The sequence below is a fragment of the Bacillus halotolerans genome (assembly GCF_001517105.1).
In the GTDB taxonomy this organism is placed as follows: Bacteria; Bacillota; Bacilli; order Bacillales; family Bacillaceae; genus Bacillus; species Bacillus halotolerans.
This window is the reverse complement of sequence record NZ_LPVF01000010.1, coordinates 576,714-686,225: the sequence shown is the minus strand read 5'-3', so window position 1 is coordinate 686,225 and position 109,512 is coordinate 576,714. Positions and strand designations below refer to the sequence as shown.

The following is a 109,512-nucleotide window of genomic DNA, read 5'->3' as shown; positions in this document are numbered from 1 at the left end:
ATATGTAAGGGTTTTCATTATTTTTTTATAAAAATTCTATATACGGGGTAGATATGATGAGATTATCGTTTAACGAAGAAGAAGTTGAGCGTGCGATGAATTTGTACAGAGTTTTTGCAAGGGCTTTCAAAAGTGTGTCTGAACACAGCATCCGTGACAGCAAAGAGCACGGCTTTAATCCCACAGAATTTGCCGTACTGGAACTTTTGTATACGAGAGGCCCGCAAAAATTACAGCAAATTGGGTCGCGGCTTCTGCTTGTAAGCGGAAACGTCACATATGTCATTGACAAGCTAGAAAGAAACGGGTTTTTAGTCAGGGAGCAGGACCCGAAAGATAAACGCTCCGTTTACGCGCATCTCACGGATAAAGGGAATGAGTATTTGGATAAAATTTATCCAATTCATGCGCTCCGTATAGCGAGAGCGTTTTCAGGCCTTTCGTCTGATGAGCAGGACCAGCTGATCCTCCTGCTGAAGAAAGCAGGTATTCACAGCCAGCATTTACTGTTTCGTTAGTTATTCCACACTCTCTTTTCAGGAGGGTGTTTTTTTATGTTCACATTCATCTAATATCCTTTTTAAAACCTCCCCAATCTCCCGGTCGCACATTTGGCCAAGATACTCCCTGACCTGCTTCTCTGCTGCTGCCCGTTCATTCGATTGAAAAAATGCTGAAATACGCTCTTCTGTCCGCTTCATATCCCAGTTTCTTATATCTGTGACAAGCTGCCGTTCTTTTAACAGGTTCAAATTCATTTCCTCCTGGCCCGGCAGCGCATGATAGATAAATACCGGAAGCCTTTTCTTTAAGCATTCACTGATGGTTACGCCTCCTGGCTTTGTCATGACGCCTGAGGCTTGTGCGTACAGACGGTTCATTTCTGCTTTGCTGTGAAGGTATGGGATCGCCTCGATAAAAGGATGTTGTAAACTTTTGACATAGCGGTAGAGCTTTTCGTTTCTGCCGCATAATATTTTGTATAAGATGTTTCCGCCTGGCGACAGCCCCTGGACCAGCTTGAAAATACCTCCGACTCCCATACTGCCGCCTGTGATCATGACGGTATAAGGCGGACGATGCTGACAGGTGTCTGCGGTTCCTGCTTCATAAGCCCGGTGAACGGGAATGCCGGTTAAAAATATTTTTTCCTGGTTGATTCCTTCGGTCATGAGCTGCTTCTTGATATCCATGATCGGGACAAAGTGGTAGTCAATGTTTTTCCGCCCCCATACCTGATTTACAAAAAAATCCGTATATACATTTACAATGGTCATGTTTGGATATTCCGGTTTCAGCCGGTTTAGCAGGTAAGAAGGCAGGGCGTGTGTGCAGAAGGCGATATCAGGCTGTTTTTCTTTGAGAATCTGTCTCATGCTTTGCATAAACAGCCATTCATACATGGCATAGCGTTTGACATTTTTACACTCTCCGCAAGCGAGAAGCTTGTATATTCCGCTGTACGTTTTCGGGAAATATTGAATCCATTTTAAATAAGCTGAGGAGGACAGTTGTTCTAAGCGTTTATACGTATGTGAAAAGATATCAATTTTTTCTGAATGCAGCCCTTTAGATTCCAGATCAGCCTTCAGGGTATCAGCGACATGATGATGCCCGGTGGAAATGCTTAAAAAAGGAAAAATGAGAATGTTTGTCATGTCTGTCCTCCTTAAAAATATGGCAACTATATTTTGGGGAGAATCATCACAAAATATAAGGGTGTTTTTTTGATGATAAGGAAGGTGAAGAGATGAAAACCTGTTTCCTTTCCATTTGGAGAGTGATTGACCCGATTTATTTCTTTTTTTCGAGGCTGACTTTGATTGAAGATGAGCGAAAATGCGTCTTTCGAGTCAGACTGACTAAATACAAAGGGCATCATGTCGTGCTGAGTGACGGAACGCATATAAGAAAAAACGATGTGCTCGTTAAAATCCATCTGCACAACATCAAGCTGATCAGGGAGCTGCAAAGCATTGAAAGCGCGGTCAGAAAAGGAATCATTATTTATCAAAAAGTATATCAATCAATGCCGATGCTGCTGGAGTATATCAACAATCATAAAAAAAGCGAAAAAATCAAAGGGATCATTGGCATTACAATGCTTGATAAAGGGGTAGAAAGGCTCGGCTTTGACGTGGTAACCCCGGTCAATCCTTTTTACAGATCCTTTAAAAAGATCACCCATATGCCGATTTTATATTTAACGTCAAAGCCAGTGAGCTTGCGAAATCTGCCGAATTCATCCTATTTGTTTATCTCGAAAGAAAAGCTTCAGCATACCTATCAAAAAAAAGACTGATGCCATGGTCAGCACAGTCTTTTTAAATTTGATGGAAAGTCACTTCGGGGCGGCTTCCTACACGGATATTAATGCCAGTTTGTCCTAAACCTTCACTGATATAAAACGGTTTATCGTGATGATAATGAAGGCCTTTAATCATATTCATCCGTACAAGCTTGCCCATTTTCACCAAATGATACGGCTTTGGCCAGTGGATTTGCCCTCCGTGAAAATGGCCTGATAACAGGTAGTCAAAATGAATATCCTGCATCTCTAAAATAATGTTTGGATCATGTGTCAGTACAAGGTGATAGCCATTCTGAAGATCTTTATAAGAATTTGTGATTTTACTGCGATTCGTACTGTAATCGTCAATTCCGATAATATTAACAGGCCCTGCATCAGTATTGATGTGAACATGTTCATTTTGCAGCGTAATGCAGCCGTTTTCCTCCAGCACTCGCTTTAATCTTTGAAAGTCCTTTTCTTTTAATACATAATCATGATTGCCAAACACCGCGTACATGCCATACGCAGGCTTCAGTTGTTGCAGTGCCTGCAAGTAGCCGGCAAGCTTTGGAATATTTCGTTTCCGGTCAAGAAAATCTCCGGTCAGCGCAATGAGGTCTACAGGTTGATTATTTGTTAAACGATACAGCTCATCAGGCGATACAGAAATGTTTTCTAAATGAAGATCCGATAAATGAAGGATATTCAGTTTTTTTCTTGCTGGAAGGCCGTCTTGCTGATCAATTGAAATCGTGTTGACCTTCACATCTTTTGTGTTGCGGTTTGCTTTATATATAAATGGCATAACAGCCAGTATGACCAATGAAAGTAAGATGAACACATGTATCCCCTCCCTTCTACCAGTATAGTAAGTGATGCAGCCTTATGGATAGCGGGAATTAATGGGTTGAAGACCAGTTTGAAAAATGCAGAAAGGATTGTCATTTGATGAATGTTTTAGAAGGGAAAAGGGATAATAAATTTTGACAGGTGAGGCAGATCATGCCCGAAAGAAGTCAGAATAACAGGTGGATGTGTTAGGGATGTTACGATTAAGACAACACAAAAAAGAAACATATTATCTTTTGATGGCTTTATTTCTCCTTTTGCTGTATGTCTCCCCGCTTTTTATTTTGAAGGAAGACGCCCATATTCGCGTACACGATAATTTGGATTCCAATATCGCTTGGTACAAGGTACTGGCCGACAGCGGAGAAATCATCGGCAAAGTTGATGCGGCCATTCCGCAAATCATTAACGGACTGCCACGGGATGCGTTCGGCACTGAGTGGAGCGGAATTGTTTGGCTGCACGCGTTGTTTTCTTCTATGACCGCCTATGCGGTAAGCCAGACCATTACGAGAGTTGTCGCTTTCTTCGGAATGTATGTGCTGCTGAAGAAACATGTGATTCCGGAGCAGAAAGCGGCATTGATCCGAATTGGCGTATCGCTCGCATTTGCTTTAACGCCTTTTTGGCCTTCTGGAATGCTGAGCACGCTTGGATACCCTTTGGCGCTGTGGGCTTTTTTGAATATCCGAAAAGGGGATATCTCATGGAGAGAATGGCTGACGCTCGGTTTGCTGCCGTTGTATTCAAGCTTTGTATTAGGCTTCTTCTTTTTCTTGGCTGGGATGGCATGCTTCTGGCTGTATGATGTCATCACAAAAAGAAAATGGAATTTTATTTTCTTAGGCAGCATCGCTTTTATGACAAGTATTTATCTGTTTGTCGAGTACCGGCTTGTCTATTCGATGTTGATTTCACACGCGCCGATGCACCGGATTGAATTTATTTCATCAAGGCATGATGTTTGGCACTCTCTGCGTTTGTCCGTCAAAAACTTTGTCTACGGACATAACCATGTCATGACAGTTCATACCGTTGTGATTCTTCCAATCTTATTACTCGTCTTTTTTGCTGTGCTGTTCAAACGAAATCGGACAAGGGAAGAAAACGTTTATCTTTTTTCTCTGCGTGCTGAATTATGCGCTGTCGCTGTGGTATGCGTTTTGGTTCAACAAAATATGGGCTGTTCCAAAGCAGAAATTTGCATTTTTAGCTGAATTTAATTTTGCCCGTTTTCATTTTTTGCGCCCGCTGGTGATTTACATGAGTTTTGCGCTCGCTTTGTACCTCATCTGGCGGATGGGGAAAAAGTGGCGATGGCTTGTATATGCGGCAGTTACTGCGCAGCTGATGGTCCTGGCGCCTTTTAATGAGGAGTATACGTATGGCGTTCACTACAACGCGCCGACGTTTCGTGAATTTTACGCATCTGACCAATTTAAAGAGATTAAGGAGTATATCGGGCGCCCGCAAGATTCGTACAGGGTGGCGAGTATCGGTCTGCATCCGTCTATTGCTCAATACAACGGTTTTTACACCTTAGATACATATAACAACCTGTACCCGCTCTCATATAAATATGAATTTAGAAAAATCATTGAAAAAGAGCTGGAAAAAAACGCCCAATTGAAACGATACTTTGATGAATGGGGGAGCCGCTGCTATCTGTTCGTCGATGAGCTTGGCAAACGATATGACTTTAAAAAGAATTCGAAGAAAACAATCAATCATCTTGAATTAAATACAGATGTGTTTCAACAAATGGGCGGACAATATATTTTTTCTTCGGTTCCCATCATGAACGCTGACCAAAACCACCTGGCGCTCGTGAAAACATTTGACCATAAAGATTCCGCCTGGCGCATTTATTTATACGAAACAAAATAAGGAGGATATCGATTGAAACAGCCACAGCCAGTGTTAACCATCGTCGTTCCGTGTTTCAATGAAGAGGAAGTATTTAAAGAGACAAGCCGTCAGCTTACGGAGGTTGTAAACAGCTTAATGGAAGAAAAAATGATATCCGAAGACAGTAAAATTTTATTTGTTGATGACGGCAGCAAAGACCGCACCTGGTCTTTGATTGCCATGGAAAGTGTGAAAAACAAGAAGGTAACCGGATTAAAATTAGCCTGCAATGTCGGACATCAAAAAGCGCTTTTAGCAGGTCTGCATAAAGCAAAGCAAAAATCAGACTGCGTGATTTCGATTGATGCCGATCTGCAGGATGATATCTCTGTTATCAAGGATTTTATGATGAAATATCACGATGGTTTTGAAATCGTGTACGGCGTGCGCCGTAGCCGGAAAACCGATACCTTTTTTAAGCGCACGACCGCTATAGCGTTTTACCGGCTCATGAATAAGCTTGGGATTAAGTTAATTTACAATCATGCCGATTTTCGCTTAATGAATAAACGGGCGCTTGAAGAACTCGCGCGCTATCCGGAAGCCAATTTGTTTTTAAGGGGCATCGTTCCTATGATCGGCTTCAGGTCAGCTGAAGTCTTGTATGACCGCAAAGAACGTTTTGCCGGAAAAACGAAATATCCGCTGAAAAAAATGCTTTCATTCGCATTTAACGGAATCACATCCTTCAGTGTGGCCCCGATTCGCTTTTTTACGCTTTTGGGTTTTCTATTATTTTTGGTAAGCGCCATGGCGGGGATTGGCGCAGTCATTCAAAAAATGCTCGGCCACACAAATGCGGGCTGGGCGTCTCTCATCATCTCTATTTGGTTTCTGGGCGGATTGCAGCTCATGGGAATCGGGATTATCGGCGAATATATCGGAACGATTTTCTCTGAAGTGAAAAGACGGCCGAAATATGCGGTAGATATCGATTTGTATAATGAACCCTTGAGCCCGCTGCAGCGCCAGGAAAGTGAGCGTTTGGAGAAAAAATACAGTTGAAACAACAAAAAGAGCTGACCGGATAAGTCAGCTCTTTTTCTTCAGCTGATTCAAAATAGCGGCAAGAGGTTCATCCTGCGGATTGCGGTAAAAATCATAAAACGGGCATCCGTGTTTCTTGACCCGGTCAACGACGGTATTGATTGTATACATCGCCGGTGTCAAAGATGGCTGCACCTCGTGCCAATACAGCGGCGCTGCTACGGTGCCAAGCTCGTTTCCCCTGGTGGAATAGGGGCAGATAATCGTTTTTCCTTCAGCATGCTGCAAATAATCGAGATACAATTTTCCATGCCTGTTTTTGATCAGGCGTTCGGTTGTAAATAGGTCTGGAAATGCATTGGTACAATATTCGGCAATCAGCTGTGTAAATTGGCGTGTGTCCTCGTACGTAAATGCTTCTGGTGACAAGGGTATGTAAAGCTGAATCCCCTTGTTGCCGGAAAGCTTCGGATACGATGTGATGCCGAAGGATTCAAAGAGCCGTTTGAGTTCATTTGCTGCCTGAACAGCCATCAGAAAGTCATCTCGGGACGGGGGATCTAAATCAATGACAATCTCTGCCGGCCTTCTGCTTGTAATCGTTTGAAAAGGAACATGAAACTCCAAAGCGAGCTGATTGGCAAGCCACAATAAGGTGGACAGGTCCTTACAGACAACATGTTCATGGCTACCGTCAAAAAAGGATTGGACAAAGTCCGGTGTATAATCCGGCTTATTTTTTTGGAAAAAGGATTCGCCCCTTGATCCGTGCGGATAGCGAATAACTGTGACAGCACGGTCTTTGAGAAACGGGAACAGGTAGTCGCTGATTTCAATCATATACTGGATGAAATCTTCTTTTGTTTTTTTATGCTTTTCAAATATGATTTTATCCAGGCTTGTAAACTGCAGTTTTGGATGTACCGGCTTTGAGCGGCGCACAAGCTGTGCAAAGGTGCAGTCGGTCCAGTCCATTTGAAATTGAAATTCGACAAACGAAACCTCTCGTAGCGTGCCTTGTAAAATCGTTAAGTACTGGACAGTAGCGCAGATCGATGGTTCGAGCGTATATTCACCTGATGCTGTTTTATGTCCGTGCTGTTCCATAATCGATCGTATTGCATTTTTTTCTTCCTCGCTCATCCCATGTGATACAGAGGCGACAGGCGTCATTACACTGTTTTTTAACACAGAAACCGTCAGAAATCCATTGTGAGGATTAAATCCAGTGATACAAACATCGGCATGTTTAAAGTTTTTATATTTCAGCCAATCAGATGACCGTTTTTTTTCGAGCCATTTGCTGTTGATTTTTTTCGCTACAATTCCTTCTCCGTCATACTTTATTACCTTCTCCCAAATCGGATCGAGGTGCTGGTAGGAGGGGATATACTGAATGGTTTCCTTTGCATAAGGATTTGGCTCAGCCGGGAGCTTTGCAGCAGACATCAGCTCATGCAGCGATGTTTTTCGGTCAATATAGGAATAAGTCGATACATCTTGTCCGCTTCGTTCCAAAAGATCAAATGCGAGAAAACAGCAAGGCCGAGAGTTTGCGGATTCCTGTATCTTCTCCGGCCTTTTCAAACGTCCCCGCACTTGCATATGTTCAAAATCTGAACGGAATGGATTCGCCAAAAACACGATTTCTCCGTCAAGTGTTAACGGAAGTTCCTTTTCTATATGCTGAAAAGCAGTTTCGGCAAAGTTGGTAATTTCAGGGAAGGTGCTGTTAAGCTCTAAGCCATTTCTGCTCGTTAATGTCACGCCTGACGGATGAATGCGGAGAATACAGCGAAACCCGTCATATTTTACTTCGTAACGCCATTCCGCTCCTTTTGGAGGTGACGCAGTAAGGACGGGCTGCATGGTAAACGCCATTGGTTATGATGTGCCGGAGACTTTTTTTCTAGTGGTTTTCTGCTTTTTTTCTCCGGCTCCTTTCGGTTCTCCGCCTTCGGCTGGTGCTGCCGCTGGTTTTTCCCGATTCGGCCTTTTGGTTCGATCGATGCTGGCTTGAAGTGCGCTGACCAGGTCGATCACATCCTCACGAGGAGGCGCTTTGTCAGGAGTGACGGCTGTTTCTTTATTTTCCAGCTTATCATTGACTCTTTGCAGCAAGGCTTTTCGATATGTGTCCTCATATTGTTCCGGCTGAAATTCAGTTGTTAGCTCATCTATCAGTGTAATGGCGGTCTGCAATTCTTTATCATTTACACTTGATTGATCAGGCACTCCGGGTACGTGGGCAGCACTACGGACCTCATCGGGATAATGAATGGATTCCATTACGATGCAATTTTCATATACGCGGAGAATGGCAAGCTGCTGTTTCGACCTGATCGTCATATTGGCGATCCCGATCTTTCCGGTGGACCGAAGCGCCTCGCGAAGAAGAGTATAGGCTTTCGTGCCGTTATCTCCGGGTCCGACAAAGTAGGAGCGGTTAAAATATATCGGGTCAATTTCCTGCAGCTGAACAAAATCGACAATTTCAACCGCTTTCTCTTCATGCTCCTGCTTTAAGCTTTTTAAATCTTCATCAGTCAGCACGACATATTTTCCTTTTACGTATTCATATCCCTTCACAATTTCGTCAGGACTGAGCGTTTTTTCGCAGTTGGTACACATTTTTTCATATTTAATTGGCGCATGATCTTCTTTATGAAGGCTTCGCAGTTTGATGTCTTTGTCTTCTGTGGCGGCATAAAGCTTGATGGGGATATTCACCAAACCGAAGCTGATGGATCCCTTCCACATTGTATGCATATCGATGAACCCCTTTTTTTCATTATTGTGGAGATGAGAGGGGTGATTCATGTGTAGTAACTTATGGGTATAAAAAACAGCCGGCGCTGTTAACGCGGCGGCTGGTTCAATATCAAGTGTTCAAGCTGTTCGGGCGGTATTGGCCTGCTGAAAAAGAAGCCCTGTAAATGGTCACAGCCTTTTTCGTCAAGCAGCTGTTTTTGTCCGGAGTTTTCCACGCCTTCGGCAATGACTTGTAAAGACAGCTGATGACCCATGGCAATAATGGCGCCTGTAATTTGTTCTGATTTCGGGTGTGTCTGAATATCGTCGATGAATGATTTATCGATTTTCAGCCTGTGGATCGGAAAGTCCTTTAAATAGCTTAGAGAACTATGCCCCGTGCCAAAATCGTCAATGCTGATCCTGATGCCTAATTTGGTTAAAGAAGATAGAACCTTTTTGGAGTGGTCAAGATTATCCATAGTCATGCTTTCTGTTACTTCAACTTCAAGAAGGCGAGGGGGAAGCATGTATTTAGAAAGTGTATTCTTGATGAGCGGAATCAGTTCCTCCGATTGAAACTGTCTGGCGGAAATATTAATGGCGACAGAAAGATCAAATCCTTTGTCGTGCCACACTTTTGCCTGCCTGCACGCCTCATCAATAATCCACTTTCCAATATCAATAATAAGGCCGGTTTCTTCGGCAACACCGATGAATTCTCCAGGCGGACGCAGATTGCCATCAGGAGTGACAAGGCGTATGAGCGCTTCAGCACCTGTCATTTTTTGATCTCTTGTACTGAATTGCGGCTGATAGCGCAAGACAAATCTTTTGTTATCAATCGCTTCCCTCAGCTCCATTTCTTGATTAAGCTTGACGGTTTCTTTATTGCCGATTGAGAAAGAGTAGTATCTGTATTTGCTTTTGTTTCGCTCTTTGGCCGCATACATTGCCATATCTGCTTTTTTCATCAATTCAGGGCCGTCTGTTCCGTCTTTAGGAGAAATCGCAATTCCGATGCTGACGGATGTAATAAGGGTGTGTTCCTGAATTTTAAATGGCTTTTTGAATTGCTGAATGATTTTTTTAGCCAAAGTATCGGCTTCCCCCGTTCCGGTATTGGCGTCAGTCAAAATAATAATGAATTCGTCACCCCCAAGCCGTGCGATAAATCCATTATCCGGTATAACGGATGAAAGCCGTTTAGCCGCGAGCTGGAGCAGCTGATCGCCGACATTATGGCCTAATGCGTCATTTATCACTTTAAACCGGTTCAAATCTAAGAAAAATACCACGGTGTTATAATCCAAGGCATGCTCGCGATTCAAGACCTTTGATAAATGGGAGATCGCATGTCTTCTGTTGGGTAAATCTGTAAGTGAGTCGTAATGAGCCATTCTATGGATTTTTTTTTCGGCTCTGTACTGTTTTGTCACATCTTTACAGATGACATATATGCTGTCCAGTTCTTGGTTCACCTCAACAGGGATAAACGTAATATTTAAATGAAACTGGCCTTTGTCCGTCATGAGATTGGTATCACTGTTAATGGCTTGTTTTTCGCCTTTGACCTGCTTAAAAAGCGCATTGATTTTTGGCGACATATAATGATTCCAATTTTGATGGTGTAGGCCGAAATTATTCATCATATCCTCACCGGCATGATTAGAAGAAATAATATCTCCTTTTAATGACAGGATAAAGATCGCATCAATATTATGAATGATTAAAGATTGAAACCGCTGTTCGTTATCCTTCATGCGTTCATTTTGTTTCATGAATTTTCGATCAGCATGAGAACTGAATAATAATAACGTTTGCATACAGAAGACGATTAAGGCAATCAGAATAGACCAATCGAATGTATGGACTTCCATATGATGGTCGGGAGGTGCAACATCTTCATAAAATGTAGCGGCCATCATTCCTGTATAATGCATTCCCGATATGCCAATTCCCATTATTAAGGCACTGATTATTTTATAAATCAGCAAATGGTCTGCAGGTTTTTTCATGGACAAGTCAAAGAAAATCTTTAGTGAGACGAAAGATGCTCCAATGGCAATGACAATGGATAATGTAAAAAGCAGCGGTTCATACATCATCATTACCCGGGAAATGGAAGACATTCCGATATAATGCATAGATGAAATCGATGCACCCAGCACCACCGATCCTGTAAGCAGTCTGTAAAAGGTTAGGATATAACGGCTGACGATATATAAAGAAACAAATGATCCAGAAACAGCAGCTGCAATCGAGGCCACTAAAGGCGTCAGTTCATAATGCATCGGCATCTCCGTATGAACAGCCATCATGCCGATAAAATGCATGGACCAAATCCCAAAGCCCATAATGATAGAGCCTGCAATCAGCCACACCTTGCTTTTTAATCCTGTATGAATGGTGACTTTTCTTGAAAGTTCAAGGGAGGTGAACGATGCTGCACAAGCAATAAGAATAGATAAACATATGAGTGTTGTATTATACGTTGCGTGTAATTCCATATGGAGGTTCCCCCGTGTGTTCCAGTCTTGTTGACTCTCCTTAATATCGGCTGTCAGCTAAAGAATTTCAGTCTATATGCCTGGAGAAATTGTCAGAAAACCGCTTGAAATGAAGATTCTCTGTTTTTAGTTCTGCTGACCGTCAAAAATATGTTAAAATCATTTTGATGTTTTGAGTGAAAAACAAAAATGTGTATACATAGATCAGGGAAAAGGGAAGTGAAGATGATCGAAGAATTGGTTATGTCCTGGATAGAAGCATTTAAAAGCTTATCTTATTTCGGAATTTTTCTGGCGCTCTGTATTGAATTTATTCCGGCCGAAATTGTCCTTCCGCTTGCTGGGTATTGGGTATCGAAAGGTGACATGACGCTTGCCGGCGCTGTTCTGGCAGGATCATTAGGAGGAGTCGCCGGTCCGCTCACCCTGTATTGGATCGGGCGTTATGGAGGCAGGCCGTTTCTTGAACGTTTCGGAAAGTACCTCTTTATAAAGCCTGAGGCTCTTGACAAATCGGATGAATTTTTTAAAAAACATGGCGGTTTTGTCGCTTTCAGCGGCCGCTTCCTGCCGGGGATCCGCACACTGATTTCCATACCATGCGGCATCGCAAAAATGAATGTCTGGGTGTTTTCTCTTTACACGTTTATCGCCATGCTTCCGATCACATTTGTTTATGTATATCTCGGTGTGAAGCTCGGAGAAAATTGGAAAGACGTTGGCTCTATTCTAGACCAATATATGCTTCCGATCGGGATCGCCATTTTGATCTTGTTTGTTCTTTATTTACTGATAAAGAAGAGGAAAAAACGAATTCAGTCTGAACATTTTTCAGTTTTTTTAAAAAATAAGCGTTGACAAATAAGCTCTCTCCGCATATCATTGACATATAATATGATATTTCTTGAAATCCCAAAGGGGAGTAGCGTCCGGAATGTTCCGGAAACAAAGTCGTCATTTCATGGATAGTAATATCCATCGGCTTTGTTGGCATGCCTGAATTCATGTCTAGCAAGACCTTTGCCTTATGTCGGCAAAGGTCTTTTTTGCATGTCCGGCCGGCATAAGATCGGATGAAGAGAAAGAAAACAACTTTTTTGGGAGGGTATCATTTATGGATGCAGCATTATTATTGGAGTATGGTTGGGTTCTTCTCGTCTTGATCGGGCTGGAAGGTATTTTAGCCGCCGATAACGCTTTAGTGATGGCGGTTATGGTAAAACATCTGCCGGAGGAGCAAAGAAAGAAGGCATTGTTTTACGGGCTGGCAGGCGCCTTTGTTCTGCGATTTGGCTCTTTATTCGCTATTTCCTTTTTGGTGAACGTATGGCAGGTTCAAGCCATTGGCGCGATCTACTTGCTGTATATTGCAGCAAGCCACTTGCTCAAAAGATATGTATTTAAGAAAGAAGACAATCATAAGGTGACGAAGCAAAGCGGGTTTTGGCCGACTGTATTAAAGGTTGAGCTGGCAGATATCGCTTTTGCTGTTGATTCCATCTTAGCGGCCGTCGCTCTGGCGGTTACGCTGCCGGGAACTTCACTTCCAAAGATCGGCGGACTTGATGGAGGACAATTCTTCGTTATTTTGGCCGGAGGCATTATCGGACTGGTGATTATGCGGTTTGCGGCATCGATGTTTGTTAAGCTTTTAAAGGAACGTCCAAGCCTAGAAACAGCAGCATTTGTTATTGTCGGATGGGTCGGGGTAAAGCTTGCTTTATATACACTCGCACATGATGACATCGCTATAGTGTCCTCGCACTTTATCCACTCAGGGACATGGAAGCTGATTTTCTGGGGTGTCTTAGCGGCGATCGCAGTTTGCGGCTGGTTTATGTCAGGCTCAAAAAAACAGGCGGAAGACGCACAAAACGAACAAAATGACAGAAGCCAAGAAAGGGCTTAATCATAAAGACTCTGCTGAAAAGCAGAGTCTTTTCATGTTTGAAGCGTTTTCACAGACGAAATAAAATAACATTTTTATAACAGCTTTGTTACAAAAACCTCTTTTAAAACCCCCAAAATTCTCATTAAAGGCACGAAATCCTGTATAGTACGTGAGAATGGATTGTCATAATTGAGACATTGGAAATCAATATTTCTTTTTCTCCTTTGCGATTCCCTATCAAATTAGCTATCATTAATGAGTAGTTATAGGGAGGAACTGAGGTGAAACCAGTGCTTAGCCTTTTGTTTAAATTGGGAAAAAAGAAGCAAACGCTTGAAAAATCTGTTGAAAGCATACAAAAAGGCAATAAAGATCTGCAAAACGAGTTGATACAGCAATATAAGCCATTTATCGCAAAGACGGTTTCATCCGTTTGTAAACGATATATAGATGAAAAAGACGATGAGTTCAGCATCGGACTGATTGCATTTAACGAAGCTATTGAAAAGTACTCACCTGAAAAAGGAAATTCGCTGCTCGCATTCGCAGAGCTTATTATAAAAAGAAAAGTCATTGATTACATTAGAAAAGAAGCAAGAACCGCTCAAAATATTAATATGGATTTACAGGAGGGTGACGATCAGGAATCCTCACAAAGCCTGATTGAAGCCGAGCTTTCTATTGATGAATACCGCCGCCAGATAGAACAGGAACAGAGGCGGGAGGAAATTCTGTACTTTCAAAAGCAGCTCAAAGACTACGGTCTTTCATTTCAAGAGCTGCTTGAACATTCTCCAAAGCATGCGGACGCAAGGCAAAACGCCATAAAGGTGGCGCTCACCCTTGTCGAGCATGAAGAATTAGCTGCGATTCTTTATACGAAGAAACAGCTTCCTGTTAAACAGCTCGAACAGCTCGTTTCAGTAAGCAGAAAAACGATTGAGCGAAACAGAAAATATATCATTGCAATGTGCATTATCATTACCGGTGATTATATTTATTTAAAAGATTATCTTAAAGGGGTGCTGCACTCATGAGAAGAGGGATCATAGTAGAGAAAAATAAAAAATTCGTCACGTTGCTGACCCCTGACGGACAATTTTTAAAAGCAAAAAATGATCGCCAAACATATGAAATCGGAGAAGAAATCATGCTTCCGAGTGAGACACGCATGGGCAGAAGGGCCAGCTTTTTTGATGTTTTAAGACTGCGCCCTTTCAAAATGGGGATTTTTTCGATGACTGCTATTATGCTTTTTATTTTTATTATCCTCCCCGTTTTCTCTAATGACAAGGCCTATGCGTATATGACAATAGATATCAATCCAAGCTTCGAAATGGCGTTAAACAGCGATTACGAAGTGATCGAACTGACGCCCTTAAATGATGACGGCAAGAAGGTTATCAGTGACATCGATGATTGGGAGGAGACTGATTTTAAAAAGGTGATAGACGATATTATTACGGATTGCAGCGAGCATGGATATGTAAAGGAATCGAAAGAAATATTGATTTCCACTGTTTATGAAAATACGGATGACGATACATATAAATCAGGAGTAAAAAAACAGCTTAATGATGTAACGGAAAAATATAAAACGACATACCGCATGGAATCTCTCGAAACAGATATGAAAACGAGAGAAAAAGCAAAAAAGGAAGGCGTATCAACAGGCAGCTACATAAAATCAAATGAAAAGAATAACATGAAAGATCCAAACGAAGATTCTCAAAAATCCGGGGAAGAGGATCAAAAAAATACCGGCAGCGAGGAAGAAAACACGGATCAGACAGACGATCAGGACAGCAAACAAGGAGAAAATGAACAGCTGGATGATACAGATTCACAGAAAGAAGATACAACTGACACGCAGAATGATGATAGTGAACAGAATAAAGATGTAAAGGAATCGGATGAAAACACGAAAGTTGAAAAAGATGGGGATACTGAGCAAACCCCTACACAAGTTCCTCAAGATAACGGAAATGAAGAAGACAATGGTGACCAGAATAGCAAAAATCGCAAAAATTGGAATAACGGTGAAAAAGGAAAGGATCATTCCTCATCTAATCGGGATAATGCTTCTTACCACCGTAATCCAAATGGCTACAGCAGTAATAATGAATCAGCTCAAACAGAAGATTCGCCGAGTGCCCCCGGCGAATAGAGTCCTGAGTTTATTTATTTGTGCCATTTAGCTGTGATTGTGCCTGCTGAACCAGACGTTTTGTCATTTCCCCGCCTATAGAGCCGTTAGCGCGTGAAACTGTATCAGAACCAAGGTTCACACCGAATTCTTGAGCCACTTCAAGTTTAAATTGGTCTAGTGCCTGCTCCACCCCTGGAACAACGAGTTTATTTCTGCTCGCCATCTTTTTTCATCTCCTTTTTCTATTAAGAAATTCTTAACGCGTATTTAGTTTGAAATGTACGGGGTTTATTTATGCTGGCAATTGTTGTGGGGGAATAAGAAACCCCCCGGCGATTTGCCGGGGGTACATCCTGATTACAGTATGTCAGCGGTCATTTTGTTCGCGGTCGCCTGAATATGGAACGTCAAAATGGAGAGAACTGTAATGGCAATAATCTGCCTGATTTTGACCCATTGGGTGCCACTCAGCTCTTCAAAATGGTGACGAAGAAGGTTTGTTTCCTGTTCGACAATCTGCTGGAGATTTGATTCCTTCATGGGAGGAGTATCTTGGTGATAAATGGCATGCAGCACATGCGCGCAGCTTTCATAGTACGCTAACGGGCTGATGACATCATCAGATCTGTCTGAGATGGTGTTAAAAGCAACTTTTAAGATAGCTCGTATGTGTTCAAAGTCATAAATGGATTTTAGGTCACGTACAATTAAAAGAATCACTGCCTGTTCAACTGAATACTTTTTACCCAGCTCAGGATGGCCAATGAGATCTTTGATATCGCGTTTCACCCAATTTTGAATCGCGGTTGACTTTAACGAAGTCAGCTCGCATAAATTGCCAAGCTCAACGATTTCGTTGGTTGAAAGGCCGTATTCTTTTTTCTGTTTTTTTCGTTCATATCTTGTAAGAAATTCTGGAATTTGAAGATGGCTTGCAGCTTCTTCCGCTGACATATTCGCCGATTTAACGAGGATGTCGAGCGGGCTCATGTCTCCCAGGCCTTTAAGGGAATAGAGCAGCCGTACCATCTCCATTCGAGTGAGTTTAAAAATATTCATTGTTCACCTCTTCAAGACAATTTGACGCGGATATAATCTCTATGTATAAATGCACTATTAAAGCGTCAGTAATACATTAACATCATACGTCTAAATCCTTGCATTTTCAAACAGATGTTTTATAATTTAAATATACAGGTTCATTTGATCTTAAAAATAACGGAGGTTATTATGGCGAAAAGAATTTTTCTGTTTATTTTAACGAATATTTTGGTGCTTACAACGATCGGCATTGTTTTATCTGTCATAAGCTCTGTCACTGGAGTTGGGACGTACTTTACAGCTGATGGCGGTATAGATCCTATTGCGCTTCTTGTATTCAGTTTAGTCGTCGGTTTTGTCGGTTCCTTTATGTCTCTTGCGATGTCCAGATGGATGGCAAAAACAATGATGGGCGTCAGAGTGCTGAATCCGGAGAAACATACACTTAGCTATGAAGAGAAGCAATTGGTTGACCGTGTTTATAGATTAAGCCGCTCTGCCGGCTTAACGAAGATGCCGGAGGTCGGAATTTACCGCTCATCCGAAGTGAACGCGTTTGCGACCGGCCCTTCAAAACGCCGCTCTCTTGTCGCTGTGTCGTCAGGCCTGCTTGACCAAATGGATGACGCTGCGGTTGAAGGCGTGCTTGCCCATGAGGTCGCTCATATTGCAAATGGTGATATGGTGACAATGACGCTTTTACAAGGTATTGTGAATACCTTTGTCGTCTTTTTATCACGGATCGCTGCATGGATCGCGAGCCGCTTTGTTAAGGAAGATCTTGCTCCGATTGTTCATTTTATCGCAATGATTGTGTTTCAGATTGTCTTTTCAATTCTCGGAAGCCTCGTTGTTTTTGCGTATTCACGCCACCGTGAATTCCATGCTGACCGGGGAGGAGCGGATCTTGCCGGCAAGGATAAGATGATTCATGCTCTTCGAACGCTTAAGGGCTATTCTTCCCGCATCATGGAAGAAGATCAGTCAGCTGTCCAAACACTAAAGATTAATGGCAAGAAGCGGTCATCGCTTTTCTCTACTCACCCTGATTTAGATGAAAGAATCAGACGATTAGAAGCTAAATAAAATAAAAACATCCTTCCTCTGAGAACCCTCAGAGGTTTTTTTCTGTTTCACTTTGACTAAAATAATAAAAAAATATGCAAGTTAAGAAAATGTTTCGCAAAAGCCTTTAAAAATGGATCTAATATCTTTAGAATAATTACCGTACTTTAAAAGAGAGGCAGAAGGATTTCACATGAGATTAAAGCTTGGAAAATTGATACAGGCATTATCTCCGGCCCAGCTGATTGCATTATATTACTTTCTCGCAGTAACTGTGGCCCTGATATTGCTGAGCCTGCCGGCTGCCCATAAGCAGGGAGCGGATTGGACTTTTATTGACGCGCTTTTTACGGCTGTCAGTTCAGTCAGCGTCACGGGGCTGACAGTTGTGGATACAGCTGATACATTCAGCACTACAGGCATTTTTATTTTGGCATTTGTTCTGCAATTTGGCGGAATCGGGATTATGACGCTCGGAACGTTTATTTGGCTGATCATGGGAAAAAGAATCGGCCTTAAAGAACGGAAATTGATTATGGTAGACCAAAATCAATCCCAGTTTTCAGGTATTGTCAATTTAATGAAGCAGGTTCTTTTTCTTATATTGTGGATTGAATTTTTTGGAGGAATCATACTTGGCACTTATTTTTTAACCTACTATGATTCCTTTCAGGAAGCTTATTTACACGGGTTTTTTGCAAGTGTCAGCGCAACCACAAATGGCGGGTTTGATATAACAGGAAATTCCATGGTTCCATTCCGCCATGATTATTTTGTGCAGTTTATTACGATGCTTTTGATCATTTTCGGAGCGATCGGCTTTCCGGTGCTTGTCGAAGTAAAGGACTTCTTGTTTTCAAAGCATCGGAGATATCCGTTTACGCTTTTTACAAAAATCACGACCATTATGTTTGGCTCACTCGTAGTGTTTGGCGCCATCGGCATCTATGCGCTGGAAGCAAGCCACTCGTTTGCAGGAAAGGCATGGCATGATATTTTGTTTCTATCCTTGTTTCAATCAACAGCTACCCGAAGCGGCGGGCTTGCAACAATTGATATCAGCCAGCTGTCGGATCCCACGTTGTTTTTTATGTGCGCGCTGATGTTTATCGGTGCGTCACCAAGCTCAGTCGGAGGAGGCATAAGGACAACAACTTTTGCCTTGAATCTGCTTGCGCTGTTTCATTTTGCCCGCGGCAATAAAGCAGTAAAAGTATTCAAACGGGAGCTGCACCCAGCAGATCTGATGAAGTCTCTTGTGGTCACAATGATGGCGATTTTGCTCGTTTTTGGAGCGACACTGATCCTTACAGTGACAGAAAAGCATTCTCTGCTGCAGCTTTTGTTTGAGGTATGTTCGGCCTTTGGAACGACTGGTCTGTCCCTTGGCATTACCGCTGATTTGAGCAACGTAGGAAAATGTGTCATTATGATCGTCATGTTTATCGGGCGGATCGGAATATTGACCTTCCTTTATCTGATCGGCAGAAAAGAAATTGAAGCAAATTACCATTATCCGAAGGAAAGAGTGATTATCGGATAATGAAACACCGCATCTGCGGTGTTTTTTTTATTGCCAAAAAAAAGATGTGTGACCCGGCACCAGTTGGAGAACCTAACATAATCAGCTGCAGTTAATCAGCTGGCCTGCAAATAAAAATTAGAAATACTGGCGAGGAGGATTTCTATGAAACGTAAGGCTGAGGTCAATGAAGCCATAAAAAATAACAATACACCGACTGAGAGTATGGACAGAAATGCATATAAGACTCAATATCACGACGACCCGAATTTCCGAGGGGCCAATCGCAATTCCAAACAAGGTCAGCAAGGAGGCGCGTGATCATGAAAAAGAACCAGCACAGCAAAGACATGCAGAATCATAAAAAGCCGATGAATAAGAAGGTGCTTGAGGAAGAATTCTCAAGTGAGCTTGGGGATTACAACGCCGGGAAAATCATTGAAACCCTTGAAGTAACAAAGCCGAAAAAGAAAAAAGAGAAAAAACAAAAATAAAAAACACCTCTTAGGCGGCATGCCGCTTAAGAGGTGTTAAGCTATTTTAAATAGGCATTTTTGCTGCTTCCTCTGACTAGCTGCAGCAAGCCTGTCATTCTCAGTTCAATGAACGGCTGAGCAACCGTTTTGACGAAATTGCTTGAGAGAATGGAGGTAAGGGCTGCAGTTAAGAGCAGCAGGATGACTAAGTTTTGATAGTCAGTGAGTCCATCCTCAAGCCCGACCTGCCTGAGTGTTTTAATGATAAATCCGTGAAGCAGGTATACGTAAAATGTCCTTGTTCCCCACTTCGTAAAGAAATAGCGTTTTTGCGGAACAAGCGCTAAAAAGCTAAAGGTTGCCGCAAAGGAAAGTACATACCAGCCGATTCGGGAGAGGCCGCTTGCCAAGGTGACATCGCCAAATGATGAGTACGGCTTAGAGCCGAACAGCCATGAATAGTCAAAATCGATGCCCCAGCAGATGACAAATACGGCGGCGAGCACACCGAGCGCAATCTGTTTGCCTCGTTTTGATCTCAGTAAATCAAAGTGATGTTTATTCGAGTAAAATCCGACAAGGAACATCGGCAAGAATACAAATGTCCGGGACAGGCTCAGTGTGCTGCTGACAAAGTCGAGATAGCCGATCAGAACGGCGATGCCGCAGCTGACAAACAGCGCCCAATGCTTAGAAAGCTTTGAAAAAGGATAGAGCAGGATATTCCAGAAAAATAAGCTTACCAGAAACCATAACGACCATTGCGGATCAATCGGATTCACATTTGTCATGCTTTCGTCTTGAATAATGTAATAAAAGACGGAATAGATGCTTTGAAAAATCAAATATGGAATAATCAGCTTGACCGCCAGCTTTTTCACATATCCGGCGCGTTTAAAACCTTTGGCGAAATAACCGGATACAAGAATAAAGGCAGGCATGTGGAACGTGTAAATGAACTTGTAGAGGTAGAGCATAAAATTGTTATCATGAATAAAAGATCGAAGAATATGACCGAAAACAACAAGGAATATCAATAAGAATTTTGCATTGTCAAAATAACTGTCTCGCGATTTACTCATAGCATCACCTTCTCTTTAAATCAGTCACTAAAAGATTATTCCCTGTTGGTATTTATTTTAAAATAAAAGATCAAAAAGGATTTGAAAAAACGTCTGATTGTTAGGACGATGTAAAGTGACGGTAAGGATCGTTGAAAATGTCTTCTTTATGTAATCACGCTGAAATTTTCTGAAATGTATAGGGCGAATGAAGGAAGTTCATGCAATATGTAGAAATATTGAGGGATAGGTTTTGAAGAAGGAGTGTTTACGCATGGAAACTCTCAATGTCGAGACAAATTCAGATCTGAAAGAGGAACTGAAGCGCCTCAAACAAGAAAATGATCGGCTGAAAAAGGAATTACATCAGCATCAAGTGATTGTGAACAATACGCTCGATGCTATTTTTATATGCGATAATGAAATGAAAATCGTGCAGGTAAATGAAGCAACAGCGAGGATGCTTCAAGTAGATGCGGAAGGTTTGAAAAAGCGTTCCGTTTTTGATTTTTTGTTTTCTATTCCAAAGGATGAGCTGGACCTTTCCGTAAAGAAGTTTTTTAAGAAAGGTTTTCTGTGGAAGGAGGTTCCGATCAGGCTGGACAGCGGAGCGACAAAATATATTGAGTTTCTTGCCAAAAGAGGGATTGGCGAGGATTTCTTTTTTGTCGTTATGAGAGACATTTCTTCAAAGAAAATTTTGGAACGGGAATTTTCCATGAATGAACAGCTTTTTAAGGACTTGTTTGACAGAGCTGTCGACGGAATCGTTTTATTTGATAAAGACGGCGGCTTTATTGATGCCAATCTGTCCTTTTGCAAAAGCTTTGAAATCGACCAGAATGAGCTGTCACATTTGTCGCTGTATCAATTCATAGACAGCGGATCGCGAAAAGATTTCGATAACATTTGGCACACGCTCTATCGAAAGGGAAAAGCAAAAGGCGAGCTGCCTGTCAGGCTTCGTTCAGGAGATCAGAAGCTGTTTGAATTTACGATTACGTCTAACATCATCAGCGGTTTTTATATGTCGATTATGCGGGATATCACAGAGAAGAGGTCCATGGAGCTCCAGCTATTTAAAAGTGAGGAGCGCTTCAGAGAAATTTTTGAAAACGCCATGGACGCCATTATCATCTGGTCGAATGACGGCAGAATCGTTAAGGCCAATCAGTCAGCCTGTAAAATTTTTGAGCTGCCGATGAATTTGCTGTTAAAAAGAAAGCTGTGTGATTTTCTCGTAGACTCTCAGCAGAAATACAGCTTGACGAAGAGAAAATATGCAAAATACGGTGAGATTAGAGAAGAGATGCTGTTTCAAATGGGTAACGGGCAGTTCAAAGAGCTTGAATTTACTTCAAAGCGGACTATACTTGAAAACCAGCACTTAACAATTTTAAGAAATGTCAGTGACCGAAAGCGGATGGAAAAGGAGCTTCGGGAAAGCGAGCTCAAATTCAGAAAAGTGTTCAACGGCTCAATGGACGGCAACGTATTATTCGACAATCAGTACCGAATCATCGACGCCAACCCGTTAGCGAGCAATATTTTGGGCCTGCCGCATGAAGAACTGAAAAAACACAGCCTGCTTGATATTATTTCTTCCTATGAAATAGAAAATCTGGCATCGCCCGCAAGGCAGATTAATTTCGATGAAATGGACAATGAGATTCCATTTTTGCTGAGCAGCAATGATAATCGAAAACTAGAATTTTCATTTAAACGAAATATTATTCAAAATATGAACCTGGCTATCTTTAAAGATGTCACAGAGCGAAAAGAACTGGAAGAGCGTCTTCGCAAATCTGATACTCTCCATGTCGTTGGAGAACTCGCTGCCGGCATCGCTCACGAAATCAGAAATCCAATGACAGCTCTTAAAGGCTTCATTCAGCTCCTGAAAGGGAGTGTGGAGGGAGACTATTCACTTTACTTCAACGTCATCACCTCAGAATTAAAGCGCATCGAATCCATCATCACAGAGTTTTTAATTTTAGCCAAGCCCCAGGCTATCATGTATGAGGAAAAACATGTGACACAAATTATGAAAGACACATTAGACCTTCTTAACGCGCAAGCCAATCTCAGCAACGTACAAATGCATCTGGATTTAGTCGGCGACATTCCGCCGATATACTGTGAACCGAATCAGCTGAAACAGGTTTTTATCAATATATTAAAGAACGCCATCGAAGTCATGCCTGATGGCGGCAATATTTATGTGACGATCAAAAAAGCTGATCAAGATCATATTCTTATATCTTTGAAAGACGAAGGAGTCGGAATCACAGAGGACAAATTAAAGCGTCTCGGAGAACCGTTTTATACAACAAAGGAACGGGGAACTGGACTCGGGCTTATGGTAAGCTATAAAATTATTGAAGAACATCAAGGCAAAATAATGGTGGAAAGTGAAGAAGGAAAGGGGACTGTTTTTCATCTTACACTTCCCGTCAGGCAGAATTTTGAAGAAAGAAGGTTAGAGGAATGAATTACTATACGACAGCGGAAACGCCGCTCGGGGAGATCGCGATTGCCGAGGAAGAAGGCAGCATCACCCGTCTCTTCCTCAGTAAGGAAGATTTGATGCAGTGGAAAGAATCCGTTGAGAATACGGAGCAGTTGGAGACGGCTTTTTTGGCAGAAGCGAAAAAGCAGCTTCACGAATATTTTGCGGGAGAAAGAAAGATATTCTCACTGCCATTGAGCCAAAAGGGCACGCCTTTTCAGCAAAAAGTATGGGAGGCGCTTGCCATGATTCCGTATGGCGAATCACGAAGCTATGCTGACATTGCCGTAGCGGTCGGAAGTCCGAAAGCGGTGCGCGCTGTCGGACAGGCAAATAAACGAAATGACCTGCCGATATTTGTCCCGTGCCACAGAGTGATCGGCAAAAACAGCACGTTAACAGGGTATGCCGGAAGCAAAACTGACATTAAAGCTTATTTGCTTAGCATCGAGCAAATCTCCTATAAAGAAAAATAAAACATATGGCACGTTCCCTTTTTTCGCCGCCGACATATGATTTTACTAAGTTAAAAAAGTTGGTCTGATGAAAGAGGAGGACAAAGCAATTGAAGCCGAGCCGCTCTGAGAAAATTGCCGTTTTTGCCGAGCTGCTTGTAAAACTGCATATCTTATCCAGCGCTCAAAAAGATGAAATAATCGATATGAATATGAGCAAACAAAAAAACCGCTGACTCGGCCCAATATGAGCAAAGTCTTCAGCGGTTTTTTAATGAACCTTTTCGCCTGTAAACAGCTGTTCAATTTCTTCTTCATAGGAACCGGTCATAATCCCTTTTTCAGTGATGATCCCAGAAATCAGATGGTGTGGTGTAATATCAAAAGCAGGATTAAAGACAGGCACTTCAGCCGGAGCGGTTCGGACGCCGGAAATGTTCCTGACTTCTTCGGGGTCCCGTTCCTCTATTGGGATATCAGCCCCGCTTTTTACTTTTGTGTCAAAAGTAGATAAAGGTGCTGCTACAAAAAACGGAATATCGAAGGCGTTTGCTAAAATAGCAAGTCCGTAAGTGCCAATTTTATTCGCGGTATCTCCGTTCTTTGCAATTCGGTCCGCGCCGACGATGACGGCAGAAATTTGTTTTTCTTTCATTGTATGGGCTGCCATGCTGTCCGTAATCAGAGTGACGTCAATACCGCCCTGCATCAGTTCCCAAGCCGTAAGCCGTGAACCTTGAAGAACCGGTCTGGTTTCACAAGCATAAATATGAAGCCCCAAATCCTTTTGTTTCGCCAAATAAAACGGGGCAAGCGCGGTTCCATAGCGGCTTGTCGCGATAGAACCGGCATTGCAGATTGTCATAATCTTGTCGCCTTTTTTGAAAAGCTGAAGCGCGTTTTGGCCGATCATACGGCACGTTTCTTCATCCTCCACTTGAATCTGAATCGCTTCATGGACAAGATTGGTTTTTGCTTCATTTACAGAAATGGCGTTTTGAATTGAATGGCTCAGTCTTTCGAGCGCCCATGATAAATTGATTGCTGTCGGCCTTGAACTGTTCAAATAATTTTTGATGTTATCCAATTCGCAGCGGAATTCCGCCACATCACCAGTTTCGATGTTTTTTGCCGCCAGCGCGAGCCCAAATGCTGCCGTAATCCCGATCGCCGGGGCTCCTCTAACTTTAAGTGAGACAATCGCGTCAAATACTTCTTCTTTCGTTGTCAGCTCCAAATATTCCGTAACATCAGGAAGCTTTTGCTGATCTAAAATCTTAATGGCTGTTTCTTTCCATTCAACCGAACGCGGAACAGCAAATGAATTGGTCATGGGTGAATCATTCCTTTACAAGTAACTTAAAACATTCAATAACATCCGTTATGGTTTTTAATTGTGAACGTTTTTCGATGAAGGCAGCACCGGTTTCCAGCGCCAGCCGTTTTCTTTCGATTCGTTTATCAAACGGTACGATTGTATCCAGATCTGCCACATGAGCAAGACCGATGGTGCGGCGTATCAATTCGCAGCCGGCAAACCCAATGGTCTCTTCAAAAATATGGATGAGCGTATCAGCGAGATAACCGTCGATTTTGGCATACACATCGAGACTGTTTTTCTCCCAGGCTTCACTGAATGTTGTTTGAAACGTGTCCCAAACTTGTTTTACATGTTCATATAATGGCTCTCGATCAGCACCGTCACGGCTGAGTGCATTTAACAATAAGTTGGCGATAAATTGGCCAACATCAAAACCGATTGGCCCGTAAAAAGCGAATTCAGGATCGATCACCTTTGTCTCAAGCTCGCTGGCAAAAATGCTTCCTGTATGCAGATCGCCATGAATCAGCGTTTCGGCAGATGTTAAAAATGACTTTTTGAGCTTAGCCGCTTCAACTTTGATCTTGTCATTTTTCCAAAGCTTTTCAACATATGGACGAAGCTCTTCCTCAAATTCATTTGTATCATGATCAAAGAAAGGATCTGTAAATACGAGTCTTTCGGTAATATCGCAGAGCTCAGGATTTGTAAATTGTTTAACAAGCTGTTTTTTCACCTTAGGTTCAAGTGCGTAATCAGAAGAGTAAAAAAGCGTTTTTCCTAAAAATTCGCCAATGTCTCGTGACAGATTTGGATAATTTTCACCTTCAAGAAGTCCTTTTCTAGCGATCTTCAGATGTGAAAGATCCTCCATGACCGTAACCGCCAATTCAGTATCTGAATAGTAAACTCTCGGTACGAGGTGAGGGACGTGTTCACCCTGGCGGATCAGTGCGCTGCTTTCGATTCTTGCCCGATCGATTGTCAGCGGCCAGCTTTCCCCGACAACTTTTGCATAAGGAACCGCCTGTTTAATGATCAAAGCCCTGTCGTTTTCTTGGTCATAAATATGAAAGACGTAGTTTAAATTTCCGTCGCCGATCTCCTGGCATGTCAGTGTGCTTTTGCTTTGAAATAAGCCGAGTTTCACCGCCAGTGCGACAGCGGAGCTTTCATTTAACGTTTCGTATAAAGGTGTTTTTGTGACTGCCATCGTCATTACCTCCAGTTATGTACTATCTTGTTATGTGTGCCGCGAATGGCCGTAAAAAAGCCTCCTTCTCAGAGAGAAGGAGGCTTAACAATCATGTCCCGCCTCTCTTATCTCTCAGATCAAATCTGATGGAATTAGCACCGTGCCTTACGAGACTTCAGTCTCGGCGCCAAGAAGATGCGCCCCATTTCACAATGGAATTACGGTCGGTTGCTGTTGGGGTCAAAAGGCCAATCCCTCGCCCAACTCTCGATAAGAGAATATATTCACTTGTTAAACAATTCTAATTTATCAGTTGATGAACATAGTAACAGGTGTGTGATTGAATTGTCAATATATTTTTTAATATAAATCTTTTCTGATATCATCGAAAACAGGAATTTTTCCCCGCACCTCAACGCTTTCTTGAAGGTCAATTTCCGCTCTGACACTGCCTTCTTCACGGCCGCCCTCGGCCAATATGCGTCCCCAAGGGTCAATAATCATGCTGTGTCCGGCGAATTCATTATTGGGATTAGATCCTGTGCAATTGCAGGCGGCGACAAAGCATTGGTTCTCAATGGCCCTCGCAATAAGCAGGCTTTTCCAATGATCAAGACGGGGCAGAGGCCATTCCGCAGAAATGAACAGCACGTTAGCGCCTTGTGTCGTATGTTTTCTGATCCATTCCGGAAAACGGATATCATAACAGATCAGTCCTGAGCTTTTGACGCCTTCAAGCTCGAAGTATCCGTCCTCGGAACCGGCTGATAAATACACATGCTCATCCATCAGCTGAAAAAGATGGGCTTTGCTGTACTCTTTAATCATTCGTCCTTCCTTATCTGCGATGAACATTGTATTATAAACATCAGAACCCTTTCTGACAGCAACAGATCCTGCGACAATATGAACCCCGTGTTTTTTTGCGGTTTTTTGCAGCCAGCTTTGAGCAGTGAGCCCGTCTTCATCAGCAAGCTGATCAAGATTGGCAAGGTCGTAACCAGTCGTCCATAATTCAGGGAGAACAAGAACGTCAGCATTTTTACTCTCTTTTTCGATTAAAGATTCAGCCTTTTTTATATTTTCAGAAGGTTTTCCGTATGAAATATCAAATTGAAGACAAGAAATGGTCCATTTCATTTTTTAACACCCCATATTTTTCTTTACTTTTTTCATTTAACCATATATGATACTGGACTATCATTTCAAGATTTTTTTAGAAGGTGAAAACAGATGAAATTTGAACATTCTCAAGTGCTGCAGGAACTGCCTAAACAATTCTTTGCTTCTCTTGTGCAGAAAGTGAACCGAAAGCTGAAGGAAGGACATGATGTTATCAATTTGGGGCAGGGAAATCCGGATCAGCCGACGCCCGAGCATATTGTGGAGGAAATGAAGCGAGCCGTTGCTCAGCCTGAAAATCATAAATACTCCTCATTTCGAGGTTCACACAGACTGAAATCAGCAGCGGCGGCATTTTATAACAGAGAATACGGCGTTCAGCTTGATCCGGAAACTGAAGTAGCCGTATTATTCGGCGGGAAAGCCGGTCTTGTCGAACTTCCGCAATGCCTGCTAAATCCGGGGGATACGATTTTGGTTCCTGACCCCGGCTATCCAGATTATTGGTCCGGTGTCACGCTTGCGAAAGCGAAAATGGAAATGATGCCGCTCACTAAGGAAAATGCGTTTCTTCCTGAATACGCATGCATTTCGCCTGACGTAAGAGAACAAGCGAAATTGATGTACTTAAATTATCCGAATAATCCGACTGGAGCCGTCGCTACCGCAGAATTTTTTGGAGAAACGGTGAGTTTTGCGAAAGAAAACGAAATCTGTGTGGTCCATGATTTTGCTTACGGTGCAGTCGGCTTTGACGGACACAAGCCTTTAAGCTTTTTGCAGACTGAAGGCGCCAAGGATATCGGAATAGAAATTTACACGCTGTCCAAAACATATAATATGGCGGGCTGGCGGGTCGGTTTTGCAGTTGGTAACGCCTCGGTCATAGAAGCGATCAATCTTTATCAAGACCATATGTTTGTCAGTCTTTTCAAAGCAACCCAGCAGGCTGCCGAGGCGGCACTTTTATCTGAGCAGACATGCGTAGCGGAGCAAAATGCCCGATATGAAAGCAGGCGCAACGCTTGGATAGCGGCATGCCGGGAAATCGGCTGGGATGTAACAGCGCCTGCGGGTTCATTTTTTGCGTGGCTGCCGGTGCCTGAAGGCTATAGCTCTGAGCAATTCTCAGATCTCTTGCTTGAAAAAGCGAATGTGGCGGTTGCAGCAGGAAACGGCTTTGGTGAATATGGCGAGGGGTATGTCAGAGTGGGGCTCTTAACGAGTGAAGCCAGGCTTAAAGAAGCAGCTCATCGAATTGGCAAACTAAACCTGTTTACCCAAAAAAGCATTGACAAGATTCTTTAACGGTGGGATAATTCAAAATAATTTATAAAATCTATATTTTCTTATCAAGAGCAGGCAGAGGGACGAGCCCGATGAAGCCCGGCAACCGACTTGTAAAGCACGGTGCTAATTCTTGCAGCTGGCGGCTGAGAGATAAGATTCGGACGAGAAATGAAACCTCTTTAGACGCATAGCTGTTTGAAGAGGTTTTTTATATGGTTAAAAAATGAAAGGAGCTCTGGCATGAGTGAATTATTAGCAACATATCTCCTGACCGAGCCGGGAGCCGACACGGAGAAAAAAGCAGAACAAATCGCAACAGGATTGACGGTGGGCTCTTGGACTGATCTGCCTCTGGTGAAGCAGGAGCAGATGCAAAAGCATAAGGGACGGGTTGTAAAGGTCGAGGAGAGAGAGGGACATCTTGCATCAGGGAAACAAGCGGTTATCACAATTGCCTATCCCGAGGTAAATTTCTCACAGGATATTCCGGCATTGCTGACAACTGTGTTTGGCAAGCTGTCGCTGGACGGAAAAATCAAGTTAATAGATCTCGAATTTTCTGAAGCGTTTAAGCGAACACTTCCGGGTCCGAATTTTGGCGTATACGGCATCCGGAAGATGCTTGGAGAGTTTGAAAGACCGCTGTTAATGAGCATTTTTAAAGGGGTCATCGGAAGGGACCTGAGTGATATTAAAGAACAGCTCAGGCAGCAGGCGCTCGGCGGGGTTGACGTAATCAAAGACGATGAAATTTTCTTTGAGACGGGTTTAGCACCTTTTGAAACAAGAATTACAGAGGGAAAACAAATTTTGAAAGAAACATACGAGCAGACCGGCCATAAAACGCTGTATGCAGTTAATTTGACTGGAAGAACAGCTGAGCTTATAGATAAAGCAAGACGCGCCGCTGAATTGGGAGCGGATGCGCTTTTATTGAATGTCTTCGCTTACGGTTTGGACGTCATGCAAAGCCTTGCGGAAGATCCGGACGTATCAATCCCCATTATGGCGCATCCGGCAGTCAGCGGGGCATTTACATCCTCACCGTTGTACGGGTTTTCCCATGCCCTTTTGCTCGGAAAATTAAACCGATATTGCGGCGCTGACTTCAGTCTGTTTCCTTCTCCATATGGCTCAGTTGCGCTTCCGAAAGAAGACGCGCTGGCGATTCATGAAGAATGCGTGAGAGAAGATGCCTTTAACCAGACATTTGCCGTTCCGTCTGCCGGTATTCACCCTGGTATGGTTCCGCTTCTCATGCGTGATTTTGGCATTGATCATATTATTAACGCCGGAGGAGGCATACACGGACATCCAAACGGCGCCCAAGGCGGGGGCAAAGCGTTCAGAGCTATTATTGATGCGGTTTTGGAGGCGCAGCCGATTGAAGAAAAAGCCGGTCAATGCGAAGATTTGAAGCTTGCGCTTGATAAATGGGGAAAGGCTGAAGCCGTATGACGACTCAAAAACCGTTAATTATATGTGATTTTGATGGAACCATCACGATGAACGACAACATTATAAACATTATGAAAACATTCGCTCCGCCGGAGTGGACGGCGTTAAAAGACGGCGTGCTCTCCAAAACGATGTCAATCCAAGAAGGCGTCGGACGAATGTTCGGCCTTCTGCCGAGCAGCTTAAAAGAGGAGATTACGAGATTCGTATTAGAAGACGCAAAAATCCGGGACGGCTTTCGGGAATTTGTCGTATTTGTTAACAAGCATGAACTCCCGTTTTATGTCGTAAGCGGGGGGATGGACTTTTTTGTCTATCCGCTGCTTGAAGGAATTGTTGAGAAAGATCATATTTATTGCAACCGTGCGTCATTTGAGAACGAATTCATTCATATTGATTGGCCTCATTCTTGCAAAGGCACATGCACAAATCAATGCGGGTGCTGCAAGCCGACTGTTATGAACGAGCTTTCTGAGCCTGATCAATATATCATCATGATCGGTGACTCCGTTACCGATGTAGAGGCGGCAAAGCTGTCTGATCTTTGCTTTGCAAGGGATTATTTATTAAATGAATGCAAGGAGCATCATCTGAATCATATCCCATACCATGATTTTCACGAAATAAAGAAAGCGATTGAAGATGTAACGGAGGTAAAGAAATGGCTGCAAAACAAGAGCGCTGGCTCGAGCTTGCCGAAGTAAAACGGGAATTGGCAGAAAGAGATTGGTTTCCGGCGACCAGCGGCAACCTGTCCATCAAGGTTTCTGATGAGCCATTGCAATTTCTCGTAACGGCGAGCGGAAAAGATAAACGAAAAGAAACGGATGAAGACTTCCTGTTGGTGGATCAGAACGGAGAGCCTGCCGAAAAGGGGCATCATCTGAAACCGTCAGCGGAAACGCTTTTGCATACGCATCTGTACAATAAAACAAATGCCGGATGCTGTCTTCATGTTCATACGGTCAACAATAACGTCATCTCAGAGCTGTATGGCGATCAAAACCAAATTACTTTTAAAGGCCAAGAAATTATAAAAGCGCTCGGCCTGTGGGAAGAGAATGCAGAAGTGTCCATTCCAATTATAGAAAATCCGGCTCATATTCCGACTCTCGCAACGCTTTTCGCGGATCAGGTTACTGGAGATTCAGGCGCTGTCCTGATCAGGAACCATGGCATTACTGCTTGGGGAAGAACAGCACTTGAAGCGAAAAGAGTGCTTGAAGCATATGAATTTTTATTCAGCTATCATTTGAAGCTGAAAACACTCCAGCATCAGCTGGTTAAATAAAAGGGGGAAACGCAAATGGCAACAATTCGAATTCATGATGAGGCAAATACAACGATTGAAAATCAAGAGGAAGTGGCAAGCTTTCTGGACAGCCAAGAGGTGATCTATGAGCAATGGGATATCGCCAAGCTCCCTGAACAGCTTTCAGAAAAATATGACCTGTCTGAAGAAGAAAAACAGCAAATTCTTGACACCTTCGACGCTGAAATTAAAGATATCTCAGACCGCCGCGGCTACAAAGCCCAAGATGTTATTTCTCTGTCTGACGCTAATCCGAAACTGGATGAACTGCTAGAAAACTTTAAAAGAGAACATCACCATACAGACGATGAAGTCCGTTTTATTGTAAGCGGACACGGAATTTTCGTCATTCAAGGCAAGGACGGCACATTTTTTGATGTCCGTTTAAACCCTGGAGATTTAATCTCGGTACCTGAAAATATCCGCCATTATTTCACACTTCAAGAGGATCGAAAAGTTGTGGCGGTGCGGATCTTTGTTACATCTGAGGGCTGGGTTCCGATTTATGAAAAAGACAGCGTGAACCAATAAGAAGAAAAAGCCCCGTCCATAAAGGCGGGGCTTTTTTTGCTTATCGTAAACGCCATTCTTCGTATTGGGACATTTCTTTTTTGACCAGCGTCCAAATCAAACCGAGAACGGCAGCATCGTCAAGAATTCCTAAACCGAGCACGAAGTCCGGAATCATATCAATCGGCATGATGATATAAAAGACAGCAGCTGTCAGAAGCAACAGTGTTTTAATCTGTGAACGGGGATAGTCACCATTTCGCCAATCGCGAAGCATGTGACAAAAGATCGTGATATGATTGATTAATTTTTTGCGGGTTTTCCTTTTCAGAATAGCTTTTCCGCCTGCCGCACCGAGCATTATCGCTTTTTTTTTCTTCATTTAGCATTCCTCCTGCCTGCCGGTGTGTTTAAGATGGTCTTCGTCTGGGTATTGTTCTTCTAATCCTATCAATATATCTATTATAAATGAAAAATTAAGTTATTTAATAAAAATATGTTTACAAATAAAGTATAATCTGTAATAATGCACAATAACCCAATCAAACTTGTTTCCTATTTCTTAGCGGCGAGGGGTGAATTGAATGGGCTGTTCTTCTGAACAAGAAAGATTGCTGGTGTCTATTGATGAAAAAAGAAAGTTAATGATAGACGCCGCTAGTAAGCAGGGATTTACAGGGCATGACACAATCAGGCACAGTCAGGAGCTGGATTCTTTAATGAACGAATACCACCAGCTCATGCAAGAAAACGAACATTCCAAAGGAATTCAAGGCCTTGTGAAGAAATTAGGCTTGTGGCCCCGAAGAGACGTCATGCCTGCATATGATGCACATAAATAGCGGCGCTATCTGATGCATATATAAAGAGAGAGCTTTTCAGAAGCGCTCTTTTTTTCTGGGAAAATTTCATACGAAAGAGGGAACTGATGAAAGAACTGGCGGTAGTCATTACTGAAATGATAAACCAATTTCACGATGCTTTTATTTCGATAAGCGGGATGCTTGGCATTCAATTAACCGACAAAGAAATGCATTTTTGGGTAATTGGAATATTTGGCATCTTCTTTTTCGCTGTCACTCACGCTGTATTTACATGGCTTTCTAAATGGAGCTTGACGGCTTTGTCCTTTATCTATACCGTAACGATCATCATTGTTATCGTATTTGCAATTGAGATTCAGCAAAAAGTGACCGGACGGGGAAATATGGAATTTTTAGATGCAACGGAAGGGTTAAAAGGCTTTTTGGTGTTCTTTTTCATCTTTTTGCTTTTGAAAATGCTTTTGCGTTTGATCCGATTCTTCTTTTCAGGAGGAGCTGTAAGCAAGGAGAATGAAAATACCCGTTCACGAAAATAAATAAGCCCTCCTGAGACTGTCAGGGGGCTAGGAAGAGGAGACGGGGAGGGTAATGGTAACCTCGGTTCCTCTTCGTACTTCACTTTCTATATGAATGGAACCTCCGTACATCAGCACGATCCGTTTACATACGACTAACCCGAGGCCGGTTCCTTTTTCTTTAGAAGTGACAAATGGAAGAAAGATATGATCCAGCATTTCCTGTGATATCCCTTCACCGTTATCCATCACTTTTATAATGGCCTTTTTATCAACTGCTCCTAAGGAAATTGTGAGTTTGCCGCCTTCCGGCATAGACTCAAGGCCATTTTTCGCAACATTCAAAATGACTTGTTTAATATGATCTTTTGTACATTTTACTTTTAGAGGTTTATCAGTTAAAAATTTTAACTCTACCTCCACATTATATAAATTTCCTTCAGAATAGATGATCGGCATAATTTCTCCGATAATATCCTGAAGCGAGTTAAGCTCCCATTTCTCAGCTGTCGGTTTTCCGAGAACTAAAAACTCACTCACAATTTGGTTGATACGTTTAATCTCCTGTTCGATAATTGAAAAATACAGCTGGTCTTCTTCACCTTTATATTTCTTTTGCAGCAGCTGAATAAAACCGCTGATGCCGGTAAGCGGATTGCGGATTTCGTGAGCCGTGCTGGCAGCAAGCGTTCCGATCAGCTCTAATTTTTGCTGCTCATTTTCCGTGCGCTCCAGCTGGGTCCGCCGCTTCAGCAAATAATAAAGTACAAGAATAAAAAGAATATTCAGCAAGACTATAATACAGGAAAGAGGAAGCACAAGGCTTTTACTCAGCTCCTCTATTGTCACAGGATTCGGATATACTTTCATATTCCAGCTGATATCATCAAGATAACCGCTGACAGGTTTTTGATCTCTTGCGTGAGAAGCCTGTCCGCTTGAGAAAATCATTTTGTTATTTTCGTTCACAACCTCAATATAGACATCAGGGCTCAGCAAGTTAATCAGGTTTTGCAGATAGTCAATTTGTATAGCTGCCACAAGATAATCTGTGACATTTTTCTTTTCATCCAGCACGGGAACACAAATTGTAAAAATCGGCTGGCCTGTGATCCTGCTTGAATAGCTGTCTGTAATGACAGTCTTTTTTGTTTTTTTCGCTTTTGTAAAAAAGGATCTGTCGGCCAGATTGACTTTAGTTTTTAATTCTGTTGCGCTGGCAGTGACATCTCCTTTGGCATTGAGAAAATAAAGCCCGGAAAACCTTGGTTCGGAATCAAATGTTTTTTCCAAAACAGTTTTCATTTTATTCATATCTATCGGTCTGTCGATAGCGATAGACAAGGACGTCATTCTCGCTTTTGTTTCTCCGATTAAATAATTTATTTTGTTGCGGTGAAGGTTCAGCATAACACTGGCTTCTTGCTTATGTTCTGCAGCTATTGTTTCTTTTTCCTTTTCATAGACGAAAAAGCTTATGACGAGTGCCGGAATCACTACTAGTGCAATATAAAGCTTAATTCTCCCGCAGGCGCCTTTTAGTATTTTCAATTTGCATCGCTCCAACATACACCTGATTAGAGGTATTATATCATTGTTTCTTCTTGTTTAATAAGAAAAAATAACCAAAATAATTAAGAAAAATATGTTGTTCACATGAATAATAAAAAAGAAGAGAAATATTGGAAAGATTTTTATTGACATTTCGGTATTTGTTTATTAATGTTTCTCTGTAACGGTTTCTAAAAGGATGATTGAGACATGACAGAAAAATCACTGAAGTTATTTATCGTGCTGTCGCGCGCGTATCGGTCTATTAATGATCATATGAATAAGCATATTCATAAGCATGGACTGAATCCTACTGAATTTGCTGTGCTGGAGCTGTTATATCATAAAGGTGATCAGCCGCTGCAGCAGATAGGGGATAAAATACTCTTGGCCAGCGGGAGCATCACCTACGTCGTAGATAAGCTTGAGCAAAAAGAGCTCCTTATTCGGAAAGCGTCGCCTACAGACAGACGAGTAACATTTGCACAAATTACCGAAAAAGGCATCAGTCTTTTGGATGATATTTTCCCTGATCATGCAGCTGAAATTGATGAAATGATCAGCGTATTAAGCGAAGAAGAAGTTGAAATGTGCACTGAAATGTTAAAAAGAGTAGGATTAAACGCAAAACAGTTTCATAATAAGTAAAAAAAGGAAGCCTTGTGATAGATCAGGCTTCCTTTTTTACTATTTTTCATTTGTTTCCGCTGCGCCTCTTGGCAAGATGAGAACTTCAACCCGCCTGTTTTTGCTTCGGCCTTCCGCAGTTTTGTTGGAGGCCACCGGTTTATACTCACCATAGCCTTTGGCACTGAACACTTTGGCATCAAGCTTAGGGTTCTCAATCAGAAGCCCCATGAAGTTTACGGCTCTCATCACACTTAAATGCCAGTTTGACTGAAATTCTGAATTTCTAATCGGCATATTGTCTGTATGTCCGCTGATAATGATGTTTCTCGGCGGATTAATCACAAGAAGGTTTGAAATCTCTTTTGCAAGGGGAATGTCTTCCTGGCGGATGGTCGCTTTTCCTGAATCAAAGAAGATGCTGTCTTTAATCGTGATCAGCAGGCCTTCCTTAGTCATCTTTGTTTCCAGCTGATGCTCCAGCTTTTTATTTTTAATGAACTTTTCAACCTGGCTCTGCACGTTTTTAAGTTCTTCTTGATCAGCTGCTTTTTCCTTTTCTTTCTTGTTTTCCTTTTTCTCTTCTTTTTCCTTTTCCACTTCGTCGATTCCGTCTGACTCATCTTTAGGAGGGGTGACGCTGGAATAATCCAATACGCCGGTCCCGCCTGTAAAGACTTCATTAAATGATTTTGAAAGCATTTGAAATTTAGCTGCGTCAATTGAGCTGCTCGCGTACAGCACAATAAACAATGCTAGGAGAAGGGTAAGGATATCGGCGTAAGGAACCAGCCATGATTCATCAACGTGCTCGTCCTCATGCTTCTTCTTCTTTTTTCTCGCCATTTTGCGCCTCTCCTTCTCGTTCTGCAAATTTCAAACGGTCCTTCGCAGGAAGGTACATTAAAAGTTTCTGCTCGATCACTTTCGGTGCCTGTCCTTCTAATACGGACAGGACGCCTTCAATCATAATTTCACGGAGCTTGACTTCCTGTTTTGACTTGCGTTTTAATTTGTTTGCAAAAGGATGCCATAATACATATCCCGTAAAGATACCGAGAAGGGTGGCTACAAAGGCTGCACTGATGGCGTGACCAAGCTCATCTGTATTGTCCATATGAGAAAGTGCGGCGATCAGTCCGATAACAGCACCGAGCACCCCAAGTGTCGGCGCGTAAGTTCCCGCCTGTGTAAAAATAGCGGCTCCGGCCTGGTGTCTTTCCTCCATCGCTTCAACTTCTTCAGTCATGATATCTCTGATAAATTCTGCGCTTTGCCCGTCAACAGCCATGCTGAGACCGTTTTTCAGAAACGCGTCATCTACATTTTCAATACTTGCTTCCAAAGCCAGAAGACCTTCACGGCGTGCAAGCTGAGCCCATTCAGAGAACATAGGAATGAGTTCTTCTATTGTCAGCTGTTTGTTTTCTTTAAATAGCACACGGAACAGCACAGGCACTTTTTTGATTTCTTTCGTTGGGAACGCAATGACTACCGCTGATATCGTTCCGGCGATGATAATTAAAATGGCAGCGGGATTTGCAAGAGCGGCGAAACTGACGCCTTTCAGAACCATTCCCACACTCAATGCAACAAAAGCAAGAATAATACCGATAATCGAAGTTTTATCCATAATTTTCACCAAATCCTTTTTTACTAGCTTGTCTATGGTTAATATCGGTATCAGTGTCTGGAACTTTAGGGACATTGTGAAATTGTTCATGAAATATTCAAGGAAGATACATAGAAGGGAGAAATAAACAAACGCAGGCTTTTCAGCAGGGGAAAGGCCGCGGGTTTTGACGTGCGTATCTGATTCTCTAAAGTGCTTTCGTATAACACTAGAAATAAATATTCATCATGCTCCATCCTTCTTTAAGAAAAGTGTAAAGAAAGAAGGAGATGAGCGCTTCAGGGGATGGAATGACATGTTCTCGGACGAGAGAAGGATTTCACATAAAAAGCGGCTTCCCTGAAAAGGAAGCCGCTGATTTTTATTTTGCCTGAACTTTGATGTTATCATTTTCTACTGTGACGTGAAAACTTGCAATCTCGTTACTGTCAAGCAGCAGATCAGTCATTTCGTCCTCAACCCATTCCTGGATTGTTCTTCTGAGCGGGCGCGCACCGAATGAAGGATGGTAACCCAGCTCAGCGATTTTTTCTTTCGCTTCATCTGAAACACTCAAGCTGATGCCGCGTTCTGCCAATGTTTCTTCCAATTCTCCAAGAAGAAGGCTGACGATTTTGACCAGATGCTCTTTTTAAGGGAACGGAATTCGATGATGCTGTCAAATCGGTTGAGAAACTCAGGTTTAAAGAACATGCTGAGTGAATCAATTAATGTTTGTTCTTCAATCACACTGTCTTCTGATTGGAAACCGACTTTCGTTTGTTTTTCACCAGTGCCTGCATTGCTTGTCATTATGATGACGGTGTCTTTAAAGCTTACGGTTCTGCCTTGGCTGTCCGTTAAGCGGCCGTCCTCCATAATTTGCAGGAACATATGCTGGACATCTGGGTGTGCTTTTTCAATCTCATCAAGCAGCACGATGCTGTATGGATTGCGGCGCACTTTTTCCGTTAATTGTCCAGCTTCCTCATGGCCGACGTATCCAGGCGGTGAACCAATGATTTTAGATACGGCATGTTTCTCCATGTATTCACTCATATCGAGGCGGATAATGGCATCTTTCGTGCCGAATAATTCATCCGCCAGTGTTTTAGAAAGCTCTGTTTTCCCTACGCCGGTTGGTCCGACAAAGAGGAAGGAGCCGACTGGTCTGTTTTTTGATTTTAAGCCGGCGCGGCTGCGTCTGACCGCTTTTGCCACTTTTTGAACAGCCGCTTCTTGTCCGATGACGCGTTCGTGAAGCTTTACTTCAAGCTCTTTCATTTTTGTTTGCTCATCTGCCTGCAGTTTTCCCACAGGAATGCCTGTTTTTTGTTCGACGATATCCTGAATGTGCTCAGCTTCCACTGTGACGGCGGAATGTGAAGAAGAGCTGTTCAGTTTTTTCTCCAGTGCGATTTCTTCATCACGGAGTTTTGCTGCCAATTCGTAATTCTCTTCTTCCAGCGCTTTTGTTTTTTCTGCTTCAATTGCAGTCAGCCGTTCAGCTGCATCTTCATCATTCAAATCATCAATTAACAGGTTGGCTTTAGATCCAGCTTCGTCTAATAAATCAATCGCTTTGTCCGGCAGATGTCTGTCCTGAATGTAGCGTGATGATAAAGTGACACAGGCTTTCAGGGCTTCATCGCTGAATGTCACGCCATGGTATGCTTCGTATTTGTCTTTAATTCCTTGCAGAATGCTGATCGCTTGATCAATTGTAGGCTCCTGCACCATGACAGGCTGAAAACGTCTTTCCAGCGCAGCATCTTTTTCAATTTGGCGGTATTCTTTCAGTGTTGTCGCTCCGATAACCTGCAGCTCGCCTCTGGCAAGAGCGGGTTTGAGAATGTTACCTGCATCCATTGAGCCTTCTGCAGAGCCTGCGCCAACGAGAAGGTGAATTTCATCAATGAAAAGAATGACATTTTTGCGCTCTTTCAGCTCAGTGATCAGCTGTTTCATTCTTTCTTCAAATTGACCTCTGATGCCAGTGTTTGCAACAAGGGATGCGACATCAAGCAAGTAAAGCTCTTTGTTTTTCAATTTATTTGGAACATCGCCTTCAGCGATTTTTAAAGCGAGCCCTTCTGCAATGGCTGTTTTCCCTACACCAGGCTCTCCAATCAGAACCGGATTGTTTTTGTTGCGGCGGTTAAGAATCTCGATCACACGCGCAACTTCTTCATCACGGCCGATGACGGGATCAATCAGACCGGCTTTTGCGCCGTTTGTAATATTTTGCGCCAGTTCATCAAGCAATCCTTTTTTCTCGCTTTGCTTAGCTGCGCTTTGTTCTTTCGGCTGGAATGCTTGTTCAAACGGAAAACCGAAAGATTGAGGACCCATGCTCATTGAAGGTTTACGGGTCAGTTCGTGATAGCAAGTTTCACATAAAACCATTTGTTTATGAACGGAATTTATTTGCATGTTAAGGCGAATCGTCGCCTCGTTTTGATGACAGTGTTGACAACGCATTTGCCAAAACCTCCTTATAAAATTTGATCATCTTTGACCAATTGGTTTAGAAAAAAAGGCCTACTTATTTGACCTTCTTTGACTATTAGTATACGCCATATTCACTGGCTTTCAAAACCATTTGCTCAAAGCGGTCTTGTTTTTGACTAACTTTGACCAATGAAATAATATAAAAAGACGGCCGGTTTGACCTTCTTTGATTAATAGTATACTCTGACCTTTTTTGACTTTCAAGGCTTTTGCTCAAAAATATTTTTGAATTGTTAACACAGTAAAACATGTTTTGTTCGTCTTTTCAAGGAACTTGTCTCATAGGCTATAAAAAGGCTAAAAGGACAATACTGCGGTTGGTTCGGAGGGGAGAAATGGAACAATCAAAAGGGTCTGCACATCAGCTCGCTTTTGTGTATATAGGCACAGTCGTCGGAGCGGGATTTGCAACTGGCAGGGAAATTGTTGAGTTTTTTCTGAAGTTCGGCTGGTTCGGATTGCTTGGTATTATTATAAGCGGCGGGATGTTCACGTTTTTAGGCGCAAAGCTGATGATCATTTCAAAGCGAATCAATGCCAAGTCCTATCAAGAAATGAATATATACTTGTTCGGGGCGGCTGCCGGACGGATTATCAATGTCTTTATGCTGTTCGTTCTCCTCGGTGTCACATCTGTCATGCTGTCGGGGGCAGGGGCGCTTTTTGAGGAACAGCTTGGGATGTCCGCTCAGGTTGGAATGCTGATCACAATTGGATTAAGTTTGATTGTCATGACAAGAGGAGTAAAAGGCATTTTTGGTGTAAATGTGTTTGTTGTACCGCTTTTGATTATCTTTTCTATGATTGTGGTGGCCGATTCATTTATTTTCAGTGAGACGCGGAATACAGCTCAGTGGGTGTGGCCTCATCGATGGGACTGGCTATTATCAGCAGTGTCATACGGAGCCTTGAATTTATCGCTTGCCCAGGCTGTTTTGGTGCCGCTGGCGAATGAAATGTCTTCAGAACAGGTGATAAAAAAAGGCGCTTTCATCGGCGGTACAATGCTGACAATTGTGCTTTCTGCAAGTTTTTTGTCTTTGTCGATGCTCCCGGATGTATTTTTGTACGATATTCCGATGGCTCAAGTGGTTTACCTCTTCGCGCGATCTGTACATTTGATTTATTTGTTGATTATATTCGGCGAAGTGTTCACATCGGTGATCGGAAACCTTTATGGGCTGGAAAAACAAGTGAAGAGCTTTCTTCCTATAAAAAGCAAATATATTTTTGCGGCAATCATGATTACGGCTTATATCACGAGTCAAATCGGCTACGGCAAGCTCATTTCAACCATTTACCCACTGTTTGGCTATGTGAGCTTGGCTTTCATAGGCGCTTTGGTCTGTAAAAAGCTCCCTCGGCGCAGTTTGTAATCACAATATTGATACATATATAATAATGAAGCAAACGTTTATGTTAAACCCTGCGCCGGCCCGAAATGGATCTTAATTAGGTATTTTCGCTGTGTAAAAGGATTAAGGCGGAAAAAATGAGACAGGCTTTTCGGCTATCTTTTTTATTGTCAAGAAAAACAACATTATGGTAAGATAGCAGAAGTGAAAAATTGAAGAAAATCCGTTCGATATGCGGGAGAGGTTCTAGCTACACCCTCTATAAAAAACTAAGGACGTGCTGTATCCTTGGATACGGCCTTTTTTATGTTTTTCTAGAGCACCTTTCCGAAAAGGTGTTTTTTTATATTTAACAGTTGTAGCGATGTCTCTCGCCGAGATTTTTATAGCGGAGAAGGAGAGGAATCATGAAAAAGGAAAAAGCAATTGTCGTATTCAGCGGCGGCCAAGACAGTACCACATGTTTACTGTGGGCGTTAAAGGAATTTGAAGAGGTGGAAACTGTAACATTTCATTATAATCAGCGTCATTCGCAGGAAGTTGAAGTGGCGAAGGGGATTGCGGATAAGCTTGGCGTGAAAAATCATTTGCTTGATATGTCACTTTTGAACCAGCTTGCGCCTAATGCCCTGACGAGAAATGATATAGAAATTGAAGCAAAAGACGGCGAGCTGCCATCAACATTTGTTCCAGGCCGTAACTTAGTGTTCTTATCTTTTGCGTCTATCCTGGCGTACCAAATTGGCGCGCGCCATATTATCACGGGCGTTTGCGAAACGGATTTCAGCGGCTATCCTGACTGCCGTGATGAATTCGTTAAATCTTGCAATGTGACGGTTAACCTGGCCATGGAGAAGCCATTTGTGATTCATACTCCGCTCATGTGGCTGAATAAGGCGGAAACGTGGAAGCTTGCAGATGAGCTTGGCGCGCTTGATTTTGTGAAAAACAACACGCTTACATGCTATAACGGCATCATCGCAGACGGCTGCGGCGAATGTCCGGCATGTCATCTTCGCTCCAGAGGCTATGAAGAATATATGGCGATGAAAGGAGAGCGGGCATAAATTGTTATCTCAAATATATCCACAGGTCCAGCATCCTTATTCATTTGAATTGAATAAGGACATGCAAATTTCTGCTGCTCATTTTATTCCGCGTGAAAGTGCGGGAGCGTGCAGCAGGGTTCACGGGCATACGTATACCGTAAATATCACCGTTGCCGGTGATGAGCTTGACAATTCCGGCTTTCTCGTGAATTTCAGTGTGCTCAAAAAGCTGGTTCACGGCTCCTATGACCATACGCTTTTAAATGATCATGAAGAATTTTCTAAGGATGACCCGTATTCGCTGCCGACAACTGAAGTCGTGGCGAAAACGATCTATGACAAAGTGCAGGCTTATTTAAACAAACTGGAGAATAAACCAAGCTGTGTGCAGGTGTTTGTCCGTGAAACACCGACCAGTTATTGTGTATACCGTCCGAAAAAGGGTGGTTTGAATGGCTAAAGGAATTCCTGTATTAGAAATTTTCGGCCCGACGATTCAAGGAGAAGGCATGGTGATCGGACAGAAGACAATGTTTGTCCGCACGGCCGGCTGTGATTACTCCTGCAGCTGGTGTGACTCCGCCTTCACTTGGGACGGATCTGCTAAAAAAGATATTCGCTGGATGACAGCCGAGGAGATTTTTTCAGAGCTTAAGGAGATTGGGGGAGACGCGTTTTCCCACGTTACAATCTCCGGCGGAAACCCGGCGCTGTTAAAGCAGCTGGATGCTTTGATAGAACTGCTGAAGGAAAACAATATCCGTGCAGCTCTCGAGACACAGGGGACAGTCTATCAGGATTGGTTTACACTGATCGATGATCTGACGATTTCACCAAAACCGCCAAGCTCGAAAATGGTGACGAACTTTGATAAGCTGGATCACATTTTGACATCACTGAAAGAGAATAACAGACAGCATGCTGTCAGCTTGAAGGTTGTCATTTTTAATGATGAAGATCTCGAGTTTGCCAAAACTGTACACAAGCGCTACCCGGGGATACCGTTTTATCTGCAAGTCGGTAATGATGATGTGCATACGGCAGACGACAAATCACTCATTGCACATTTGCTTGGAAAATATGAAGCGCTAGTTGATCAGGTAGCTGCCGATGCGGAGCTGAATCTCGTCAGAGTGCTTCCGCAGCTGCATACCCTGTTATGGGGCAACAAACGAGGAGTTTAATAGAAAGGAAGATAAACATGACGACAAGAAAAGAATCAGAATTAGAAGGTGTAACCCTGCTTGGCAACCAAGGAACAAACTATTTATTCGAATATGCGCCGGACGTGCTCGAATCCTTCCCGAATAAACATGTAAACCGTGATTACTTTGTAAAATTCAACTGCCCTGAATTTACATCTTTATGTCCGAAAACAGGACAGCCTGACTTTGCAACAATTTACATCAGCTATATTCCTGATGAAAAAATGGTGGAGAGCAAATCACTCAAACTGTACTTGTTCAGCTTCAGAAATCATGGAGACTTCCACGAAGACTGCATGAACATCATCATGAATGACTTGATTGAATTAATGGACCCGCGCTACATTGAAGTATGGGGCAAATTCACGCCAAGAGGCGGAATTTCCATTGATCCGTACACAAACTACGGAAAACCTGGCACGAAATATGAGAAAATGGCCGAATACCGCATGATGAATCATGACTTGTATCCGGAGACGATTGATAATCGTTAATGAGAACCCGCACTAAGTCCAATAAAAGTGTGACCTAGTGTGACTTTTATGCAGTGAAAAGTTGATATTGGAGAGGTAATTTAAGACGTACAAATGTGTACGTCTTTTTCTTTTATGCAAAAATCAATATATTAACGTAAGTTTTTTGGCCGAAAGTCTAGCGAAATCAAAGGAAAGTATTTTGTAGATCGCTTTCTTTTCTGTGGGGCATCCGCACAAGCTATTAAATGATGATTACAATTTTTATTTCTCATTATATATGGATGGCGTATCCGGTAATACCGAAAGTATTTTTCAGCTTCTGTTATATTTTTTCGTGTCGACGAGAGAAACGATTATTTTTCGTTCTCTTAGAATGTAATTTTTCAGGAAGCTATTACGTCATCTCATATCTGAACGTTTTGTATAGACTAGTACCGTCACAAGTTATATTACAAATACATACCAATAAGTAGACATTAAAAAGTGAAAGAGAGGACGAACATGTGTGAAAATTCTTTTTCTAGAGAGTCATCCTATGTGGCTCTATGGTTTACCGAATGGGTTTAGTGAAGCAGGCCATACCGTAATGATTTCGGGCCCTGTAAGTCGGGAAAATGTTACTGAAATGATAGAAGAATTCAAACCAGATCTAATCGTATCTATGGGTTGGACACCAGAGCATTCTAGGGAAAAGCAGGCCTGGATCCGCAATGCTACTAAAAAGGTGAAGATCCCCCTCGTTTATTGGGCAACTGAAGACCCGTTGCACACTCAAAACTTTACTATCCCGTTAATTAAAAAGATGAAACCGGATTTTGTTTTCACCGTTACACCTTCTCTGTGTAAAACTTATGAAAGAATGGGGGTAAAAGCGGCTCATTTAGACTTTGCATATCACGAAAGTATACATCATCAGATTAAACCATTGGACAAATATAGCTGTGATATAGCGGTGGTGGCTAATGCTTACCCTAATTTTCTTGAGGAACATCCGGAAGTGTTCCGCTCGTCCTCTTTAAAAACGCTTATTCGTCCTCTCATACGAAATGGTATTCGCATTGATTTTTGGGGGAAAAATTGGGAGAAAATGAGCAAACATATAGGAAGAGAAATTCCCCGAAATTGGATTCATGGATACCTTGATTATACTGAAGCATATAAAGTTTACAGTTCAGCAAAAATTATTCTTGGTTTGCAAAACTGTGAAAGCCAGCTTACGCAGCGCACCTATGAGATTCTTGGTTCCGGAGGGGTTTTATTGACATCGGATACACCAGCAGTTCGAGGTAAATTCAAACCTGGCCGCGATCTCATCGTTTCATCTTCCCCAAAAGAAACATTTGAAAAGGTTAAATACTATTTGAATCATGATAGCGAGAGAAAGAAGATTCGGATAAACGGTAAAAAGGCTGTAAAGAATGATTCCTATCGGCATAGAGCTGAGAGAATGCTTGAGGTGCTAAGAAGCAGAGGAATCTTAAGAAACCTAGAGGAAACCATTCATTATGTTGATGTTCTCAAAGAAAATTACGTGATCCATCATGTTGCTCCCGGTGAAACATTAACGAAAATCGCTATAAATTACAATATTCCCCTTAAACAAATCATGGAGCTAAATCATTTCAAATCAGATCAGATATATGCGGGACAAATCATTAAGATTAGAAAGAAACGGTCTAGAAATGTTAAAAATAAATTTTTCTAAAGGAGAGTAATATAAATGAAGGGAAAAAACCAAAACAGAAGTGAAAAGAACGCCTCGTTATATGGAATTTCCCGTGACAGATGAAGTATATTGTGTGGAATCCGACGATACATTATGGACGATTTCAAAATCCTTTAATATTCCGGTACAACAACTTATGAATCTTAATAAGCTTTCTTCAGATAGAATTTATCCCTGACAAATGATAAAGATAAGAGAAAGGTAATTTATGAGGTTTCGGAAACGAAACAAATTGGAATGGTCAATTATTTGGTAAAACTTGATATCTTTGAGAATGAAGGGGTTATGAGATGTTTCAAATGAGCTATTTCTACTCTGGATTAGGTTATGATATTATTCAGCACGTTGATCAAACGAACGGAGTATTAAAAGTCGTGTCTCCTGACTTTTTCTATATCAGAAAAAATGGATCACTACTTCTCCGTTCAGCTAATCCTGATGTGATTAAAGCTCTTCATAGAAGAAAATTAAAAGTAGTTCCTTTTTTAAGCAATCATTGGAATCAGGATTTGGGTCGAGTTGCGTTAAAGAAACGAGTGGTTTTGGCTAAACAAATTTCTAATGCAATAGAAGAGCTGAATCTAGACGGCGTCAATATCGATATAGAAAACCTTACAGAGAAAGATCGGCAGGCATTTACGGATTTCGTTAGATTAGTAAGAAAAGGTATTCCTAGGCACAAAGAGGTATCAGTTGCAGTGGCAGCAAATCCTTTTGGCTGGACGAAGGGCTGGCACGGATTATATGATTATGAGAATTTAGCTAAACATGCGGACTATCTAATGGTTATGGCCTATGATGAAAGCCGCCTTGCTGGGCCTACTGCAAGTGTAGGATGGGTGGAAAAGTCCATTCAATATGCTCTAGCCCAAAAAATCTCTCCCAAAAAACTGGTTTTAGGATTGCCTTTCTATGGCCGTTGCTGGATGCAAGACCAATCTAACTCACAAGCCATTTCACTTTACCTTGTTAACTCATTAGTAAAAAGGCATAACGGTACAATTATTTTTGACATAAAGAGTCAATCTCCAAAAGCTGTTTTTACGATCAAATACGATAAGAAGGATCTATTACCTCCAGGAACATATACATTATGGTTCGAAAATGAACAGTCACTCAGAGCAAAAACAAAACTTGTTCAAAAATATAACCTAAAAGGTCTTGGCAGCTGGAGTCTTGGACAAGAAGATTCGCCAGTCTGGAATAGAGTGTTTAAAAATATATAAGCGGAGGCGGTTAATAATCATTAATATAGTTTCTCCTGCGGAATGCAGGGGATTTTATACATAAAAAAGACGAGTGAATCCGGGGGGAATGCCACTCGTCACCTTCTAATGAAAAGACGGGATGCTGGATGGCAGCTCGTCTGTTTTATTATAAAATATCGAACGTATGTTTGTAAAGGCGTCTTTTTTAAAGAAATGGTTAAAATAATGCTCAAAACAGATTCATTGTAAACCTTAACGAGATTATGTTAAGATGCATGAACTGATAAGGAGTGATACAAAGTGAAAACATTGCGTTTAAACGATGTCACGTTAGAAATGTCAACATATCAAGAAGAGAGCGAGCCGAAGCGGAAAATTGCCTTTACCTTACACGTTACCAGTGAGACTTATCATGATATCGCTGTGCTGTTATATGAAAAGACATTTAACGTCGAAGTTCCGGAACGGAATCTTGCCTTTCGCGGTGAAATCACAAATTATTCAACGTCATTGACCAACCTGTACGAAGCGGGAGCCGTGAGTGAATTTTATATCGAAATAACGGAAACGGACACGAACGCCGATTCATAATCGGTGTTTTTTTATGTAAAAAGCTGCCGGCCGGCAGCTTTTGAGAAAGCTAATTTGATATGTAAGGTGTTTAATTGTTCGTCTTGCAGTTTTTGCGAATGCGTGTGGATGAAGGAGGATTTAATAGGAGTCTCTGATGATCTTGTAATTTTTATGATTAACAACAGTCAGTGAATCTAGCTCAAGATCCCGATAGTTATCCATAATGGTAACATCTACGATAACAGAATTCTCATTAACTTTTTCAACAACACCGGTTAATCCGTTTTTAAATTCAATGACGTTTCCGACCTTAGCGATTTTCACAAGCTTCCTCTCCTTTAAACATAATAATTCCTTTTGAAAGTATTAAACAGTATTTTTATTGAGAAGTAAAGCGATAAGGAGTTTTATCGTCCTAAGGAATTGTCCTGGCCCAGGAAAAATGATATATTGATTTTCGTTCAAAGATTGAAAAGGGGGAGTTTTGATTGCGTCCCGAAGACATAACAGAACAGATTGAACAGCTTCGTACTGGTGAAATAAAAGAATTGAGAGTCCAAAAAGAACACTTTCTTGATTTCAGGGCCGTTTTATCGAAACAGGACGATTTTAAGCATTTCCGAGGCATTGCCCAGCAAGGCGGAGATGTGGTGTTTCAATATTTAGAACAGCCAAGAAGCTAAAAGGTTTCTCATAAGTGAGAAGCCTTTTTATCATATATGACAGAACGCCGGACTTTTATTACAAATGATGTAACAGACGTAAACAAAATGTAAAATTACAAAAATGGATAAATATGCTTTGAAATGACAAGATTTATAGAAAATCAGGCTGTTTTTTTGCCATTAATCAGTGCGTCACCCGGTATATTCCATCCTGATACCTGTTTGGGAGAGTTGGAAAATCTTTTTCCGTGAAATTGATTTGATCTCTTGTTAAGGTTATGAAGTGTTTTTTGAGCACTTTAAGGAGGAAACTGTATGACGACAAAATTTACTGCGCTAGCTGTTTTTCTTCTTTGTTTCATGCCTGCTTCGAAAATTGAACATACACAAGCTTCACTACTGAACACAAAGAAGACAAAACATGAAGAAGCTAAGCTGCTTACCCATATAAATCATGACACAGACACATCTTTCTCTTCACTGTCTGCTGATGAGGACAAGAAAAAAATAAAGCCGATCAGGCTATCAGCGAACACTGAAAAAAAGAAAACGAACAATCAGAGAAAACGAATGAGAAGAAAGAAACTTATTCTGAGTCTGAAAAAGAATTGCTTTCCCGACTCGTTCACGCAGAGGCGAAGGGCGAATCATATGAAGGCAAGGTCGCTGTTGCAAGCGTTGTGCTGAACAGGACGGATAAGAACGGCTTTCCCGATACAATCAGAGGAGTTATTTATCAGAAAAATGCCTTTGAACCTGTCGCAAACGGAAGCATTAATCAAGAGCCTGACAAAGAATCAATTGAGGCTGTTGAAGAAGCGATGTCATCTAAGGACAGAGAAACAGAAGCCCTTTTCTTTTATAACCCGAAAACGGCGTCAGATGACTGGATTCGCTCAAGGAAAATCATTGAAAAAATCGGCAGGCATGTCTTTGCCATATAAGCATAGAAGAGACCATTCGTCTCAGCTGTGCTTTTTTTTATAGAAAGAGTAAAAATAAAATAATTTTTGAACTTGTCTCATATGATGTTGGTAGTACAAGAGACAAGGAGAGACATCATGAATCGATTTGTAAAAGGGATTATTCTTTTATCCATTGCCGCCTTTTTCGCCGAATGCCTTGAATTTGTCGTGAATATGATTTTGGCGCGCGAGCTTGGCGAGCACGGGATGGGGCTTTACATGAGTATTTTGCCTACCATCTTTTTAATTATTGTCATCGCAAGCTTGGAGCTGCCAATATCAATTTCTAAATTTATCGCTGAATCAAATCCAAAGCTCCATGAAAGCATGCTGAGGCACGCCTTTCGAATGACAGCTGTTTTCACAGCCTTTTCCACCGCCGCCGCCAGTATTGCGCTTCCTTTTATTCCGGTGTTTGATACATATCATCCGTTTATCAAAGGAATTGTCATCGGCTTGATTCCTATTGTCGCCTTTACGTCAATTGCCAGAGGTTACTTTATGGGTGTGCAAAAAATGGGGAAGATCGCAATCGCTAATGTACTGAAAAAAATCATTCAGCTGTTGTGCTTGTTCATCTTCTTTCAATGGTACTCGTTTGAGCTGGACATGGCTGTGCTAATTTCGCTGTTTGTCCTTGTCGTGAGTGATGTGATCGTGCTTGTTTACTTGTATTCACAGTTTATCCTGGCAAGACGTGCGGTATCGGTTCAGCAGCATATCCATTTGCGCGGAAAAGATGTTAGAAAAAGACTGCTTGCCGTATCGATTCCGACAACCGGACTGCGCATTTTCCACGCCGTAGTCAACGCCATTGAACCCTTTTTAGTAAAAGGAGCGCTTTTGGCAGCGGGCGTTGCCGGGACAACTGCCATCGATCAATACGGCATGCTTGCCGGAGTGGCTGTGACGATAGGGTCGTTTCCTGCTTTTATCGCCCATTCGTTAATGGTCGTCATGATTCCCAGTATTTCTGAAGCTTATTCTCTCTCACAATATGACATCGTATTAAAAAGGCTGAAGCAGTCGATCTTTATTACGTTGGGATATGGTATACCGGCTGTCTGGATCATGTTCCAGTTTGCGGAGCCCCTGACCCATCTGTTTTTTCACTCTCCTGAAGCACAATATTATTTGCAGCTTTTGTGGCCGTACTTTCTCTTTCATTTATTTGTGATGCCCCTTCAGGCATGTTTAATCGGGATGGGCTTTGTCAAAGAAGCTTTTTATCACAACGTGTGGAGCCATCTCGTTGCGCTGAGTATGATGTATGTGCTGGGTTCAATGGAAAATCTGCAAATGCTCGGGATTATCCTTGGGATGAATACAGGTATGATTTTGCTGACGAGCCTACACTATACAACGATTTGCAAAGCGCTGCGTGTATCTGTTTTTCTGACGGGAGGAAACCGAACGCCGCGGATTGAAGGATGATAAATCTCTAGCGGGGCAAGCTATTTGAAAAGCATGAAAGGAAGATTCCATGTTGACAAAACGCTTGCCCCTCACTATTTGCCTGATCTTATTTGCTATAATTTCATGGCTGCCTCTATCGGCACAGGCTGCCACTAAACAGCCTGCTGTTCCTGCGGTTTTTCTCATGAAAACGATAGAGGGGGAGGATATCTCCATCCCAAATAAAGGACAGAAAACGATCCTGCATTTTTGGACTTCATGGTGTCCGCCCTGCAAAAAGGAACTTCCTCAGTTCCAATCATTTTACGAGGCTCATCGATCTGACAGTGTGAAGCTGGTAACGGTCAATTTAGTGAATTCAGAACAAAATCAGCAAGTCGTTGAAGACTTTATCAAAGCAAACCATCTGACCTTTCCGATTGTTCTCGACACAAAAGGGGATTTAATGAAGGAATATCATATTATAACGATTCCCACCTCGTTTTTGCTGAATGAAAAGGGTGAAATTGAAGAAACAAAAGTGGGGCCGATGACGGCTGAACAATTGAAAGAATGGACGAAAGAATAAGCTGAGAGCGTAGCCTTTCAGCTTTTTTGTCATATAATGAAAGGTGAATAGATGTTAATGATAATTATTATCAAAAAGAAATTAAAATAATTATAATTGAAATTCTTTTTCTACATGCTATAATTAAGAAAGACATCATGGGATAATCAACGATGAAGCTGCCTTCTGGGCGGCGATTTTGTTTTTTATAAGAGAAATGAAGATGATTTACATTCTCAATTAGGGAGGAGAATTCGATATGAATGAACAAGTGATGCTTCAACAAGATCAGCATCAGCCATTAAAGACAGAACAGCCAGAAAAAAGCTGGACCCAGCATGCGGAACTTATCGCAGCCCTTGTGTCAGGTGCTCTTATTTTAGTAGGCTGGCTCCTTTCCTCACATCAGTTGTTATCGGTAACGCTATATTTGCTGGCCTTTGTCATCGGCGGATTTGCTAAAGCGAAAGAAGGAATCGAAGAAACGCTCGAATCCAAAACACTGAATGTTGAGCTTTTAATGATTTTCGCTGCCGTAGGTTCCGCATTGATTGGGTACTGGGCAGAGGGTGCCGTTTTAATCTTTATTTTTTCCTTAAGCGGAGCTTTAGAAACATACACGATGAATAAAAGCAGCAGGGATTTAACTTCTTTAATGAAGCTTGAGCCTGAAGAAGCAACGCTGATTGTAAACGGCCAAACCAAAAGAGTATCGGTTGCAGATATTAAGGCCGGGGATACGATTGTTATCAAACCTGGAGAACGGGTGGCAGCTGACGGAATCATTGAATCTGGTTCTACAAGCCTTGATGAGTCAGCGTTAACGGGCGAATCGATGCCCGTAGAAAAAAACGCCGGCGACGCTGTGTATACGGGAACTGTTAATCGAAACGGCTCCTTGACCGTCCGTGTTACAAAAGCAAGTGAAGATTCTTTGTTCCGAAAGATTATCAAATTGGTGGAATCTGCGCAAAACAGTGTGTCACCTGCGCAAGCTTTTATCGAACGATTTGAAAATGCATATGTAAAAGGCGTTCTGATCGTGGTGGGGCTGCTGTTGTTTGTGCCGCACTTTGCACTTGGCTGGAGCTGGAGTGAAACCTTTTATCGCGCGATGGTATTTATGGTGGTGGCGTCACCTTGCGCACTTGTCGCGTCCATCATGCCGGCAGCGCTGTCCTTGATTTCAAATGGCGCCCGCAACGGCATGCTAGTGAAAGGAAGTGTGTTTCTTGAACAGCTGGGATCTGTGCAAATGATCGCTTTTGACAAAACGGGGACTGTAACAAAAGGTCAGCCCGCGGTTGAGACGGTCAGACTGGCGGAAGGGTACGAAGAAACGGAAGTGCTTGAAGCTGTCTATGCGATTGAGAAGCAGTCCAGCCATCCGCTCGCGCAAGCCATTGCCGGCTATGCTGAAAGCTACGGCATCAACCAGTCCGGCTACATATCAATCGAAGAAACGTCAGGCTTTGGTGTAATGGCTGAAGTGGCGGGTGCCAAATGGAAAGTCGGAAAGGCAGGATTTATTGGGGAAGAATTGTCAGCACAATTTTTGAAACAATCTGCATCAGATATCATTCAAAACGGCCAAACCATAGTGTTTGTGAAAAAGGACGATCAAATTGCCGGCTGTATCGCTTTGAAAGATCAAATCAGACCTGAAGCAAAAGAAGTCATGGATGAACTGAGCCGTCTGGGGATTAAAACGGCCATGCTGACGGGAGATCACGAGGACACGGCTCAAGCGATAGCGAAGGAAGCGGGAATGACAACAGTTGCAGCAGAATGTCTGCCTGACCAAAAAGTAAATGAAGTGAAACGATTAAAAGAAGAATTCGGGACGATTGCAATGGTCGGAGACGGAATCAACGATGCGCCGGCACTAAAAGCGGCGGATGTCGGCATTGCAATGGGCGGCGGAACAGACGTGGCCCTTGAAACTGCTGATATGGTGCTCATGCAAAACGATTTGAAAAAACTCGTAAAAATGTGCCGTTTATCACGGAAAATGAACAGGATTGTAAAGCAGAATATCGTATTTTCTCTCGCGGTCATTTGCCTGCTAATTTGCGCAAATTTTTTACAGGTGATGGAATTGCCGTTTGGCGTTATAGGCCATGAAGGAAGTACGATTTTGGTGATTCTAAACGGTTTAAGGCTTTTAAAATAAAAAACAGCGGTCCAAATGGGCTGCTGTTTTTTTATGGATCAAGTTTTACCTTCCTTTGCTTTTTCTCTTGATCCGGCCTTTTCATCACAATGATGAGAGCCAGGATGCAGCAAAGGAAGCCGGCTGCACAGCCTATGATAGAGCTGTAATAATAAAAATCCACCAGCTTCATACCGACAAAAGGAGCGGAAATTCCCGCAACTGTTAATAGAACAACTGCCTTACGTCTGAAAAAATTCATCAGCAAACGGAACAACTCCCTGCGATTAACTCTCCTCTCAGTATACAAGATGACCGGCAGGAAATAAAATGATGGAAAACGGAAAGTCGCTGTGAAAGGCAAACACCCGTAAAACCTGTTACAATATATAAAGAACAACGCATGGCAAAAGGCAGGGAGGAACAAGAAATGAATAGAATACAACGCGTCTCTTCATGGCTGAAGGAAGCGGGGCATACTGCCGCATTTATTCATACGAAAGAAAATGTATTTTACTTAACCGGTTTTTATACAGAGCCGCATGAACGTGTAATGGGTTTGTTTATCTTTCAAGAGGAGGAGCCATTTTTCGTTTGTCCGGGAATGGAGGCAGATCAGGCCCGAAATGCCGGATGGAATCACGAAATTATTGGATATGCCGATCACGAAAATCCATGGGAGCTCATTGAAAAAGCACTCAAAAAACGAAATATCAGCATACATACGCTTGCCGTAGAAAAGGATTCAATCTCGCTTTCGCGTGCTGAACAACTGAAGCATTCAGCTGGAGGGGCTCAATTTGTATCAGCAGAAGAAACACTTAACCAGTTTCGTCTGATTAAAGAGGAGCATGAAATTAAATTGCTGAAAGAGGCGGCGAAGCTTGCCGATTTTGGTGTTGAAGTCGGGACAGCTGCTTTGCGTGAAGGCATCAGTGAGGTGGAAGTTCTCGCTCAGATTGAGTATGAGTTGAAGAAAAAAGGAATTCAGGGCATGTCTTTCTCGACAATGGTGCTATTCGGGAAAAAATCAGGTCAGCCTCACGGAAATCCGGGAACAGCCACATTAAAGAAAGGCGATTTTGTCTTGTTTGACCTGGGTGTTATTATGGACGGCTATTGCTCTGATATCACGCGAACCTTTGCTTACAAAACAATCAATCCGAAGCAGGAAGAAATTTACGAGACGGTGCTCCTAGCGGAAAAAGCCGCGATAGAAGCAAGCAAACCAGGCGTGAGAATCGGAGATCTGGACTTAACTGCCCGCGGAATCATTGAAAAAGCCGGATACGGAGAATATTTCCCTCACCGGCTGGGCCATGGTCTCGGCATTTCAGTGCATGAGTACCCGTCGATGAGCAAAGCCAATGACACGCTGCTGCAGGAAGGAATGGTTTATACAATCGAACCGGGCATTTATGTGCCGGATGTTGGCGGCGTACGCATTGAAGATGACGTTCACGTAACAAAAGACGGGGCGGTTGCGCTTACTCAATATCCGAAGGAATTAACAATATTGCCGTAACAGGCAGAGATAAAAAAGGACTTTGTTCTCGACATCGTCCTTTTTTATCTGTTTTAAATAAAAAAATCATCAAACGTCCGAAATGGTTTCACTTCATGTTTTTGATTGAGCGGTCTTACAGCCAGGCAGCTTCCGCCCAGAACGGCCAGACATAATCCAATTAAAATGAAGAAACCCATTTATATCTTCTCCTTTCAGCAAAAAACCATCTAATCTGTCGGTACGTTCTTATCGTATTGTATGAAACGCATTCCAGATCAAGGGAAATCAGAAAGAAGGGAATTTATGGCTAATATTAAAGACATTGCAGAAAAAGCCGGTGTCTCCGTTACGACGGTTTCCAGAGTCATAAACAATCATCCTTATGTAAGTGAAGAGAAAAGAAAAAGAGTGCTTGAAGCAATGGAAGTGTTGGAGTACACAAGAAATGTCCACGCTGTGCATTTGTCGAAGGGGTTTTCAAACATGATCGGTGTTGTAATGCCGACGATCGGCCTTCCTTATTTTGCGGAACTGATGGCGGGAATTTCAGACACTGCCGCAGAGTCAGGCATTCACCTCTCTTTATTCCAGACAAATTATGATGTCAAGAAAGAAATCTTTGCGCTGTCCCAATTAAAACAGCGCCAGGTTGACGGTTTGATTTTTTGCTCGAAGGCGCTGTCTGATGATAAGCTCAAGGAGTGGGAAGGGCCGATATTGCTTTGTCAGAATTCAAATAAGGGCGGGTTTCCCACAATCAGCATTCCTCATCAAGCCGCATTCCGGGACGGACTCGACTATTTAATCGCCAAAGGGCACAAAAAAATAGCGATTTGCTTAGCGAGAAAAAAAGGCATGAACAGTTATTTTCGCATCAAAGCATATAAAGAAGCATTGGAAGAGATCGGAGAAACATTCAATGAAGAATGGGTGATTGAGAAAGCGATTACAATGAACGATGGAAAAGCGCTTTTTCATAAATGGAACAACTGGAGGGAAAGGCCGACGGCTATTTTTGTCGCCAATGATCAGGTATCGGCAGGGCTTTTACTCGAAGCGAAAGCTCAGCAAGTGTCTGTTCCGGGTGAACTTGCGATCTTAAGCTTTGATAACCATGAAATCAGCCAATTGCTTGGGATATCAACTATCGATATTCAAGCGAAGGAAATGGGCAAGCAGGCGTTTGCCATGCTGGAAAAAAGGATTCAAGGTCAGCCGATTGAAAGCAGGGTTCTTGATTACCGTCTCATTGAAAGATCGACTGTTTAGTGAAAGGATGAAAAAAGGTTTGACGCGCATTCCGTTCGTTATGTACGATATGAGGTATTGAATGACAAAGGAGCTGAGGATCGTGAATGGGTCCTTTACAGTGAAAAAGGTACTGAATAATAACGTATTAATTGCTTCTCATCATAAATACAGTGAAGTAGTTTTGATCGGAAAAGGAATTGGTTTCGGGAAAAAACAAGATGATGTGATTGAAGATAAAGGGTACGATAAAATGTTCATTTTAAAGGACGAAAAGGAACAGAAGCAGTTTAAAAAGCTCCTCGACTATGTTGATGAAAAGCTTGTTGATATTTCAAACGATGTCATATATCACATTAGCAATCGGACAAACCGTTCACTAAATGAACATATTCATATTGCACTGACTGACCATATTGCATTTGCAATCAAAAGGCAGCAGCAGGGCTTTGATATGAAAAATCCTTTTTTAATGGAGACGGAGTCACTTTATCCGGATGAATATCAGATTGCCAAAGAAGTCATTGAAATGATCAATAAAAAAGCGGGCATCTGCCTTCCGGAAGGGGAGATCGGTTTTATCGCTCTGCATATTCATTCAGCCCTGACGAATCGCCCGCTGTCCGAAGTCAATAAGCACTCTCAGCTGATGGCGCAGCTTGTAGAGGTGATTGAAGACTCGTTTCAAATGAAAGTAAATAAGGAAAGCGTCAACTATTTACGGCTTATCCGGCACATCAGATTTACGATAGAAAGAATTAAAAAAGAGGAACCGACTAAAGAACCAGAAAAATTAATGTTGTTATTGAAAAATGAATATCCGCTATGCTACAATACAGCTTGGAAATTGATTAAAATCTTGCAGCAAACATTGAAGAAACCAGTTCATGAGGCGGAAGCGGTTTATCTCACGCTTCATCTGTACCGATTAACCAATAAAATTTCATAAATTCAGTTTATCCTTTAAAAACGTGTTACTGATCCGATCAGGCATGAGTGATTGAGGGGAAAAAACGGGAAGATCATTCTCGTTCTTTTGCGCACCCTATTTTGCTCATGCCTTTTTTGTTGTGTAAAAGGGCAAATGTAAACGGTTAAACTGGAAGACTTACGCCTGTGAATTCGTTGTCATGATTTTTAGCTGTAAGGTCAGACTAGTAAAAAGAGGAGGTCAATTCTTATGTTTAAAGCATTATTCGGCGTTCTCCAAAAAATCGGGCGTGCGCTTATGCTTCCAGTTGCGATTCTTCCTGCGGCGGGTATTTTGCTTGCGATCGGGAATGCAATGCAAAACAAGGACATGATTCAAGTCCTGCATTTCCTAAGCAATGACAATGTTCAGCTCGTAGCGGGTGTGATGGAAAGCGCTGGGCAGATTGTTTTCGATAACCTTCCGCTTCTTTTCGCAGTAGGTGTAGCCATCGGGCTTGCCAACGGAGATGGAGTTGCCGGGATAGCAGCAATTATCGGTTATCTGGTGATGAACGTATCCATGAGTGCGGTTCTTCTTGCAAACGGAACCATTCCTTCCGATTCAATCGAAAGAGCCAAGTTCTTCACTGAAAACCACCCGGCATATGTAAACATGCTCGGCATACCTACCTTGGCGACAGGGGTATTCGGCGGTATTATCGTCGGTGTGCTGGCGGCATTGTTGTTTAACAAATTTTATACAATTGAATTGCCGCAATATCTTGGTTTCTTTGCGGGTAAACGTTTCGTACCGATTATTACGTCAATTTCCGCACTGATTCTGGGTCTTATTATGTTAGTGATCTGGCCTCCGATCCAGCATGGATTGAATGCCTTTTCAACTGGATTAGTGGAAGCGAATCCAACTCTTGCTGCATTTATTTTCGGTGTCATTGAACGTTCGCTTATTCCATTTGGTCTGCATCATATTTTCTACTCGCCATTCTGGTATGAATTCTTCAGCTACAAAAGTGCAGCCGGAGAGATCATCCGCGGGGATCAGCGCATCTTTATGGCGCAGATTAAAGACGGCGTACAATTAACAGCAGGTACGTTCATGACAGGTAAATATCCATTTATGATGTTTGGTCTTCCTGCTGCAGCGCTTGCGATTTATCATGAAGCAAAACCGCAAAACAAAAAACTTGTTGCAGGTATTATGGGTTCAGCAGCACTGACATCCTTCTTGACAGGGATCACAGAGCCATTGGAATTCTCTTTCCTATTCGTTGCCCCTGTCCTATTTGCGATCCACTGTTTGTTTGCAGGGCTCTCATTCATGGTCATGCAGCTGTTGAATGTTAAGATTGGTATGACATTCTCCGGCGGTTTAATTGACTACTTCCTTTTCGGCATTTTACCGAACCGGACGGCTTGGTGGCTTGTCATCCCTGTTGGTTTAGGGATTGCGCTTATTTACTACTTCGGATTCCGATTTGCGATCCGCAAATTTAATCTGAAAACACCAGGCCGTGAGGATGCTTCAGCTGAAACAGCAGCATCCGGGAAAACAGGAGAAGCAGGCGACCTTCCTTACGAGATCCTGCAGGCAATGGGTGACCAGGAAAACATCAAACACCTTGATGCTTGTATCACTCGTCTGCGTGTGACAGTAAACGATCAGAAAAAGGTTGATAAAGACCGTCTGAAGCAGCTTGGCGCCTCCGGGGTTCTGGAAGTGGGCAACAATATTCAGGCGATTTTCGGACCGCGTTCTGACGGATTAAAAACACAAATGCAGGACATCATCGCTGGACGCAAACCAAGACCTGAACCGAAAACATCCGCTGAGGAAGAAGTAGGGCAGCAGGTTGAGGATGTCATTGCAGAACCGCTGCAAAATGAAATTGGCGAGGAAGTCTTTGTTTCTCCGATTGCTGGAGAAATTCACCCGATTACTGATGTTCCTGACCAAGTCTTCTCAGGAAAAATGATGGGTGACGGCTTTGCGATCCTTCCTTCTGAAGGCATCGTCGTTTCTCCGGTACGAGGAAAAATATTAAATGTTTTCCCGACAAAACATGCAATCGGCCTGCAATCCGACGGTGGAAAAGAAATTTTGATCCACTTCGGCATTGATACGGTCAGCCTCAAGGGCGAAGGGTTTACGTCTTTCGTATCAGAAGGGGACCGCGTTGAGCCTGGACAAAAGCTTCTTGAAGTTGACTTGGACGCAGTAAAACCGAATGTACCGTCTCTGATGACACCGATCGTATTTACGAACCTTGCTGAAGGAGAAACAGTCAGCATTAAGGCAAGCGGATCAGTTAACAGAGAGCAAGAAGACATTGTGAAGATTGAAAAATAAGGGTATATAGTACGCTGTGCTTGTCAGATGACAAGTACGGCTGTATGATATAATATTGTGAAGTAATATAGCTTTAAGTTAAAAGGAGAATGATAAAAATGGCACAAAAAACATTCAAAGTAACTGCAGATTCTGGAATTCACGCTCGTCCTGCAACAGTTCTTGTACAAACTGCAAGCAAATACGACGCTGACGTTAATTTAGAATATAACGGCAAAACTGTAAACCTTAAATCAATCATGGGTGTTATGTCTCTTGGAATCGCTAAAGGCGCTGAAATCACAATTTCTGCTGCTGGCGCTGACGAAAACGATGCTCTTAACGCTTTAGAAGAAACAATGAAAAGCGAAGGACTCGGCGAGTAATGCAAGAATTAAAAGGGATTGGTGCTTCAGCCGGCATCGCGATTGCAAAAGCGTACCGGCTTGAAGAGCCAGATTTAACGGTTGAAAAGAAAAACATCTCTGATTCTGAAGCGGAAGTAAGCCGTTTTGATGAAGCGATTGCACGTTCTAAAGAAGAGCTCGAAAAAATCAAAGAGCATGCTTTGAAAGAACTGGGTCAGGATAAAGCTGATATTTTTTCTGCTCACCTTTTAGTTCTCAGTGACCCTGAGCTTCTGAATCCTGTGAAAGAAAAAATCAGCTCTGATTCTGTAAACGCTGAATTCGCTTTAAAAGAAACGTCTTCTATGTTCGTTACCATGTTTGAATCTATGGATAATGAATACATGAAAGAGCGTGCGGCAGATATCCGCGACGTAACAAAACGCGTAACGGGCCACCTGCTTGGCGTTGAAATTCCAAACCCAAGCATGATTTCAGAAGAAGTTATTATTATAGCTGAAGACTTAACACCGTCTGACACAGCTCAATTAAACCGTGAGTTCGTAAAAGGATTCACAACTGATATCGGCGGACGCACATCTCACTCTGCCATCATGGCGCGTTCTCTTGAGATTCCTGCAGTTGTCGGAACGAAAGCGGCTACAGGCACGATCCAAAACGGCGTGACTGTTATCGTTGACGGTATTAATGGCGATGTCATTATCGATCCTTCTGCGGAAACTGTAAAAGAGTATGAAGAAAAACATAACGCTTATTTAGCTCAAAAAGCTGAGTGGGCGAAGCTGGTCAATGAACCGACTGTATCAAAAGACGGTCATCATGTAGAGCTTGCAGCGAATATCGGTACTCCTGATGATGTGAAAGGTGTTCTTGAAAACGGCGGAGAAGCAGTTGGTCTTTACCGTACAGAATTCCTTTACATGGGAAGAGATCAGCTGCCTACAGAAGATGAGCAGTTTGACGCTTACAAAACGGTTCTTGAGCGTATGGAAGGAAAATCAGTTGTCGTTCGGACACTTGATATCGGCGGAGACAAAGAGCTTCCTTACCTGCAGCTTCCTAAAGAAATGAACCCGTTCTTGGGCTACAGAGCGATTCGTCTTTGCCTTGAAGAGCAAGAAATCTTCAGAACACAGCTTCGCGCGCTGCTTCGTGCAAGTACATACGGAAACTTGAAAATCATGTTCCCTATGATTGCGACAGTTAACGAATTCAAAGAAGCGAAAGCGATCCTTCTTGAAGAGAAAGAAAAGCTTGTCAAAGCGGGACAAACTGTATCTGACGACATCGAAGTCGGTATGATGGTTGAGATTCCGTCAACTGCAGTTATCGCTGATCAGTTTGCTAAAGAAGTTGACTTCTTCAGTATCGGAACAAATGATTTGATCCAATACACAATGGCAGCTGACCGTATGAATGAACGTGTATCTTACCTGTATCAGCCATACAACCCTGCAATCCTTCGCTTAATTACACTTGTAATTGAAGCGGCACATAAAGAAGGAAAATGGGTCGGCATGTGCGGAGAAATGGCAGGAGATGAAATTGCGATTCCGATTCTTCTTGGCTTAGGCTTAGATGAGTTCTCAATGAGCGCAACTTCTATCCTTCCGGCAAGAACACAAATCAGCAAATTGTCTAAACAAGAAGCTGAGTCATTCAAAGAGAAAATCTTATCTATGAGCACGACAGAAGAAGTTGTCGCGTTCGTAAAAGAAACATTCAAGTAATGCACAAAAACCAGACGGCCTCCGGCCTGTCTGGTTTTTTTCATAATCAGGGATGCAGCGGGGCACAATAACATGGCTAGGAGGGATAGAATGTCAAACGAATTTAACGCAGGAGATACAGTCTACGTCATCTACAGAAATCCGCACGCCGCCAATGTTGCTCATATAAAGGAAGCTGAAATTGTGCATCACCCATACCATGAGGGTGAGCTTTCCCTGTTTATATTTGAAACCTACCATCCGTTTGCCGAGGATGATGCTGTTTTTGCAAGCTATGAAGAAGCAAAAACGCTTTACAAAGAATTATTTGATATCGATCCGTACGAGTAACAAGGAAAACATTACAACTCATATCCTTTCCGCCTTATGAGAAAAGTAACGGTAGAAAAGGAAAAGGATGTGGCACCATGCAGAACCCATTTGTTCCGCAGCTCGTTTATATTGAACCGAGAGCAATGGAATATCCATTGGCACAGGAATTACATGATAAATTTGAAAAAATGGGCATCGAAATCAGAGAAACGACGTCCCATAACCAAGTGCGCAATATTCCTGGTAAAAACCATCTTCAGCAATACCGTAATGCAAAATCAACTTTAGTAATCGGTGTCCGAAAAACATTAAAGTTTGATTCTTCAAAACCGTCAGCTGAATATGCGATCCCGTTTGCGACAGGCTGTATGGGGCATTGCCATTACTGCTATTTACAAACCACAATGGGAACAAAACCCTATATCAGAACCTATGTAAATGTCGAAGAAATCTTGGACCAGGCGGATCAGTATATGAAAGAACGTGCACCGGAGTTTACAAGGTTTGAAGCTTCATGTACCTCGGATATTGTGGGCATCGACCATTTGACACATACGCTCAAGCACGCCATTGAACATTTTGGACAGAGTGAGCTTGGCAAGCTCAGATTTGTCACGAAGTTTCACCATGTTGATCACCTTTTGGATGCGAAACATAACGGGAAAACAAGATTCAGATTCAGCATAAATGCTGACTATGTGATTAAGAATTTTGAGCCGGGAACCTCTCCTCTCGATAAACGTATTGAAGCGGCTGTAAAAGTAGCGAAAGCAGGCTACCCGTTAGGCTTTATTGTTGCGCCGATTTACATCCATGAAGGCTGGGAGGATGGATACAGACATCTGTTTGAAAAACTTGATGCCGCTTTGCCGCAGGATGTCAGACATGATATTACCTTTGAATTGATTCAGCATCGATTTACGAAGCCGGCGAAACGAGTCATTGAGAAGAATTATCCAAAAACAAAGCTTGAGTTAGATGAAGAAAAGCGGCGCTATAAATGGGGACGCTACGGGATCGGAAAATATATTTATCAGAAAGATGAAGAGCATGTGCTTCGAGAAACGCTTGAATCTTATATCGATACGTATTTTCCTAATGCAAAAATTGAATATTTCACGTAAACGGGCTGTCAGCTTTACAGCTCGTTTTTTCATAAAAGGGATTTTTCCACTCCATCAACACCCCGTAATTCAAGGATTCTTCATCGTCCAAATAATTGCTGACGATGCAGAGCGGTGAACGGCCGCAATGGAGGAGAAATGACAGTACAGGATCTTTCTTTTTTCCTTCTATAACATCCTCTACATATTGTGAAGCACTGATCTCATGTGCGTACTTATGATAAAAAGGAATACGTCCGCCGCCGAGTAACCGTTCCATTCGCTTCTCAACGGCTAATTCATACATCGTATTCATCAGCCATTTTCCTATTCCAAGCTTCCGATAATGCGGTGAAACCGAAATATCCACTACGTATAACGTATTTGCCTGCGGATCATGACATGTAATATAGCCGTTATCAGTTGTCTCCGCCCATGTATGCTCGGGAGCATCGGGTTCAAAATGCACGATAAGAGAAGTCATCGAACCGACGATCTCACCATTAACCAGCGCGCATAAGGCGCCTTCCGGAAAGGTGTTGATATGGCTGGCAAGCTGTTCTTCTGACCACAGCAATTCCTGCGGGAATGGAGGGGGAAAACACTCTTTCTGAAGAGAAAGCAAGCCCTCTATGTCTGTTCTCAAATAATTTCTGATCGTCAGCCGCTCAAATTTAATGCCATTATGGACATACATCTGTTTAAAAATGATAATCACTCTCCTTGTGCTGTTTATTATATCGTAATCCAAACTGCTGAAACACATATAGTTAGAATTTTCAGTAAATATCTTGTGATTTCAATATAATTTATATTATGATTATTCATTTTTTGGGTGAAAAGGCCGATATAGAAAATAGGAGGGGATTGGTTTGTTTAAAAAACTTCACATGAAGATTGCTGTTTTCGTTTCTATCATGTTAATCGTCACAGTTGTTCTTTTGATGCTTTCTTCTTACCTGACGTTAAAACCGATGATTACAGAGGATGGGAAAAACACGACACAAAACGTAACAAACTCGCTTGAACAAAATATCGAACTGCAATTAAAGAGTTATGACATTTCGCTGTTAAGATTGGCAAATGGAGAGTTAACACGTGCGTTTGTGACAAATTCAAGTAAAGAAGCTGCCAGGCTGTTTAATGATGACATTAAACAAATTAAAGAAAACGATGATTATGTGGCGATGGCCTATATAGGCACCGCAAAAAAAAGAAATGTTTACATATCCGAAAGCAGAATTTGCAGAAGATTATGATCCGGTTTCTAGACCATGGTATAAGCGCGCGGCTGAAACACCGGATAAAGTCGTCTGGACGGAACCCTATAAGGATGTCGTGACGGGAGAAATGATCGTCACAGCCTCAAAAGCAATTCTTGACGGGCAGAAGGTGATAGGCGTTGCCAGTTATGATCTGAAACTTTCTTCCATCCAGACCATGGTAAATAAGCAAAAGGTGCCATACAATGGATTTGCTTTTTTAGCTGATGCAAGCGGCAATCTTTTAGCACATCCGTCAAACCAAGGAAAAAATATCTCCAAGGACCAAACATTAAAAACCATTGCATCTGACAAAAACGGGATACAAGATGCAATGGGAAAAATGATTGTGTATCAAACGGTTGGAGAAACGGGATGGAAAGTCGGAACACAATTTGACACAAATAAATTAATGTGGATTTCAGATAAAATGAATCGGGCGAACCTTTTCATCTCACTCATCGCGCTGGCGGTGACGATTATTCTCAGCTACTTTCTCGCCAAAACAATAACCGGGCCGATCCAGCAGCTGATTGCAAAAACAAAGGCCGTCTCTGCAGGCGATTTGACAGTACAGGCAGAGTCAAAGACCAAGGATGAAGTCGGCATGTTAACAAGAGACTTTAATCAGATGGTTGAAAACATGAAGGAAATGGTGGAACAAGTCAGACATTCTTCAGGAAAAGTGTCTGACACCTCTGAACAATTAACAGCTGTCTCCGCTGAAACCAATGAAACGAGCGGACAAATTGCAAAAGCGATCGAAGAAGTGGCAGCAGGGGCAACGGAACAGGCTTCAGAAGTAGAGACCATTAACGAAAAATCAGAAAACCTGTCTGCTAAAATCAGACGAATTGCTGATCAGGCAGGCGGCATGAAAGCACGTTCAAAATCCTCAGAGGACGCAAGCTATAAAGGGCTTGACGCGCTCGGCCAGCTGCTGATGAAATCAAACGAAGCCAATACGGAAACAAAGAAAGTCGAAACGATGCTGCTGGATTTGGAAAATCAAACGAAGAATATTGAAGAAGTGGTTACTGCGATTTCAAATATTTCGGATCAAACCAATTTACTTGCCTTAAATGCCAGTATTGAAGCAGCCAGAGCCGGTGAAAGCGGACGCGGATTTGCAGTCGTGGCTGAAGAGGTGCGGAAGCTTGCCGAGCAGTCAGCGCTTTCCACCAAGCATATCAGTGAGACAGTGAAGCTGATTCAGCTTGAAACAAAAGAGGCTTCTCATGCAATGGTTGAAGCAAGTAAAATGAATGATGAACAAAACAGCGCAATTCATGAGACTGGTGAAGTATTAAACACCATCACCGCGGAAATGCAGTCACTTGTCCAAGGTATTGATCAAATTTACGAAGAAATACAAAGAATGAGTGAAGAACAGCTTGCCATTTCTGAAGCGATTCAAAGCATCTCGGCTATATCACAGGAATCGGCTGCTGCAGCGGAGGAAGTCAACGCCTCAACCGATGAACAGCTGATCACGCTTGAGAAAGTCAAACACTCAACTGATACATTAAAACATGCAAGCCAAGAGCTTATGAACGCTATTGCTAAATTTACATTATAATCAACATTGATACCCAGGACTTTTTCAAGTTTTGGGTTTTTTATTTTTTAGACTCTACTATATGATTACTAGATATGGTAGTCTAGAAAATGATAAATTTTAACTAAATGAAATCTAACGTCTGGGGGAATTTACTTGAAAAAACAGTCGGTTTTATCGGTCTTGGAGTAATGGGAAACAGTATGGCTTCACATATCCTTAAAGATGGACATCACGTATTGGTGTATACCCGGACAAAAGCAAAAGCGGACAGCATACTGGAAAAAGGCGCGGTGTGGAAAGACACTGTAAAAGAACTATCGAAAGAAGCGGATATCATTATTACAATGGTAGGCTATCCCAGTGATGTAGAAGAAGTGTATTTCGGCAGCAGCGGAATTATTGAACATGCTAAAAAAGGTGCGTATCTCATTGATATGACGACTTCCAAACCGTCGTTAGCCAAAAAAATTGCGGAGGCAGCCAAAGAAAAATCATTATTTGCCTTAGACGCACCTGTTTCAGGAGGTGACATCGGCGCGCAAAACGGAACACTGGCGATTATGGTCGGAGGAGAAAAAGAAGCGTTTGAAGCTTGCCTGCCCATCTTCACTTTAATGGGAGAGAATATTCAATATCAAGGGCCGGCAGGAAGCGGGCAGCACACAAAGATGTGTAATCAAATCGCGATTGCAGCAGGTATGATCGGTGTAGCCGAAGCGATGGCTTATGCCCAAAAATCAGGCCTTCAGCCGGAAAATGTCCTGAAGAGCATTACAACTGGAGCGGCAGGAAGCTGGTCATTGTCAAATCTCGCCCCGCGTATGCTGAAGGGTGATTTCGAGCCAGGATTTTATGTAAAGCATTTTATCAAAGATATGGGAATTGCCTTAGAGGAAGCTGAATTAATGGGTGAAGAAATGCCAGGCTTGTCGCTTGCGAAATCATTATATGACCAACTTGCCGCACAAGGAGAAGAAAACAGCGGGACTCAAAGCATTTATAAGCTTTGGGTGAAATAAAAAGAGATTGCCTGTCCAAAACAGGCAATCTCTTTTTTATTATTTTCCGATGAATTGCTGTGTCCAGTAGCTGCCGGATTCAACATAACCGACACCGATGTGTGTGAAGTTAGGGTTAAGAATGTTTTTTCTGTGGCCCTCACTGTTCATCCAAGCTTTTACTACTTCTTCAGGTGTTTTTTGTCCTTTAGCAATGTTTTCACCAGCTGTTTTGTAGCTGATTCCGAAAGATTTCATCATATCAAACGGTGAGCCGTACGTTGGGCTTTGGTGATCAAAATAGTTCTTGTCTTTCATATCCTGTGATTTTGCATGTGCAGATTTGCTTAATGTTTCATCAATTTGAAGCGGTTTTAAACCTTGTTTTTGTCTTTCTGCATTTGTCAGCTCAACAACTTTTTTCTCATATGCACTTACAGATGAAGGTGCAGCTGTTGTTGTATTATTGCTTGTTTTTTCAGGAGTAGCCGGTGCTTTAGCAGCAGTGCTTTTATCAGCAGCGGCTTTTTCAGGAGCCTTTTGGGCTGGCTTTGCAGCTTCCGGCTTTTGAACATCCTGAATCTTCATGTTGGATTGATTCGCGTGCTTTTGAAGAAGCTTCTCGAGCTCTTTTTCGTTAGCCGCGTTTAGTGTTTTTATATTTGTTTTAATATGTAGCTTTTTCACTACATCATTAAGTGTAAGGTTTTGCACTGTGTTCCCCGTTTTGACCGTTACCACAGGCTGGCAGGAGAGTTCTTTCGCTGATGCTTGCTGTACGCCTCCGAATGTGAATAATCCAACCGCAGCGGCAGCAGATAAAATAAATGCTTTTTTCATTAGTTCGTAACCTCCTAGAGTTGTTTGTTTTCTACAAAAAAATCATAACATAGCTTTTTTGTCATAAAGAATCCATCACTTTCCTTTGACAAATGGTGTTTGTCATTTTTGTAATCAAAACGCGCTGAACCGCTGATGGCAAGCGAGTAACGCGTATGTAGGGACTTTATCTCACAGTTACATAGCTTCCTATTTTTTGAATCGTTAGTTATATTTTAATGTATTTCAATATTGACAACTTTTTTTATCCCTTTTCGCTGTAACAACTATTACAAAGGTGTTACAATTAAAAACAGTATATGTAAATATATTGAATGATTTGAGAGGGGTAACCAGAAGTGACTGAAATAGGACGTGAACCAAAGAAAAAGCGCAAAGGAAACAGAGCAATCAGAATGAATCTGTATTTCCTGGCGGTCTTTGTTCTATTTACTGCATTAATCTTTAAGCTTGGCGTTGTTCAGATTGTCGAAGGCGAACAGCATGAAGAAAACGCTAAGAGAGCTAATGCGAAGACAGCGTATTATCCAGCGCCTCGGGGGAAGATGTATGACAGAAACGAGAAAGTGGCTGTTGAGAACCAGAGCGTGCCGGAAATTGTGTATGTCTCAACATCAAGCACAAAAACAGAGGACAAAATCAAAACAGCTAAACGGCTTGCCGCTTTGATCGATATTGATACCGAATTTTTAAAGGATAGAGATTTACGTGATTACTGGCTCGCTTCTCATCCAAAAAAAGCTCTCGGTCTGTTAAAGGAATCTGAAAGCAATCTGAAGGGGACACAGGCTTACAAGCTTCAAGTTGAACGCGTCCCGGCTGAAGAATTGAAGGCCATCCAGCGGGATGACGAAGAAATGCAAACCGCGGCCATATACACAAGATTTTCAAGCGGGAATGCGTATGAACCTCAGATTGTAAAAGCGATGGACCCAAATGACAGCAACGGCAACGGCAAAAACGGATCATTGCTTGATGAAAAGAAAAACTCCTCGCAAAGACCGAAAAATGATTTAACATATGATGAAATTTCTATTGTGTCTGAGCATTTAGAAGAGCTGCCGGGGATAGATGTCGTAAACGATTGGACACGAAAATACCCTTATGACAAAACACTTTATTCCGTTTTTGGAGGTGTCACAACACCTGATCAAGGGCTGCTCAGCGACCGGAAAGACTTTTATGTTACGAGAGGCTATGCGAGTAATGACAGAGTCGGCAAAAGTTATTTGGAGTATCAATATGAGGACTATTTAAATTCTCATAAAGAAAAAGTGGAATACGTGGAAGACAATAAAGGAAATGTCGTCAGCCAGAAAACAATCGACAAAGGCAGCCGGGGCTATGATCTTCGGCTTTCATTTGACATGGAGCTGCAGGCAAAGGTAGAAAAGATTGTTGAAGAAGAAGTGAGAAATAGCCGCGCGCGCGGAAACTATATGCTTGACCGGGCCTTTGTTGTGATGATGGATCCGAATAACGGCGATATTTTATCGATGGCAGGAAAAAAGATAGATTTAGAAACAAATAAGATTCAAGATTATGCGATCGGTGCTTTTACAACCCAATATGAAATGGGATCAGCTGTTAAGGGTGCAACCGTTCTCGCGGGCTATCAGGATGGGATTCCGCATTATAAATATTTCCATGATGCGCCGATGCATTTAGGAAGGAAGCTCATAAAAAAATCTTACACAAATATGGGAACCATCAATGAATTAACGGCTTTGCAAAAAAGTTCAAACGTATATATGTTTAATGTTGCTATGCATATAGCTGGGGTAACGTATAAGCCGTATGGACCGCTTCCTGCTGATCAGAAGGATCTGCTCAAAATGAGAAATTACTACAGCCAGTTTGGCCTTGGAGTCAAGACTGGTGTTGACCTGCCGCAGGAATCTGCAGGAATGCAAACGACACCTGATGTTGTAGGGGGCTTAATTTTAGACTTGGCCATCGGTCAATATGATACATACACACCGCTTCAGATGGCACAGTACATTTCGGCAATCGCAAATGGCGGGTACCGCATACAGCCTAGAATCGTCACAAGTATCCATAAACCCAGCAGTAAAGAGGAGCTTGGAAAAACAATTGAGCAAAGAAAGCCCAACATCCTGAATAAAATCAATAATACGGAAAGTGATATTCAGCAAGTGAAAACTGGAATGAAATTAGTTACAACTTCGGGGACCGCTAAAAATACTTTTACAGAAGACGTGTCTGGAAAAACGGGAACAGCGGAAACATTTTACTACGGCACAAATCAAAATTGGTGGGGAAAAAGGACATACAATCTAACATTTGTCGGCTATTACCCATCGAAAAATCCAAAAGTTGCATTTAGTGTGGTTGTACCTTCAGTAGCAAACGATCACGATCCGATCAATAAGTTAATCGCCAAAAGAGCCATACACGCTTACGCAGAGCTCGAAAAGAAAAATAGCGAAAAATAAAAAACAGGGTGCACATCTGACAGATTGTGTGCCCTTTCTTTTCCTCAAAAATTAGAGATCACTATAAGAATAGAAGGAGAATACTCATTTTCTAGCGAATCATACTAGGTAAAAGTCAATCTGTAAATGTCGAACATGATAATCATGCAAAGGAGGGATTCTGTGGAACAGGATACGCAGTATGTTAAGCCATTTCAAACGAAAACCGATATTCATGCAGTCTTGGCTTCTAATGGACGCATTATTTATATATCAGCCAACTCCAAACTGTATCTGGGTTATCTTCAGGGAGAAATGATCGGATCATTCCTCAAGACATTTCTGCATGAGGAAGACCAATTTTTAGTTGAAAGCTATTTTTATAATGAACATCATCTGATGCCGTGCACCTTTCGTTTCATTAAAAAAGATCATACGATTGTATGGGTGGAGGCTGCAGTAGAAATTGTGACGACGAGAGCTGAGCGGACGGAACGGGAAATCATTTTGAAAATGAAGATTCTCGAAGAAGAGTCCGGGCATCAGCCTCTTACCTGCGAAAAACATGAAATTGAGCCTGCGAACCCGGAATCAACTACATATATAACGGATGATTATGAGCGGCTAGTTGAAAATCTTCCAAGCCCGCTATGCATCAGTGTCAGCGGCAAAATCGTCTATGTAAACAGCGCGATGCTTTCCATGCTGGGAGCAAAAAGCAAGGATGCTGTTATTGGCAAATGGTCCTATGAATTTATTGAGGAAGAGTATCATGATATCGTGAAAAACAGAATTATACGAATGCAAAAAGGAATGGAAGTCGGAATGATTGAACAGACGTGGAAAAGGCTTGATGGCACACCTGTTCATTTAGAAGTGAAAGCGTCCCCGACCGTCTACAAAAACCAGCAGGCTGAACTGCTTCTGCTAATCGATATCTCTTCAAGGAAAAAATTCCAAACCATCCTGCAAAAAAGCCGTGAACGATATCAGCTGCTGATTCAAAATTCAATCGATACTATTGCTGTGATTCATAATGGGAAATGGGTGTTTATGAATGAGTCGGGAATTTCGCTGTTTGAAGCGGCGACCTATGAGGATTTAATCGGCAAAAATATATACGATCAGCTCCACCCTTGCGATCATGAGGACGTGAAAGAGAGAATCCAAAACATTGCCGAGCAAAAAACAGAATCGGAAATCGTTAAGCAATCATGGTTTACCTTTCAGAACAGGGTCATCTACACGGAAATGGTCTGCATTCCGACGACCTTTTTCGGTGAAGCGGCTGTCCAAGTCATTCTGCGTGATATTTCTGAGAGAAAACAAACAGAGGAACTCATGCTTAAATCAGAAAAATTATCTATCGCAGGACAGCTCGCAGCGGGAATCGCGCATGAGATTCGCAATCCGCTTACCGCGATTAAAGGGTTTTTACAGCTGATGAAACCGACGATGGAAGGAAATGAACATTATTTTGACATTGTATTCTCTGAGCTCAGCCGAATTGAATTAATACTCAGTGAACTGCTGATGCTGGCAAAGCCCCAGCAGAATGCCGTGAAAGAGCATTTGAACTTGAAAAAACTAATCGGTGAAGTCTCTGCGCTGCTGGAAACCCAGGCGAATTTAAACGGGATTTTCATCAGAACCCGTTATGAGAAAGACAGCATTTATATAAACGGGGACCAAAATCAGCTGAAGCAGGTATTCATTAATTTAATAAAAAATGCAGTAGAATCTATGCCTGACGGAGGCACTGTAGACATTATCGTAACAGAGGATAAGCATTCTGTTCATGTTACCGTCAAGGACGAAGGGGAGGGCATACCTGAAAAGGTGCTCAACCGTATTGGAGAACCATTTTTAACGACAAAAGAAAAGGGAACAGGGCTCGGGCTGATGGTAACATTTAATATCATTGAGAATCATCAAGGCGTTATCCATGTAGACAGCCAGCCGGATAAAGGCACAGCGTTTAAAATCTCATTTCCAAAAAAATAAAACAACGGCTTAAACGCCGTTGTTTATATCGTCTGCATCGATTCCCTTTTCTTTAGTACAAATAATTCTAAACGATCTAATCCTTCTCTTAATGTGTCCAGCGAGTATGCAAAAGACAGCCTTACATATCCTTCACCAAACGCTGAGAACGAGCTGCCGGGCACAAGCGCCACACCAGCATCCTCCAAAAGAGCCATACTAAAGTCAAACGAAGACATCCCAAAGGATTTAATAGAAGGAAAAATATAAAATGCGCCAGACGGTTTTACGACATCAAGCCCCATCGACACGAGGCGGTCATACACATAATCCAGCCGTTTTTTGTACTGCTCTCTCATGATCAGAGCGTCGTCAAATCCGTTAGTCACAGCTTCAAGCGCTGCCTTCTGAGAAATAGAGGACGCACATGACACATTGTATTGATGAACCTTTAAAATGTGTTTTGCTATGTCTTTCGGAGCGAATAAAAATCCGATTCTCCATCCCGTCATGCTGTGGGACTTTGACAAGCCGTTAATGACAATGGTTTGATCCCGCAAATGTGTTGCAATCGAATGGTGCGGTCTGTCATATGTTAATTCGCTGTATATTTCGTCTGACAATACGAAGACATTTCTGCCTTTTAATAGAGCCGCGATGCTTTTCAGCTCTTCTTCAGATAATGTCACACCGGTAGGGTTTGACGGATAAGGAAGCACGACACACTTGGTATTGGGAGTCAGAGCTTCTTCGATCAGCCGGGCTGTGAGTTTAAACCCGTGAGACGTCGTGTCAACAATGACAGGCTTGGCACCGCATAAATTGATAATTGGTTCATAACCCGGGTATATCGGACCTGGCATAATGACTTCATCGCCGGGAGACAGAATGGTGCGGAAAGCTGCATCAATGGCTTGGCTTGCTCCTGTTGTGATCATTATTTCACTTTCAGCTTCATAGTTGAAGTCTGCTTTTTTCTTCATATAAAGCTGAACAGCTTGTCTCAATTCCAGGTAGCCGGCATTTGGAGTGTATGACGTAACGTTGTCATCAATGGCTTTTTTTGCGGCAGCTTTCACATGATGCGGCGTGAAAAAATCAGGCTGGCCGATCGTAAGTGAAATGACATTTTCGTGTTGAGATACAAGATTTGAGAATTTGCGTATTCCTGAAATTTCAATCTCTCTGGCTTTCGGATTCAGCAAATGTTCCATAATTCATCACCTTAATATATATAATGAGTTTCTCCTATTTTACCACTAGCTGGCCATTTGTCACCTTTTTAACCGATATATTTCGATTGTATGCGCCTATTTACTAAACATACCTTCCTTCTCAGAAAAAAAGAAGACAACCAGCGATTTGATTGTCTTTATTGTATCATGTTCTATTATTGTTTATATGTGCCAATTTCATCAATAACCATAGTCAAAATGAAGGTCTTCGTGCCAAATCATGTACGGGGGATGCTCTTCTTGAAGATCAGCAGATTCTTTCTTCATATGAAGATAAGTCTCTTCACTGATATCCTCTAAAACAGTCATTTCATTTTCTTTAAATATTACTAAAGTACCCATTATTTACACCCTTCTTTGGAAAAATCCTTGACTATTTTATCACTGTCAGTTGGAAAGTCAATGGTCATTAGGAAAAAAGTTTCTTTTTTTAAGGTTATCAGCATAACTGTCGCCAGAATAGGATTTTGAAGAGCCTCACCATTCATTTTTTATAATTTTCGCCGATATATACAGTACAATACTGAATGCGAATAGCGAGGGATTGAATTGTCGTTACAACAATACGAAATTTTATTGGATTCTGGTACAAATGAATTAGAAATTGTGAAGTTTGGCGTTGGTGGCAATGCTTTCGGCATTAACGTCATGAAAGTGAGAGAGATTATTCAGCCTGTCGAGGTCACATCAGTGCCTCACTCCCACCAGCATGTAGAAGGAATGATTAAACTAAGAGGAGAAATTCTCCCAGTCATCAGCCTGTTTTCCTTTTTCGGGGTGGAGCCTGAGGGATCAAAAGACGAGAAGTATATCGTAACTGAATTTAATAAGCGAAAAATTGTTTTCCATGTCGGGTCTGTTTCTCAAATTCACAGGGTTTCATGGGAAGCGATTGAAAAACCGACTTCCTTAAATCAAGGAATGGAGCGGCATCTCACAGGCATAATCAAACTGGAAGAAACGATGATCTTTTTGCCTGATTATGAAAAAATCATCTATGATATCGAATCAGACTCAGGTGTTGATACGTACAATATGCATACCGAGGGCTTTGATGAAAGAAGAACTGATAAAAAGCTTATCATTGTAGAAGACTCACCGCTTCTGATGCGCCTTTTAAAAGATGAATTAACCGAAGCTGGATACAACAATATTACAGCGTTTGAGAATGGAAAAGACGCATATGACTATATCATGAACCTTACCGAAAGCGGCAATGATTTAACAGAACAAATCGATATGATCATCAGTGATATTGAAATGCCGAAAATGGACGGACACAGGCTGACAAAGCTGCTTAAAGACAATCCGAAGAGTTCTGATGTGCCGATTATGATTTTCTCATCATTAATTACAGATGATTTGCGTCACCGGGGAGAAGTGGTCGGCGCCGATGAGCAAATCAGCAAGCCGGAAATCAGCGATCTGATTAAAAAAGTGGATACGTATGTGATCGATTAATAAAAAAAAGCCGGATGCCATAAGTGGCATCGGCTTTTTTTATTAAAAATAACTCTCGCCGAGTTTCTTAAAGACAGGCTTATGATAAGCGGGCTGCTGGCGATTCGTCACAAGCGGCTTTTCTTTCATGCCGACGTATTTTTGCAATAGGTGTTTTGCTTTTGTTAAAGACATTTGAGCTTTTGGATTTCGGTACGACTGATTAAGTGTACCTAAATGCGGAAGATGTTCGAAGTCTTCTTTAGTTGGAGGCATGTGAAAATAGTAGTCTCCGATTGAGATAAGCACGTCCGATTGCTGTTGGCTGAACCTTGGATTTTTTGAAAAATGAAGCCCTATTTTCTTTCCTTTACCTTCTTTGACAAGCTTTTGCAAAGCCCGTTTTTTCAGCAGATATAGGTATTTAGGGTTGGGGGCGGTTTTTGCATGGCGGTTCACAGTGTAAACTGCTTTTGAAAGATTTTCTACGGTTGGCTGCAGATCTTTCGAGTATGCATGGTCGTCCATTATTTCTCTCCTTTGCTCTTATCAAATTTCTTATGATTAGATTATACTTTTTTAAGGTTGAAATGCAAATATTGAATGCAAAAATGCGCTTTTTCTATGGGGAAAAAGCGCATTTTTAACTTATATTATACAGATTTTGCTTTCTTTTTCGGCTGAGCCTGAAATGTTTCCTGTACATTCACTTCTACAGCCTGCGCACTGTATTTTGGCAGTGCGACAAAATAGAAAATGAAAACAGCTAAAATGAAAACGCCCATGCCGTAATACAGATAATCGATGTTTGATACAAACTTAGGGAATAACAGCGCCACTAAGCCAAGTGTCAAAGACTGCGCAAACATCATAAAAGGATCTTGCCAGCCGCTTACACGTCCCATCAGCTTCGGATGGACAATCTTAGGCATCCATCCCCCAATGGCGATGTTTACCGGACCGATGCACATCCCCAGTACAAAAGTAGTTGCATAGTACACCCATAAAACTTTGGTGTAGCCAAGGACAAAAATCAGCAAGCCCGCAATTAAAATCGGCACCGACATTAAAAAGTGAGGCTTCACTTTTTTAGAGATTAACGTGCCGATCACACTTCCTGCCAAAAGACCAAACCCGATTGCGATCGTAAATACGGATGTATGCCATTCATAACGGTCGGGGGCCAGTCCATACTTCATTGTAAACATTGGCAATACAGCAAATCCTCCGTTCACAAAACCAAAAACAAAGAAACCGAAAATAAGAGAGGCCAGCAGCTTGTTTTTTAAAATGTAGACAATGCCTTCCTTAAAATCGTTTATCGAATCCTTGACGGAAGCTTGTCTCCAGTTAAATGTGCCGTTCGGCTGTCTGGCTTCTTTCGGAATCCGGCAGGTGCGGATAAGCATGCCGGAAATAATAAAGCTGACAAAATCAAGAATAATCGCTCCATGAATTCCGATTGTGTTATACATAAAAGCACCGATTCCAACGCCAAATACCATAAAGATACTAAAAAGCATCTGATTAAGCCCGGCCGCTTTCGCATAATGCTCCTTCGGCAGGATGGCTTGTACTAAACTGTTTTCTGCAGGAAAGAAAAACTTGGTTACAGCGCTTCTGACAAACAAAATACAGAAAACAAGAGGAATATTGCCGGTAAATAAAGTGAAAAAAAGTACGACAGTCAGGGCGGCTCTGATCCAATCACAGTTTTCCGCGACTTTTTTTCTGTCAAACCGGTCCGCAACAACTCCCACAAGCAAAAACACAAATACTGTAGGAAGGGAATACATCAGTTCAGCCAAGGTTGTGTAAGAAGGCTGGCTGCTGAAGCGGTCCAGCAAGAAAAAAGCAAATGCCATGTTGCCTACTGTCGTGCCCATTTGAGAAGCGAGTGCTGCGAAAAATAGACGAACAAAATTACGATTTTTAAATATATCCATAAAAACGCTCCTTACCCTAAAGGTCCCACTTTATCATATTATAAACCGCCTGTTTTTGAAACAAATAAGAAAACATTACCGGTTAATCATGACTCTTGTTCCGTTTGGCACAATTGAAGCGAGTTCTAGAACATCTTTGTTATGCATGCGGATACAGCCTTTAGACACAGCCTTGCCAATCGAAGCGGGATTATTCGTTCCGTGTATTCCATAGTGCTGCCTTGAAAGGCTCAGCCAATAAGCACCAAATGGGCCGCCGGGATTGCGTTGGCGGTTAATAATGTAGAACTCGCCAGTTGGTGTTTGTGTCAGTATTTTACCGACGGCGATCGGATAAGTTTTTATTACCTGATTATTTTGGTACAAAGTAAGGGTTTTAGCCCCAATAGAGACTGCAATATGATATGGGATCGTATTTGGGTCTGGCAGACCGGGGATGACAATGCGCTGTCCGGCGATAACTCCTGATTGCAGCGATGGGTTGGCTTGGATCAAAGCAGCAGTGCTGATTCTGAAATCGGCCGCGATGCTGGTGAGTGTATCGCCTTGTTTAATCTGGTACGTAAGCAGTTTCCTCATCCTCCCTTTTTTATTTATAAGTATTGATGAGGAACCCATTCTGCTACATTAAGTTGTGCTTTTTAATGTAAAGACTGTGATTTCAGGTTTAGCCAGAAATCGCAAAGGCAGTCTCGTCATCCCGAGGCCGCGGTTCACATAAATATGAGTGTCGCCTGTTTGGTACATTCCTTCGGTATAGACTTTTCCGTACGGAGGCGTAATAAGCGGTCCGTAGAAGGGCAGCTGGATCTGCCCGCCGTGTGTGTGTCCGGATAGCTGCAGATTGACAGGATATGTTTTTGTATTCAAGGCAGCATCAGGCTCATGGACGAGCAAAATGGAAAAAAGCCTTTCGCTTAGTTTCGATAGGGTGCCTTCATAATCGGGCTTGCCGAGCATTAAATCATCGAGCGCAGCGATCTCAATTTCGCTGCCGTCTGTGAGCGTCAATTTTTGATAGGCGTTGCGGAATACCGTAAAACCTCCTGATGACATCAGGCTTTTATAAGCATCGGTTCCATAGCCGCCGTGATCATGATTGCCGTAAACACAAAACTTGCCGAAGGGTGCTTGCAGCTTTCTCAAAAAAGGAATCACTGCCTGATAATGTTGATACGTATCAGGGTTATCGATAATATCCCCGGTAAAAACAATTAAATCAGGCTTAGTTTCATTGATCGTCAGGATGACAGTTCTAAAGTCTTCAAGCGTAAAATAATCGCTTAAATGTGTATCACTGAACTGCACGATTTTAAAACCGTCAAATCCATGGGGAATGAGAGAGCTTTTAATCGTGTGTTTAGTAGTCTCAATCATATGCGGTTCCAGATAGCGGGCATAGCCATATCCCCCGCTGGCCGTTAAAACCCCGGCCGCAAAAACGCCGAGCGTTCCTTTTAAAAATTGTCTTCTGGATATCTTTTTCATTTCAAACCAACCTTTAGTAGAGTTTTTCTATTATATCACCTGTAACTTGAAAAAATCTCATCTTAGCATGTACTGACAGAAGCTTGCGTATAATGGTAGAATAATATTGAATGAATACTCATTCATAACAGGAGGGATCATACAATGGAAAAAAAGGTTGTTATTATTACCGGCGGGTCAAGCGGCATGGGAAAAGCAATGGCAAAAAAACAGGCCGAATTGGGCTGGAATGTCATGATAACAGGGCGGAACCATGAAGCACTTGAAGAAACAAAAAAAGAAATTGAAACCTTTGAGGGCCAAGTTGCCTGTTTTCAAATGGATGTCCGTTCTGATTCTGGGGCAGCACAAATGGTTGCAGAAGCGTTACATGTGTTTGGGCGTCTTGATGCACTTATTAATAATGCGGCCGGCAATTTTATTTGCCCGGCAGAAAAGCTCACGCCCAATGGATGGAAAGCGGTAATTGAGATTGTATTAAATGGCACGTTTTTTTGCAGCCAAGCCGCAGCCAGGCACTGGATTGAGCATCAGCAGAGGGGTGTTATTCTAAATATGGCCGCCACATATGCGTGGGGAGCGGGAGCGGGGGTTGTTCATTCCGCTGCGGCAAAAGCTGGCGTATTGTCGCTCACTAGAACTCTCGCCGTAGAGTGGGGCAGTCAATACGGAATCCGTACAAACGCGATTGCACCCGGTCCAATTGAACGAACAGGCGGTGCAGAGAAGCTTTTTGAATCAGAAAAAGCGATGTCACGAACGATGAACAGTGTGCCGCTCGGCCGGCTCGGCACACCCGAGGAAATCGCCGCCTTGGCCGCGTTTATGCTTTCTGATGAAGCGTCCTATATGAATGGGGAATGTGTCACTCTGGATGGGGGGCAATGGCTGAATCCTTATCCGTTTTAATTTCACAATAATACTTATCAGTAAATATTGAAATTATTAAGTGAAATTTTTTTGTTTAAAAGTTTAACCTCCAAAATTAACCTTCTTCCTATCCAATTAAATCAATTAAGATAACACATTAAGCTCTAATTGTTTAAGAGGAATTGGTGTCATACGTAAGCCACCTAATATATGAAAGTTATATTTCAAAAGGGGAGGCGAAGTATGAAGAACTTAGATTAAAACATTCATATAATTACCTCTCTAACTAAAAAGAGGAATTATAGGAATGAATTAATTAGGGTTATATTATTATGGAAGGAAGATTAAATAATGGACGAAATGGTATTGTTAACTCAGGAATGGCTCAATGAAACGTACAAGGGGAAAAGTGGCTATAATCCTATTGAGGAAAATGGGAAAACTGGCTGGGAAACAATGTATGCATTAACTAGAGCATTACAACTAGAATTGGGAATTATACAGACTTCCGACAGCTTTGGTCCTACAACTTTGAGAAAGCTTGAAGAATTAGGCCCAATTTCTATGTCATCTAATTCAAAAAAAATATTGTGAAAATTGTTCAAGGTGCCCTATATTGTAAAGGTTATGGTCCAGGTGGATTAACGGGTACATTTGGACAGGGAACGAAAGGCGCGATAGCAGAAATGCAAATGAATATGGGTCTTTCTAAAGCAGACGGTGTAGTAACGCCTAAAGTGTTTAAGGCTTTATTGAACATGGACTCTTATATCCTTTTAAGTGGAGCATCAGAGAAAGTTCGTTCAATACAGCAATGGCTAAATAATAAATTTAACCATAGAGAGAATTTCTATTTAATGCCCTGTGATGGTCAGTATTCAAGGGATACTCAAAAGTCTCTTGTTTATGCAATACAGTACGAGGAAGGATTAGATGATAGTATAGCTAATGGGAATTTTGGACCAACTACACAAAGATTGATTCCTGTATTGGGGATTGGATCCAAAGATGAAAAAAATAGTTTTGTTCATTTATTTCAAGCTGCTCTAATTTTTAATGGGTACAATGTTCCTTTTGATGGAATATACTCTGAATCCGTAAGATCAAAAGTAATGGATTTTCAATCTTTTGTAAAATTGAAACAGAGTGGTATCGCTGACTTTCAAACATGGTCTTCGCTTTTAGTAAGTACTGGGGATCCCAATCGAAAAGGAGTTGCTTGTGACTCAATTACTCAAATCACATCGGACAGAGCGGAGTCCCTTAAGAGAGCAGGTTATAAGATTGTGGGCCGATATCTCACAAATGCGCCGGGGAGTACTCTAAATAAAAAAATACAACCAGGTGAATTAGAAACAATCTTAAAATCAGGTTTAAATGTTTTTCCGATTTATCAAACCTATGGGGGAGAAGCAACTTATTTTAATAAAGAACAAGGAAAAAAAGATGCGCTTGCAGCTTATAAGGCAGCAAAAGAATATAGGTTTAAAAATAACACTGTAATATATTTTGCAGTAGATTATGATGCTTATGGTAACGATTTAAACAACAATATTATTCCACACTTCGAAGGTATTAATGAAATAATGAATGGTTTTTTGGGTTCGACTTACAAAATTGGCATTTATGCACCTAGAAATGTATGTACTTCAGTTTCTAAAAAAGGTTTAGCATTTGCAAGTTTTGTAAGTGGTATGTCTACCGGTTTTAGTGGAAACTTAGGATACTCCCTGCCTTACAATTGGGCGTTTGACCAAATTTCAACAATTACTGTTGGAAGTGGTTCTGGAATGATACAAATTGATAATGATATTTGTTCAGGTTTGGATAATGGAGTTAATACCATAAATGAAGTCTCTTCAGAGAATAAAAAGTTTTTTGACCAAATTGATGTTTTATACGAAACAGCTGAAAAATATGCCCAAATGCAAAGCGATTTAAATAACGGAGTAGAAAAAACACAATTAGCTAATGAGTTGGTTGCCCAGTATTTAAGAAAGGATAACTATAAAGGGTGGAAGTGGGTTCCTACTGCAGGCCAGATTGATCCTATTTATCGTGAATGGGCTGATAAAGCGCTAGGGGAAGATTTAGTAAATGGAATTGTTGATCCTAAATCCAAAACTGTCATAGGAACACAGCATCTTATGGCAACTTATAATGCCATTATTTATAGTGGTGGTTACTCTCAAACTTTACGAGATTTTGCTGGTTGGACTGGAGATCTATTAACAACAATACAAGACATGAAATTACATGCTCAAGAATTTAATTCGCCTTATGATGCGGCTACAAAGATAATAGGTAATATGTATCAATTTAGCTTAGATGATTTATTTAGTGATGTAGATGCAATTAATCTGGCGAATAAGACATCAGTTGGTGCTAATGCTCAACCTCTGAATATCGTAATCAGAGATTACTATAGTAATAATGAGTTTATGAATAGGTTCACTCAATTTGTAAATAATAGATTTGATGGTTCATTAGACAAAATTTTCTCTGAGGCAGAGTATTATTTAAATACAAATCTTGATCCAGTTGTTGTTCCGATTAGGTTAGCCTTTAAAAAAGCTTTTGATGTTGAGGATTATAGTGAAGAGATTGGAAAAATAACAGCACAAGCATTTAGAGATGTTATTAAGAAAAAAATGAGATCTGAATAAACTGCAAAACAAGCGAACGTTAATGCTGGTCGTTCGCTTGTTTTATTTTCTATTCAAATTTATGATATAATTTTTAAAGATTAAGGGGTGTTAACTTGAAGAAATTGTTAAAAATGTCAGTTTTATTATTTTTAAGCAGTTTAGTTATTATCTTTAATATTTGGTACTTTATTATATGTGCTTTTACTCCAGAATATTATCAAAATACAAATCTTACATCTGATGAAAAAATAAGATTTGAAAAACTTTACCACATAGATTTTCCTGATGAAACGAAATTTATTAAAGCTAGAGAGTATTTGGCTGGGCCCGGAGGCGATACGTCTGCTGTATTATATGTGTCTCTGCCAACCAAACGGGTAGACAAAATTTTATCTGATTACACGTATATGAAAATAAACTATACTGACAATGTCGGTTCAATGTATGGAGTTGATGTTTCAAAGAGTGTTGGTGGTTCAACAACTCTTACATTTGGCACATACGATAAAAAAGGAACTTTCTTTAATTTGAAACATGATAATGATTGGATGTTTAAAGGCACTGATTGGAATCATTACTTTTGGACAGCTGCTAGTATTAATGCTCTTATTTATGTATTTGTCTTGGTTATTGGGAAACAAATGAATAAAATCCTTAATTAATTAGTCTGTAGATTTATAATCCCAAATAATTTTATCCTCTTCTTTTTTTAAGACACTCCCATACAACTCACTTTTCCGCTATGTTTTGTTAAAAATTTGTGGTGTAGATATAATTGTGTGTATAATCAGACAAAGATAGAGAAGCAGGTGATAACATGTTGGATCCACTTGATATTTTAACGAACATTGATGATGTCCTCCCATATTACCAGGCGATTTTCAGTGCCGAGGAGCAGAAAATCGTCGGATATGAGGTGCTGGGACGTATATTGGCAGATTCAGAAATTCAAAGTCTCGGACCCTTTTTTTTAGATGCGGGGATACCCGAAGAATATAAGTTAGAGGTTGATAACAGAATTATCCGCCAGGCTCTTGACCGCTTTTTAGAAGCGGATTCTGATCTGCTGATTTTTATGAATCAGGATGCCAATCTTTTAATGCTTGATCACGGCGAAAGCTTTCTTGAGCTTCTGAAAGAATATGAAGCGAGAGGGATCGAACTTCATCGTTTCGTGCTTGAAATTACAGAGCACAATTTTGAAGGGGATATTGAGCAGCTTTACCATATGCTTGCCTACTATCGTACATACGGAATCAAAATTGCAGTTGATAATATCGGAAAAGAAAGCAGCAATCTGGACAGAATTGCGCTGCTATCGCCAGATTTGTTAAAAATCGATTTACAGGCGCTGAGAATCTCACAGCCATCTCCGTCTTATGAGCATGTGCTGTACAGCATTTCATTATTAGCAAGAAAAATCGGTGCGGCGCTGCTTTACGAAGATATTGAGGCGAATTTTCAGCTTCAATACGCATGGAGAAATGGCGGCCGCTATTTTCAGGGCTATTATTTGGTGTCCCCGTCAGAAACGTTTTTAGAGAGAGATGTATTGAAGCGAAGACTTAAGACTGAATTTCACCAATTTATCACACATGAGAAAAAGAAACTAGAAACCGTCTATGAGCACTCTGAACAGTTTTACAAACGGGTGCACCAAGCTGTTACATCATTGCGAAAAAACAGCCAGTCTCCGGATGATGATTTTATTAAAAAGCTGGCGGAAGAGCTGACGGATTGCAGCTTTAGAATTTATATCTGTGATGAAGAAGGCGATCAGCTGACTGGAAATGTTTTTAAACAAGACGGAGAATGGATTTACCAGCCGGAGTATACGGAGAAGAACTGGAGCTGGCGTCCTTATTTTCTGGAGAACATCATGAGAATGAGAAACCTCAGAAAAGGGTTTTTCAGTGATTTGTACAGCGATTTGGAAACAGGCGAAATGATCAGAACGTTTTCATATCCGATGGATGATCAAATATATTTGTTTATAGACCTGCCGTATTCTTATTTATATGAGCAGGATGGATTGATTTAAACGGCTGAAGAGCCGTTTTTTTTATGAATTGAAAAAAATATCAAAAAACGATTGACATTGATACTGAGAATCATTATCATTTAATTATAGAGAGAAGCTACTCTCTGTTCCCCAACCCCTCTATCAGATCAAGATCCGAAAAGCTTGGCGCTACCCCCGCCAAGTTTTTTATTTGTCAACGCATAAGACAATCCATAGAAACAATAAACCTTATTAGTGGTAAACAACGGCACTAGGAGGTACAAACATGTTCAAAAGGAGCAACAGGCTGCTTATTGACCTTCCAACCCCAGAACATCCTGACCCAAATGCGGCAGCGGCGGTTCAAGAGCTGTTAGGCGGCAAATTTGGTGAAATGTCCACTCTCAATAATTATATGTTCCAGTCCTTTAACTTTCGCAGCAAGAAAAAATTAAAACCGTTTTACGATCTTGTATCAAGCATTACCGCTGAAGAATTCGGCCATGTGGAGCTTGTGTCTAATACGATATCTTTAATGCTGACAGGTTCGACATTTAAAGGTGATCCCGACGTTTCACCGATGAGAGATGCAAAAAATAAACGAAATTCCCAGCATTTTATTGAAACGGCTCAAACGTCTTATCCGTTTGATTCGATGGGGAAAGCCTGGACCGGTGAAAATGTGTTTAACAGCGGAAATCTGGTGCTGGATTTGCTCCATAACTTTTTCCTGGAATGCGGCGCCCGAACTCACAAAATGAGAGTGTATGAAATGACTGATCATCCGGTGGCCAGAGAAATGATCGGTTATTTGCTCGTGCGCGGCGGCGTTCATATCGCGGCGTATGCCAAAGCGCTTGAGATTGCGACTGGCGTAAATATCGGCAAAATGCTTCCGATCCCGAACCATGATAATAAACATTTTGATACAGCCAGAAAATTCGAAGAGCAGGGAATTCATACGAAGCTGTATACATTCAGTGATACGGATTACAAGGATATCAATAAAATCTGGAAAGGTGAGCATCCGATAGACGGCAGTGAGCTTCATGTCATTGAGGGAAGCCCTAAGGGAGCGCCCGTTCCTGATTTCAGAGAAGTGCCGGAGGAATTTGCTCCCGGGATTTCAAAAGAGGATTTTGACGAAATTGCAAAAAGGCTGTTGGATTCTGCCGGAATATCAAAAAAATCATAATTGTGTGTATGACATTCCAAAAAAAGCCTCAAACTACGTAAAAATAGTTTTTTCACTTTTTTTCTTTTCTTAAATTCAGCAGGGAAAATGCCATCCTGTCCGACTTTATGGTATGATGCTCAATAGAACTTGTATTATAATAAATACTTGTTGATTTGAAGTTGTTTTTTGAAAGGAGTCTTTTTTTAGAATGTCACAATTAATGGGTATCATCACACGGCTGCAAAGTCTGCAAGAAACGGCGGAAGCGGCTAACGAGCCAATGCAGCGCTACTTCGAAGTAAATGGTGAGAAAATATGCAGTGTTAAATATTTCGAAAAAAATCAAACGTTTGAACTGACGGTTTTCCAAAAAGGTGAAAAGCCGAACACATATCCGTTTGATAATATCGACATGGTTTCAATCGAAATCTTTGAACTTCTGCAGTAAGACTCTTGATATAGGGGAAACAAGCTTTCGCTTTGCAGCATGTAATCGAAATAAACGGTAAGGAACATACTTGTTTCATGGTTGTAAATCCTTGAAAAGGAGTGTCGTCATGGCCGATTCTTTTCTGTTTTATAATCTTTCAGAAGCACAGATGACCTTTCAAGATGTGATGGAGCGGCTTAAAGCCTTTATTCGAAGGGATCCCCGTTCTTCATATGTGTTATCGATCGGAACCGATTCACAGGTTTATCGTGATTACACAAAGTTTATTACTGCATTACATTTGCATCGTACAGGCAAGGGAGCTTGGGGCTGCTTGAAAAACCACGCAGTCGACAGACCCATACATAGCCTTCGTGAAAAGATTTCGTTAGAAACGGCGTACAGTCAAGAAACAGCCGCCTATATTCTGGATGGACACTTGATGGATATTACCGATCTGCTCCTGCCTTTTACAGGCGAAGGGGCGGATCTTACATTTGAGGTTCACTTGGATATTGGGAAAAAAGGGCTTACAAAAGAACTGATTCAAGAAATGACAGGGCGCATAACTTCAATGGGGATTGAGGCTAAAATCAAACCGGATTCATACACAGCCTTCAGCTATGCAAATCGTTTCACAAAATAATTCCGGCTCGCAAGCCGAGGGAAATGTCGAATTATGCGGTTGACGATTGTTTTCTGATTACTTATTCTAGCGGTAGAGCTGAAAGTAAGTTTTCTTGCTTTCAGAGGTATTCAGTATAAAACAGGGGGCCTGATTACGAATGAGTCTTATCGGTGAACGATTTACAGAAGAAGAACAAAAACTTCTGCTGAATATCCTGATCAACCATGAGTATGCTATCGAGCTTTTAAGCAGTGAGATCAACGATATAGAGACAGGAACCAAAAACGTTGACGGAACCACCTACAAAAAACTTGTAACGCTATACGACCGATTTCGATTTGAAAATTAATGGCACACCTTATAATTGATACTCCTCCAAAGAGTATCTTTTTTATTGAAGGAAACTTTTCGACAAATACTGATAAAGTTTATATTATTGTGGTATAGGGAATGTATGTGTTGATGAAAATGAAAAGGGGTCGAAAACATGATAAGCTTGCAATCAGATCAGCTTCTTGAGGCAACAGTCGGACAATTTATGATTGAGGCGGACAAAGTAGCGCACGTTCAAGTTGGAAACAACCTGGAGCACGCTTTATTAGTGCTGACAAAAACAGGGTACACGGCCATCCCGGTGCTGGATGCGTCATATCGTTTACACGGCTTAATAGGGACCAATATGATCATGAACAGCATTTTTGGTCTTGAAAGAATTGAATTTGAAAAGCTTGACCAGATTACCGTTGAGGAAGTTATGCTGACTGATATTCCGCGTCTTCATATAAATGATCCGATTATCAAAGGATTCAGCATGGTCATTGATAACGGGTTTGTTTGCGTTGAAAATGATGATCAGGTCTTTGAGGGGATTTTCACAAGAAGAGTGGTTTTGAAGGAATTGCATAAGCATATTCGCTCATTGAACAAGTAGGCTGCTCAGCCTATTTTTTATTATATTTGCAGAGCAATAAAGAAAGCGCATACATAAATTGGGGTGAAAAGGACTTGAATCATAAACTAAGATTTTATTAGAATAGAAGATAAGAAAAACTTATTGACAATAAAAAGGAGGACGACATGCAGCTTCAAGAGCTTCATATGCTCGTAGTTTTAGCTGAGGAGTTAAATATGAGAAAGGCGGCGGAACGGCTTTTTGTATCCCAGCCGGCTTTATCTCAGCGTTTACAAACCATTGAAAAGGCGTGGGGGACAAAGATATTTTTAAGATCCCAAAAAGGATTGACGGTAACGCCGGCCGGAGAGAAAATCATTCAGTTTGCGAATGACGTTACGTTAGAGCAGGACAGAATTAGAGAAAATATCGATGAGCTCGAAGGAGAAATTCACGGCACACTGAAGCTTGCCGTTGCCTCCATCATCGGCCAGCATTGGCTTCCTAAAGTTCTAAAAACGTATGTGGAAAAGTATCCGAATGCAAAAGTCTCGCTCATTACCGGCTGGAGCAGCGAAATGCTGAAAAGTCTTTATGAGGATCAGGTTCATATTGGCATTATTAGAGGAAACCCCGAGTGGAAAGGCCGCAAAGACTATTTAATGACAGACCATCTGTATTTAGTCGACACTGAAATCTCTTGTATAGAAGATATTGCTCATACAGAACGGCCGTTTATCCAATTTAAAAGCGACAGCACTTATTTTCAGGAGATTCAGCATTGGTGGCATCAAAAATTTAAAACGTCGCCAAAACAGACTATATTGGTTGATCAGATTGAAACGTGCAAACAGATGGCGCTGCACGGGATCGGATATGCGATTTTGCCGTCTGTTACCCTTCAGAACGAAGACAAAGTCAATAAAATGCCTCTGTTAGACGTGAAAGGCAACCCTATCGGGCGGGATACCTGGTTATTAGGCTATGAACCTGCTTTTGAACTGAAGCAAGTTCAAGCTTTTGTTTCAGTTGTAAAGGAGATGCTTGATCAAGAGCACCCATTTTAAGAGAAAAGACAGCACAAGGCTGTCTTTTTTATTAATATATATTGACAATGAAAATCATTATCATTTAAAGTGATACATATGATATTGAAAATCATTATCAATTATGAGGTGATAACATGGCAAAAGCCTTGATTACATATGCCAGCATGTCAGGAAATACCGAAGACATTGCCGGAATTATAAAAGATACACTGCAGGAATATGGTTTAGCCATTGATTGCATCGATATGGATGACGCGGAGGCATCGGCTCTGACTTCTTATGATTATGTGCTCATTGGCACCTACACATGGGGAGATGGCGATTTGCCTTACGAAGCAGAGGACTTTTTCGAAGAGGTTCAGCAGCTCCAGCTGAACGGTTTGAAAACAGCTTGCTTCGGCTCGGGGGATTACTCTTATCCAAAGTTTTGCGAAGCTGTTAATTTATTCAGTGACATGCTGCAAGAGGCGGGAGCTGCTGTCTATCAAGAAACACTTAAAATTGAGCTTGCCCCTGAAACGGATGATGACGTGGAAAGCTGCAGAGAATTTGCAAGAGGTTTTCTTGCATGGGCAGACTTTGTGAACAAGGGAAAAAGCCATGTTTCATAAAGGGGCGACAGCTGTTGCGGCATCGGCGTTTTCTGGCTATTTTGTGGCAGTGAAAAGAGAAGGCATTTTTCATTATTCTTTGGAACAAGGCTGGAAAAAGCTTTTTCATTTAAAAGCGAAAATACACTGCATCAGTTATATCGGTCCTTACTTATTCGGTGTCGGTGAAAAGGGAACGATCATTCGTTCATCTGACGAAGGGAAAAGCTGGACGATGTCGAGCTTCCCGACAAATGCGACAGTGTGGTCGATGACCGGCAGGAATGATGGATTTGTTTGCGCCCATGGCAAGCATTGCATTTATGTATCAGAAGACTTCGGTATTTCGTGGCGGGTTGCCAAACCCTTTGCGGAATTTGAACATCCGCCTGTTATTCGTTCACTGTGTCTGCATGGCGGGAATCTTTATATTGGTACACAAATACACGAATGTTTCGGAGGGATTTGGGCTTACGATTTCAAACAAGGCGCTGTCCGAATGGTAAAAAAAGAAGACAGCCGTATGACGGCATCCATGCTTGTGTTCGATGATAAATGGCTGGTTGCTGCAATGGGCTCTGCAAAAGGAAAGCGCGGAGCCGTCACTGCACAGCATATTTTAACGGCTGAAGAAGTCACGATACATTCCAGCATGATCAAAAAGGAAGAATCGTTTCTTGATATTTCAGAGGATGATGGCATTATTTATGTCACAACGGCTCAAGACGAAAATGGCTATTCGAGGATTTATCAGGCTGATCTTGAGGCCCGAGAGCTAAAATGGTTCGATACCATTAAAGGTCATGGATGGAGAGTCGCCAATCAAAGAGAAAATTTCTTTTGTGCAGGCTTGTATGAATGTAAATTTGTCCAGCCGTACGAAGTTTCAGCAATGATTCATTAGAGGAGGAATACGGAATTGGGGAAGATTTTGCTGGTTTACGCAACGATGTCAGGCAACACAGAAGCCATGGCTGATTTGATTGAAAAGGGTCTTCAGGAGGCGGAAGCGGAAGTAGATCGATTTGAAGCAATGGACATTGATGATGCCGAGCTGTTTAATGATTATGAACATATCATCTTAGGAACCTATACATGGGGAGACGGTGATCTGCCTGACGAATTTCTTGACCTTGCCGAAGAAATGGGAGCCCTTGACTTTACCGGAAAAACATGCGCCGTTTTCGGTTCCGGTGATACAGCATATGAATATTTCTGCGGTGCTGTAGATACGCTTGAAGAGAAAATAAAAGAACGAGGCGGCGAAATTGTGCTTCCTTCCGTAAAGGTTGAAATGAATCCTGAAGGGGAAGAAGAAGAAGTATTAAAGGAATTCGGCAGACAATTTGCCAGAAAAAGCAGCTGTGCTGTCTGATAGATGCAAAGGGAACTGCCGAGCGGGTGTTTCCTTTTTTTCTTGTCTTTGTATCTTTCCTTTGATACAGTAATGAGGTAGAAAATCAGGAGGAGGACTATACATATGAAAATGATGGACGCAAATGAAATTATTTCATTTATACAAAATAGTACAAAATCTACACCTGTAAAGGTTTATGTAAAAGGTGAGCTGGAAGGAATCAATTTCGGTGAATCTGCGAAAGCTTTTCTAAACGGAAACACTGGTGTTGTTTTCGGTGAATGGAGCGAAATCAAAACAGCAATTGAAGAAAACCAAAGCAAAATCGAAGATTACGTGGTTGAAAATGACCGCCGCAACTCTGCGATTCCTATGCTTGATCTTAAGGATGTCAAAGCGCGCATCGAGCCGGGTGCGATCATCCGCGACCAAGTTGAAATCGGCGATAACGCAGTCATCATGATGGGGGCTTCTATCAATATCGGATCAGTTATCGGAGAAGGTACAATGATCGATATGAACGTTGTTCTTGGCGGACGAGCTACTGTCGGTAAAAACTGTCACATCGGTGCGGGTTCTGTGCTTGCGGGCGTTATTGAGCCGCCATCCGCTAAACCGGTTGTCATTGAAGACGACGTTGTAATCGGTGCAAATGCTGTCGTACTCGAAGGTGTAACAGTCGGTAAAGGAGCTGTTGTCGCTGCGGGAGCGATCGTAGTGAACGATGTTGAGCCATACACAGTTGTTGCAGGAACACCTGCTAAGAAAATCAAAGATATCGATGAGAAAACAAAAGGCAAAACTGAAATCAAGCAGGAATTACGCCAGCTGTAAGGAATGATTTGATTAAAAAGGCGTGGATGATATATCCACGCCTTATTCGTATAGGCAGGAGGAAATGAAAATGAAGAAAGAGGAGCTTATTGCAATCCGCAGAGATCTGCACCGTATACCCGAGATTGGATTTCAGGAATTCAAAACACAGCAATATTTATTAAACGTCTTGGAGCAATATCCGAAAGACAGAATTGAAATTGAAAAATGGAGAACCGGACTTTTTGTGAAAGTGAACGGAACAGCGCCGGAAAAAATGCTCGGATACCGAGCGGACATTGACGCGCTTTCAATCGAAGAGCAGACAGGGCTGCCGTTCGCATCAGAGCATCACGGCAAAATGCACGCCTGCGGACATGATTTGCATATGACGATTGCGCTGGGCATCATCGACCACTTTGTTCATCACCCTGTTAAGCATGATCTGCTCTTTTTATTTCAGCCGGCAGAGGAAGGGCCAGGCGGAGCGGAACCGATGCTTGAGAGCGACGTCTTAAAAAAGTGGCAGCCTGATCTCATCACTGCGCTTCATATTGCGCCAGAGCTTCCGGTCGGCACCATCGCGACAAAAAGCGGTTTGCTTTTTGCGAATACATCAGAGCTTGTCATTGACCTGGAAGGCAAAGGGGGGCATGCCGCTTATCCGCACTTAGCTGAGGATATGGTTGTAGCGGCAAGCACACTCGTTACTCAATTGCAAACAATCATCTCGAGAAACACAGACCCGCTGGACAGCGCTGTGATTACTATCGGTACGATTACGGGCGGCTCCGCGCAAAATATCATTGCGCAAACAGCTCACCTGGAAGGCACAATCCGCACGCTTTCTGAAGAATCCATGAAGCAGGTAAAGGAACGGATCGAAGATTTAGTGAAGGGAATCGAAATCGGCTTCCGCTGTAAAGGAAAAGTGACGTATCCGTCTGTGTATCACCAAGTTTACAATACAAGCGGGCTCACAGAGGAGTTTATGTCTTTTGTTGCTGAGCAAAAATTGGCACAAGTAATCGAAGCAAAAGAAGCGATGACCGGAGAGGATTTTGGCTACATGCTGAAAAAATACCCGGGTTTCATGTTCTGGCTCGGCGCTGATTCCGCGGACGGACTCCATCACGCAAAGCTGAATCCTGATGAAAATGCGATCGAAACAGCGGTTAACGTGATGACAGGTTATTTTTCTGTTTATGCCAATTAAGTACAATAGAAAGAATAAAATGCCATATGATGAGCACCCTATTTAACGGAGGTGTTCTTTATGACAAAAAAAATAGGAATTGAACAGTCGTTATCAGATGTAGAAGCTGCATTAAGAGAAAAAGGATATGACGTTGTCATGATGAAAAGTCCTGCAGATGCAAAAGGCTGTGACTGCTGTGTCGTAACAGGGCTAGACAACAATGTGCAAGGTATTGCCGATACAGTAACACAAGCACCGGTCATTACAGCTTCCGGGATGACTGCTGAAGAAATTTGCAGCGAAGTTGAAAGCAGAATTCAGTAAAGTAAAAACCGAAGCAAAAGCTTCGGTTCTTTTGTTATTCTGTTTCTTTAGGAAAAGCGTGGTCGAGTGCGGTTTTTATTTCTTTTCTCAGCACGCGTTCGACCCGCCACTGTTCCATATTTTCTGTTTTTGCAATGACTCTGATCACAATTTCAGAGGTTCCCAGCTCTTGAATGCCAATGACATTAGGACCCTCTTTTATTTGCGGAAGAGCAGCTGCCGTTTCGTCACATACATGTTGTAAGATGTGAATGGTTTCATCGAGGTTTCTTTCAGCCGGGACTTTAATATCAACCAGCGCCTGCATCGTTCCGCGGGAATGGTTGCTTACATTTGTGATGTTCCGGTTCGGAATGTAATGCAGTGTGCCGTCAAAGCTGCGGATTTGGGTCGTTCTTAAACCGACCTGCTCCACAATTCCGTCAAAAGTCGCAACGGTGATATAATCTCCGACATCCAATTGTTTTTCAAGCAGAATAAAAAAACCTGTCACGATGTCGCTGACAAGGCCTTGGGCGCCAAAACCGACCGCCAGACCTACGATTCCCGCCCCTGCTAAAAGAGCGCTCGGGTCGTAATGAAACAAATCCAGAACCATAACGAAAAAAATAAAAATCAATATGTAAGCAAATACGTTAAGTGTCAGGCTTCGGAGCGTGTGAGCGCGTCCGATAGTCAGGTTGTTTTGCGCTTCAAATTTTGCAAATAGATGTTTAATAATTCTCATGCCTACAGATCGAACGATAAAATAGAGGCAAATCATAATGACGAGCTTAATGAGTAAAACACCCGCATTGGTGACAAGACCTGCCCAATCATAGTGTGTAATAAAATCCATGTTGGTGCTCCCTTTCTGAATGTGTTGCAGCATGTTAAAGTTTGTTCCCTATACATGAACATGTTAAACTTTTTACCGTAAAATGTCGAAGGCAAAGACATGTATTCTTTGTTAAAAATTGACTGGGAAAATGCGGTTCGATATAATAGTCATTGTGAGGTTATTGACGAAATAAGTAATATTTTCCTTTATTTTCTTGTTCATCTGGCTTTTAAAGCCAAACTATCAATTGGAGGGATACATATGGCAGAACGTATGGTAGGTAAACAAGCTCCTCGTTTTGAAATGGAAGCAGTCCTTGCAAATAAGGAATTTGGCAAAGTAAGTCTTGAAGAAAACATGAAAAACGACAAATGGACGGTTCTTTTCTTCTATCCAATGGACTTTACTTTTGTCTGTCCGACAGAAATTACAGCGATGTCTGACCGTTATGACGAATTCGAAGATCTTGATGCTGAAGTGATCGGCGTTTCAACTGATACAATCCATACTCACTTGGCGTGGATCAACACAGACCGTAAAGAAAATGGTCTTGGTCAGCTGAAATATCCGCTTGCTGCTGATACTAACCATGAAGTATCCCGTGAATATGGCGTTTTAATTGAAGAAGAAGGCGTTGCACTTCGCGGATTGTTTATTATCAATCCTGAAGGCGAGCTGCAATATCAAACGGTTTTCCATAACAACATCGGACGTGACGTTGATGAAACGCTTCGAGTGCTGCAAGCACTTCAAACAGGCGGACTATGCCCGGCTAACTGGAAACCAGGTCAAAAAACACTTTAATTCTTTTTGAGAACGAAAGAAAAAGGTCTAACAATTCGTTAGGCCTTTTTGACTCTTACTGCTCACTAGGAGGGAAAAGCGATGAAATTACGTCAGCCAATGCCTGAATTGACAGGAGAAAAAGCTTGGTTCAATGGTGAAGTAACAAAAGAACAACTGATTGGAGAAAAACCGACACTTATTCATTTCTGGTCCATCAGCTGCCATCTGTGCAAAGAAGCTATGCCGCAGGTGAATGAATTCCGGGACAAATATCAAGACAAGCTGAACGTTGTAGCTGTTCATATGCCTCGTTCCGAAGATGACCTGGATCTCGACAAAATCAAGGAAGTAGCTGCTGAACATGACATTACTCAGCCTATTTTTGTTGACAGCGACCACGCCTTAACCGACGCATTTGAAAACGAGTATGTGCCTGCGTACTATGTGTTTGATAAAACCGGACAGCTTCGTCATTTCCAAGCCGGCGGCAGCGGCATGAAAATGCTTGAAAAACGTGTGAACCGCGTTCTGGCTGAAACAGAACAAGCAGCGGAATAATTGTGTGCAAATTAAAAACCTGATCCTAATCAGGTTTTTTTATTTGCGCAAAAAAGGAAAAGAGTAAGAAGCTTATTTTTCCATATTTGGGTATAAGAAAAATGCTTTTTAATGATTTATCTTCTAAAAACGAGACCTAATTTCTTATGTTTTTCTGCATATTTAGATATTTTTCATATCTCTGCACGCGAAAATTGTAGATATTACACTAAATTTCATTAAAGAAGTAATTAAAAGATATATTTTCAACTTTATTCCAAATGACTGACATAAGCTCTTGAACCCTTGTGAATAAAGAGGTCTGTTAAAAAATAAAACGTTTTCAGAAAATAAGGAATTTTTCATAGAGTAAATATAATAGTAAAATGCTAAAATAATAGTTGATAAAATTACTTTTGTAATCTAATATCTTAATTAAAGATGTTAATTCTGATAGGGGGTACATTGAGGAATGTTTAATGAAAGAGAAGCTTTGCGCTTGCGATTAGAACAATTAAATGAAGCTGAAGTGAAAGTCATTCGTGAATATCAAATTGAACGCGATAAAATATACGCTAAATTAAGAGAGCTGGACAGAAATGGAAGCCCTTCCGAAACGAAAAAGGAGTTCCGTTCTGAACGAAAAACTGACTCTCTGCCGGTTCTCGCTGAGCTTGCGGCTCAGGAAATCAGAAGCTATCAGCCGCCATCACAGCAGCAGTCTGTTCAGCCTCAGCTTCAATCTATTTCCTCTCTTCCTGCCGGTATACCAGACGGAACAACACGAAGAAGAAGAGGAACGGCAAGACCGGGATCTAAAGCAGCTAAACTGCGTGAAGCGGCTATTAAAACATTAAAACGCCACAACGCGGCGATTAAGAGCTCCGAGCTTCAAAAAGAGATTGAAAAGGAAAGCGGTCTTGAAATCCCTAATATGACAACATTTATGCAAAGTTTAATTAAAATGTATCCGGAAGTGAAAAAACCGTATCGCGGCCAGTACATTTTAGAGGGTGACATCGAATCAGCTGAATCAGCAACAGAATAAACACACAGAAAAACTGCTTGGGAGCTCAAGCAGTTTTTTTATTATTGGGTTTTTTTCGGTGAAGGTTTGTTTTCTTTTTCAAGATTAAGCTTATACACCCATTTTTGATAAGGTTTTTCTTCGGCGGCACGGCTCTTCAGCTCTTCAATTTTATGATTGATAAGCTGGTCAGATGATTGGGCTCGGGTCAGCTGTTTTTGAAGCTCATTTACTTGTTTTGTGACATCTTCAAGGATGGTCTCTACATGACTTGACGGTGCGTAAACGGTTTGAGCTTCTTCTGCCGTTTTTTCTTTCTGTTTCGCACCGCCATCAATATCAGCAAAATGAGAAGCAATCCAGGCATCACTTTCATCGAGCTGCCGTTTGTACGAAATAATAGTTTCTTGAAATAGTTTTTCTTTCGTTTTTTCTATTTCAAGCAGCCTTTCTTTCGTTTCTATGATTCGGTCTTTCATATGATCTATTTCTATTTTGATATGTTTTAGCTGGTATTCTTTTTCTATCATTTGCTCTTTCAAGCGTCCGTTTTCGGCTTTTATCGTTTCAGCTTGCTGCTTCGCTTGAAACAATTCGTTCTGTTCCCGCTGGATAGAGGTATTAAGATGAATAATTTGTTTATGCAAATTTTTATTTTCTTCCTCAATTTTGATTTTTTCGATATGAAGCTTATGTTTTTCTTCGATTTCGGTTTTGCGTTTGTAGGTTTCTGCGGAAAGAAGCTCCTGCAAGGTGACGATTTTATCGAGCAGTTCGGCTCTCATTTGATGCAGTGTATGGCTCGTATAGGAGGCGTGTTGTTCTTTCATTGACATTTGCTTTAGCTCAGCGGACAGCTGCTGAAGTTTTTCTTTCATATTGGTATTTTCTTTGAGCAGTTTGTTATTTTTCTGATGGAAGTAGCTTGCCTCAAACTCGGAAATTAGTTTACGGCACCTTGACAGCTCTGATTTTAAATAAAGGTTCTCCTGTGACACGTCATGGAAAAAAGGACCTGTTCTTTTCAATCGAACCATCTCCCTCATGATGTTAACATTACAATATGCAAATACTGAACAGCTATTCCTCTTTAATAAACAGACAAGCATTGGCGTTGGGGCCTTGCTTTTGCTATGCTTTTGGTAACTAGAGGTGAGAGCATGAAACATATAAGTGTACTTTTAGCAGGAGGAGCTTCACGCCGGTTTGGGGAGCCCAAGGCGTTTGTAAAATGGAGAGGCCGTATGTTTTACGAATGGGCTAAAAAGTCGCTGGGTGAGCAAGCGGTCATCATCAGCCGTCCCGAGTTTATCGATAGATTTCAAGAGAATGGCGAAACCGAAGTGTATCAAGACGCGGAGCCGTTCCAAGGAATGGGCCCATTGGCTGGTATCTATACTGCTTTTGAAAAGACAGACGGTGACCTTTATACGATTCTATCCTGTGACACACCGCTGATACGAAAAAGGACGATGGCGGAGCTCAGGCGCATGGTAACTGCCGATACGGACGCAGTCATCCCGATATCAGGCGGACGAGTGCAGCCATTGATAGCACTGTATCATAAAAGGGTCATGCCTATTCTATATGAACAGCTATCTGAGAAAAAATTAAAACTATCAGATTTCTTAGACCGTATTTCAGTTCGGTACGTACAGGCAGAGGAAATCGCGGCAGTGCCGGAAGAGTTTATGAATATTAATACACGACATGACTATAGGCGTTTGAATGAACTCAAGACATTCTCCTGCTGGGACTGACGGGGGGAAATCATGGTATGATTGACATAAAAGATAAGGAGATCAGGTTTGATGGAAGAGCGTTATTCACGGCAAATCAGATTTAAGCAAATTGGAGAAGAGGGCCAGCAAAGACTGGCAGATAGCCGCGTGCTGATCGTAGGAGCAGGAGCGCTCGGAACAGCCGGAGCTGAAGGGCTGTCGAGAGCGGGAGTTGGAACCGTCACCATCATTGACCGTGATTATGTAGAATGGAGCAATCTGCAAAGGCAGCAGCTCTATACAGAAAGCGATGCGGAACTCCGCATGCCAAAAGCTATGGCTGCCAAAGAACATTTATCCGCTATTAACAGCGGCATACATATTGAGGCATACGTTACAGAGGGGACGGCTGAAACGCTTGAACCGCTGATCGTAAAAGCGGATGTTGTCATCGATGCAACAGATAATTTTGAAACACGCATGCTTATCAACGATCTAGCTCAGAAAACAAAGACACCGTGGATTTATGGCGCTTGTGTAAGCAGCCAAGGGATGTTCATGACAATTATTCCGGGGGAGACACCTTGTTTGTCTTGTTTGTTTGAGCAAATTCCTGTCGGCGGAGCGACGTGCGATACAGCGGGGATTATTCCGCCTGCGGTCCATATGGTTTCAGCCTATCAGCAGGCGGAAGCGCTGAAACTGTTAACGGGAAACACAGAAGCGATACAGCGCGGCTTTGTCACGTTTGATGTCTGGAACAATTCACATATGAAAATCAACGTTAGCAATGTACGAGTCGAAGATTGTCCGTCGTGCGGCGCACACGCAGTTTATCCTTATCTTCAAGACTGGAACACGCCAAAAGCGGCTGTGCTGTGCGGCCGTGATACGGTTCAAGTCAGATCAGAGTCATTAAAAAGAATACCGAAGCAGGAGCTCGCCAGTCGGCTGAAAACAATCGGCAAGGTAGAGGCCAATGCATTTTTGCTTCATATCTATTATGAACATTTCAGAATCGTCATTTTTAATGACGGACGGGCTCTGATACACGGAACAAGTGATGTGAAAGAAGCCAATTCTGTGTTGGCAAGAGTAATCGGATTGTAACAACAGGAGGGTTCAGAATGCTGGAGAAAAGAACACCGATACCGGTAGATGAAGCTGTTCGGCGTGTCAGCAGATTTCAAAAACGAGGGGAAACAGAATGGGTGGCGCTTGAAAACAGCCTTCACCGATTTTTAGCTGAAGATGTAACGGCAGATCACCATGTGCCTGCATTTGACCGTTCACCATATGACGGTTTTGCTGTCAGAGCATGTGATACGGCTGAAGCTTCACGCGAGCACCCTGTCCGCTTTGAGGTCATTGACCATATCGGAGCAGGGGCTGTATCTGAAAAAGAACTTGCTGCGTTTCAGGCAGTGCGGATCATGACAGGTGCGCAAATTCCAAAAGGCGCGGATGCCGTGGTCATGATTGAGCTGACTCAAACCTTTGAAGAGAATGGTCAGCCGTTTATGTCTTTAAAACGCAGCTTCCAGCCAGGGGACAATATTTCAAAAACAGGTGAAGATGCTCAAAAAGGGGGCGTTTTAGTCAGAAAGGGCACGCGAATCACTCCGGGGGTAACAGCTCTTCTGGCAACCTTTGGATACGCTTCTGTGCCTGTCATGAGAAAGCCTGTTGTCGGGATTATCGCTACCGGCACTGAATTGCTGAATGTCAGTGACCCGCTGGAGCCGGGGAAAATCCGTAACAGCAACGCCAGTATGGTATATGCACAAGTTATCGAAGCGGGCGCTTCACCTCTTTACTTAGGGAAAATCTCCGATGATCTTGATCAAAGCTTTGCTGCGGTCGAGGAAGCAATGGAAAAGGTTGATTTTCTAATCACCACAGGCGGCGTGTCAGTGGGTGACTTTGACTTTTTGCCTGCAATCTATGAAAGACTCGGGGCTGATGTGCTCTTTAATAAAGTTGCTATGCGCCCGGGAAGTGTAACGACTGTGGCTCATGCAAACGATATGCTGCTGTTTGGGCTGTCAGGTAACCCGTCGGCATGCTATGTCGGTTTTGAACTGTTTGTAAAACCGATGATCCGGTCATGGCTGCTTCATGATAAACCGCATCCGATTTGCGCAGAAGCTGTTTTGACTAAGGACTTTCCGAAGCCGAATCCTTTTACCCGATTTGTACGTGCTTATGTACACCATCAGGAAGGAAAGCTGTTAGCGGCTCCCGTTGGATTAGATAAGTCAAGCTCTGTCACTTCACTTGCAGAGGCGAATGCGTTTATCATCCTGCCGGGCGGTACGAGAGGTTACGAATCAGGCAGAACGGTCCACGTGCTGCTGATCAGAGAAGAGAATGGAAGTGAGTGGCCTTGGTCCGTCCTTTCCCGATCGTCCAAGTTGTAGGATTCCAAAACAGCGGAAAAACAACGTTGATAGAGCATATTCTTAAAAAAGCCGCACAACAGGGACTGCATGCAGGCTGCCTGAAGCATCACGGTCATGGCGGTGAACCGGAAGCATTCACTGAAGGAAAAGACACTGACCGTTACCAAGCTGCGGGAGCTGATGTAACAGCAGTAGAAGGAGCGGGTGTTTTACAGCTTACAGCCCGCCGTAAATGGGATCTCCCGCAGCTGATCGAGTTATATCGCTTTCTCGATATGGATTGCCTGCTCATAGAAGGCTTTAAAAAAGCTCCTTATCCTAAAGTAGTAATAGTACGAGATAAGAATGATCTGGCTGAACTGCAGGCAGTAAATATCATCGCAATTATATACAGAGAAAAAGAACAAATGGCTGCACACCAAGGATTACCCGTTTTTCACGCGAATGATCCAGCAGCAGTTGAGTATGTGCTTTCACAGCTGAAAGGGGAATCTGTGTAATGGGACGGTTTGAGATTACGAAAACACCCATCGTTACTGAAGATATCATAAAAAAAGTAGAGAGACGGGAAGCCGGAGCTATTACCACGTTTATCGGGACAGTTCGGGAGTGGACAAACGGAAAAAAAACAATCCGGCTGGAATATGAGGCTTATGAACCGATGGCTGTGCAGATGCTGGCCCAAATCGGGGCTGAAATAGAAGAGAAATGGAAAGGTGCTTCGGCTGCTATCACCCATCGGATCGGTGTACTGGATATCGGCGAAGCGGCAGTTGTCATCGCTGTGTCTTCTCCCCATCGAAAAGCCGCTTATGAAGCCAATGAGTATGCAATCGAACGCATTAAACAGATTGTGCCTATTTGGAAAAAAGAAATTTGGGAAGACGGAGAGCAATGGATCGGTGACCAGCTTGAGACAACAGCTTATCCGAATGGAAAACCAGATGTAAGTGAGGGAGAGCAGCATGATTAACATTCTTTTGTTTGCGGGACTTGCTGAAAAGGCCGGCACGTCAACGCTTGAAATTGATATGGAACAAGCAACAACCGATGATATAAAAGCGGTATTAAAGGAACAATACGGACTTGAATCAATTGATACGGCTATGATTGCTGTAAATGAAAACTACGTCAAAGAAAATACCTCAGTATCTTCCGGTGACACGGTGGCTGTTATTCCACCTGTCAGCGGGGGATAAAAACCGGACGGCGATAAAGCCGTCCGGTTTTTGCGTTAAAAGCCATATCCCTCATTTTTTGCATATCCTGCTCATCATCCTGCATACAATGATTTTCTGTAGGCATTTATTTTACATAAGTCCCGCCATATAAAGTAAGAGACCATCTCCATCATTAGATTGAATTTTCGAAAAATAATAGAAATTTATTTCGGGAATCGATATAGTAAGGGTGAAAAAACTGGAAGGGTGCTGGGTATGGAGACATTTAAAAGATTAAAATCATTTTATTGGCCGTACAGAAAGGTGTTTATGTGGTCGCTTCTGGCGATGCTTTTGATGACAGCCATTACGGTCGTTTATCCGATCATTCTGCAAATTACGATTGATGAGATCGTACTGGGGAGGCAGTATCAGCTTGCAGCATGGATCAGTCTGGGATTTATTGCGGTTATGGCTGTAAAAGGAACCGCCACTTTTTTTCATCAGTATTTAGGTGATATGTTTGGCATCAAATCTGTTTACCGGCTGAGAAATGGCCTGTATGCAAAACTGCAGAGGCTTTCTTTTTCTTACTATGACAACGCAAAAACAGGTGATTTGATGTCCAGGCTGACAGCCGATGTTGAAGGGCTCAGGTTTTTTTTATCCTACGGGCTTGCTGAGTTTATTCGATTCGGCTTGCTGGTTGCAATCAGCTTATCGGTCATGTTTTACTATTCGGCTCCGCTAACGCTGGTAACAATCGCTGCTTTGCCTTTTCTGGCGGTCGCGGTATATCAGTTTGACAAAAGAGTACACCCCGCCTTCCGAGGCATCAGAAAATCGTTTGCGAAACTCAATACAAAGGTGCAGGAAAATATCAGCGGCATCAACACAGTGAAGTCACTATCAAGAGAAGATTTTCAAATCAGCGCCTTTAATAAGGCAAATGCGGCCTACAGAACAAAATATTTACAAACGTCATCCATCTGGTCTGCGTATTTTCCGCTGATGGAGTTTATCGGCAATATTTGTATTGTGGCTCTTCTTTCATACGGCGGCTATTTGGTCATGCAAAATCAGCTGAATCCGGGTGAGCTTGTCGCTTTCTTCAGTCTGGTCAATTATATGATGTGGCCAATCATGAACTTAGGTTTTGTGATTAATATGTTTTCTCAGGCAAAAGCCTCAGGAGAGCGTCTGTTAGACATTCTTGATGAAGAGGAAGACATCAAAGACCACGTTCATGCTTTACATCAGCCAAAGCTAACCGGAGATGTCTCATTCAAAGATGTAACTCTCACATACAGAAATGAACAAACGAACGCGCTTTCCGATGTAAGCTTTGAAGCAAAAAGCGGAAAGATGATCGGACTTTTGGGCCCTACGGGATCTGGAAAAAGCTCAGTCACACAGCTCCTCACTAGATTTTACAGCCCTGCAGGCGGAATCATTACGATTGATCATAAACCTATCACAGATTATTCATTAAAAACCCTTCGCTCAAATATTGGAGTTGTACTTCAAGAATCATTCCTATTTTCATCTACTATTCGATCAAATATTTCATACGGGAAGCCGGATGCTTCGATGGACGACATTATAAATGCGGCAAAAAGAGCTCAGGCTCACGATTTTATTATGGAACTGCCTGACGGATATGACACCATGCTTGGAGAAAGGGGGCTGGGGCTTTCAGGAGGCCAGAAGCAGCGCATTGCTATTGCCAGAGCCATCTGTTTAAACCCAAGCATTTTAATATTAGATGACGCCACAAGTGCAGTAGATATGCAAACTGAGCACAGCATACAGCTTGCGTTAAAAGAAGTCATGAAAAACCGCACAACCTTTATCATCGCTCACCGCATTTCTTCACTGAAACACGCAGATGAAATTCTTGTCTTCGATAAAGGTAGCATTCGTGAAAGAGGCAATCATCACGAGCTTCTTGCCGAGAACGGCTATTACAAAAAGATATACGATTTGCAATACCGGGACGTCAATATGATAAATGAGCCGCATCAGGTCGGATAGGGAGGAACATATGAAACAAGCAAAAAAACATGGGATTTTGGAGCGTTTCTATTATTCTTCAGATGAAATCATTGAAAAACCGTTTAACTGGGCTCAAATGTGGCGGCTGTTAAGCTATGTCAAACCGTACCGAAAAACAATTCTGCCGCTTTCTTTTCTCACCGTTTTGATTGGGACTGCTGTGAAGCTTGTCATTCCCATTCTGATCGGTGTTTATGTTCTCGATCAAGCCATTACAGCAAAGAATTCGGAATTGCTGATGCAGCTGATTATTTTGATCAGCGTTTTATACGCCGTTAATTATGCAGCCAATATGCTAAGGATCAGATGGATGAACCAGCTTGGCCAGCATGTCATTTACGATTTGCGCCAGCATTTATTTACCCATGTGCAGCGCTTGTCCCACCGATTTTTTGATCAGAGATCGGCAGGGTCTATTCTCGTAAGAATTATGAATGACATTAACTCCCTTCAGGAGCTTTTCACAAGCGGCGTAATTAACTTATTAACAGATTTATTGCTTTTGGCGGGAGTTGTCATCATTTTATTCACGCTGAGTCCTGAACTGACCATAGCCATCATGGTGACTCTGCCGATTATGTTTTTTATTTCAACAAGTCTCAGAAAAAAAATCCGCCGTTCATGGCAAACGGTGCGTCTGAAGCAATCAAAGCTGAACTCCCATTTAAACGAAAGCATACAAGGTATCCGCGTAACGCAGGCTTTCACGCAGGAACAAGAAAACATGGAGTATTTTGACGGAGTCAATCAGGAGAACTATCAATCATGGCGGGAAGCAACAAGAAAAAATGCTGTGTTCCGTCCGCTGGTAGAAATGACAAATGCGATAGGAACGGCTGTATTAATATGGTATGGCGCCACACTCATCATGAACCAAACCATTACAATAGGTGTCTTCGTATCTTTCGCCTTCTATTTAGGCATGTTTTGGGAGCCTATTTCAAGATTAGGTCAGGTTTATAACCAATTGTTAATGGGGATGGCCTCGTCAGAGCGGATTTTCGAGTTTTTAGACGAACAGCCGAACGTCAAAGAAAAGCGGGATGCCATTCACAAGAAAAATATTAAAGGCCATATCAGCTTTGAAGAGGTTGAATTTTCTTATGATGAAAAACGAAAGGCACTTCATGCCGTTTCCTTTTCTATTCCAGCAGGCTCAACACTTGCACTTGTCGGACACACGGGGAGCGGGAAAACAACGATTGCCAATTTAATCAGCCGATTTTATGATGCAACAGGAGGAACCATTAAAATAGACGGCACTCCGATAAAAGACCTGTCCATTGCCAGTTTACGCTCTCAAATCAGCATTGTGCTTCAAGATACGTTTATTTTCTCCGGAACGATTATGGAAAATATTCGTTTCGGAAGGCCGGATGCGTCAGACGAAGAAGTGATAAAAGCTGCTCAAGCAGTCGGAGCGGATGAGTTTATTTCTGGTTTAGCAGAAGGATACGAAACAGAAGTGGAAGAAAGGGGAAGCGTATTATCTGCCGGTCAGCGCCAGCTCATTTCCTTCGCAAGAGCGCTGCTCGCAGATCCTGCTATTATCATTCTTGACGAAGCCACGGCAAGCATTGATACAGAGACAGAAGTCAAAATCCAGCAGGCTTTAAAAACTTTGCTGAAAGATCGTACAGCCGTCATGATTGCCCATAGATTGTCCACAATCCGCGACGCCAACCATATCATCGTTCTTGATCACGGCAGGAAAATGGAAGAGGGCAGCCACGAACAGCTGCTTGCGAAAGGAGGTATTTATGCAGGACTGGTGAAAGCGCAATACAGCATAGCTGCCGAATAAAAGCCTTCAGTTTGGAAGTCTGAAGGCCTTTTGAATGATTTGGATATTTTTTCGAAAAATATGAAACTTTTTTTAGGTCCTTTCGTATTATCAGCTAGATATGTTCAAGGAGGTTTTATATATGGAAGCAAATGTAGAAAAAAACGGCGGAGTGTCAACTGAAAAGCCATCCCTTTTTGGAGTGATCACAAGTCCTGGAACTCAATTTGAGAGAATAAGAGAAAGGCCGGTGGTATGGGGCCCGCTCTTGATTGTTGCGGCAATCATCATAGTTGGTGCTGTATTGCAGGGTCTCGGAACGGATTATAGCGAGCTTCTGAAAAATACAAATACGAATGGATTAACAGCTGAACAGGTTGAAACTCTCGGAACGATAACCAAATACACTGGAATGATAGGCTCTATTTTTGGCGGAATTGCAGCTTTATTTATTGCACCTCTCATTTATTGGCTCTGTGTGAAAATATCAGGAGGCGTAACGACGTATAAGAAAATGCTTTCTCTCGGTCTGTTTGTCTCCTTAATCAGCAGCTTAGGATTATTAATTAACGGAATTGTTGCTTTTACAACGGACGCAAGTTCACTTTACAGCATGACGTCACTTGCGGGAATTATTCCTTCAGACATGCCTTTAGCCAATGTATTAAATACATTTGAAATCTTCAGCATTTGGAGCTATGTGTTATTAGCGATCGGTCTTCACAAAACGGGAGGCATCTCCAAAAAAGCAGGATGGATATCCGTTATTATTCTTTTCGTCCTTTTGGTCGCATTTTCGTTTATTTCAGGGGCGATAAACTCTGTGGCAGGTGCATAAATAGATGAAAAAAGTCTGGATTGGAATTGGGATTGCAGCATTAGTCGCTCTTTTTATAGGAATTAATATTTACCGGTCTGCCGCTCCGACAAGCGGCAGCGCCGGCCAGAAGGTGGAGACGGGCAGTCTAGAAGAAAAAAAGATATCGTCAACGGTTATGGTTCCAGGCACACTTAAATTTTCAAATGAACAATATGTGTTTTATGAAGCCGATAAAGGAACTTTGAACGACATTAAAGTGAAGGAAGGCGACAAAGTTAAAAAGGGTACGCCGTTAGTCACTTATACAAATGAGCAGCTTAGTCTGGAAAAGGAACAGAATCAATTGACCTCTGAATCGAACCGGCTGCAAATCGATCAGATTCAAGAAAAGCTACAAGCGTTGGACAGTAAAGAAAAAGAACTGACAAAACAGCTTGGAGAAAAGGAAGCAGAAAAACAAGTTGACTCTGAGCGCACAGAGCTTGAAATGCAGGAAAAAACAGCTCAAATTGAATTGAAGCAAACTGAGCTTCAGCGGCAGTCGCTTGCCAATCAAGTGTCAGATCTTCAAGTGAAAAGCGAGATCGAAGGCACTGTGATTTCTGTCAACCAGGAAGCGGCATCAAAAAAGTCAGATATTCAAGAGCCCGTCATACATATCGGCAATCCTAAAGACCTTGTCGTTTCAGGTAAATTGTCTGAATACGATACACTTAAAGTCAAAAAAGGCCAAAAGGTCACACTCACTTCAGATGTCATTCAGGATAAAACATGGAAAGGTACAGTTTCAGCTGTCGGACTAGTGCCAGATCAGCAGGATAACGCCGCGGCAGCAGCTGGCACAGATCAGGCAGTACAATACCCGCTTCAAGTCAAAATAAAAGGTGATCTTCCTGAAGGAAAGCCAGGTTTTAAATTCATTATGAATATAGAAACGGATAAGCGGAAAACCAATACGCTTCCTTCTAAGGCAGTTAAAAAAGAAGATGATCAATATTATGTGTATACAGTAAAGGACGGTAAAGCCAAGCGAGTCGACGTCAAAATCGGGGAAGTAACAGACGATGTAACGGAAATAAAAGAAGGAATTTCTAAGGATGATCAGGTCATTTTAAATCCTGCTGATGATTTGGCTGACGGAACGGAAGTGAAAGCATAAATGATTCAGCTTTCTAAAGTGCGAAAAAGCTACCAGATCGGCAGAGAAACGTTTGATGTTCTTCATTCGATTGATTTGAACATCAATCAAGGGGAATATGTATCGATCATGGGGCCGTCAGGATCGGGAAAATCAACGATTATGAATATTATCGGCTGTCTAGACCGTCCGACTTCCGGTATATATAAGCTGGACGGTGAAGACATCTCATCTTATAAAGACAAAGAACTGGCCGCAGTCCGCAACAAATCCATCGGTTTTGTCTTTCAGCAATTCCAGCTTCTCCCGCGGCTGAACGCTAAAAAAAATGTCGAGCTGCCAATGATTTATTCCGGCATTGGAAAAAAAGAACGCCAAGAGAGAGCCGAAAGAGCCTTAGAAAAGGTTGGATTAGCCGATCGGATGCTTCATATGCCGAATGAGTTATCCGGAGGTCAGAAGCAGCGTGTGGCCATTGCGAGGGCAATCGTCAATGAACCAAAATTAATTTTGGCGGATGAACCGACTGGCGCGTTGGATACGAAAACAAGTGCAGCGATTATGGACCAATTTACAGCGTTAAACGACGAGGGAACAACGATTGTACTTGTTACCCACGAGCCGGAAGTTGCAGATTGCACGAACCGGGTCATCATGGTGCGAGACGGAGAAATCGTTACTCCCGGCTCCGGACAAAGGAGCGTGGGGGAATGAGTCTGTTAGAAAACATCAGAATGGCTTTGAGCTCTGTTCTTGCACATAAAATGCGTTCCATTTTAACGATGCTCGGAATTATCATTGGTGTTGGCTCTGTTATTGTTGTCGTTGCTGTAGGGCAGGGCGGCGAGCAGATGCTTAAGCAGTCCATCAGCGGTCCGGGGAATACGGTTGAACTATACTACATGCCGAGTGACGAAGAGCTTGCAAGCAATCCGAACGCCGTAACGGAGTCAACTTTCACAGAAAACGATATTAGCGGATTAAAAGAGATAGATGGGATAAGACAAGTAGTTGCATCCACTTCTGAAAGCATGAAGGCGCGTTATCATGAGGAAGAAACCGATGTAACCATTAACGGAATCAACGACGGATATATGAATGTGAATTCCTTAGAAATAGAAAGCGGAAGAACCTTTACTGATAATGACTTTCTTGCGGGAAAAAGGGCGGGCATTATATCACAAAAAATGGCCGAAGAGCTGTTTGATAAATCCTCTCCTCTCGGTGAAGTTGTCTGGGTAAACGGACAGCCTGTGGAAATTATCGGTGTGCTGAAGAAAGAAACAGGTTTGCTGTCTTTCGGACTAAGTGAAATGTATGTGCCGTTTAATATGATGAAATCGTCTTTCGGTACAAGTGACTTCAGTAATGTGTCATTGCAGGTCGAATCGGCTGATGATATAAAATCTATCGGAAAAGAAGCGGCACAGCTGGTGAATGACCATCATGGCACTGAGGATTCATATCAAGTCATGAACATGGAAGAGATTGCAGCAGGAATTGGAAAGATCACAACAATCATGACCACGATTATCGGCTCAATTGCAGGCATTTCGCTTTTAGTCGGCGGAATCGGTGTCATGAATATTATGCTCGTGTCAGTGACAGAACGAACGCGGGAAATTGGGATTCGGAAGTCTCTCGGAGCGACGAGAGGACAGATTCTGACCCAGTTTTTAATCGAATCAGTCGTATTAACGCTTATCGGCGGACTGATTGGGATCGGGATCGGATACGGAGGGGCAGCGCTGGTTTCAGCCATTGCCGGCTGGCCGTCATTAGTATCCTGGCAGGTCGTATGCGGAGGCGTGCTGTTCAGTATGCTTATTGGCGTTGTCTTTGGAATGCTTCCTGCAAATAAAGCTGCCAAGCTCGATCCGATTGAAGCGCTGCGTTACGAGTAACCTCATGCATGTGCATGAGGTTTTTTTATGTTTGGTGCTTTTTACTATGAATATAAAAGACTTTTTACATTAAGATAAGAAGAAAAAGTCATACAATTGTCCTTATTTTTGTCGAATTTACAGTTTACAAACCCTATATACATACGTTAATATGGAGAAACGTGAAAGATTTTGATAGTTATTGAATGAATTTGAATGATTTTAGTTGCCTATTGTAAAAAAAGCGTTTACAATGAAATTGTATTCAAAATGAATACGTTTTCATTAGGAGGTGAAGCATGCTAACTCCTGAAAGATATCAGTTGATTATTGATCAAATAGAAAAGCATGATGTGGTAAAGATTCAAGAGCTCATAAATCTTACAAATGCTTCTGAATCTACAATCAGAAGAGATTTATCGACGCTTGAAGAACGCGGTTTTTTAAAGCGTGTTCACGGGGGAGCTGCCAAGCTTTCCGATATCAGACTTGAACCTGATATGCTTGAAAAATCATCCAAAAACCTTCAAGACAAATTGAAGATTGCTGAAAAAGCCGCTTCACTTTTGGAGGAAGGGGATTGCATTTATCTCGATGCGGGCACGACGACTTTGCACATGATTGATTTTTTGGATAAAAGCAAAGATATCGTTGTGGTCACGAACGGGGTTATGCACATCGACGCATTGATAAGGAAAGAAATATCTTTTTATCTGCTTGGAGGATATGTAAAGCACAGAACGGGCGCGGTTATCGGAGGCGCTTCACTGATTGCCATGGATCAGTACAGATTCGATAAGAGTTTTCTGGGGGCAAACGGTGTGCATACAGAGGCCGGCTTCACAACGCCTGACCCTGATGAAGCCCTATTGAAAACGAAGGCTGTCAAACAGGCAAAACACGCTTACGTGTTAGCGGACCCTTCGAAATTTGGAGAAATTTCATTTTCGGCATTTGCCGGCATAGGCGACGCAACAATCATTACGACTGACGCTGAAGAGCTTACATTCGATAATTACCAAGAAAAAACTGTCGTAAAGGTAGTGAAACCATGATTTATACTGTAACACTTAATCCATCTGTCGATTATATTGTTCACGTTGAAGATTTTACTGTAGGAGGCCTAAACCGTTCCGCATACGATACAAAGTATCCAGGGGGAAAAGGCATCAACGTATCGAGACTGCTGAAAAGACATCATGTTCAGTCAAAAGTGCTCGGATTTATCGGCGGATTTACCGGAGAATATATCAAAACATTTTTGCGCGAAGAAAACCTGGAAACAGCTTTTTCTGAAGTAAAAGAAGATACCCGCATCAATGTAAAATTGAAAACTGGTGATGAAACGGAAATTAACGGTCAGGGACCAACGATTTCAGACGAAGATTTCAATGCCTTTTTAGAACAGTTTACATCTTTGCAGGAGGGGGATATTGTCGTTCTTGCTGGAAGCATTCCTTCTTCACTGCCTCAAAATACCTATGAAAAAATCGCAGAGGCTTGCAAACAGCAGAACGCACGTGTTGTGTTAGATATCTCTGGCGAAGCGCTTATGAAAGCAACAGAAATGAAACCGTTTTTGATGAAGCCGAACCATCACGAGCTTGGTGAAATGTTCGGAACAACGATTTCATCTGTTGAAGAAGCTGTTCCTTATGGGAAAAAGCTTGTAGAACAAGGCGCTGAGCATGTAATCGTATCCATGGCCGGTGACGGAGCGCTTCTGTTTACGAAGGATGCCGTTTACTTTGCAAACGTACCAGAGGGGAAATTGGTAAACTCAGTCGGAGCAGGAGATTCTGTCGTTGCAGGTTTTCTTGCCGGTGTTTCCAAGCAGCTGCCGCTTGAAGAGGCATTCCGCTTAGGAGTTACATCAGGCAGCGCTACCGCGTTTTCTGAGGAACTTGGTACAGAAGAATTTGTCCAGCAGCTTCTTCCTGAAGTTAAGGTCACACGTCTATAGAGGAGGAAACAAAAGTGAAAATAACTGAGCTTTTAACGAAGCATACGATAAAGCTTAATATTGAAAGCAAAG

108 protein-coding genes, 6 pseudogenes and 3 riboswitches (1 of these 117 cut by a window edge) are annotated in these 109,512 nt (G+C 42.1%); of the genes and pseudogenes, 85 read left to right on the top strand and 29 right to left on the bottom strand.

Annotated elements, in window-relative coordinates; all coding sequences use genetic code 11:
• Positions 1 to 53 precede the first annotated feature (53 nt).
• Entirely contained in the window at positions 54 to 518 is a 465-nt protein-coding gene (locus AU387_RS13785; protein ID WP_081638289.1) for a MarR family winged helix-turn-helix transcriptional regulator, read from the top strand.
• Between the two features lie 18 nt (positions 519 to 536).
• Here the strand turns inward: AU387_RS13785 and AU387_RS13780 are convergent, their stop codons facing one another.
• Positions 537 to 1,658: an MGDG synthase family glycosyltransferase gene (locus AU387_RS13780; protein WP_044156162.1), complete on the bottom strand. Its 1,122-nt coding sequence runs from the start codon at positions 1,656 to 1,658 to the stop codon at positions 537 to 539.
• Between the two features lie 92 nt (positions 1,659 to 1,750).
• Between AU387_RS13780 and AU387_RS13775 the strand changes: the two genes are divergently transcribed.
• Positions 1,751 to 2,302 (top strand): YkoP family protein, encoded by a 552-nt coding sequence (locus AU387_RS13775; protein ID WP_024121139.1) that lies wholly within the window; start codon positions 1,751 to 1,753, stop codon positions 2,300 to 2,302.
• A gap of 22 nt (positions 2,303 to 2,324) precedes the next feature.
• On the opposite strand, the gene AU387_RS13770 is transcribed toward AU387_RS13775, so the two are convergent.
• Positions 2,325 to 3,098 (bottom strand): metallophosphoesterase, encoded by a 774-nt coding sequence (locus AU387_RS13770; RefSeq protein WP_371411779.1) that lies wholly within the window; start codon positions 3,096 to 3,098, stop codon positions 2,325 to 2,327.
• A gap of 238 nt (positions 3,099 to 3,336) precedes the next feature.
• On the opposite strand from AU387_RS13770, the pseudogene AU387_RS13765 reads away from it, so the two are divergent.
• A pseudogene (locus AU387_RS13765) lies at positions 3,337 to 5,029 on the top strand (DUF6044 family protein).
• Between the two features lie 12 nt (positions 5,030 to 5,041).
• Positions 5,042 to 6,055 carry a glycosyltransferase family 2 protein gene (locus AU387_RS13760; RefSeq protein WP_059292906.1) on the top strand — a complete coding sequence of 338 codons (1,014 nt, stop codon included), beginning with the start codon at positions 5,042 to 5,044 and terminating at the stop codon, positions 6,053 to 6,055.
• Positions 6,056 to 6,082: 27 nt separating this feature from the next.
• On the opposite strand, the gene AU387_RS13755 is transcribed toward AU387_RS13760, so the two are convergent.
• The 3 genes from AU387_RS13755 to AU387_RS13745 form a co-directional block, all read right to left on the bottom strand.
• The gene (locus AU387_RS13755; protein WP_059335907.1) at positions 6,083 to 7,918 is read right to left on the bottom strand and encodes a DNA ligase D; all 1,836 of its coding nucleotides are present in this window, start codon (positions 7,916 to 7,918) and stop codon (positions 6,083 to 6,085) included.
• A gap of 3 nt (positions 7,919 to 7,921) precedes the next feature.
• Positions 7,922 to 8,806: a non-homologous end joining protein Ku gene (gene ku, locus AU387_RS13750; RefSeq protein ID WP_059292904.1), complete on the bottom strand. Its 885-nt coding sequence runs from the start codon at positions 8,804 to 8,806 to the stop codon at positions 7,922 to 7,924.
• Between the two features lie 89 nt (positions 8,807 to 8,895).
• A complete protein-coding gene (locus tag AU387_RS13745) occupies positions 8,896 to 11,298 on the bottom strand; it encodes an EAL domain-containing protein (RefSeq protein ID WP_059335906.1) in 2,403 nt (800 codons plus the stop codon).
• 189 nt (positions 11,299 to 11,487) lie between these two features.
• On the opposite strand from AU387_RS13745, the gene AU387_RS13740 reads away from it, so the two are divergent.
• From AU387_RS13740 to AU387_RS13725, 4 genes are all read left to right on the top strand, one after another.
• Positions 11,488 to 12,156, top strand: a complete 669-nt coding sequence (locus tag AU387_RS13740; protein ID WP_059335905.1) for a DedA family protein — start codon at positions 11,488 to 11,490, stop codon at positions 12,154 to 12,156.
• 256 nt (positions 12,157 to 12,412) lie between these two features.
• Positions 12,413 to 13,207, top strand: a complete 795-nt coding sequence (locus AU387_RS13735; protein WP_044156151.1) for a TerC family protein — start codon at positions 12,413 to 12,415, stop codon at positions 13,205 to 13,207.
• A gap of 263 nt (positions 13,208 to 13,470) precedes the next feature.
• Complete coding sequence (gene sigI, locus AU387_RS13730; protein ID WP_044156149.1) at positions 13,471 to 14,226, top strand: RNA polymerase sigma factor SigI; 756 nt, start codon at positions 13,471 to 13,473, stop codon at positions 14,224 to 14,226.
• Positions 14,223 to 15,356, top strand: coding sequence for an anti-sigma factor domain-containing protein (locus AU387_RS13725; protein WP_059335904.1), 1,134 nt, complete (start codon positions 14,223 to 14,225; stop codon positions 15,354 to 15,356). The genes sigI and AU387_RS13725 overlap by 4 nt, the downstream gene beginning before the upstream one ends.
• A gap of 10 nt (positions 15,357 to 15,366) precedes the next feature.
• Here the strand turns inward: AU387_RS13725 and sspD are convergent, their stop codons facing one another.
• Positions 15,367 to 15,561 (bottom strand): acid-soluble spore protein SspD, encoded by a 195-nt coding sequence (sspD, locus tag AU387_RS13720; RefSeq protein WP_059335903.1) that lies wholly within the window; start codon positions 15,559 to 15,561, stop codon positions 15,367 to 15,369.
• Between the two features lie 134 nt (positions 15,562 to 15,695).
• Positions 15,696 to 16,397 (bottom strand): DUF1836 domain-containing protein, encoded by a 702-nt coding sequence (locus AU387_RS13715; protein WP_059335902.1) that lies wholly within the window; start codon positions 16,395 to 16,397, stop codon positions 15,696 to 15,698.
• Between the two features lie 171 nt (positions 16,398 to 16,568).
• On the opposite strand from AU387_RS13715, the gene htpX reads away from it, so the two are divergent.
• The 4 genes from htpX (at position 16,569) to AU387_RS20670 (ending at position 19,460) form a co-directional block, all read left to right on the top strand.
• Positions 16,569 to 17,465: a protease HtpX gene (htpX, locus tag AU387_RS13710; protein WP_059335901.1), complete on the top strand. Its 897-nt coding sequence runs from the start codon at positions 16,569 to 16,571 to the stop codon at positions 17,463 to 17,465.
• A 172-nt stretch (positions 17,466 to 17,637) separates the two neighbouring features.
• The gene (ktrD, locus tag AU387_RS13705) at positions 17,638 to 18,987 is read left to right on the top strand and encodes a Ktr system potassium transporter KtrD (protein ID WP_044156144.1); all 1,350 of its coding nucleotides are present in this window, start codon (positions 17,638 to 17,640) and stop codon (positions 18,985 to 18,987) included.
• Positions 18,988 to 19,131: 144 nt separating this feature from the next.
• On the top strand, positions 19,132 to 19,287 hold the full coding sequence (locus AU387_RS20675) for a hypothetical protein (RefSeq protein WP_010333992.1): 156 nt from the start codon (positions 19,132 to 19,134) through the stop codon (positions 19,285 to 19,287).
• A 2-nt stretch (positions 19,288 to 19,289) separates the two neighbouring features.
• Positions 19,290 to 19,460, top strand: coding sequence for a hypothetical protein (locus AU387_RS20670; RefSeq protein WP_024121154.1), 171 nt, complete (start codon positions 19,290 to 19,292; stop codon positions 19,458 to 19,460).
• Between the two features lie 41 nt (positions 19,461 to 19,501).
• Here AU387_RS20670 and AU387_RS13700 read toward each other — a convergent pair whose 3' ends face one another.
• The gene (locus tag AU387_RS13700) at positions 19,502 to 20,524 is read right to left on the bottom strand and encodes an acyltransferase family protein (protein ID WP_044156141.1); all 1,023 of its coding nucleotides are present in this window, start codon (positions 20,522 to 20,524) and stop codon (positions 19,502 to 19,504) included.
• Positions 20,525 to 20,777: 253 nt separating this feature from the next.
• Here AU387_RS13700 and AU387_RS13695 point away from each other — a divergent pair, with 253 nt between their 5' ends.
• The 3 genes from AU387_RS13695 to AU387_RS21635 all read left to right on the top strand — a co-directional run bounded on the left by AU387_RS13695 (position 20,778) and on the right by AU387_RS21635 (position 23,703).
• On the top strand, positions 20,778 to 22,994 hold the full coding sequence (locus AU387_RS13695) for a PAS domain-containing sensor histidine kinase (protein ID WP_059335900.1): 2,217 nt from the start codon (positions 20,778 to 20,780) through the stop codon (positions 22,992 to 22,994).
• Entirely contained in the window at positions 22,991 to 23,488 is a 498-nt protein-coding gene (locus AU387_RS13690) for a methylated-DNA--[protein]-cysteine S-methyltransferase (RefSeq protein ID WP_059335899.1), read from the top strand. Before AU387_RS13695 ends, AU387_RS13690 begins: the two co-directional genes overlap by 4 nt.
• Before the next feature lie 89 nt (positions 23,489 to 23,577).
• Positions 23,578 to 23,703 carry a hypothetical protein gene (locus AU387_RS21635; protein WP_024121158.1) on the top strand — a complete coding sequence of 42 codons (126 nt, stop codon included), beginning with the start codon at positions 23,578 to 23,580 and terminating at the stop codon, positions 23,701 to 23,703.
• A gap of 35 nt (positions 23,704 to 23,738) precedes the next feature.
• Here the strand turns inward: AU387_RS21635 and mtnA are convergent, their stop codons facing one another.
• The 3 genes from mtnA to AU387_RS13675 all read right to left on the bottom strand — a co-directional run bounded on the left by mtnA (position 23,739) and on the right by AU387_RS13675 (position 27,123).
• On the bottom strand, positions 23,739 to 24,800 hold the full coding sequence (mtnA, locus tag AU387_RS13685) for an S-methyl-5-thioribose-1-phosphate isomerase (RefSeq protein WP_044156138.1): 1,062 nt from the start codon (positions 24,798 to 24,800) through the stop codon (positions 23,739 to 23,741).
• A gap of 7 nt (positions 24,801 to 24,807) precedes the next feature.
• A complete protein-coding gene (gene mtnK / locus AU387_RS13680) occupies positions 24,808 to 26,001 on the bottom strand; it encodes an S-methyl-5-thioribose kinase (RefSeq protein WP_059335898.1) in 1,194 nt (397 codons plus the stop codon).
• A 104-nt stretch (positions 26,002 to 26,105) separates the two neighbouring features.
• Positions 26,106 to 26,260, bottom strand: a riboswitch (SAM riboswitch).
• 83 nt (positions 26,261 to 26,343) lie between these two features.
• Positions 26,344 to 27,123 (bottom strand): carbon-nitrogen family hydrolase, encoded by a 780-nt coding sequence (locus AU387_RS13675; RefSeq protein ID WP_059335897.1) that lies wholly within the window; start codon positions 27,121 to 27,123, stop codon positions 26,344 to 26,346.
• Between the two features lie 93 nt (positions 27,124 to 27,216).
• Here AU387_RS13675 and AU387_RS13670 point away from each other — a divergent pair, with 93 nt between their 5' ends.
• From AU387_RS13670 to mtnD, 5 genes are all read left to right on the top strand, one after another.
• Entirely contained in the window at positions 27,217 to 28,413 is a 1,197-nt protein-coding gene (locus AU387_RS13670; RefSeq protein ID WP_059335896.1) for a pyridoxal phosphate-dependent aminotransferase, read from the top strand.
• Between the two features lie 38 nt (positions 28,414 to 28,451).
• Positions 28,452 to 28,552, top strand: a riboswitch (SAM riboswitch).
• An 83-nt stretch (positions 28,553 to 28,635) separates the two neighbouring features.
• A complete protein-coding gene (gene mtnW, locus AU387_RS13665) occupies positions 28,636 to 29,853 on the top strand; it encodes a 2,3-diketo-5-methylthiopentyl-1-phosphate enolase (RefSeq protein WP_059292891.1) in 1,218 nt (405 codons plus the stop codon).
• A complete protein-coding gene (gene mtnX, locus AU387_RS13660; protein ID WP_059335895.1) occupies positions 29,850 to 30,557 on the top strand; it encodes a 2-hydroxy-3-keto-5-methylthiopentenyl-1-phosphate phosphatase in 708 nt (235 codons plus the stop codon). Before mtnW ends, mtnX begins: the two co-directional genes overlap by 4 nt.
• The gene (locus AU387_RS13655) at positions 30,515 to 31,144 is read left to right on the top strand and encodes a methylthioribulose 1-phosphate dehydratase (protein WP_044156132.1); all 630 of its coding nucleotides are present in this window, start codon (positions 30,515 to 30,517) and stop codon (positions 31,142 to 31,144) included. Before mtnX ends, AU387_RS13655 begins: the two co-directional genes overlap by 43 nt.
• Positions 31,145 to 31,159: 15 nt before the next feature.
• Entirely contained in the window at positions 31,160 to 31,696 is a 537-nt protein-coding gene (gene mtnD / locus AU387_RS13650; RefSeq protein WP_059335894.1) for an acireductone dioxygenase, read from the top strand.
• Between the two features lie 40 nt (positions 31,697 to 31,736).
• On the opposite strand, the gene AU387_RS13645 is transcribed toward mtnD, so the two are convergent.
• A complete protein-coding gene (locus AU387_RS13645) occupies positions 31,737 to 32,057 on the bottom strand; it encodes a YkvA family protein (RefSeq protein ID WP_044156130.1) in 321 nt (106 codons plus the stop codon).
• Between the two features lie 202 nt (positions 32,058 to 32,259).
• Between AU387_RS13645 and spo0E the strand changes: the two genes are divergently transcribed.
• Entirely contained in the window at positions 32,260 to 32,517 is a 258-nt protein-coding gene (spo0E, locus tag AU387_RS13640; RefSeq protein ID WP_024121169.1) for an aspartyl-phosphate phosphatase Spo0E, read from the top strand.
• An 86-nt stretch (positions 32,518 to 32,603) separates the two neighbouring features.
• Positions 32,604 to 33,035, top strand: coding sequence for a hypothetical protein (locus tag AU387_RS13635; RefSeq protein ID WP_059335893.1), 432 nt, complete (start codon positions 32,604 to 32,606; stop codon positions 33,033 to 33,035).
• A 27-nt stretch (positions 33,036 to 33,062) separates the two neighbouring features.
• Here the strand turns inward: AU387_RS13635 and kinD are convergent, their stop codons facing one another.
• Entirely contained in the window at positions 33,063 to 34,583 is a 1,521-nt protein-coding gene (kinD, locus tag AU387_RS13630) for a sporulation kinase KinD (protein ID WP_082687902.1), read from the bottom strand.
• Between the two features lie 192 nt (positions 34,584 to 34,775).
• Between kinD and mhqR the strand changes: the two genes are divergently transcribed.
• Entirely contained in the window at positions 34,776 to 35,213 is a 438-nt protein-coding gene (mhqR, locus tag AU387_RS13625) for a MarR family transcriptional regulator MhqR (RefSeq protein ID WP_024121172.1), read from the top strand.
• A 39-nt stretch (positions 35,214 to 35,252) separates the two neighbouring features.
• Here mhqR and motB read toward each other — a convergent pair whose 3' ends face one another.
• The 3 genes and pseudogenes from motB to clpE form a co-directional block, all read right to left on the bottom strand.
• Positions 35,253 to 36,038 carry a flagellar motor protein MotB gene (motB, locus tag AU387_RS13620; RefSeq protein ID WP_059292887.1) on the bottom strand — a complete coding sequence of 262 codons (786 nt, stop codon included), beginning with the start codon at positions 36,036 to 36,038 and terminating at the stop codon, positions 35,253 to 35,255.
• Entirely contained in the window at positions 36,010 to 36,825 is an 816-nt protein-coding gene (gene motA / locus AU387_RS13615) for a flagellar motor stator protein MotA (RefSeq protein ID WP_024121174.1), read from the bottom strand. Before motA ends, motB begins: the two co-directional genes overlap by 29 nt.
• A 361-nt stretch (positions 36,826 to 37,186) precedes the next feature.
• A pseudogene (gene clpE, locus AU387_RS13610) lies at positions 37,187 to 39,285 on the bottom strand (ATP-dependent protease ATP-binding subunit ClpE).
• 365 nt (positions 39,286 to 39,650) lie between these two features.
• Between clpE and AU387_RS13605 the strand changes: the two are divergent.
• The 9 genes from AU387_RS13605 (at position 39,651) to AU387_RS13570 (ending at position 46,925) form a co-directional block, all read left to right on the top strand.
• Positions 39,651 to 40,691 (top strand): YkvI family membrane protein, encoded by a 1,041-nt coding sequence (locus tag AU387_RS13605; protein WP_044156125.1) that lies wholly within the window; start codon positions 39,651 to 39,653, stop codon positions 40,689 to 40,691.
• Positions 40,692 to 40,904: 213 nt separating this feature from the next.
• A riboswitch (PreQ1 riboswitch) is annotated at positions 40,905 to 40,949 on the top strand.
• Positions 40,950 to 41,077: 128 nt separating this feature from the next.
• Positions 41,078 to 41,737, top strand: a complete 660-nt coding sequence (gene queC, locus AU387_RS13600) for a 7-cyano-7-deazaguanine synthase QueC (RefSeq protein ID WP_024121180.1) — start codon at positions 41,078 to 41,080, stop codon at positions 41,735 to 41,737.
• 1 nt (position 41,738) lies between these two features.
• The gene (gene queD / locus AU387_RS13595) at positions 41,739 to 42,179 is read left to right on the top strand and encodes a 6-carboxytetrahydropterin synthase QueD (protein ID WP_044156123.1); all 441 of its coding nucleotides are present in this window, start codon (positions 41,739 to 41,741) and stop codon (positions 42,177 to 42,179) included.
• Positions 42,172 to 42,903, top strand: coding sequence for a 7-carboxy-7-deazaguanine synthase QueE (queE, locus tag AU387_RS13590; RefSeq protein WP_024121182.1), 732 nt, complete (start codon positions 42,172 to 42,174; stop codon positions 42,901 to 42,903). The genes queD and queE overlap by 8 nt, the downstream gene beginning before the upstream one ends.
• 17 nt (positions 42,904 to 42,920) lie before the next feature.
• Positions 42,921 to 43,418, top strand: coding sequence for a preQ(1) synthase (gene queF / locus AU387_RS13585; protein WP_003218613.1), 498 nt, complete (start codon positions 42,921 to 42,923; stop codon positions 43,416 to 43,418).
• A gap of 487 nt (positions 43,419 to 43,905) precedes the next feature.
• Positions 43,906 to 45,105 (top strand): DUF3880 domain-containing protein, encoded by a 1,200-nt coding sequence (locus tag AU387_RS13580; protein ID WP_059335892.1) that lies wholly within the window; start codon positions 43,906 to 43,908, stop codon positions 45,103 to 45,105.
• Between the two features lie 40 nt (positions 45,106 to 45,145).
• Positions 45,146 to 45,304: a LysM peptidoglycan-binding domain-containing protein gene (locus AU387_RS20660; protein WP_095532962.1), complete on the top strand. Its 159-nt coding sequence runs from the start codon at positions 45,146 to 45,148 to the stop codon at positions 45,302 to 45,304.
• A gap of 112 nt (positions 45,305 to 45,416) precedes the next feature.
• Entirely contained in the window at positions 45,417 to 46,352 is a 936-nt protein-coding gene (locus tag AU387_RS13575; RefSeq protein ID WP_059335891.1) for a glycosyl hydrolase family 18 protein, read from the top strand.
• A gap of 282 nt (positions 46,353 to 46,634) precedes the next feature.
• Positions 46,635 to 46,925: a DUF3219 family protein gene (locus AU387_RS13570; protein WP_044156116.1), complete on the top strand. Its 291-nt coding sequence runs from the start codon at positions 46,635 to 46,637 to the stop codon at positions 46,923 to 46,925.
• A gap of 120 nt (positions 46,926 to 47,045) precedes the next feature.
• Here AU387_RS13570 and AU387_RS13565 read toward each other — a convergent pair whose 3' ends face one another.
• Positions 47,046 to 47,231, bottom strand: a complete 186-nt coding sequence (locus AU387_RS13565; RefSeq protein WP_003232446.1) for a YkvS family protein — start codon at positions 47,229 to 47,231, stop codon at positions 47,046 to 47,048.
• A gap of 164 nt (positions 47,232 to 47,395) precedes the next feature.
• Between AU387_RS13565 and AU387_RS13560 the strand changes: the two genes are divergently transcribed.
• From AU387_RS13560 to AU387_RS13540, 5 genes and pseudogenes are all read left to right on the top strand, one after another.
• A complete protein-coding gene (locus AU387_RS13560) occupies positions 47,396 to 47,590 on the top strand; it encodes a hypothetical protein (protein ID WP_010334023.1) in 195 nt (64 codons plus the stop codon).
• Between the two features lie 297 nt (positions 47,591 to 47,887).
• Positions 47,888 to 48,516, top strand: a pseudogene (locus AU387_RS13555) (cell wall hydrolase).
• A 117-nt stretch (positions 48,517 to 48,633) separates the two neighbouring features.
• A complete protein-coding gene (ykvU, locus tag AU387_RS13550; RefSeq protein ID WP_024121188.1) occupies positions 48,634 to 49,971 on the top strand; it encodes a sporulation protein YkvU in 1,338 nt (445 codons plus the stop codon).
• A gap of 49 nt (positions 49,972 to 50,020) precedes the next feature.
• The gene (gene stoA, locus AU387_RS13545; protein ID WP_044156112.1) at positions 50,021 to 50,521 is read left to right on the top strand and encodes an endospore biogenesis thiol-disulfide oxidoreductase StoA; all 501 of its coding nucleotides are present in this window, start codon (positions 50,021 to 50,023) and stop codon (positions 50,519 to 50,521) included.
• 238 nt (positions 50,522 to 50,759) lie between these two features.
• Entirely contained in the window at positions 50,760 to 52,673 is a 1,914-nt protein-coding gene (locus tag AU387_RS13540) for a heavy metal translocating P-type ATPase (RefSeq protein WP_059335890.1), read from the top strand.
• 31 nt (positions 52,674 to 52,704) lie between these two features.
• Here the strand turns inward: AU387_RS13540 and AU387_RS13535 are convergent, their stop codons facing one another.
• The gene (locus AU387_RS13535) at positions 52,705 to 52,920 is read right to left on the bottom strand and encodes a hypothetical protein (RefSeq protein ID WP_044156111.1); all 216 of its coding nucleotides are present in this window, start codon (positions 52,918 to 52,920) and stop codon (positions 52,705 to 52,707) included.
• Positions 52,921 to 53,082: 162 nt separating this feature from the next.
• On the opposite strand from AU387_RS13535, the gene papB reads away from it, so the two are divergent.
• The gene (gene papB, locus AU387_RS13530; protein WP_059335889.1) at positions 53,083 to 54,177 is read left to right on the top strand and encodes a di/tri-peptidase; all 1,095 of its coding nucleotides are present in this window, start codon (positions 53,083 to 53,085) and stop codon (positions 54,175 to 54,177) included.
• A gap of 53 nt (positions 54,178 to 54,230) precedes the next feature.
• Here the strand turns inward: papB and AU387_RS22230 are convergent, their stop codons facing one another.
• Positions 54,231 to 54,356, bottom strand: coding sequence for a hypothetical protein (locus AU387_RS22230; RefSeq protein ID WP_010334030.1), 126 nt, complete (start codon positions 54,354 to 54,356; stop codon positions 54,231 to 54,233).
• A gap of 106 nt (positions 54,357 to 54,462) precedes the next feature.
• Between AU387_RS22230 and AU387_RS13525 the strand changes: the two genes are divergently transcribed.
• The 7 genes from AU387_RS13525 (at position 54,463) to splB (ending at position 62,200) form a co-directional block, all read left to right on the top strand.
• Positions 54,463 to 55,428 (top strand): LacI family DNA-binding transcriptional regulator, encoded by a 966-nt coding sequence (locus AU387_RS13525; protein ID WP_044156108.1) that lies wholly within the window; start codon positions 54,463 to 54,465, stop codon positions 55,426 to 55,428.
• Between the two features lie 61 nt (positions 55,429 to 55,489).
• Positions 55,490 to 56,356: a glucose PTS transporter transcription antiterminator GlcT gene (gene glcT / locus AU387_RS13520; protein ID WP_059335888.1), complete on the top strand. Its 867-nt coding sequence runs from the start codon at positions 55,490 to 55,492 to the stop codon at positions 56,354 to 56,356.
• Positions 56,357 to 56,587: 231 nt separating this feature from the next.
• Positions 56,588 to 58,687, top strand: coding sequence for a PTS glucose transporter subunit IIABC (gene ptsG, locus AU387_RS13515; RefSeq protein ID WP_059335887.1), 2,100 nt, complete (start codon positions 56,588 to 56,590; stop codon positions 58,685 to 58,687).
• A gap of 98 nt (positions 58,688 to 58,785) precedes the next feature.
• A complete protein-coding gene (locus AU387_RS13510; RefSeq protein ID WP_010334034.1) occupies positions 58,786 to 59,052 on the top strand; it encodes a phosphocarrier protein HPr in 267 nt (88 codons plus the stop codon).
• The gene (ptsP, locus tag AU387_RS13505) at positions 59,052 to 60,764 is read left to right on the top strand and encodes a phosphoenolpyruvate--protein phosphotransferase (protein WP_059335886.1); all 1,713 of its coding nucleotides are present in this window, start codon (positions 59,052 to 59,054) and stop codon (positions 60,762 to 60,764) included. The genes AU387_RS13510 and ptsP overlap by 1 nt, the downstream gene beginning before the upstream one ends.
• Positions 60,765 to 60,854: 90 nt before the next feature.
• Positions 60,855 to 61,094 carry a splAB operon transcriptional regulator SplA gene (gene splA / locus AU387_RS13500; protein ID WP_044156104.1) on the top strand — a complete coding sequence of 80 codons (240 nt, stop codon included), beginning with the start codon at positions 60,855 to 60,857 and terminating at the stop codon, positions 61,092 to 61,094.
• A 77-nt stretch (positions 61,095 to 61,171) separates the two neighbouring features.
• Positions 61,172 to 62,200 (top strand): spore photoproduct lyase, encoded by a 1,029-nt coding sequence (gene splB / locus AU387_RS13495; protein WP_059292876.1) that lies wholly within the window; start codon positions 61,172 to 61,174, stop codon positions 62,198 to 62,200.
• On the opposite strand, the gene AU387_RS13490 is transcribed toward splB, so the two are convergent.
• Entirely contained in the window at positions 62,193 to 62,894 is a 702-nt protein-coding gene (locus AU387_RS13490; RefSeq protein ID WP_082687909.1) for a GNAT family N-acetyltransferase, read from the bottom strand. The genes splB and AU387_RS13490 overlap by 8 nt on opposite strands.
• Before the next feature lie 157 nt (positions 62,895 to 63,051).
• Here AU387_RS13490 and AU387_RS13485 point away from each other — a divergent pair.
• A pseudogene (locus AU387_RS13485) lies at positions 63,052 to 65,020 on the top strand (methyl-accepting chemotaxis protein).
• A 107-nt stretch (positions 65,021 to 65,127) separates the two neighbouring features.
• Complete coding sequence (locus AU387_RS13480; protein WP_059335885.1) at positions 65,128 to 66,021, top strand: NAD(P)-dependent oxidoreductase; 894 nt, start codon at positions 65,128 to 65,130, stop codon at positions 66,019 to 66,021.
• A 39-nt stretch (positions 66,022 to 66,060) separates the two neighbouring features.
• On the opposite strand, the gene AU387_RS13475 is transcribed toward AU387_RS13480, so the two are convergent.
• Complete coding sequence (locus tag AU387_RS13475) at positions 66,061 to 66,840, bottom strand: CAP domain-containing protein (RefSeq protein WP_059335884.1); 780 nt, start codon at positions 66,838 to 66,840, stop codon at positions 66,061 to 66,063.
• Between the two features lie 338 nt (positions 66,841 to 67,178).
• Here AU387_RS13475 and AU387_RS13470 point away from each other — a divergent pair, with 338 nt between their 5' ends.
• Together AU387_RS13470 and kinA are read left to right on the top strand one after the other, a co-directional pair.
• Positions 67,179 to 69,296 (top strand): peptidoglycan D,D-transpeptidase FtsI family protein, encoded by a 2,118-nt coding sequence (locus AU387_RS13470; RefSeq protein ID WP_059292872.1) that lies wholly within the window; start codon positions 67,179 to 67,181, stop codon positions 69,294 to 69,296.
• Positions 69,297 to 69,458: 162 nt separating this feature from the next.
• On the top strand, positions 69,459 to 71,279 hold the full coding sequence (kinA, locus tag AU387_RS13465; RefSeq protein ID WP_024121207.1) for a sporulation histidine kinase KinA: 1,821 nt from the start codon (positions 69,459 to 69,461) through the stop codon (positions 71,277 to 71,279).
• Positions 71,280 to 71,288: 9 nt separating this feature from the next.
• Here the strand turns inward: kinA and AU387_RS13460 are convergent.
• Together AU387_RS13460 and AU387_RS20645 are read right to left on the bottom strand one after the other, a co-directional pair.
• Positions 71,289 to 72,472, bottom strand: a pseudogene (locus tag AU387_RS13460) (aminotransferase A).
• 201 nt (positions 72,473 to 72,673) lie between these two features.
• Positions 72,674 to 72,835 carry a hypothetical protein gene (locus tag AU387_RS20645; RefSeq protein ID WP_003238943.1) on the bottom strand — a complete coding sequence of 54 codons (162 nt, stop codon included), beginning with the start codon at positions 72,833 to 72,835 and terminating at the stop codon, positions 72,674 to 72,676.
• 207 nt (positions 72,836 to 73,042) lie between these two features.
• Between AU387_RS20645 and cheV the strand changes: the two genes are divergently transcribed.
• Positions 73,043 to 73,954 carry a chemotaxis protein CheV gene (cheV, locus tag AU387_RS13455; protein WP_024121210.1) on the top strand — a complete coding sequence of 304 codons (912 nt, stop codon included), beginning with the start codon at positions 73,043 to 73,045 and terminating at the stop codon, positions 73,952 to 73,954.
• A gap of 42 nt (positions 73,955 to 73,996) precedes the next feature.
• Here the strand turns inward: cheV and AU387_RS13450 are convergent, their stop codons facing one another.
• The 4 genes from AU387_RS13450 to AU387_RS13435 form a co-directional block, all read right to left on the bottom strand.
• Complete coding sequence (locus tag AU387_RS13450) at positions 73,997 to 74,461, bottom strand: YkyB family protein (RefSeq protein ID WP_024121211.1); 465 nt, start codon at positions 74,459 to 74,461, stop codon at positions 73,997 to 73,999.
• Between the two features lie 125 nt (positions 74,462 to 74,586).
• Positions 74,587 to 75,879: an MFS transporter gene (locus AU387_RS13445; RefSeq protein WP_059335883.1), complete on the bottom strand. Its 1,293-nt coding sequence runs from the start codon at positions 75,877 to 75,879 to the stop codon at positions 74,587 to 74,589.
• A gap of 75 nt (positions 75,880 to 75,954) precedes the next feature.
• Complete coding sequence (locus tag AU387_RS13440) at positions 75,955 to 76,449, bottom strand: L,D-transpeptidase family protein (protein WP_081638296.1); 495 nt, start codon at positions 76,447 to 76,449, stop codon at positions 75,955 to 75,957.
• A 57-nt stretch (positions 76,450 to 76,506) separates the two neighbouring features.
• Entirely contained in the window at positions 76,507 to 77,367 is an 861-nt protein-coding gene (locus AU387_RS13435) for a metallophosphoesterase (protein ID WP_044156078.1), read from the bottom strand.
• Positions 77,368 to 77,511: 144 nt separating this feature from the next.
• Here AU387_RS13435 and fadH point away from each other — a divergent pair, with 144 nt between their 5' ends.
• The 17 genes and pseudogenes from fadH to AU387_RS13355 all read left to right on the top strand — a co-directional run bounded on the left by fadH (position 77,512) and on the right by AU387_RS13355 (position 91,345).
• Complete coding sequence (gene fadH / locus AU387_RS13430) at positions 77,512 to 78,276, top strand: 2,4-dienoyl-CoA reductase (RefSeq protein WP_059335882.1); 765 nt, start codon at positions 77,512 to 77,514, stop codon at positions 78,274 to 78,276.
• A 312-nt stretch (positions 78,277 to 78,588) separates the two neighbouring features.
• A pseudogene (locus AU387_RS13425) lies at positions 78,589 to 80,312 on the top strand (glycoside hydrolase domain-containing protein); the annotation flags it as partial.
• A 72-nt stretch (positions 80,313 to 80,384) separates the two neighbouring features.
• The gene (locus tag AU387_RS22090; protein WP_227492946.1) at positions 80,385 to 80,903 is read left to right on the top strand and encodes a hypothetical protein; all 519 of its coding nucleotides are present in this window, start codon (positions 80,385 to 80,387) and stop codon (positions 80,901 to 80,903) included.
• A gap of 95 nt (positions 80,904 to 80,998) precedes the next feature.
• On the top strand, positions 80,999 to 81,547 hold the full coding sequence (locus AU387_RS13420) for a hypothetical protein (protein WP_059335881.1): 549 nt from the start codon (positions 80,999 to 81,001) through the stop codon (positions 81,545 to 81,547).
• A 155-nt stretch (positions 81,548 to 81,702) separates the two neighbouring features.
• The gene (locus AU387_RS13415; protein ID WP_059335880.1) at positions 81,703 to 82,926 is read left to right on the top strand and encodes an EAL domain-containing protein; all 1,224 of its coding nucleotides are present in this window, start codon (positions 81,703 to 81,705) and stop codon (positions 82,924 to 82,926) included.
• 247 nt (positions 82,927 to 83,173) lie between these two features.
• The gene (locus AU387_RS13410) at positions 83,174 to 84,082 is read left to right on the top strand and encodes a manganese catalase family protein (protein WP_059335879.1); all 909 of its coding nucleotides are present in this window, start codon (positions 83,174 to 83,176) and stop codon (positions 84,080 to 84,082) included.
• A 190-nt stretch (positions 84,083 to 84,272) separates the two neighbouring features.
• Positions 84,273 to 84,512, top strand: a complete 240-nt coding sequence (locus AU387_RS13405) for a YkuJ family protein (protein WP_003218671.1) — start codon at positions 84,273 to 84,275, stop codon at positions 84,510 to 84,512.
• A gap of 109 nt (positions 84,513 to 84,621) precedes the next feature.
• Entirely contained in the window at positions 84,622 to 85,140 is a 519-nt protein-coding gene (locus AU387_RS13400; protein WP_024121220.1) for a ribonuclease H-like YkuK family protein, read from the top strand.
• 139 nt (positions 85,141 to 85,279) lie between these two features.
• Positions 85,280 to 85,471 carry an AbrB antirepressor AbbA gene (gene abbA / locus AU387_RS13395; protein ID WP_003218673.1) on the top strand — a complete coding sequence of 64 codons (192 nt, stop codon included), beginning with the start codon at positions 85,280 to 85,282 and terminating at the stop codon, positions 85,469 to 85,471.
• A gap of 138 nt (positions 85,472 to 85,609) precedes the next feature.
• Positions 85,610 to 86,053 carry a cyclic-di-AMP-binding protein CbpB gene (gene cbpB / locus AU387_RS13390; protein ID WP_044156071.1) on the top strand — a complete coding sequence of 148 codons (444 nt, stop codon included), beginning with the start codon at positions 85,610 to 85,612 and terminating at the stop codon, positions 86,051 to 86,053.
• Positions 86,054 to 86,199: 146 nt separating this feature from the next.
• On the top strand, positions 86,200 to 87,081 hold the full coding sequence (gene ccpC, locus AU387_RS13385) for a transcriptional regulator CcpC (protein ID WP_044156069.1): 882 nt from the start codon (positions 86,200 to 86,202) through the stop codon (positions 87,079 to 87,081).
• A gap of 116 nt (positions 87,082 to 87,197) precedes the next feature.
• Positions 87,198 to 87,674, top strand: a complete 477-nt coding sequence (locus tag AU387_RS13380) for a flavodoxin (protein ID WP_059335878.1) — start codon at positions 87,198 to 87,200, stop codon at positions 87,672 to 87,674.
• Positions 87,664 to 88,557 (top strand): WD40/YVTN/BNR-like repeat-containing protein, encoded by an 894-nt coding sequence (locus tag AU387_RS13375; protein ID WP_059292863.1) that lies wholly within the window; start codon positions 87,664 to 87,666, stop codon positions 88,555 to 88,557. The genes AU387_RS13380 and AU387_RS13375 overlap by 11 nt, the downstream gene beginning before the upstream one ends.
• Positions 88,558 to 88,572: 15 nt before the next feature.
• Positions 88,573 to 89,028, top strand: a complete 456-nt coding sequence (locus AU387_RS13370) for a flavodoxin (protein ID WP_059335877.1) — start codon at positions 88,573 to 88,575, stop codon at positions 89,026 to 89,028.
• 105 nt (positions 89,029 to 89,133) lie between these two features.
• Entirely contained in the window at positions 89,134 to 89,844 is a 711-nt protein-coding gene (dapD, locus tag AU387_RS13365; RefSeq protein ID WP_024121226.1) for a 2,3,4,5-tetrahydropyridine-2,6-dicarboxylate N-acetyltransferase, read from the top strand.
• A gap of 70 nt (positions 89,845 to 89,914) precedes the next feature.
• Positions 89,915 to 91,039: an N-acetyldiaminopimelate deacetylase gene (locus tag AU387_RS13360; protein ID WP_059335876.1), complete on the top strand. Its 1,125-nt coding sequence runs from the start codon at positions 89,915 to 89,917 to the stop codon at positions 91,037 to 91,039.
• 60 nt (positions 91,040 to 91,099) lie between these two features.
• Positions 91,100 to 91,345, top strand: a complete 246-nt coding sequence (locus AU387_RS13355; protein WP_010334064.1) for a YkuS family protein — start codon at positions 91,100 to 91,102, stop codon at positions 91,343 to 91,345.
• A gap of 34 nt (positions 91,346 to 91,379) precedes the next feature.
• On the opposite strand, the gene AU387_RS13350 is transcribed toward AU387_RS13355, so the two are convergent.
• The gene (locus AU387_RS13350; protein ID WP_059335875.1) at positions 91,380 to 92,183 is read right to left on the bottom strand and encodes a mechanosensitive ion channel family protein; all 804 of its coding nucleotides are present in this window, start codon (positions 92,181 to 92,183) and stop codon (positions 91,380 to 91,382) included.
• A 243-nt stretch (positions 92,184 to 92,426) separates the two neighbouring features.
• On the opposite strand from AU387_RS13350, the gene ahpA reads away from it, so the two are divergent.
• The 3 genes from ahpA to rok all read left to right on the top strand — a co-directional run bounded on the left by ahpA (position 92,427) and on the right by rok (position 94,536).
• Positions 92,427 to 92,969, top strand: a complete 543-nt coding sequence (gene ahpA / locus AU387_RS13345; protein WP_010334066.1) for a biofilm-specific peroxidase AhpA — start codon at positions 92,427 to 92,429, stop codon at positions 92,967 to 92,969.
• An 81-nt stretch (positions 92,970 to 93,050) separates the two neighbouring features.
• The gene (gene ykuV, locus AU387_RS13340; protein WP_059292859.1) at positions 93,051 to 93,509 is read left to right on the top strand and encodes a thiol-disulfide oxidoreductase YkuV; all 459 of its coding nucleotides are present in this window, start codon (positions 93,051 to 93,053) and stop codon (positions 93,507 to 93,509) included.
• Between the two features lie 451 nt (positions 93,510 to 93,960).
• Positions 93,961 to 94,536: a transcriptional regulator Rok gene (gene rok, locus AU387_RS13335; protein WP_059335874.1), complete on the top strand. Its 576-nt coding sequence runs from the start codon at positions 93,961 to 93,963 to the stop codon at positions 94,534 to 94,536.
• A gap of 41 nt (positions 94,537 to 94,577) precedes the next feature.
• On the opposite strand, the gene AU387_RS13330 is transcribed toward rok, so the two are convergent.
• Positions 94,578 to 95,543 carry a coiled-coil domain-containing protein gene (locus tag AU387_RS13330; RefSeq protein WP_059335873.1) on the bottom strand — a complete coding sequence of 322 codons (966 nt, stop codon included), beginning with the start codon at positions 95,541 to 95,543 and terminating at the stop codon, positions 94,578 to 94,580.
• Positions 95,544 to 95,675: 132 nt separating this feature from the next.
• Here AU387_RS13330 and AU387_RS13325 point away from each other — a divergent pair, with 132 nt between their 5' ends.
• The 15 genes from AU387_RS13325 to AU387_RS13255 form a co-directional block, all read left to right on the top strand.
• The gene (locus AU387_RS13325; protein WP_059335872.1) at positions 95,676 to 96,275 is read left to right on the top strand and encodes a molybdenum cofactor guanylyltransferase; all 600 of its coding nucleotides are present in this window, start codon (positions 95,676 to 95,678) and stop codon (positions 96,273 to 96,275) included.
• A gap of 51 nt (positions 96,276 to 96,326) precedes the next feature.
• The gene (locus AU387_RS13320; RefSeq protein WP_059335871.1) at positions 96,327 to 97,346 is read left to right on the top strand and encodes a MoeB/ThiF family adenylyltransferase; all 1,020 of its coding nucleotides are present in this window, start codon (positions 96,327 to 96,329) and stop codon (positions 97,344 to 97,346) included.
• A 17-nt stretch (positions 97,347 to 97,363) separates the two neighbouring features.
• Positions 97,364 to 98,656: a molybdopterin molybdotransferase MoeA gene (locus tag AU387_RS13315; protein WP_059335870.1), complete on the top strand. Its 1,293-nt coding sequence runs from the start codon at positions 97,364 to 97,366 to the stop codon at positions 98,654 to 98,656.
• Complete coding sequence (mobB, locus tag AU387_RS13310) at positions 98,617 to 99,138, top strand: molybdopterin-guanine dinucleotide biosynthesis protein B (protein ID WP_059335869.1); 522 nt, start codon at positions 98,617 to 98,619, stop codon at positions 99,136 to 99,138. Before AU387_RS13315 ends, mobB begins: the two co-directional genes overlap by 40 nt.
• Entirely contained in the window at positions 99,138 to 99,611 is a 474-nt protein-coding gene (locus AU387_RS13305) for a molybdenum cofactor biosynthesis protein MoaE (RefSeq protein ID WP_044156051.1), read from the top strand. The genes mobB and AU387_RS13305 overlap by 1 nt, the downstream gene beginning before the upstream one ends.
• Positions 99,604 to 99,837, top strand: coding sequence for a molybdopterin converting factor subunit 1 (gene moaD / locus AU387_RS13300; protein ID WP_044156050.1), 234 nt, complete (start codon positions 99,604 to 99,606; stop codon positions 99,835 to 99,837). The genes AU387_RS13305 and moaD overlap by 8 nt, the downstream gene beginning before the upstream one ends.
• Positions 99,838 to 100,074: 237 nt before the next feature.
• On the top strand, positions 100,075 to 101,832 hold the full coding sequence (locus tag AU387_RS13295) for an ABC transporter ATP-binding protein (RefSeq protein WP_044156048.1): 1,758 nt from the start codon (positions 100,075 to 100,077) through the stop codon (positions 101,830 to 101,832).
• 10 nt (positions 101,833 to 101,842) lie between these two features.
• Positions 101,843 to 103,657 carry an ABC transporter ATP-binding protein gene (locus AU387_RS13290; protein WP_059335868.1) on the top strand — a complete coding sequence of 605 codons (1,815 nt, stop codon included), beginning with the start codon at positions 101,843 to 101,845 and terminating at the stop codon, positions 103,655 to 103,657.
• A gap of 121 nt (positions 103,658 to 103,778) precedes the next feature.
• The gene (gene yknW, locus AU387_RS13285; RefSeq protein WP_059335867.1) at positions 103,779 to 104,474 is read left to right on the top strand and encodes a YknW family membrane protein; all 696 of its coding nucleotides are present in this window, start codon (positions 103,779 to 103,781) and stop codon (positions 104,472 to 104,474) included.
• 4 nt (positions 104,475 to 104,478) lie between these two features.
• Positions 104,479 to 105,615: an efflux RND transporter periplasmic adaptor subunit gene (locus AU387_RS13280; protein ID WP_059335866.1), complete on the top strand. Its 1,137-nt coding sequence runs from the start codon at positions 104,479 to 104,481 to the stop codon at positions 105,613 to 105,615.
• Complete coding sequence (locus tag AU387_RS13275) at positions 105,616 to 106,308, top strand: ABC transporter ATP-binding protein (RefSeq protein WP_059335865.1); 693 nt, start codon at positions 105,616 to 105,618, stop codon at positions 106,306 to 106,308.
• Positions 106,305 to 107,498 (top strand): sporulation-delaying-protein transporter subunit SkiZ, encoded by a 1,194-nt coding sequence (gene skiZ / locus AU387_RS13270; RefSeq protein WP_044156041.1) that lies wholly within the window; start codon positions 106,305 to 106,307, stop codon positions 107,496 to 107,498. The genes AU387_RS13275 and skiZ overlap by 4 nt, the downstream gene beginning before the upstream one ends.
• A 278-nt stretch (positions 107,499 to 107,776) precedes the next feature.
• Entirely contained in the window at positions 107,777 to 108,532 is a 756-nt protein-coding gene (locus AU387_RS13265; protein ID WP_059335864.1) for a DeoR/GlpR family DNA-binding transcription regulator, read from the top strand.
• On the top strand, positions 108,529 to 109,440 hold the full coding sequence (pfkB, locus tag AU387_RS13260; protein WP_059335863.1) for a 1-phosphofructokinase: 912 nt from the start codon (positions 108,529 to 108,531) through the stop codon (positions 109,438 to 109,440). Before AU387_RS13265 ends, pfkB begins: the two co-directional genes overlap by 4 nt.
• A 14-nt stretch (positions 109,441 to 109,454) precedes the next feature.
• A protein-coding gene (locus tag AU387_RS13255) for a PTS fructose transporter subunit IIABC (protein WP_059335862.1) crosses the window boundary here: on the top strand, positions 109,455 to 109,512 show its beginning. The gene runs 1,844 nt beyond the window's last position; 58 of the gene's 1,902 nt are visible here — the first part of the coding sequence; it begins with the start codon at positions 109,455 to 109,457; the stop codon falls past the right edge of the window.

What these genes read in the sequence shown, in the direction of transcription:
- AU387_RS13775 (WP_024121139.1), top strand. Translation starts at nt 1,751, where the DNA reads ATGAAAACCTGTTTCCTTTCCATTTGGAGAGTGATTGACCCGATTTAT.
- AU387_RS13740 (WP_059335905.1), top strand. Translation starts at nt 11,488, where the DNA reads ATGTGTATACATAGATCAGGGAAAAGGGAAGTGAAGATGATCGAAGAA.
- ykvU (WP_024121188.1), top strand. Translation starts at nt 48,634, where the DNA reads ATGAATCGATTTGTAAAAGGGATTATTCTTTTATCCATTGCCGCCTTT.
- mtnD (WP_059335894.1), top strand. Translation starts at nt 31,160, where the DNA reads ATGGCAACAATTCGAATTCATGATGAGGCAAATACAACGATTGAAAAT.
- AU387_RS20670 (WP_024121154.1), top strand. Translation starts at nt 19,290, where the DNA reads ATGAAAAAGAACCAGCACAGCAAAGACATGCAGAATCATAAAAAGCCG.
- spo0E (WP_024121169.1), top strand. Translation starts at nt 32,260, where the DNA reads ATGGGCTGTTCTTCTGAACAAGAAAGATTGCTGGTGTCTATTGATGAA.
- AU387_RS13295 (WP_044156048.1), top strand. Translation starts at nt 100,075, where the DNA reads ATGGAGACATTTAAAAGATTAAAATCATTTTATTGGCCGTACAGAAAG.
- ktrD (WP_044156144.1), top strand. Translation starts at nt 17,638, where the DNA reads ATGAGATTAAAGCTTGGAAAATTGATACAGGCATTATCTCCGGCCCAG.
- AU387_RS13315 (WP_059335870.1), top strand. Translation starts at nt 97,364, where the DNA reads ATGCTGGAGAAAAGAACACCGATACCGGTAGATGAAGCTGTTCGGCGT.
- abbA (WP_003218673.1), top strand. Translation starts at nt 85,280, where the DNA reads ATGAGTCTTATCGGTGAACGATTTACAGAAGAAGAACAAAAACTTCTG.
- AU387_RS13405 (WP_003218671.1), top strand. Translation starts at nt 84,273, where the DNA reads ATGTCACAATTAATGGGTATCATCACACGGCTGCAAAGTCTGCAAGAA.
- skiZ (WP_044156041.1), top strand. Translation starts at nt 106,305, where the DNA reads ATGAGTCTGTTAGAAAACATCAGAATGGCTTTGAGCTCTGTTCTTGCA.
- cbpB (WP_044156071.1), top strand. Translation starts at nt 85,610, where the DNA reads ATGATAAGCTTGCAATCAGATCAGCTTCTTGAGGCAACAGTCGGACAA.
- AU387_RS22090 (WP_227492946.1), top strand. Translation starts at nt 80,385, where the DNA reads ATGGCAACTTATAATGCCATTATTTATAGTGGTGGTTACTCTCAAACT.
- ku (WP_059292904.1), bottom strand. Translation starts at nt 8,806, where the DNA reads ATGCATACAATGTGGAAGGGATCCATCAGCTTCGGTTTGGTGAATATC.
- AU387_RS13415 (WP_059335880.1), top strand. Translation starts at nt 81,703, where the DNA reads ATGTTGGATCCACTTGATATTTTAACGAACATTGATGATGTCCTCCCA.
- AU387_RS13635 (WP_059335893.1), top strand. Translation starts at nt 32,604, where the DNA reads ATGAAAGAACTGGCGGTAGTCATTACTGAAATGATAAACCAATTTCAC.
- AU387_RS13475 (WP_059335884.1), bottom strand. Translation starts at nt 66,840, where the DNA reads ATGAAAAAAGCATTTATTTTATCTGCTGCCGCTGCGGTTGGATTATTC.
- splB (WP_059292876.1), top strand. Translation starts at nt 61,172, where the DNA reads ATGCAGAACCCATTTGTTCCGCAGCTCGTTTATATTGAACCGAGAGCA.
- fadH (WP_059335882.1), top strand. Translation starts at nt 77,512, where the DNA reads ATGGAAAAAAAGGTTGTTATTATTACCGGCGGGTCAAGCGGCATGGGA.
- AU387_RS13435 (WP_044156078.1), bottom strand. Translation starts at nt 77,367, where the DNA reads ATGAAAAAGATATCCAGAAGACAATTTTTAAAAGGAACGCTCGGCGTT.
- AU387_RS13745 (WP_059335906.1), bottom strand. Translation starts at nt 11,298, where the DNA reads ATGGAATTACACGCAACGTATAATACAACACTCATATGTTTATCTATT.
- AU387_RS13375 (WP_059292863.1), top strand. Translation starts at nt 87,664, where the DNA reads ATGTTTCATAAAGGGGCGACAGCTGTTGCGGCATCGGCGTTTTCTGGC.
- AU387_RS13380 (WP_059335878.1), top strand. Translation starts at nt 87,198, where the DNA reads ATGGCAAAAGCCTTGATTACATATGCCAGCATGTCAGGAAATACCGAA.
- AU387_RS13575 (WP_059335891.1), top strand. Translation starts at nt 45,417, where the DNA reads ATGTTTCAAATGAGCTATTTCTACTCTGGATTAGGTTATGATATTATT.
- AU387_RS13780 (WP_044156162.1), bottom strand. Translation starts at nt 1,658, where the DNA reads ATGACAAACATTCTCATTTTTCCTTTTTTAAGCATTTCCACCGGGCAT.
- ykuV (WP_059292859.1), top strand. Translation starts at nt 93,051, where the DNA reads ATGAAATTACGTCAGCCAATGCCTGAATTGACAGGAGAAAAAGCTTGG.
- AU387_RS13280 (WP_059335866.1), top strand. Translation starts at nt 104,479, where the DNA reads ATGAAAAAAGTCTGGATTGGAATTGGGATTGCAGCATTAGTCGCTCTT.
- AU387_RS13290 (WP_059335868.1), top strand. Translation starts at nt 101,843, where the DNA reads ATGAAACAAGCAAAAAAACATGGGATTTTGGAGCGTTTCTATTATTCT.
- AU387_RS13445 (WP_059335883.1), bottom strand. Translation starts at nt 75,879, where the DNA reads ATGGATATATTTAAAAATCGTAATTTTGTTCGTCTATTTTTCGCAGCA.
- papB (WP_059335889.1), top strand. Translation starts at nt 53,083, where the DNA reads ATGAATAGAATACAACGCGTCTCTTCATGGCTGAAGGAAGCGGGGCAT.
- motA (WP_024121174.1), bottom strand. Translation starts at nt 36,825, where the DNA reads ATGGATAAAACTTCGATTATCGGTATTATTCTTGCTTTTGTTGCATTG.
- AU387_RS13675 (WP_059335897.1), bottom strand. Translation starts at nt 27,123, where the DNA reads ATGAAATGGACCATTTCTTGTCTTCAATTTGATATTTCATACGGAAAA.
- AU387_RS13510 (WP_010334034.1), top strand. Translation starts at nt 58,786, where the DNA reads ATGGCACAAAAAACATTCAAAGTAACTGCAGATTCTGGAATTCACGCT.
- glcT (WP_059335888.1), top strand. Translation starts at nt 55,490, where the DNA reads ATGACAAAGGAGCTGAGGATCGTGAATGGGTCCTTTACAGTGAAAAAG.
- queF (WP_003218613.1), top strand. Translation starts at nt 42,921, where the DNA reads ATGACGACAAGAAAAGAATCAGAATTAGAAGGTGTAACCCTGCTTGGC.
- AU387_RS13480 (WP_059335885.1), top strand. Translation starts at nt 65,128, where the DNA reads ATGAAATCTAACGTCTGGGGGAATTTACTTGAAAAAACAGTCGGTTTT.
- ptsG (WP_059335887.1), top strand. Translation starts at nt 56,588, where the DNA reads ATGTTTAAAGCATTATTCGGCGTTCTCCAAAAAATCGGGCGTGCGCTT.
- AU387_RS13540 (WP_059335890.1), top strand. Translation starts at nt 50,760, where the DNA reads ATGAATGAACAAGTGATGCTTCAACAAGATCAGCATCAGCCATTAAAG.
- AU387_RS13785 (WP_081638289.1), top strand. Translation starts at nt 54, where the DNA reads ATGATGAGATTATCGTTTAACGAAGAAGAAGTTGAGCGTGCGATGAAT.
- AU387_RS13320 (WP_059335871.1), top strand. Translation starts at nt 96,327, where the DNA reads ATGGAAGAGCGTTATTCACGGCAAATCAGATTTAAGCAAATTGGAGAA.
- ptsP (WP_059335886.1), top strand. Translation starts at nt 59,052, where the DNA reads ATGCAAGAATTAAAAGGGATTGGTGCTTCAGCCGGCATCGCGATTGCA.
- mtnW (WP_059292891.1), top strand. Translation starts at nt 28,636, where the DNA reads ATGAGTGAATTATTAGCAACATATCTCCTGACCGAGCCGGGAGCCGAC.
- ahpA (WP_010334066.1), top strand. Translation starts at nt 92,427, where the DNA reads ATGGCAGAACGTATGGTAGGTAAACAAGCTCCTCGTTTTGAAATGGAA.
- stoA (WP_044156112.1), top strand. Translation starts at nt 50,021, where the DNA reads ATGTTGACAAAACGCTTGCCCCTCACTATTTGCCTGATCTTATTTGCT.
- moaD (WP_044156050.1), top strand. Translation starts at nt 99,604, where the DNA reads ATGATTAACATTCTTTTGTTTGCGGGACTTGCTGAAAAGGCCGGCACG.
- kinD (WP_082687902.1), bottom strand. Translation starts at nt 34,583, where the DNA reads ATGTTGGAGCGATGCAAATTGAAAATACTAAAAGGCGCCTGCGGGAGA.
- AU387_RS13670 (WP_059335896.1), top strand. Translation starts at nt 27,217, where the DNA reads ATGAAATTTGAACATTCTCAAGTGCTGCAGGAACTGCCTAAACAATTC.
- AU387_RS13725 (WP_059335904.1), top strand. Translation starts at nt 14,223, where the DNA reads ATGAGAAGAGGGATCATAGTAGAGAAAAATAAAAAATTCGTCACGTTG.
- rok (WP_059335874.1), top strand. Translation starts at nt 93,961, where the DNA reads ATGTTTAATGAAAGAGAAGCTTTGCGCTTGCGATTAGAACAATTAAAT.
- AU387_RS13410 (WP_059335879.1), top strand. Translation starts at nt 83,174, where the DNA reads ATGTTCAAAAGGAGCAACAGGCTGCTTATTGACCTTCCAACCCCAGAA.
- AU387_RS13770 (WP_371411779.1), bottom strand. Translation starts at nt 3,098, where the DNA reads ATGCCATTTATATATAAAGCAAACCGCAACACAAAAGATGTGAAGGTC.
- mhqR (WP_024121172.1), top strand. Translation starts at nt 34,776, where the DNA reads ATGACAGAAAAATCACTGAAGTTATTTATCGTGCTGTCGCGCGCGTAT.
- mtnK (WP_059335898.1), bottom strand. Translation starts at nt 26,001, where the DNA reads ATGGCAGTCACAAAAACACCTTTATACGAAACGTTAAATGAAAGCTCC.
- AU387_RS13690 (WP_059335899.1), top strand. Translation starts at nt 22,991, where the DNA reads ATGAATTACTATACGACAGCGGAAACGCCGCTCGGGGAGATCGCGATT.
- AU387_RS13755 (WP_059335907.1), bottom strand. Translation starts at nt 7,918, where the DNA reads ATGGCGTTTACCATGCAGCCCGTCCTTACTGCGTCACCTCCAAAAGGA.
- queE (WP_024121182.1), top strand. Translation starts at nt 42,172, where the DNA reads ATGGCTAAAGGAATTCCTGTATTAGAAATTTTCGGCCCGACGATTCAA.
- mtnX (WP_059335895.1), top strand. Translation starts at nt 29,850, where the DNA reads ATGACGACTCAAAAACCGTTAATTATATGTGATTTTGATGGAACCATC.
- AU387_RS13450 (WP_024121211.1), bottom strand. Translation starts at nt 74,461, where the DNA reads ATGGACGACCATGCATACTCGAAAGATCTGCAGCCAACCGTAGAAAAT.
- AU387_RS13355 (WP_010334064.1), top strand. Translation starts at nt 91,100, where the DNA reads ATGACAAAAAAAATAGGAATTGAACAGTCGTTATCAGATGTAGAAGCT.
- AU387_RS13275 (WP_059335865.1), top strand. Translation starts at nt 105,616, where the DNA reads ATGATTCAGCTTTCTAAAGTGCGAAAAAGCTACCAGATCGGCAGAGAA.
- AU387_RS13265 (WP_059335864.1), top strand. Translation starts at nt 107,777, where the DNA reads ATGCTAACTCCTGAAAGATATCAGTTGATTATTGATCAAATAGAAAAG.
- AU387_RS13605 (WP_044156125.1), top strand. Translation starts at nt 39,651, where the DNA reads ATGGAACAATCAAAAGGGTCTGCACATCAGCTCGCTTTTGTGTATATA.
- AU387_RS22230 (WP_010334030.1), bottom strand. Translation starts at nt 54,356, where the DNA reads ATGGGTTTCTTCATTTTAATTGGATTATGTCTGGCCGTTCTGGGCGGA.
- AU387_RS13350 (WP_059335875.1), bottom strand. Translation starts at nt 92,183, where the DNA reads ATGGATTTTATTACACACTATGATTGGGCAGGTCTTGTCACCAATGCG.
- AU387_RS13305 (WP_044156051.1), top strand. Translation starts at nt 99,138, where the DNA reads ATGGGACGGTTTGAGATTACGAAAACACCCATCGTTACTGAAGATATC.
- queC (WP_024121180.1), top strand. Translation starts at nt 41,078, where the DNA reads ATGAAAAAGGAAAAAGCAATTGTCGTATTCAGCGGCGGCCAAGACAGT.
- AU387_RS13735 (WP_044156151.1), top strand. Translation starts at nt 12,413, where the DNA reads ATGGATGCAGCATTATTATTGGAGTATGGTTGGGTTCTTCTCGTCTTG.
- AU387_RS13645 (WP_044156130.1), bottom strand. Translation starts at nt 32,057, where the DNA reads ATGAAGAAAAAAAAAGCGATAATGCTCGGTGCGGCAGGCGGAAAAGCT.
- AU387_RS13715 (WP_059335902.1), bottom strand. Translation starts at nt 16,397, where the DNA reads ATGAATATTTTTAAACTCACTCGAATGGAGATGGTACGGCTGCTCTAT.
- motB (WP_059292887.1), bottom strand. Translation starts at nt 36,038, where the DNA reads ATGGCGAGAAAAAAGAAGAAGAAGCATGAGGACGAGCACGTTGATGAA.
- htpX (WP_059335901.1), top strand. Translation starts at nt 16,569, where the DNA reads ATGGCGAAAAGAATTTTTCTGTTTATTTTAACGAATATTTTGGTGCTT.
- AU387_RS13360 (WP_059335876.1), top strand. Translation starts at nt 89,915, where the DNA reads ATGAAGAAAGAGGAGCTTATTGCAATCCGCAGAGATCTGCACCGTATA.
- AU387_RS20675 (WP_010333992.1), top strand. Translation starts at nt 19,132, where the DNA reads ATGAAACGTAAGGCTGAGGTCAATGAAGCCATAAAAAATAACAATACA.
- AU387_RS13695 (WP_059335900.1), top strand. Translation starts at nt 20,778, where the DNA reads ATGGAAACTCTCAATGTCGAGACAAATTCAGATCTGAAAGAGGAACTG.
- AU387_RS13700 (WP_044156141.1), bottom strand. Translation starts at nt 20,524, where the DNA reads ATGAGTAAATCGCGAGACAGTTATTTTGACAATGCAAAATTCTTATTG.
- ccpC (WP_044156069.1), top strand. Translation starts at nt 86,200, where the DNA reads ATGCAGCTTCAAGAGCTTCATATGCTCGTAGTTTTAGCTGAGGAGTTA.
- AU387_RS20645 (WP_003238943.1), bottom strand. Translation starts at nt 72,835, where the DNA reads ATGGGTACTTTAGTAATATTTAAAGAAAATGAAATGACTGTTTTAGAG.
- yknW (WP_059335867.1), top strand. Translation starts at nt 103,779, where the DNA reads ATGGAAGCAAATGTAGAAAAAAACGGCGGAGTGTCAACTGAAAAGCCA.
- mtnA (WP_044156138.1), bottom strand. Translation starts at nt 24,800, where the DNA reads ATGACCAATTCATTTGCTGTTCCGCGTTCGGTTGAATGGAAAGAAACA.
- AU387_RS13655 (WP_044156132.1), top strand. Translation starts at nt 30,515, where the DNA reads ATGGCTGCAAAACAAGAGCGCTGGCTCGAGCTTGCCGAAGTAAAACGG.
- sspD (WP_059335903.1), bottom strand. Translation starts at nt 15,561, where the DNA reads ATGGCGAGCAGAAATAAACTCGTTGTTCCAGGGGTGGAGCAGGCACTA.
- pfkB (WP_059335863.1), top strand. Translation starts at nt 108,529, where the DNA reads ATGATTTATACTGTAACACTTAATCCATCTGTCGATTATATTGTTCAC.
- dapD (WP_024121226.1), top strand. Translation starts at nt 89,134, where the DNA reads ATGAAAATGATGGACGCAAATGAAATTATTTCATTTATACAAAATAGT.
- AU387_RS13400 (WP_024121220.1), top strand. Translation starts at nt 84,622, where the DNA reads ATGGCCGATTCTTTTCTGTTTTATAATCTTTCAGAAGCACAGATGACC.
- AU387_RS13325 (WP_059335872.1), top strand. Translation starts at nt 95,676, where the DNA reads ATGAAACATATAAGTGTACTTTTAGCAGGAGGAGCTTCACGCCGGTTT.
- splA (WP_044156104.1), top strand. Translation starts at nt 60,855, where the DNA reads ATGTCAAACGAATTTAACGCAGGAGATACAGTCTACGTCATCTACAGA.
- AU387_RS13525 (WP_044156108.1), top strand. Translation starts at nt 54,463, where the DNA reads ATGGCTAATATTAAAGACATTGCAGAAAAAGCCGGTGTCTCCGTTACG.